The following is a 114,982-nucleotide window of genomic DNA, read 5'->3' as shown; positions in this document are numbered from 1 at the left end:
GGGGATGTCGCGAGGCCCCGTCGCGTGTCGCCCCGAGCCTACGAGCCGCCCCGCGAGGGCCCTCAGGGGACCCCGAAGGGCAGCTTGTGGGGGTTTGGGAGTTAGATGGCGGAGGGTGACCGTCCCGAAGGAGGTGTTCGGCGGCGAAACGTGTCCCGCAGAGTGTCATCCGCCGCCGTTTCGTCTTGACTGAGCCGTTTGCCCCTCGCAAGAAACGCCAGGCCGTCGTACGGTTCGGGGTGAAGCAACCCCCCCGATTGGGTACTCTGCGTGTTCAGGACAGCTCATAGAGTGACATCTGCAATTTAATGACGGGCTAAACGGGCTTTCACGTTGCTTTATGGGCCCTGAACTCGCTAGGTTCCCAAGCCGTCCGACTCAATCGAGTGGAAACACGAGGTGACCCGGCGTGGCGCTTCCGCCCCTAACCCCTGAACAGCGCGCCGCAGCCCTGGAGAAGGCTGCCAAGGCCCGCAAAGAGCGTGCCGAGGTCAAAGACCGCCTGAAGCACGGGGGAACCTCCCTTGCCGAGGTTCTGAAAGATGGTCAGGCCGACGACGTAATCGGAAAGATGAAGGTGTCGGCTCTCCTGGAATCACTGCCTGGCGTCGGAAAGGTCCGCGCTAAGCAGATCATGGAGCGGCTCGGTATCGCCGAGTCCCGCCGCGTGCGGGGTCTTGGCGCCAACCAGCGCGCCGCTCTGGAGCGTGAGTTCGGCGGCGGTGGAAATCGCTGATCGACTTGCGCCGGACGGGCGCGGCGGCTCGGCCGCCGCGGCCAGTTCCGCCGCGTCCGCGGCGGGCGGCTCCATCTCGTCCAGGCGCCTGACGGTCCTTTCCGGGCCGTCCGGCGTCGGCAAGAGCACGGTCGTCGCCGAGATCCGGCGGGCCCACCCCGAGGTGTGGCTGTCGGTCTCGGTGACCACCCGTGCGCCCCGTCCCGGTGAAATCCACGGCGTGCATTACTTCTTCGCCGACGACGTCGAGTTCGATCGGCTCGTCGACGAAGGCGAACTGCTCGAGTGGGCCGAGTTCGCGGGGAATCGTTACGGTACGCCGCGGCGTGCGGTGCTGGAGCACCTCGCCGCCGGCGTGCCGGCACTGCTCGAGATCGACCTGCAGGGCGCCCGCCAGGTGCGCGCGTCCATGCCGGACGCACGGCTCGTCTTCCTGGCACCCCCGTCCTGGGAGGAGCTCGTGCGCCGTCTCGTCGGCCGTGGCACCGAGGCGCCCGAGGTGATCGAACGCCGGCTGGCCGCCGCCCGCGAGGAGCTCGCCGCCGAGAAGGAGTTCGATCTCACCCTGGTGAACACTTCGGTCAAGGACGTCTGCGCTGAGCTGATATCCTTGCTGGCTGTCCACCCATCTGACGACTGAGAGGCGCGGGAGTGGCTTCTAACGCCCCCGGCGGTGCCGACGGCATCACCAATCCGCCCATCGACGACCTGCTGAAGATCGTTGACAGCAAATACAGCCTTGTGATCATGGGTGCCAAGCGCGCCCGTCAGATCAACGCCTACTACGCGCAGCTCGGCGAGGGCCTGCTCGAGTACGTCGGTCCCCTCGTGGAGACCCAGGTGCAGGAAAAGCCGCTGTCCATCGCGCTGCGCGAGGTCCGCGAGGGCCTGCTCAACTCCGAGGCCATCGAAGGCCCGTAAGTGATCGCGACCGGCCACACCGCGGGACGTGGCGATGACGACCGCGGGTGAGGGGCCGCGCGTTCTGCTCGGCGTCGGCGGCGGCATCGCCGCGTACAAGGTCTGTGAACTGCTGCGGAGGCTGACCGAGTCGGGTCACCGGGTCCGGGTGATCCCGACGCGTGACGCGCTGCGCTTCGTCGGCGAGCCCACATGGGCCGCGCTGTCCGGCGAACCGGTCACCACCGAGGTCTGGTCCGGCGTCGAAGAGGTTCCGCACGTACGGCTCGGGCAGGGCGCCGACCTGGTATTCGTCGCGCCCGCCACGGCGAACCTCCTGGCCAAGGCGGCGCACGGCATCGCCGACGACCTGCTGACCAACACGCTCCTCACGGCGCGGTGTCCGGTCGTGTTCGCTCCCGCGATGCACACGGAGATGTGGGAGCACCCCGCCACGCAGGCCAACGTCGAGACGCTCCGCCGGCGGGGGAGCATCGTGATCGAGCCCGCGGTCGGCCGGCTCACCGGCGCCGACTCCGGCAGGGGACGCCTGCCCGACCCGGACGCGCTCTTCGACGCCGCGCGCGGGGTGCTGGCCCGCGGCGGGACGGCGGCCGCGCGCGACCTCGCCGGCCGCCACGTCGTGGTCTCCGCGGGCGGCACCCGCGAGCCCATCGACCCCGTCCGGTTCATCGGCAACCGCTCCTCGGGCATGCAGGGGTACGCCCTGGCCCGTACGGCGCTGGCCCGCGGCGCGCGGGTCACCCTGGTCGCCGCCAACGTCACCCTGCCCGACCCGGCCGGCGCCGAGATCGTGCGCACCGGGTCGACGCGGGAGATGCGCGACGCCGTCCTGAAGGCCGCGGCCGACGCCGACGCGGTGGTCATGGCGGCGGCAGTGGCCGACTTCCGCCCGGCCGACTACGAGGACGTGAAGATAAAGAAGACGCCCGGTGCCGAGCCGGCGCCGATCCACCTCGTGGAGAACCCCGACATCCTGGCCGAACTCGTACGCGAGTCGCGCGACGTCGCCGGTCGGGTGATCGTCGGGTTCGCCGCCGAGACCCACGACGTCCTGGAGAACGGACGGCGGAAACTCGCCCGCAAGGGCTGTGACCTGCTGGTGGTCAACCAGGTGGGGGAGCACCTGGCGTTCGGCCGTCCGGACAACGCCGCGGTCATCCTCTCCGCCGACGGTGCGGCCGTCGACGTGCCGCGTGGATCGAAGGAGACTTTGTCCGACGTGGTTTGGGATCTGGTCGCCGCACGCATGACCTGAAGAGGCCGACACGGCCCCACCCGCGTTTTAATACGTTCTCGGTAGACTTCGCCACCGACAAACGCAAGTCCATCTCTGCTTACGTCAGTCAGCAGCCGCTGCAAGGAGTACACGCACGTGTCCCGTCGCCTGTTCACCTCAGAATCCGTGACCGAGGGTCACCCGGACAAGATCGCGGACCAGATCAGCGATGCGATCCTCGACGCGATGCTGAAGGACGATGCCAAGAGTCGCGTCGCCGTCGAGACCATGATCACTACCGGCCAGGTTCACGTCGCGGGTGAGGTCACCACCGAGACGTACGTGGACATCCCCGGTGTCATCCGGGAGAAGATCCTGGACATCGGGTACGACTCCTCCAGCAAGGGCTTTGACGGGCGTTCGTGCGGCGTGTCCGTGTCGATCGGCGCCCAGTCGCCCGACATCGCCCAGGGCGTCGACGACGCGTACGAGACCCGCGAGGGCGAGGGCACCGACGACCTCGACCGTCAGGGCGCCGGCGACCAGGGCCTGATGTTCGGCTACGCCTGCCGGGAGACCCCCGAGCTGATGCCGCTGCCGATCACGCTCGCCCACCGGCTCGCCGCCCGGCTGTCCGCGGTCCGCAACAACGGTGTGGTGCCATACCTGCGTCCGGATGGTAAGACTCAGGTCACCATCGAGTACGACGGCGACCGCCCGGTCCGCCTCGACACCGTCGTCGTCTCCTCCCAGCACGCCCCGGACATCAGCCTGAGCGACCTGCTGACGCCGGACATCAAGGAGCACGTGGTCGACCCGGTCGTCGCCGAGCTCGACCTGGAGACCGAGGGCTACCGCCTGCTGGTCAACCCGACCGGGCGCTTCGAGATCGGCGGCCCGATGGGCGACGCCGGCCTCACCGGCCGCAAGATCATCATCGACACCTACGGCGGCATGGCCCGCCACGGCGGCGGCGCCTTCTCCGGCAAGGACCCGTCCAAGGTCGACCGCTCCGCCGCGTACGCCATGCGCTGGGTGGCCAAGAACGTCGTCGCCGCGGGCCTGGCGGACCGCTGCGAGGCCCAGGTCGCGTACGCCATCGGCAAGGCGCACCCGGTCGGCCTGTTCGTCGAGACCTTCGGCACCGAGAAGCTCCCGGTCGAGAAGATCCAGGAGGCCGTGCTCGCGGTCTTCGACCTGCGCCCGGCCGCGATCATCCGCGACCTCGACCTGCTCCGCCCGATCTACTCCCAGACGGCGGCGTACGGCCACTTCGGCCGCGAGGAGCCGGACTTCGCGTGGGAGACCACGCACCGCGCCGACGCGCTGCGCGAGGCCGCCGGCCTCTGAGCCTCCGGTCATGAGGGCGGTCCCGGCATGTGCCGGGGCCGCCCTTTCGCGTGCTTGGACGCGTGTCCGGGCGGGCACAGTCGGTAGTGGCGGTGGGGCGGGAGGAGGAGGTGCCCGGTGGGTGAGCCGGAGGTCTTCCCGTACGACGACCCGGCGTTCGTCGCGGACCCGTTCCCCTTCTACAAGAGGCTGCGCCGCGAGGGCCCCGTACGCCGCGTGGCGACCGTACGCGGCATCGAGGCGTGGCTTGTCACCCGGTACGAGGACGGGCTGGCCGCGCTGTCGGACCCGCGCTTCAGCAGCGACCTGCGGGACGCGACCGACGGCCGCCTGCTGGACCTGCTGCCCTCGGCCGAGCGCGAGTCGTTCCTGCGGAGCATGATCAGGGTGGGGCCGCCCGACCACACCCGCCTGCGCCGTCTCGTCTCCAAGGCGTTCACCGCCCGCCGCGTCGCGGCGCTGCGCCCGCGCGTCCAGGAGATCACCGACGGCCTGATCGACGCCGTCGCGCCCGCCGGCCGCGCCGACCTGGTCGCCGACATCGCGCTGCCCCTGCCGGTCACCGTCATCTGCGAACTGCTCGGCGTGCCCGTCACCGACCGCGCGCGCTTCCAGGAGTGGACCGACGACATTCTCGGCCAGGAGCAGCACTACGACCGCGACGTCGTGGACCGGGCGTGGCGCCGGATGTGGGGGTACCTCGAAAGCCTGATCGCGGACAAGCGCGGACACTCCGGCGACGACCTGCTCAGCGCGCTGATCACCGCGCGCGACGACGAGGGGAGCCTGGAGGAGGACGAGCTGGTCGCGATGGCCTTCCTCCTGCTCGTCGCCGGGTACATCACCACGGTCAACCTCATCGCCGGCGGCACCGCGACCCTGCTGGCCCATCCGCAGCAGCTCAAGCTCGTCCGCGACGACCCGGGCCTGCTGCCCGGCGCGGTGGAGGAGCTCCTGCGCTACGACGGGCCGGTCAACCCCGGGGTGATCCGGTTCCCGACGGAGGACGTGGAGATCGGCGGCGTGCGGATCCCGCGAGGCGACACCGTCATGATCGCCACGGCCATCGCGGACCGCGACCCGGAGCACTTCGCCGACCCGGACCGGCTCGACGTCACCCGTACGGAGAACACGCACCTGGCGTTCGGGCACGGCGCCCACTACTGCCTCGGCGCGCCTCTCGCCCGCCTGGAGGGCGAGATCGCCATCGGCGCGATCCTGCGGCGGCTGCCCGACCTGACCCTGGCCGTGCCGTTCGACGAACTGCGCTGGCACGTCGCGAGCCTGCGCGGCCCGAAGGCCGTACCGGTCACGTTCACCCCGGCCTGAGCGTCGCCGCGGTCTGTCGGTGCCCGGTGCCATGCTGAGGGCCGCCGCTAAGGAGGAGGCCGCCCCATGGTCACGATCGACGACATCCGCCGCCTGACGTCCACCCTGCCGCGCTCGGAGGAACACCTCATCCGCGACCGGGTGAAGTTCCGCGTCGGCAAGATCGTCTACGCGGCCCTCTCCCGGGACGAGACCACGATGGGCTGTGGCTTCCCCAAGGAGGAGCGGGAGGCGATGATCGCCGCCGAGCCGGAGAAGTTCCTGATGCCCCGGGTGTCGGACCAGCGCTTCAACTGGATCGAGGTCCGCCTGGACGCCATCTCGGTGGAGGAGATGCACGAACTCGTCCTGGACGCCTGGCGCGGCGTGGTCCCCAAACGCGTGGCTGCCGAGCACGCCTCGAAGACGGTCCGCGAAGACGCCTGACGACCGCCCGGGGAGGCGCCCGGATCCTTCGGCGCTACGGGCGCGGCCCACGGTCGTTTCCGTGTCGCGGGCCGTGATCGCCGGGTCGAGGCGGGCGGCCTGCCGGTCCGGGTCCGCGGCGGCGGGGCGTGGCCGTGATCGAGTCGGTAGCCGCCCGGGAGGGCCGTCCCGCTGGGGTGTCCCTGTGCTCCGGTACGCACGGGGACGGCGTGCGCGGGCAGTGGTCGCCGCCGGGTGTGCCTGTTCGTGCTCCGGCGCGTACGAGGACGGCGTGTTCGGGGCGTGGCCGCCGCCGGGGTGGCCGTCTCGGTCGGAGCGGGTGCGGTTCGTGCTCCCTGTGTACGGGGGTTGGCGTGTTCGGGTGGTGGTGGTCGCCGGGGTGGGCGTCTCGGTCGGATGGAGTGTTCGTGCTCCCTGTGTACGGGGGTTGGCGTGTTCGGGTGGTGGTCGCCGCTGGGATGGCCGCCCGGTCGGGGCGGGGTTCCTGTTCGTGCTCCCCGCGTACGGGTTGGCGTTCGGGTCGTGGTCGCCGCCCCGATGGCCGCCCGGTCGGGGCGGGTGGCGCGCCGGTTCGGCTCCGGCGCGTACGTTCGTGGGGCGGCGGGGCGTGGCCGTGGTCGCGCGTTCGCGGTGGGGAGGTCTGGTAGGACGGAGAGGTGACCGACGGCGTGGAGATGGGCGTGCTTCCCGGGATGGGCGACCTCCCGGAGCCGGCGGCACCCGCGCCGGCCGGCGGCGCGCGGGACCGCGGCCCCGGCCGGGGTAAGCGCACGACCAAGAAGAACACCCGCACGCCCGCCGAGGCGCTCCCGGTCGCGCGGGTGGCGGTGGACATGCCGCTCCCGCACCTCGACCGCCCCTTCGACTATCTGGTCCCCTCGGCGCTGGACGAGGCGGCCGTCCCCGGATGCCGGGTCCGGGTCCGGTTCGCGGGCCAGCTCATGGACGGCTTCCTGCTCGAACGCGTGGACAAGAGCGACCACGAGGGCCGGCTCGCGTACCTGGAGCGCGTCACCTCCCCGGAGCCGGTCCTGGCCCCGGAGATCGCCGCGCTCGCCCGAGAGATCGCCGACCGCTACGCGGGCACCCTCGCGGACGTCCTGCGCCTGGCCATCCCGCCCCGCCACGCCCGCGTCGAGAACGAGGACGCGTCCGCGCCCGCGAACGAAATCGGCCCATCGGCCCCTGGGCGCGAATCCGGAGGCGGAAACGTCTCAGCGAAGCCCGCGTCGGCGGATGAGGCCCTGGCCGACTCTGGGCGCGATCCCGGCCCGGCGGCACCCGAGGCGTCGGCCGATCCCGCGCGCGGGAGCGGCGCGGTGGAGTCCGGGTCGGTGGATGAGGCCTGGGTCGGCTGTGGGCGCGGTACCGGTCTGGCGGAGTCCGGGTCGGCGTCCGAGGTGTTGGTCGATCCTGGGAGTGGGAGCGGCGCGGTGGAGTCCGGGTCGGTGGATGAGGCCCGGGCCGATTGTGGGCGCGGTACCGGTCTGGCGGAGTCCGGGTCGGCGCTCGAGGCGTTGGCCGATCCTGTGAGCGGGACCGGTCCGGTGGAGTCCGGCACGGCGGACGAGGCCCCGGCCGACCCGGCAGGGCCGGCGACGACGAGCGGTACGGCGGACGAGGCCCCGGCCGACCCGGCAGGGCCGGCGACGACGAGCGGTACGGCGGGTCAGGGCGGCCGTGGGCGGGAGGAAACGGACCTGGCGCGGCCGGGCGACGACCACCCGGAGGGCCGAGCGGCCGAGGAGACGGCCGGTTCGCCGGACGCCGCGGCCACCGCTGAGGCGTCGCGCGCCGATGTCCCGAGGGCGCCGGACACCGTCGCCTTCACGGACTCGGCACCCGTGGCACCGCCTGAGGTCTCCGCCGACGACACCGGTGAGCCCTCTGCCGGTGGGATCTCTCCTGATGGCAGTGGGGAGGCCGGCGGTGGTAACAGCGGCATGCCCGGCGGCGGGGTGCTCGCCGGCGGTGGTGACGACGCGTCCGCCGGTCGTGGCGGTGACGTGGCTGGTGGTGGCGTTCCCGCCGGTTCTGGTGAGGCCGGAGCCGACCGAGAAGCCTCCGCTCCCGGCGTTCTCGCCGGTCCTGACGCGTCGCACGGTGGAGACGACGCACCGGACGGCGATGACGCGGCAAGCGGTGTCAGTGCGGCAGACGGTGGCGGCCAGGCCGACCGTGGTGCCGGGACTGCCGGGGGCGACCAGGCCGGGGCCGGGGCCGTCCGGAGTGGCGGAACCGGCGGTGACGATGAGGCCGCCGGAGCGGGCGGTGTGACGGCGGGTTCCCTCATGGGGACCGGTGCCGTACCCGCATCCGGTGAGCCAGGTGGTGGTCAGGAGTCCGAGGCGGAGGCCGGTGACGCCGCGGCTTCGGAGGGCGTCGTGGTGACCGGGGCCGTACCCGCTCCCAGTGGGCGGAGCGGCGGACGGGAACTCGGGGCGCGGACCCCTGACGTCACGGCTCCGGCGGCCGGGCCTTGGGAGGCCTATCCCGCGGGTGCGTCGTTTCTCGAGGCGCTCACGGCGGGGCGGGCGCCGCGGGCCGTCTGGAACGCGCTGCCCGGCGGTGACTGGACGGCGGAGGCCGCGCTCGCGGTGCGGGCCGTGCTCGCCGGCGGGCGGGGGGCGCTCGTCATCGTTGCCGACGGTCGCGACGTGGCGCGTGTCGATCGGGCGCTGCGCCGGGAGCTCGGCGACGGCCGTCATGTGGCGCTCACCGCCGAGCTCGGGCCCGCCGAGCGCTACCGTCGCTGGCTCGCCGTACGTCGTGGGCGGGTGGCGGCCGTCGTCGGCACGCGGGCCGCGATGTTCGCGCCCGTTCGCGAGCTCGGGCTCGTCGTGCTCTGGGACGACGGTGACGACGTGCACGCCGAGCCGCACGCCCCTTATCCCCACGCTCGTGAGGTGCTCGCGCTCCGGGCGCACCGGGCGGGGGCCGGGGCGCTCATCGGCGGGTTCACCCGCACGACCGACGCCACGCAGCTCGTACGGGCCGGGTGGGCCCGGCCGCTCGTGCCCGGGCGGGAGCGGCTGCGCGCCTCCATGGCTTATGTGCGGCCCGCCGGGGACGACGCCGACCTGGCGCGCGACGAGGCCGCCCGCAGCGCGCGCCTGCCGCACATGGCGTTCCGCGCCGCGCGGCAGGGACTCGAGCACGGGCCCGTCCTCGTGCAGGTGCCGCGGCGCGGCTACGTTCCCGCGCTCGCGTGTTCGCGCTGCCGCGGGCCGGCGCGCTGTCCCGAGTGCGAGGGTCCGCTGTCTCTGCGCTCCTCGCACGCCGCCCCGTACTGCCGCTGGTGCGGCCGGATCGCCGGGGCCTGGCGGTGCCCCGAGTGCGGCGGCGGCCAGGTGCGGGCGGTCGTCGTCGGCGCGCGGCGCACCGCCGAGGAGCTCGGCCGCGCGTTCCCCGGGGTGCCCGTGCGCACGTCCGGCCGCGACGGCGTGCTCGCCGAGGTTTCCGGCGAACCGGCGCTGGTGGTCGCGACGCCCGGTGCCGAGCCGGTGGCCGACGGCGGGTACGCCGCCGCGCTGCTGCTCGACGGCTGGGTGCTGCTCGGCCGCGCCGACCTGCGCGCCGGGGAGGAGGCGCTGCGGCGCTGGATGAACGCCGCCGCCCTCGTACGCCCGCGCGGCCCCGTCATCGTGCTCGCGGACGGGTCGCTCGCGCCGGTACAGGCCCTGATCCGCTGGGACGCCGTCACGTACGCCGAGCGGGAGCTGGCCGAGCGCCGGGAGCTCGGGTTCCCGCCCGCCGTGCGGATGGCCTCGCTCACCGGCACGCCGCAGTCGATACGGGAGCTGGTCGAGGCCGCCCGCCTGCCGGACGACGCGGAGGTGCTCGGGCCGGTCGAGCTGGGGGAGGGCCAGGAGCGCGCGCTGGTACGGGTCGATCGGGGCCGGGGCGCCGCCCTGTCCCGGCTTCTCAAGGCGGCGCAGGCCACCCGCAGCACGCGCAAGACCGCCGACGTCGTGCGCGTCCGTGTCGACCCGCTCGAGCTGATCTGAACCGTAGACTGGTCCTGCCCAACTACGAGACGTGAACGGAGCCGTTCGTGGCCGTCAAGCCCATCCGCCTCTTCGGCGACCCGGTGCTGCGTACCCCGGCCGAGCCGGTGAAGGACTTCGACAAGGAGCTGCGCACGCTCGTCAAGGACCTTTCCGACACCATGATCGACGCGCCCGGCGTCGGCCTGGCCGCGCCGCAGCTCGGCGTGGGCCTGCGGGTGTTCACCTACTACGTCGACGAGCAGCTCGGCCACCTCGTCAACCCCAGCCTCCAGCTGACCGACGAACAGGAGGAGGGCGACGAGGGCTGCCTCTCGCTGCCCGGCCTGGTCTTCCCGGCCAAGCGCGCGATCGGCGTCGTGGCCAAGGGCTTCAACATGTACGGGGAGCCGGTGGTCCTCGAGGGCACCCACCTGCTGGCCCGCTGCGTGCAGCACGAGACCGACCACCTCGACGGCGTGATCTTCATCGACCGGCTCGACCCCGACCAGCGCAAGGCGGCGATGAAGGCGATCCGCGAGTCGGAGTGGTTCGGCGACGACGCTCCGGTGGTCAAGGACTCCCCGCACCCGATGTTCGGCAAGGCGCTCTAGTGCGCCTCGTGTTCGCCGGCACGCCGGAGACCGCCGTACCCGCGCTCGACGCCCTGCTGAAGTCGCGGCACGAGGTCGTCGCGGTCATCACGCGGCCCGACGCCCCGGCCGGGCGCGGGCGAAGGCTCACGCCGAGCCCGGTGGCGCAGCGCGCCGCCGAGGCGGGCGTCGAGGTGCTCAAGCCCGCCAAGGTCAAGGAGCCGGAGTTCCTCGACCGGCTGCGCGCCATCGCCCCCGACTGCTGCCCGGTCGTGGCCTACGGCGCGCTGATCCCGCGCGTGGCGCTGGACATCCCCCGCCACGGGTGGATCAACCTGCACTTCTCGCTGCTGCCCGCCTGGCGCGGTGCCGCCCCGGTGCAGCGGGCCGTGCTGCACGGCGACGAGATCACCGGCGCCGCGACCTTCCAGATCGAGGAGGACCTCGACACCGGGCCGGTGTACGGCGTGGTGACCGAGCCGATCCAGCCGACCGACACCAGCGGCGACCTGCTCGCGCGGCTCGCCGAGACCGGTGCGCACCTGCTCGTCGCGACCATGGACGGCGTCGAGGACGGCGAGCTCGAGCCCCGCCCGCAGCCCGCCGACGGCGTCTCGTACGCCTCCAAGCTCACCCCCGATGACGCCCACGTCGACTGGACGCTGCCCGCGCAGCACGTCGACCGGCGCGTCCGCGCCTGCACGCCCGCGCCGGGGGCCTGGACGACGTTCCGCGGCGACCGGCTCAAGCTCGGTCCCGTACGCCCGGCGCCGGACGCCGAGCCGCTCGCCCCGGGTGAGCTGCGCGCCACCAAGGCCGAGGTCCTCGCCGGCACCGGCTCCCATCCCGTGGTCCTCGGCGACGTCCAGCCGCAGGGCAAGCAGCGCATGCCGGCCACCGCCTGGGCCCGCGGCGTGCGCCCGGCCGAAGGCGACGCGCTGATCTGATGCCGCAGCGATCCACCGGCTCCCGGCGAGGCAAGGGACAGGGCAGGGGACAGGGCCGGCCGGCCCCCCGGCGCCCTCGCGACCAGGTCCGCCGCACCGCGTTCGACGTCCTGCAGGCCGTCGACGAACGCGACGCCTACGCCAACCTCCTCCTGCCCTCCCTGCTGCGCGAACGCGGCCTGTCCGGGCGCGACGCCGCGCTCGCGACCGAGCTGACGTACGGCACGCTGCGCGGGCGCGGCACGTACGACGCCGTCCTCGGCATGTGCAGCGACCGCCCCGTGGCCAAGATCGACCAGCCGCTGCTCAACGTCCTGCGGCTCGGCACGCACCAGCTCCTCGGCACCCGCATCCCGCCACACGCCGCCGTCGGCACCGCCGTCGACCTCGCCCGCTCGGTGGCCGGCCCGGGGCAGGCGAAGTTCGCCAACGCCGTGCTACGCAAGGTGTCCGCCCGCGACCTGGACGCGTGGCTCGCCATCGTCGCGCCCGACGACGAGACCGGCCGCCTCTCGGTCGTGCACAGCCATCCGCGCTGGATCGTGAACGCCCTGCGCGACGCGGCCGGCGCCGGCGAGGTCGAGGCGCTGCTGGCCGCCGACAACGAACGCCCGCGCGTCACCCTGGTGGCCCGGCCCGGCCGCGCGACCGTCGCCGAGCTGGGCGGTGACCCCGCCGCCTACTCCCCGTACGCCGCGTACCTGCCCGAGGGCGACCCGGCGGCCGTACCCGCCGTGGCCGAGGGGCGCGCCGCGGTACAGGACGAGGCGAGTCAGCTCGTCGCGCTCGCCCTCACCCGCGCCGAGCTCGACGGCCCCGACGGACGCTGGCTCGACCTGTGCGCCGGGCCGGGCGGCAAGGCCGCGCTGCTGTCGGGGCTCGCGGCCGAGCGCGGCGCGCACCTGCTGGCCTGTGACCTGCAGCCGCACCGGGCCCGGCTGGTACGCCGCGCCGCCGACCCGGCCGCGGCCGTCACCGTCGTGGACGGCACCCGGCCCGCCTGGCGTCCCGGCACCTTCGACCGGGTCCTGGCCGACGTGCCCTGCACCGGCCTCGGCGCGCTCCGCCGCCGCCCGGAGGCCCGCTGGCGGCGCAGCCCGGAGTCGATCGCCGAACTCGGCCCGCTGCAACGGCGGCTCCTCGGCTCGGCCCTGGAGGCGGTACGCCCCGGCGGGGTGGTCGCGTACGTCACCTGCTCACCGCACCTGGCCGAGACCCGAGTGGTGGTCGACGACGTGCTGCGCGGCCGCGACGACATCGAGCGCCTGGACTCCCCGTCGTACCTGGAGGGCGTCCCGGACCTGGGCGAGGGCCCGTACGCCCAGTTCTGGCCGCACCGGCACGGCACCGACGCGATGTTCCTGGCACTGCTCCGCCGCCGGGCCTAACGCTCGTTCTCTCGTTCTTCCGCGAATCTTGACCTGCTGACCGCCGATCGTGGTTCGCACGGAGGTGACCGACCCGCACCACACGGTGCGGGAGCTGGCCGCGATCGAACCGTCCCTGCCGCTGCGGGACCGTCTGGTCGCGCTGATCGAGGTCCTGCGCGCCCAGGCGGAACGGACCGGAGCGGTGGTGAACGCGGTCAGTCTCGCGGGCGCCGCGCGGCCACGCCGGCAGGAGTCGCTGTCCGACGAGGAGCGCAGGCGCCTCTCGGACGGCCGCACCGCCTCCTACCAGAGTCTTCATGCCGCGGTCGTCGCGACCTTCGAGGCCGACGCGGACACGTTGCGCGGGTCCCCGGAGGACGCCGCCACGCTCGTCCTCGCGATCGTGATGGCACTCGGCCGCGGCGGAGGCTGGGACGCCGGACCCGCCAGCGTCAGCACCGATGGGCCGGCCGATCTTCTCCTGCACGGCCTGGCGACGTAACACCACTCGTCACCATCGCGTTCCTCCCACCCCCGAGAGGTGCCCCATGGCGTTCACCCGTGCCCGAATACTCCTGCTGGTGTTCAGCGCCCTCACCTTCACCCTGAGCCCGATGGCCGTGCTGCTGACGCCGTACGTCGTGGACAGCGCTGGCGGCACTGATCGCCTCCCTCGCCTGGACCACGACCGTGGCGGGCCTGCCGGCGGCCTACCTCGTGTTCGGTCTCCTCACCGTCGCGATCCAGACGGGGATCGGGGCGCTGACACAGACGGAGGTGGACAACGCCCTGATGGGACTGATGTCGATCGTGCCGAGTACCGTCTCCGTACTCGCCATGACCTTCTCCGGTCTCGCGGGCGCCGCGTTGGGCATCCAGAACATCTTCCTGATCAGCGGGGCCGTTCTCGCCACCGCCACCGTGCTGTCCTGGCACTCCTTCCGGCGCGCGGGCGGCGAGCGCCCCGCGGCGCGTGCGCCGATGGCGGGCGTCGGCTGATCCGGCCGGGTCTCACGCCGCGAAGCGGACCTCGACGATCGGCATGCGGAGCTTGCGGATGAGCGGGATGCGGCCGACCAGCGGGGCGATCGTCAGCAGGCCGCGGCCGCGCGGGTAGGGCAGGTCGCGGACGCCGGAGATCTTCGGGGAGTACTCCAGCACCTTCCGATGCTCACCCGGGTCGAGGCTCCAGTGCCAGGCCGGCGCCTGGTAGGCGGCACCGGGGTTCATCCCGCCCCGCCGGCTGCGCTCGGCCATGAAGTGGGGGACCGCGTCGAAGACCAGCGTGCCGCCGGGGAAGCGCTCGGCGCACGCGGCGATCAGCGACCGCACCTCGTCCGGCTGCAGGTACATCAGCAGCCCCTGCGTCGAGATCAGCACGCCCTCGTCCGCGTCCACCTCGTCCGTCCAGGCGAGGTCGAGCGCGGATCCGGCGAGCGTACGGCGGCGCGGCGGGTCGTCCGGGAGCAGTCGCCGGCGCACCTCGACCGTCTCCGGCAGGTCGACGGTCAGCCAGCGCACCCGGCCGTCGTCGACGCGCCAGAACTGCGTCTCCAGCCCCTCGCCGAGCGCGACCACCGTGCCGCCGGGGTGCGCCGTCATGAACCGGCGGACCGCGCGGTCGAAGCACAGCACCCGCAGCGCGTGCCACTGCGCCATCGCCGGCTCGCCGAACCGCTCGAAGGGGAAGTCGATCGCGTCGACCAGCTCGACCGCCCTGGGGTCGTCCAGGAGGCCGTCGGGCCGGCGGGCCTCGGCGGCGCGGTGGTAGAGGTTCCACAGCAGCGTCTGGGGGACACCGGTGAGCTCGACCCTGAGCTTGTCGGCCATCGCTCCAGGATGCCAGAACCGTTACCTGAAATGTGATCGCGTGTGGCGCACTTGTCAGGCAGCCGTGGCCTTGCGGTCCGGCGTTCCCCGTTTCCGGGGTTCCCGCTTCAGTGCCGAGGGCCCACCTGGGGTGGGTCTTACACCGGTTCCACCGGAACGGCCGATGCCGTCCCGCCCGGTCTACCGGGGGGCGTTTTCCGTATCGCCGCAACCCGAGCAGGTCTTGCTGGGGGGAACCAGTGGTCGGCCACGACCAGCCGCCCGCCGTTCCAGGTGGTCTTGTAGACCAGCTGCCGCCGTACCTCGCCCACACCGACATCGGCCACCGCACGGGCCATCACCGGTGGACAGCACCGCGAGATCCTTCACCCCGAGGTCCACCCCCACCACGGCGGCAGGGCGTGCGGGGACACGTTCGGCCGGCCCGCTGGACCTCGCAGGTGAAGGACACCAGCCCCCGCCCACCCTCGTACCGCACGGTGGCCGCCATGATCCGGCCGGTACCACGCTCCGGACGCCGGGCGAGTTCACGGGTGGACTCGCTCGTACGGATCGTGCCCAGCCGGGGCAGCGTCACATGACGCCGGTCGCTCAACCGCTCTTACCGAACCACCAATCAGCGGTCTGCGGACAAATACCCCATGACCGCGCCCACACAGCAAGCTTCACGCAGTGACCAAAACCTATGTCGCCTACACAGGACCACGTTCTCGCGAGGACCCCCACCGGCGGCATCGCCCGTGGCGGGGGTCCTCGCGAGGCGGTCGCTCAGGCGGTGACGGCGACCCGTTCCTCGCAGGCGGAGGCGGTCAGATCGGTGAGCACCTCGGTCGTGCGGTCGAGGGCGGCGGCGATCCACGGCAGTCCGGCCGGGTCCGGGGACGTGAGGGCGGTGAGCCGCTGCTCGTCGGTCTCGCCGTAGAGCAGGCTGGTGGCCACCCGGAGGCGCAGGGCCTCCGGCGCGTCGCCGAAGGCGCTGCCCGGCAGGACGCCGACGCCGTACCGGTCGAGGAGGAGCGCCGCGAGCTCGGCCGACGTTTCCACGCCGAGCGTCTCGCGAAGGTCCTCGAAGTCGGGGTACAGGTAGAAGCCGCCCTGAGGACGCGGCACCCGCGCGCCGGCGGCGGTGAAGCGCTCCGCCATGGCGCGTGCGACGGTCTCATGCAGCCGCCGGCTGGCCGCGACGCGTTCGACGACCTCCGGTGGCTCGGCGAAGGCGTACGCCGCGGCCTGCTGCGTCGGGCCGGACGTGCTGGACCAGATCTCGCTGGCCACGCCGGCGAGCCGGTCGCGCAGCCCGCTGAGCGCCTCGGGCAGCAGGGCCACGCCGATGCGCCAGCCGCCGAGGGCGAGGTTCTTGCTCAGCGCGGTCGTGATGACGGTGCGCTCGGGGGCGTACCGCGTCGGGCACGGGAAGTCGGTGTGCTGGTCGAAGAGCAGGTCGCGGTAGATCTGGTCGGCGATGATGATCAGGTCGAGCTCGCGGGCGGCCTCGCACATGCGCCGCACCGTCTCCGGCCGGGCCAGCGTGCCGGTGGGGTTGTCGGGGAGCGTGACGACGAGGCAGCTCACCGGGCGCCCCGCCGCGCGTTCGAGCGTGACGGCGGCCCGCAGCGCGTCCGGGTCGGGCACGCCGCCCTCACCGGGAGGCGTCTCGACGAAGATCGGTTCGGCGCCCATGAGACGGGTCTGGGCGGCGTAGCTCACCCAGCTCGGGCGGGGCACGACGACGCCTCCGCCGATGGCGAGCAGCAGGCCGTACAGGAGCGGCTTGCTGCCGGGGCCCGCGACGATCAGGCCCGGGTCGGCCGGCAGGCCGCGGCGGTGCCAGTAACCCGCGGCGGCGGTGCGGAGGTCGGGGCTGCCGGCGACGGGACCGTACGCGCCACGCCCGGCGGCGGTGCCGAGCTGCCGCTCCAGCGACGGCAGGACGGGCAGGCCCGCCTCTCCGAAGGCGAGGGGCAGCACCGGCAGCCCGATGCGGCGTCTGTGGTCGAGGGCCTCGTTGGCGGCGAGAGTCGCGGAGATGGCGACTGACATGAGTTCACTCCAAGGAGCTCTTCTGGCTGGTTGACCTGCGCGCGGCCGTACGTCTCCATGGTGTGGTGGAACGGTGCATCAGTACAAGCGAGGCTTTCCGCTGCCGGGCGTAAGCTGAACTTATGCTCGATGTACGACGGCTGCGGCTGCTGCGGGAGTTCGCCGACCGCGGCAGCATCGCGGCGACCGCCAAGGCCCTCGGTTACACGCCGTCCGCCGTCTCACAGCAACTCGCCGTGCTCGAACGCGAGGTCGGCACCACACTGCTCGACCGCACGGCGCGCAGCGCCGAGCTCACCGACGCGGGCCGGCGGCTGTCCGACCATGCCGACCGCATCCTGCGGATGATCGAGTTCGCCGAGGCCGACCTGTCCGAGGCGGAGCCGACCGGGCAGATCGTGCTCACGGCGTTCCCCACGGCCGCGGTGGCGTTCGCGCCCGCCCTCGCGCACAGCCTGCGCCGCCACGAGGGCCTCACCTTCCAGCTGCGCCAGACGCGGCCGGGCGACGGGCTGCGGCAGGTGCGCTCCGGAGAGGTCGACCTCGCGCTGGTCGACGACTGGACCGGGCGGCTTCCCACGCGTGGGGGCGGCAGCCTGCGCTTCTCGCTGCTCCTGCACGACCCGCTCGTGCTCGTCGTGCCGTCCGGCCACTGGGCCGCCGATCCCGGCCGCGAGATCGACCTGTGGCGGCTGCGTGACGAGCCCTGGCTCGCGGCGCCGGCGGGCGAGCCGTCACGCCAGGCATTCGACCGCCTGCTCGCCGACGTCGGCGGCGCGCCGCCGATGCCGTGGGAGTTCGAGGGGCTCGGCACGATCCTCGGCCTGGTCGCGCGCGGCGTCGGGATCGCGGCCGTGCCCAGCCTGGCGCTGACCGCCGCGGTGCCGGGCATCGCGGCACGCGAACTGCCCGGATCGCTGACCCGCTACGTGTACGCCGTCGCCCGTACGGCGAGCGTGCGCCGGCCGTCGGTCGCGGTTACGCTCGAGGCGCTGCGGGACGCCGTGGCCGAGATCGACGTCATGTCGGCGGGCGGCATGCGGGAGCGTGCGCCCAAGGACGGCGATTCGTAAGCTTCGGGGCCGAAGGAGGGCGCGGTGTGAGCGGCGCGGCCGATCGGCTCCACCGGCACTGGCGGAGAGGCCGCCTGGTCCCGGCCGTCTACGACTTCGGGGCCGAACACGAGCCGATCGCCCGGCTGGGCGGCCGGCTGCTGTGGGGCGCCGACATGCGCCCCCTCTACGACTCCTTCGCCGAGGCGGGGCGGCTGCCGCCGGGCGCCGTCGTGCTCGACGTGCCGTGCGGGGGCGGAGTGGCGTTCCGCGGCGTGCCGCGCGGCGCCGGCCTGCGGTATGTCGCGGCGGACCTGTCACGTCTCATGCTCGGCCGGGCCCGCGCGGAGGCACGCCGCCGTGGACTGGACGCCGCGTTCGCGGGGGTGAGCGTGGACCGGCTGCCGTTCGCCGACGGGTCGTTCGACCGCTGCCTCACCTACAACGGGCTGCACTGCCTGCCCGACCCGGCCGGCGCGGTGACCGAGATGGCCCGGGTGCTGCGGCCCGGCGGCGTGCTGCGGGGCAGCGCGCTCGTGACCGGGGCCGGCCGCCGGCAGGACCTCCTCATCGCGCTCCTGCGGTCGCGCGGCGACTTCGGCCGGCCCGGGAGTCTCGCCGACCTGCGAGGCTGGCTGGACGACGCCGGGCTGGAGTCCGCGGACGTCACGGCCACCGGAGCGCTGGCGTGCTTCTCGGCGGTCAAGCCCGGCTGAGCCGGTGACGGACGGGCGGTTCTCCCGAGGCCGTCCGAAGGCCTGGTGCGCGGCGTGCGGGGCGTCCCTACACTTGACCGCATCATGGCCGTGCAAATCGCTCCCAGCATTCTGTCCGCCGACTTCGCCCGGCTCGCCGACGAGGTCGCGGCGGTCGCCGACGCCGACTGGATCCACGTCGACGTGATGGACAACCACTTCGTGCCCAACCTCACCCTCGGCCTGCCGGTGGTCGAGGCGCTGCTCAAGGCGACGCCCCTTCCGGTGGACTGCCACCTCATGATCGAGGACCCCGACCGGTGGGCGCCCGGCTACGCCGAGGCGGGGGCGGCCAGCGTCACCATCCACGCCGAGGCGGCGAGCGCCCCGATCCGCACGCTGCGGGAGATCCGCTCCGCCGGCGCCCGCGCCGGTCTGGCGCTCAACCCGGGCACGGCCGTGGAGCCGTACGCCGACCTGCTCGCCGAGATCGACATGCTGCTCGTGATGACGGTCGAGCCGGGCTTCGGCGGCCAGCCGTTCCTCGACGTCGTGCTGCCGAAGATCAGCCGAGCCCGCGACCTCATCAAGGGCCGGGACCTCGACGTGTGGCTCCAGGTCGACGGGGGAGTGAACACCGAGACCATCGAGCGCTGCGCGGAGGCGGGCGCCGACGTGTTCGTGGCCGGCTCGGCCGTGTACTCCGCCGACGACCCGGCCGAGGCGGTCCGCTCGCTGCGCGCCCAGGCGACCCGGGCGTCCCGTCAGGGGGCGTAGACGGAGGCGCCGTCCTCGACGTGGCTCCTCAGGCGGCCCTGGGTGACCAGGACCTCCAGGTGGGCGCGGGTCTCGGTGGTCGCCAGCATCTGGTTGAACATGTCCAGCTCGTCGAAGTGGCGTCCTCGCCGGGTCCAGGTCAGCGCGCGGGCCGTCTCGTACGCCGTGCCCGCCCCGGCGGCGACCGCCGCGGCGCAGGCGTCCAGGCGCTCGGCGTGGTGGTCCAGCAACGCGTCGACGCGGGAGTGCACGCTATCGGTGACCGGTCCGTGCGCCGGCAGCAGCCGCAGGTCGGGCAGCTCACGTACGAGCTTGAGCGACGCGAGGTAGGAGCCGAGCGGTGAGGCCTCCGGCGCGCTCTCGAAGCCGATCGACGGGGTGATGTGCGGCAGCACGTGGTCGCCGGCGAACAGCAGCCCGGCGGTCAGGTCCGCGAAGACCAGGTGACCCCGCGTGTGGCCGGGCGTCGGCACGGCCAGCAGCTCGCGGCCGGTCAGCGGCACCGGGATCCGCCCCTCGATCCAGTCGTCCGGCATGGCCCATTCGGACGGGTTGTGCCCGCCTTCCTTCCACACCGCCCGCAGCCGTTCGATGAGGGGCGCCGCGCCGCAGGCGTTCAGTTGCTCCAGCTGAGGGGAGCGGTCGGTCGGCCCCGCGGCGGTCAGCAGTTCGAGGGTGGGGCGCTCGCCGATGCCCAGGCTCACCCGCGTGCCGAACTCCCGGCGTACCGCGACCGCCTGCGTGTAGTGGTCCCGGTGGACGTGGGTGACCAGGAAACGGCTGATGTCGGCGAGCCCGAACCCGATCTCCTTGAGCGAGGTCTCCAGCTGCCGCCGCGACTCCTCCAGCGACCAGCCGCCGTCGATCAGCACGAGGCCCTCGTCGTCCTCGATCGCGTAGACGTTGACCGCCCGGAGGCCGTCTGTGGGCAGCGGCAGCGGTATCCGGTGGACTCCAGGGGCGACCTGGAACGCTCCAGGCTCGATCCACTCAGATCGCTGCGACATCGGTTCGGTCCTCGGCTTTCCGGCGTGCGGTTTTAGAACGTCATTCGATCTATACCGGACTTCCCGCTCCGGGCACCACGGCTGGGACCGGTGAATCTCATTACTCTTCGCCGCGGCGCGTCCCGTACGGTCGGCGTCGAGGGGAGGCGGGGAGATGATCCAGGCGATCGGACTCGGGCTGGTCGTGTTCGTCGGCGCGGCGGCTCAGCGGATCACCGGGCTCGGCTTCTCGCTCGTGACCTCGCCGTACCTGGTGCTGCTCCTGGGTCCGTTCGACGGCGTCCTGGTGGTCAACGCCTGCGCCGTCCTCACCGCCTTCGTCGTCCTGACGCAGGTCTGGCGGGACGTGGACCCGCGCCGGGCCGCGCTGCTCATCGGCCCCGCGCTGCCGGCCGTGGCGGCCGGGGCCTGGATGGCGAGGACCCTGCCGGCACCGCCGCTGGCCGTCGTCGTCGGCGTGCTCATCCTGTGCGCCCTGGTCGCCGTCGTGGCCAGCGAGAGGGCGCGGGTGCTGCGCGGCACACCGGGGGCGGTGGCCGCCGGAATCGGATCGGGCTTCCTCAACGCGACCGTCGGCGCGGGCGGGCCGGCGGTCGCGCTGTACGCGGTGTCCTCCGGCTGGGCGCAGCACCGGTTCGCGGCAACGGCCCAGCTGGTGTTCGGAGTCCTTGGCGTCGCGTCGCTGGCCGCCAAGGGCGGCCGGCCGTCGATGGCCGCGGCCGAATGGGCGACGGTCGCGGCGGGACTGACCGTCGGTGTTCTCACCGGGAACCGCCTGGCCGGGCGCTTCTCGCCGGCGCGGGGCCGCACCGCCGTGATCGCCTTGGCCATGGCGGGCGCCGCGCTCACGGTGGTCAAGGGCGTGGCGGCACTGTGCGGATGTCGCTGAACACCGATCGGCAGTTGCGGTCAAGCGGTCACGTGCGAGGACCTGGCGCTGGGTTCGGAGGGTGGGGCGTCAACGTGCTCTTCCTCACACAACGCGGGGAATGTCTCGCGTGGCACACTGGTTGGGAGTGTTCATCAGCGTGCTCCGGGGTCGGTGAAATTCCGAACCGGCGGTTACAGTCCGCGACCCGGCCGAAACCATCGGCCGGTTGACCCGGTGGAATTCCGGGACCGACGGTCAAAGTCCGGATGGGAGGCAGCGCGCGGCCGTGCCCTGTGCGGGGCACGGTAGTGGCGTCGGCACCATCACGCCGTCACATCCCGGAGCCTGGATCAGGAGGCCCGGGGTGACCGCATCTTCCGCGGAAGAGACGGCGATGCGCGACGCGATCGCGCTGGCGGCGCGTGCGCTCGGTGAGACCAGTCCCAACCCCGTCGTCGGATGCGTCGTGCTCGACGCCGACGGAGCGCCCGTGGGACGGGGCTTCCACGCGTACGCGGGCGGTCCGCACGCCGAGGTCGTCGCGCTCCGCGAGGCCGGGGACCGCGCGCGGGGCGGCACGCTCCTCGTCACCCTCGAACCCTGCGATCATCAGGGACGCACCGGGCCCTGCAGCCGGGCCATCCTGGCCGCCGGTCTGCGCCGGGTCGTGTACGCCGTCGGCGACCCCAGCGACCAGGCCCAGGGCGGCGGGCGGCGGCTCGCCGAGGCCGGTCTGTCCGTCGAGTCCGGGCTCCTCGCCGCCGAGGCCGAGCGGGTCAACGCCGAATGGCTCACCCATGCCCGCCTGCGCCGACCCCACGTGACCTGGAAGTTCGCCGCCACTCTGGACGGCCGGTCGGCCGCGGCCGACGGCACCAGCCAGTGGATCACCGGGGCCTCCGCGCGGGAGGACGTCCACCGCCTGCGCGCACGCGTCGACGCGATCATCGCCGGGTCCGGCACCGTACTGGCCGACGATCCCCGTCTCACCGTGCGCGGCTTCGAACCGCACGACCACCTGCGCACCCATCGCCGCCCGCTGCGCGTCGTCGCCGACGCCCGCGCCCGTACACCCCTGGACAGCCGCGTCCTGGACGACGCGGCGCCGACGCTGGTCGCGGTCGCCGACGACACCGACGCGTCCGCCCTGGAGTCCACCACCGCCGTCGTACGGGTGCCGCGCTCCCGGCGCGGACCCGGCCTGGACCTGTCCGCCCTGCTCGCGGAGCTGACCGAACGCGAGATCGTCTCCGTGCTCCTCGAAGGCGGTCCGTCCCTGGCCGGAGGGTTCCTGGCCGCGGGCCTGGTCGACCGCGTCGTCGCCTACCTGGCGCCGGCGCTGCTCGGCGCCGGGACCGCCGCCCTCGGCGACGCCGGGATCGCGACGCTCGCGGAGGCGTACCACCTCGACATCGACGACGTCACCACGATCGGGCCGGACCTGCGGATCACCGCGACGGTACGCGACCGGCCGGCACCGTCTCGAAGGGAGAACTGAAGTGTTCACCGGAATCGTCGAGGAGCTGGGGGAGATCGTCGCGCTCGAGCGCGAGGGCGACTCCGCCCGGCTCACCGTACGCGGCCCGCTGGTCGTCTCCGACGCCGTCCACGGCGCGTCCATCGCGGTCAACGGGGTCTGCCTCACGGTCACCGACGTCAAGGACGACGCCTTCACCGTCGACGTGATGAAGGAGACCCTCGACCGGTCCTCCCTCGCCGCGCTGGCCCCCGGCTGCCCGGTCAACCTCGAGCGGCCCGTACGCCCGTCGGACCGGCTCGGCGGCCACATCGTGCAGGGCCACGTCGACGGCGTCGGCGAGATCGCCTCCCGCGAGCCCGGTGACCGCTGGGAGGTCGTGACGATCGGCCTGCCGGCGGATCTGGCCCGCTACGTGGTGGAGAAGGGTTCGATCACCGTCGACGGCATCAGCCTGACCGTGGTCGAGGCCCGCGACGACGCCTTCACGGTCGCCCTGATCCCCACGACGCTGGAGCTGACCACGCTCGGCCGCAAGGGCCCCGGCGACCCGGTCAACCTCGAGGTCGACGTCGTGGCCAAGTACGTCGAGCGGCTCGTCGCCGCCGGAGTCCGGCCATGAGCGAACGAAGTGAGCGAATCGACGGCACAGCGTTCATGGCCGCTCCTCCGACGAAGGAGGCCTCATGAGCTCCTGGACGCAGGCGGGTGTGACGATCCTCGGCGAGAAGGTGCTGTGGACCGACCTGCTGGGCAACGTGTTCTCCCTGGCGACGGTCTGGCTGGCGATCAGGCGCACCATCTGGACGTGGCCGGTCCAGCTCGCCGGCGCGGTGCTGCTGTTCACCGCCTCGGTGAGCGCGCACGCGCCGGGCAACGCCCTGAAGCAGGTGCTGTTCGTCGCGCTGGTCTCCTACGGCTGGGTGAAGTGGCTGCGCGGCATCCGCGAGAGCGACGGCCTGCCGGTGCGCCCGGCCACCGGGCGCGAGCGCGTCGTGCTGGTGGTGGCCCTGGCCGGTGGCACGGCGGCCATGGCGCTGCTGTTCGCGAACATCTCCTGGCTGCAGATCACCTGGTCCCCGACGGCGAACGCGTACATCTTCGCGGGCAGCGCGGTCGCGACGTTCGCGCAGAGCCGCGCCCTCGTCGACTTCTGGGTCATCTGGGTGCTGGTGGACCTCGTGGGCGTGCCCCTGGCGATCAAGTCCGGCCTGTACGTCTCCGGGGCGGCGTACGTGATCTTCTTCGTGATGGTCCTCGCCGGGTTCCGTAACTGGATCAACCAATACCGCCGGCAGCGGCGGAGTGCCGAACTGGAGGCGGTCGCGGCATGAGCTTCGACACAGTGGAAGAGGCGATCGCGGACATCGCCGCGGGCAGGCCCGTGGTGGTGGTCGACGACGCCGACCGTGAGAACGAGGGCGACATCATCTTCGCGGCCGCCAAGGCGACCCCGGAGCTGCTCACCTTCACGATCCGCTACAGCAGCGGCGTGATCTGCGTGCCGATGGAGGGCGCGGATCTGGACCGCCTCGACATCCCGCTGATGACCACGCGGAACCGCGAGCGGATGCGCACGGCGTACACCATCAGCGTGGACGCGCGCGACGGCGTGACCACCGGCATCTCCGCGGCCGACCGCGCCACCACGATCCGGCGGCTGTGCGACTCGGCGACCGAGCCGTACGAGCTGGTGCGGCCCGGCCACGTCTTCCCGCTGCGCTACCACGAGGGCGGCGTCCTGCGGCGGCGCGGCCACACCGAGGCGGCGGTGGACCTGGCCCGGCTCGCCGGGCTGACCCCGGCCGGGGTCCTCGCCGAGGTCGTCAACGACGACGGCACGATGTCCCGGCTGCCCCAGCTCGAGGTGTTCGCCAAGGAGCACGACCTGAAGCTGATCTCCATTGAGCAGCTCGTGGCGTACCGCAAGCGCACCGAGCGGATGGTCGCGCGGGTCGCCGAGACGCACATCCCGAACCGGCACGGCATGTGGCGCGCGGTGGGGTACTCCAGCGCCGTCGACGGCGGCGAGCACCTCGCGCTCGTCCTCGGCGATCTCGGCGACGGCGAGGACGTGCTGATCCGGGCGCACTCGGAGTGCCTGACCGGCGACGTGCTCGGCTCCCAGCGCTGCGACTGCGGCACCCAGCTCGACGCCGCGATGGCGGCGATCGCCGCGGAGGGCCGAGGTGTCGTCCTCTACCTGCGCGGGCACGAGGGCCGGGGGATCGGCCTGCTCGCCAAGCTGCGGGCCTACGCGCAGCAGGACAACGGCTCCGACACCGTGGACGCCAACATCGAGCTCGGCCTGCCGGTGGACTCGCGCGAGTACGTCAACGCGGCACAGATGCTGATCGACCTCGGCGTCCAGTCGGTGCGCGTGCTGACCAACAACCCGCTCAAGCTGGCGGGCCTGGAGGGCTTCGGCGTCGAGGTGCGCGGCCGTACCCCCCTGCCCGTCGTCGTCACCGAGTACAACCGTCGTTACCTCACGGCCAAGCGCGACCGCCTCGGCCACCACATCGGAGAGCTGTCATGAGCGGTGCGGGACGTCCCGAAGCCGCGGCCGTCGACGCGTCCGGGCTGAGCCTGGGCGTGGTCGCTGCCCGCTGGAACGGTCAGATCACCGACCAGTTGCTCGAACGCGCGCTGGCCGCCGCGAAGGAGTGCGGCCTGCCGGAGCCCGTCGTCGTACGGGTCGCGGGCGCCCTCGAACTTCCGGTCGTCGCCCAGCAGCTCGCCCGTGATCACGACGCGGTCGTCTGTCTCGGCGCTGTGATCAGGGGGGGTACGCCCCATTTTGACTATGTATGCGACTCGGTAACGGCGGGTTTGACGAGGGTTGCCCTTGATGAGGGCGCCCCCATCGGCAATGGCGTACTAACCTGTGAGACGCTTGACCAGGCACTGGACCGCTGCGGTCGGCCGGACAGCAGCGAAGACAAAGGATGGGAGGCGACCGTGGCCGCACTCGATACGGCACTGACCTTGAGGGGCCTGCGGCATCACGGTCACGCGCGGCATCACGAGGAGCATCAAGGCTCCTGAAGTCCCTCACGCCGCGACACCGATCTCTCATCCGTAGGAAGGTCTTTCACCGTGCTGTCACTCGTGCTTCCCAAGGGCTCGCTGGAGAAGGCGACGTTCGAGCTGTTCGACGCCGCCGATCTGACGGTCCGCCGTGGCTCCGATCGTGACTACCGCGCGTCGGTCGACGACCCGCGCATCGACCGCGTTCGCGTGCTGCGCCCGCAGGAGATCCCCACTTATCTGGAGCAGGGGCTCTTCGACCTCGGCATCACCGGGCGTGACTGGATCACCGAGACGCAGGCCGACGTCGTCTCGCTCGGCGAGCTGAAGTACTCCAAGGCGACCTCCAACCCGGTGCGCGTCATCATGGCCGTGCCGAACGACGCCCCCTGGCAGTCGGTGGAGGACCTGCCGGAGGGCGTGCGGATCTCCACCGAGTTCCCGGCGCTGACCGAGCGTTTCCTGACCGAGCACGGCGTCAAGGCGCGAGTGGTGCCCTCGTACGGCGCCACCGAGGCGAAGGTGCCCGACATCGTCGACGCGATCGTCGACCTGACCGAGACCGGGTCCTCCCTGCGCAAGAACGGCCTGCGCATCCTCGACACGCTGCTGGTCAGCTACACCGAGCTGGTCGCCAACCGCGAGGCGTACGAGGACCCGAACAAGCGGGCCGCCATGGAGGACATCGCGCTGCTGCTGCAGGGCGCGATCCGGGCCCGCGGCAACGTCCTGCTCAAGCTCAACGTCCCCGACGCGCAGCTGCAGGACGTCCTGAGCATCATGCCGTCGTTGTCGTCCCCGACGGTCACCCGCCTGGCCGGCGGCGAGATGCACGCGGTGGAGAGCGTCGTGGCCAAGCACGGCGTCAACACCCTCATCCCGGCGATCAAGGCGGCCGGCGGCTGCGACATCCTCGAGATCCCGATCAGCAAGATCGTCGACTGACGTGACCGCGGCGACGTGGCGGCCGCACCGTGCCCGGATCATCCCGTACGTTCTCGCCGTGGTGGTCGTGGCAGGCTCGGTCGCCCTCGCCGTGGGCATGCCGTCCAACTGGGCCGTCGGCGACCGGATCGGCCTGGTCGTGATCGGCTTGATCCTCGCGGGGATCCTGCACATCCTCGCGCGCAGCCGGATCACCGCCGACGATCGCGGTGTGACGGTGGTCAACGGCCTGCGCACTCATGAGTACGAGTGGGCCGAGATCCTGGGCGTGTCGATGCCGGAGGGCGCGCCGTGGCCGATGCTGGATCTGGCCGACGGCTCGACCCTTCCGGCGATGGGCATCCAGGCGTCCGACGGCGACCGCGCCCGTCACGCGGTCGCCGAACTCGCCGCCCTGGTCCACGAGCGCGGCGAGGCCCGGGACGCCTGAGCGCGCCCCTCGGCCGCACATATGTCATCGGGAGACGGGATGCCGCTGGAGAACGAGGACCGGCCGTCGGACTCCCCGTACGTCCACCGCGTGTGGCGTAGCCGCGCGTCCGGCGTCGCGCGGATGACCTCGATCGCGACGTCGAACTGGGAGCTGGTCTTCTGGACGCACGAAGGCCACACGCACGCCGCCGTACGAGGGCCGGAGACCACGGCCTCGAGCGTCGACGTGCCCGACGGGTCGGAGTCCTTCGGCATCACGTTCGCGCACGGCACTTCGATGCCGCACCTGCCTCCCGCGCGCCTCGTCGACTCCGCGTGGGAGAGCCCGCACGCGACCGCGACGAGGTTCGCGCTCGGCGGTGAAGAGTGGTTCATCCCCGGCTTCGAGAGCGCGGAGCAGTTCGTCGGCCGGCTCGTGCGGGAGGGCGTCGTCATACGCGATCCTCTCGTCCAGGAGGTCATGGTGGGCCGGCCGCCGGCCGTCGGGACGAGGTCGGTGCAGCGTCGCGTCGCGGCGGCGACCGGGCTCACGCAGGGCGGCATCCGGCAGATCGAACGCGCCCGGCAGGCCGCGATCCTGCTCGGCGAGGGCGTCGCGTCCCTCGATGTCGTCAACCGGCTCGGCTACTACGACCAGCCGCACCTCGCCCGTTCGCTGACGCGCTTCATCGGCCGCACCGCGACCGAACTGTGCCGGCAGGACGAGGCGGGGCAACCCCTGTCGCTTCTGTACAAGACCGGCGACGTCTCCGATTCCTAGCCTGACCAGGAGAGATTTCACATCCATGTCAGGAAGGGCAAGCCAGATGACCGAGAACGTCAGTGCGGCCGCCGTGTCCGCCGATGGCACCGTGATCGCGTTCACCGCGTGGGGCGAGGGCGAGCCGCTCATCATCATCGACGGCGCGACCGCCTACCCCGCCATCAACCCGACGAACGAGGAGATCGGGCGGCTGCTGAGCGCGGATTTCCGGACTTACGCCTATGACCGTCGTGGGCGTGGTGAGAGCACCGACACCGCGCCGTACGCGGTGGAGCGCGAGATCGAGGATCTCGCCGCGCTCATCGAGGTGGCGGGCGCGCCGGTGACGGTGTTCGGGTGGTCGTCCGGCGCGGTTCTCGCGCTGGACGCCGCGGCGGCGGGTCTGCCGATCGCCCGGCTGGCGCTGTTCGAGCCGCCGTTCGTCGTCGATGACAGCCGGCCGCCGTTGCCGGTGGACTATGTGGAGCGTCTCGACGCCGCCGTGGCCGACGGTCGCCCTGGGGACGCCGCGGAGCTGTTCCTGACGGCTGCGGTCGGTCTGCCCGGCGAGGCCGTCGGTGGGATGCGGGAGAGTGAGTTCTGGCCGGTCATGGAGGCGGTCGCGCCGACGATCGCCTATGACGGCCGGATCATGGGGACCACGATGTCGGGCGCCCCGTTGCCTCGTGATCGGTGGGCCGCCGTCACGGCGTCCACGCTGGTGATGCACGGTACCGGGACGTACCCGTTCATCGTCGCGGGTGCCCGTGCGCTCGCCGAGCTGCTGCCGACCGCGACTCTGCTCGCCGTCGAGGGCGAGCAGCACAGCGCCCCCGCCGGGGTGCTCGCCGCCGCGCTGCGCGACTTCGCCCACGCCCGCTGAAGGAGGGTGCGGACATGGGAAGAGTCGTGGTCACCGAGTTCGTCTCGCTCGACGGCGTCGCGGAAGCACCTGGCGGTGAGGACTTCAAGTACGCGAACTGGAGCTTCGAGTTCGACCGGGGGGAGGAGGGCGAGCGGTTCAAGCTCGATGAGGCGCTCGGCGCCGAGGCGTTGCTCCTCGGCCGCCGGACCTACGAGGGATTCGCCGCGGCCTGGCCGCAGTACGAGGGCGAGCTCGCCGAGAAGTACAACGGGATGCCGAAGTTCGTGGTCTCCAGCACGCTCACCGACCCGGAGTGGAACAACACGCGCGTGCTCTCCGGCGGCCTGGCCGAGGAGGTGACCCGGCTCAAGGACGAGGTGGACGGCGACATCTCGGTCCCCGGCAGCATTCGGCTCGTACGGGGACTGCTCGAGCACGACCTGGTCGACGAACTCCACCTCATGACGTTCCCGGTCCTCCTCGGCACCGGGCGGCGCCTGTTCGGGGAGACCTCGGACAAGTCGGCCTGGAAGCCGACCGAGTCGATCACCGTCGGCGACGGCGTACTCATCACAGTCCTCCAACGAGCACGGTGACCATCCGACGACCGGCGTCCAGGCGTCCGATGGCGACCGCGCGCGGTGGCCGGGACTCGCTCGGCCGGCCGAGCGGTAGGGCGCCCGGCCGCCCGGCCGGCGTTCGTCCGGCGAGGAGCCACCCCACCACCCCGTCCGCGTGGTTGAGGTGGGTCATGTTTCGGGGGGCTGGGGCGTCGAGGGCGGCGGCGTGGGGTTCAGTGAGGATGCCGCCCACCACGCCCCGTCCGCCCGGCCGAAGCGATCACGCTTCCGGGCGGCTGGAACACGGAGGACGGCGACGTGGCAGTCGCACACGGCCGAACACTGGGGCGCGTCGCCGCTGATCCTCGACGCGATGGCGGACCTCGACGGGAATACCGTCGGCCGCCACCGTGCCTTCGGCCGGCCCGACACCTCGTACGCATCCTCGGTGACCGGCCGCGGCGCGGACGGCCCCGCGATCAGCTCGCCGAGGACGCGCGGTTCGGCTGGGCCTTGGGACGGCGCCGGAACGATGTACGTCACGATCCCGGCGGGCGGCTTCGGCGAGACGTCGGCGGCCATGCGCTGCCACTGAGCCGCGCACGGTCGGCTCGGGCGATGGGAGGACGGCGATCGACATGGGCAGGGCCGGACCGGAGGCGCGCACCACGATCCGTTCAGCTCCGGATGCCCCGTCGGGCCGGTCCCACGGACCTGTTTCCTCTTCGCGACCGCTGCGACGGCGCATGACCGGCGTCCTCGCCTCCGGCGTCGTCCGTTCGTATCGCCGAGGCAGGCGCCCCACGGTGCTCGTGGTGTTCGCCGGCAGCCGGGGCGGGCCGCGGACGGCGACCGCCGGCGCGGTGGCCGGCCGTCGCCGGTCTGGAGACGCGATCAGGGCCGGCTACGACCGGACGGACCCGACCGCGATCACCGATCCCCGGCTGGGCCCGGGAAACGGCTCCGCGTTCGCGTGGACGATCGCCATCGCGGGCCGTTGCCGAGGCCCGCGCGCCGCTCGCCGAGCGACCCGAGACCGACCGGGAGCGGTTCGACCGGGCGCTCGTTCGCCGCGGCCGTGATCGACATGGCCGTGCGGTGGATCGGCCGGCCGAGCCGGCGCATCATGGGTTCGCCTGATGCGCCGGGCAGCCGAGCAGTGCCGCGACGGCCTCGGCGGTCTCCGGGTGCCGGGCCGACAGCGCCGCCGCCTCGGCTTCGCCCGGCCGGAGCGGGGCGCCGGCCGTACGGTCGTAGCCGAGCAGGTCCGCCACCGCCTCGTACGACGCCGGGTGGGCGGCCAGCAGATCCGCCACCGGCCCGGCCGGCACCGGTTCCGCCGGAGCAGGGGCGGGCCGCTCCGACCACGGCGGCACCCACGTGTCGACGCCCGCCAGGGTGCCGGGGAACGTGCGGCCCGCCTCGCGGACGAGGACCGGCACGAGTTCCCGTGCGTTGTCGCGCAGCGTGGTGATCAACGTGGGCAGCCAGGGGAGCAGGACGGTGTCGGGGAGCCGGGCGAACGCCTTGGAGATCACCTCGACCACCAGCGGCGTCAGCGCCGGTACCGGTTCGAGCGCCTGGACGAACCCGCTGATGTACTGCGGGAACGTCGGGACGATCAGCGGATTCGCCAGCAGGTCGTCGCACCGGGTGCGCAGGTCGGCCTGGGACAGCAGGCCCAGCTGGGAGCTCGCGGCCCACAGCAGCGCCACCTTCGCGGGCGCCTCCGGATGCGACTGGCGTACGGCGAGTTCGAGCTGGGCGTGGTCGCAGCCGAAGGACAGCGCCAGGCTCTCCATCCCGAACAGGAACCCGAGCATGGCCGCCACCTGCCGCACGCCGGTGTCGTCGTCGGTGAACGCGGTCGGCAACAGCGTGCAGTAGTGGGCGTACCCCGTGGTCACGAACGCCTCGCACCACCGGGGCAACGCGGGCCGGGTCGCCCGGTAGTGCGCGAGCAGCCGGCGCATGCGGCGAAGCACCTCCGGCGCGTCGTCGACCGTGCGTTCGGCGGACAGCAGCTCCACGGCCCGCGCGCCCAGCTCGTCGGTGAGCCGGCCGCCGCCGAGGTAGAGGAGGGACTGCTCGACCGCGTCGAGCGCGACGGACGCGGTGGCGTGCTCGGCGTGCACGGCGCGCCGGAGCCGCTGTTCGAGCACCTGCTCGACGCTGACGCCCTCGTACCCCAGCTCGATGAGCGAACGCTGGTTGCGGCCGATCGCGAGGTCCCAGCTCTCCTGGATCGAGCGCTCGCCGAGCCGGCGCGAGCCCATGATCGGGCGTACGGCGTCGTCGGGCAGCAGGTGACGCAGGATCCACAGCAACTGGGAGCACGGCGCCAGCTCGGGCCGCGCGCCGAGGTCGATCAGGGCCCGCTGGATCGTGCGCTTCTCCAGGTCGAGCCCCAGGGGCGCGAGCCGGTCGAGGACATCGCGCGCCAGCGGCGGCAGCGCGTCGTACCCGACCTGGCCGATCCGGTCACCGCCGAGGAGGATCTCGCAGAGGCGGCGCACGTCGCGCCGGCCGGGCACGACGTCCTTCTCGATGCACGTGATCGCGGCGTCCTGGAAGTCGTACGGGGTGGGGCGCCGGCGGCCCCGCAGCCCGGCGAGCAGGACGGACGTCTCGAACACCGCGATCGCGTCGGCCGTGCTGGCGAGGTAGCCGTTGCGCCGGGCCAGCCCGACGATGCCGGTGCACCAGCCGAGCAGCTCGTCCTCGTCGACGGCGTCGAGTGCCGGCGGCGCGGCCAGGAAGCCGGACAGCCGGTCGGCGACCGGCTCCGGCGGCGCCGAGACGGGATTCTTCGCGGGTTCGCGGGTGCCCTTCTGGCCCTTGAGACGGTACGGCGTGACGCGTGCGTGCCGTCGCGCCTTGTCCCACGTGGCGGCGGCGATCGACACCGAGCCGGAGGCCAGGCCGAACTGCGCCTCGATGGCCGCGTGGCTGGACGGGATCAGCCCGTAGAGCCAGCGGGTGCCCGTCCGCGGGCTGATCTCGAACGGCTCGGCGTCGCCGTCGAGGCCGAACTGCGCGACCGTGCTGGCCGCGTGGAAGGCGCCGCAGACGTACAGGCAGTCGGCCGGGTCGGCGCCGGAGGAGGCGAGGTGCTCGCGCATGCGGGTCCACATGTACCGTTCGCGGTCCTCCTCGACCCTGAGGCCGCGCCGGCCGGGCCGCAGCCGGCGGAACAGGCTGCCGATCAGGACCATGACCTGGCGGTACGTGGCGTGGTCCGCGCCGATCAGCGGCTGCTCGACGTACTGGTCCCACCACTCGGACCAGTGCCGGACCCGGCCGTGGTGGAGCAGGTGCTCCTCCAGCTCGGCGAATCCGGGCCGCAGGTCGCCGATCTCGAGGCCGACGGCGTCGCCGTGCAGCGCCGCGTCGTCCTCAGAATCGGTCTCCGCCTCCGGGGCCGCCGTCCCGGCGGGCGCGTCCGGTTCCCACTGGAACACGTGGTCGGTCGAACGGTCCACCAGCACCAGCTCGACACCCGGAGTGTCGAGGGCGTACGCGATGGCCTGGTACTCCGCGGACGCCTCGGTGATGGGCGCCACCACGCTGAGCGGCGCCGCCTCCGGCGGGAACCCGTCGATCTCCGACGCGAACGCCTGCAACGCGACCGGCAGGCGGCAGTTGCGCAGCTCGTCCAGCAGCGGTCGCAGGTCCTCGCACAGCTCCAGGTAGACGACCTTGGGCTGCTTGTCGCGCAGCCGCTTCGCCATCGCGAGTGCCGACGCCGGCGAGTGGTGGCACACCGGAAAGATCTCGAGCCGCTCGGACAGCGCGCGGTCGACGTCGTCGACCATGCCCGAGAGGATCCCCGGCACGGCGCTCGGACCGCCGGCGAACGCCTCGGCGGCGGTCGTCAGCTGCTCGCGCAGCGCGTCGAAGGTGCCGGACGCACCATGCCGGTCGCTCATGACAGGGTGGCGATCGCCTCGCGGCCGCCTTCGAGGAAGGCGTGCCACGGACCGTCCTTGTCCTTCTTGCCGCGCGGCTCGACCACGCCGTGCCAGAACTTGTTCAAGATGGCGAGGTCCTCGGGGCTGCGCCGGGCCAGCGACCCGACGAGCGAGCTCGCGAGCGTCTCGGCGCGGAGCGAGCTGTCGCCGAAGAAGCGGCTGTGCAGGATGGCGTCTTCTAGCACGCCGATCTGCTCGGCGGTCGACAGCGCGGACTCCAGCCGCTCATCGTCGCTGGTGGCCGACGCCGAGGCCGCCCGCAGGTCGGCGAAGCTCTCCAGCAGGACGTCCAGCAGCGTGGGCGGCACCTCCAGCTCGATCCGGTGCCGGCGCATCAGCTCGGTGGTGCGGAACCGGATGATCTCGGCCTCGCTGCGCTTGTTGGTCACCACCGGGATGCGGACGAAGTTGAACCGGCGCTTCAGCGCCGAGGACAGGTCGTTGACGCCGCGGTCGCGGCTGTTGGCCGTCGCGATGATCGAGAACCCGGGCTGGGCGAAGACGATGTTGTCGCGGTCGAGCTCCGGGATGGAGACGTACTTCTCGGACAGGATCGAGATCAGCGCGTCCTGCACGTCACTGGTCGAGCGGGTCAGCTCCTCGAACCGGCCGATCACGCCCTGCTCCATCGCGGTCATGATCGGCGAAGGGATCATCGACTCGCGCGACTGGCCCTTGGCGATCACCATCGAGACGTTCCAGGAGTACTTGACGTGGTCCTCCGTGGTGCCCGCCGTACCCTGCACGACCAGGGTGGAGTTGCGGGAGATCGCGGCGGACAGCAGCTCGGCCAGCCAGCTCTTGCCGGTGCCCGGGTCGCCGATCAGCAGCAGGCCGCGGTCGGACGCCAGGGTGACGATGCCGCGCTCGACGAAGGTCCGGTCGCCGAACCACTTCTGCGGGATCTCCCGGTCGAGGCCGTCGGACCGCGCCGACCCGAGCACGAACGTGCGCACCATGCGGGGGCTGAGCCGCCAGGAGAACGGCTTTGGCCCGTCGTCGACGGACTCCAGCCAGTCGAGCTCCTCGGCGTACTTGACCTCGGCTGGGGCGCGGAGCATGTCATCGGTCACGATCGTTTCTCTCCTAGGCGAGGAAGTTCTTGAGCTCGAACACGAGCTTGCGGATGTGTCCTGAGATCACGGGAGTGCCGAGGTCCTTGAAGCGCTGGCGGAACCAGGGGTTCACGCTCTGCCGGCCCGAGCTGTTCACCGAGCCGACCGGGATGAACTTCACCCCCGAGCGGTGCACCGCCTCGATGCCGTCGAACAGCGGCTGGGACCGGTCGAACTCGTAGAAGTCGGAGATCCACACCATCACGGTGTCGCGCGGGTTGGAGATCTTCGGCCGGGCCATCGCCATCGCCACCGGCCCGTCGTTGCCGCCGCCGAGGTTGGTCCGCAGCAGCACCTCGAACGGATCGTGCACCCATGGCGTCAGGTCGAGCGCCCGGGTGTCGTACGCGATCAGGTGCACGTCGACCTTGGGCAGGCCCGCGAAGATCGACGCGAGGATCGTGCAGTTGACCATCGAGTCGACCATCGAGCCCGACTGGTCGACCACCACGATCAGCCGGGGCGGCGTGGTGCGCTTGGCGGTGTGCCGGTAGAACAGCCGGTCGACGTAGAGGCGTTCGTCCTCGGGGCTGTAGTTGGTGAGGTTCTTCCAGATCGTGCGCTGGAGGTCGAGGTTGCGGAAGACCCGCTTCGGCGGCACCGAACGGTCGAGGGTGCCCGCGCTCGTCTGCTGGACCTGTGTGCGCAGCACCTGTGCGACCTCGTCGACGTAGCGGCGGATCAGCGACTTGGCGTTGGCGAGGGCGACGCCCGACAGGTTGGACTTGTCGCGCAGCAGCTGCTCGATCAGCGACATGCTGGGCGTCAGCCGGCTCGCCAGCGCCGGGTCCGCCAGCACCTCGCGGAGCCGCATGCGGCGTACGAGGTCGCCCTCCAGCTCCGACAGCGTGCCGGCCAGCCCGCCCGCGCACTCCTCGCCGAGTGCTTCGCGGAGCCGGCCCGCGTCCTTCTGCCAGCTCGCGAGCTGCGTGGCCGTGACGCTGCCCGAGCCGGTGGCGAACACGCTGAGGAGCAGCTTCGACATCAGCGCCGCCCGGCGTACGCGATCGCCTCCCGCCTCGCCGCCCGCCATCAGGCCGCGCAGCTCGTCGCCCAGCTCGGGGAAGCGCTGGATGAGGTTGTCCACCGAGAGGGACGGGTCGAGCAGCGCGGTCGGCAGGCCGACGTCGTCGACGATGGCCACGCTCGCCGTCTCCAGCGCGGGCTGCTCGTCGGCGTCGAACACCCGGGCCAGCAGCCGCCAGTAGAGGACCTGACGGCGCGTCTCGTCGCCCGGGGCGGTGATGGGTGTCTCGGTCATCGTCGCAGCAGCCGTCCCGCCCGCTCTCGGAGCACGGCGACCGCGTCGCCGGCCTTGGCCTCGGCCTTCACGACCTTCGGGTCGGTGGGCCCCATCGCCCAGTCGCCGCCGTGCGCCTCGAACGGCTTGCGCTTCAGCGTGCCGCGTACGGCGAGCGGCTGGAGCGTCCACCGGCCGCCGTCCCAGCGGACCAGCCCGACGCACGCCTCGGCGGCGGTCACCATCGCCGGGGTCAGCGGCCCGAGGCCCGGCAGCCGGTCCAGGTCGAGCGCGAGCGTGTGGCCGTCCAGCTCGACGGCGCCGTCGCCGATCCGATGGCCCTCCACCAGCACGGGCTCGGCGATGCGCACCGGGTGGCGCTCCAGCGGCGGCACGGCCGGGAAGGCGGCCTCCGGCAGCAGCACGCGGGCGGTGACGAACGGGTCGGCGGGTTCGGCCAGGGCGGCGCGGTCGTCGTGCCAGATCAGGTCACCGCTCGCCGGCAGGGACATGTCCGTGACGTCCAGACCGCGGCGCTCGGCCAGGGCGCCGAGCAGCGTCGGATGCGCGTCCAGCAGCCGCCACACCGCCGGGCCGACGATCGTGTCCACCTTCGCGGCGCCCACGCTGACGCGTACGACGCGCGGCCGAGCCCCTCCGGCGGGTTCGAGGACCGCGTGGACCTGCGCCTGGACCGCGGTGGCGTGCTCGTGCACGTCGACGCCGAGGATCAGCAGCCGCCCCGACACCTGCGTGGGCTCCTCCCGGCCGACCGACCCCTGTTCTTCCCGACCAACCGGCCCCGACCGACCTCCCGGTTCTTCCCGACCAACCAGCCCCGACCGACCTCCCGGGCGGCAGAGCAGCAGTGCCCGTGCCCAGAGGTCGGCCCAGCGCCGCACCGGCAGCCGCTCCATCGTGGCCACGGGCGAGGAGGCCCGCAGTTCGGCGGCGAGGCCGTCGAGCAGCACCGCGAGCCGCCGCGCGCCGGGGTCGGCGAGCAGCGCCTCGACGGCCTGGTCGGAGGCGGAGACGAGATCGTGGTCGACGCCCCGCCATCCGGTGATGGCCAGCTCCTGGAGCCAGGAGCGGGCGGCGCCGAGCAGGGGAGCCTCGGCATCGGTCTCGATCGCGGCCTCGGCCCAGCCGGCCCTCGTACGGCCGAGCGCGGCGTCGAGCCGGCCGAGCAGGGCGTCGTGGACGGCGCCGAACAGCGCGGTGCGCCCTCCGGCCAGTGCCGCGAGGTGCTCGTCCGTGACGGAACCGGCGGCGATCTTCTCGGCGGCCTCGCGCACGGCCGGGCCGAGCGGCGTCGCGTCCAGGGCGCCGGCCAACGCGGTCAGCGCCGCGGATCGCTCCCCGCCGAGCCGGCCGAGCCCGTGTGCGAGGGCGTCGTCGAACCCGGCCACCAGGTCGAGCGCCTCCTCCGTGCCGTCCGGCGCCGCGCCGGTCAGCTCGGCGAGCTGGACCCCGAGCATCAGCGGACCTCCGCGGAGACGGCCGGGAACCAGTGCATCTCGGCGATCGGCGCCGTGCTGCCGGGGAGTTCGAGGTAGGCCAGATGCCGCAGGAAACGGCTGAACACCCCGGCCGCCGGCGCGGCCTCGCGGGTGCCGTCCAGGCGGCTCATCAGGTCGTCGTCGTCACCGGCCTCCACGCGCAGGTAGCGGGTGACGCGGTCGAGGCCGTACTGCAGCACGGCCTCGTCGGCGAGCGCTCGCAGGTGCTTGCACGGGGAGCCGCCCGACAGCCCGCCGCACGGGCGGTTGTTGTTGGTGCTGCAGCTGAACCCGTGGGTGGCGGCGCTGATCGAGGAGACGTAGACGCGGGCGAGGTCCGAACCGCTCGACACGACGCCCTGCAGCCGCCCGTCCGCCAGTTCGACGAAGGGGACTTTGCCCAGCTTGCGGGGGCGTACGGGTCGCACGACCGGCTCGGCGCTGCGCTGCTCCCGAGCGGCTGTTTCGATCATGACCGGAAGCTATCGGAGCGCCCCGACAGTTCCGCACGACGTGATCCCCGCCGGCCGCCGTGGTCCCGCGAAAGGCGCGTGAGGCCTGGCGACGCTCGCCGATGTCGCGCCAAGAGCACGAGGAGCGGCGCATCCCGAAGGGCCTGACGCACCGGTCTGTCGCGCCCTTCTCACCGACCATCTGGCGGATGCCCGTCCGCGGTCGGGAGGAGCGGTAGCCTCCTGCGGGTGACCGATGACGTTCAGGGGGACCGTCCGGCGGTGACACGGCCGGCCGGCTTCGTCGAGCCGGAGATCTACTACGCCGGGCTCCCCGCCGCGTACGTCGCGGCCGGAGCGCTGATCACCGACCCCACCGGGCGGGTCCTGCTGGTCAAACCCCACTATCTCGACCACTGGCTGATGCCCGGCGGCACGGCCGACGAGGGCGAGCCGCCCGAGGCCACCTGCGCCCGTGAGGTGAAGGAGGAGATCGGCCTCGACCTGCCGGTCGGGCCGCTGCTGCTCGTCGGCTGGGCGCCTGCCCGCGCTCCGCGGCCCCGCCCCATCGTGACCTTCATCTTCGACGGCGGCGAGCTCGACGGCCCCGAGCGGATCCGGCTGCAGGAGGACGAGCTGGACGACCACGCCTTCTTCCCGCCGGACGAGGCCCGTCGCAGGCTCGGCCGCGTCGGGCGCCGGCTTCCGCCCGCGCTGCACGCCCGCGAGACGAAGATCCCGTACTACCTGTCCGAGGCGTGAGCGTCCCGCCCCGGCGCGGGAAGTAGCCTTGATGCGTGCCGCATTCCACGTTGAACCCGGCGTCGGAGTTCGCGTCGCCGAAGGCTCTCAGTGAGGCCCTCGAAGCACACGCGTACCTGTCCGACGAGGGCCTCGCCACGGCCTGTTTCCTCGGCCTGCGCATGCGCCGGCCACTGTTCCTGGAGGGGGAGGCGGGCGTCGGCAAGACCGAGCTGGCCAAGACGCTCGCCGCCGTCCTGGACGTCCCCCTGATCCGCCTGCAGTGCTATGAGGGCCTGGACGCCGCTCAGGCGCTGTACGACTGGGACTTCCCCCGCCAGCTCCTGCACCTGCGCGCCGCCGAGGCGGCCGGGGTCACGGACGTCGCGCGGCTGGAGTCGGAGCTGTACGACCGGCGCTTCCTCGTCTCGCGCCCCCTGCTGCAGGCGCTGGAGACCTCGACGGAGGAGCGGCCGAGCGTCCTGCTCGTCGACGAGATCGACCGGGCCGACGACGAGTTCGAGGCGTTCCTGCTCGAAGTGCTGAGCGACTTCACGATCTCCATCCCCGAGCTCGGCACGATCAGTGCCCGGCGGCCCCCCGTGGTCGTCGTCACGTCGAACCGCACCCGCGAGGTGCACGACGCGCTCAAGCGCCGCTGCCTGTACCACTGGCTGGAACACCCGGCCTTCGAACGCGAGGTGGCGATCATCCGCCGCAGGCTCCCGGAGGCGACCGAGACCCTCGTACGCCAGGTGGCGGGCGCCGCGGGCCGGCTGCGGGGGCTGGACCTGCTGAAGGCGCCGGGCATCGCGGAAAGCCTCGACTGGGCCGAGGCGCTCGTCGCCCTCGGCGCGCGCGACCTGGACCCGGAGACGGCCGCGGTGACGCTCGGCACCGTCCTGAAGTACCGCGAGGACACCGAGCGCGTCGTGCAGGGCGGCATCGAAGCGCTGTTCAACGGGGGCTGACCGTGCCCCGGGACGTGGTGGAGACGCTCACCGGCTTCGCCCGTACGCTCCGCGCCGCGGGCGTCGGCGCCGATCCCGAACGCGTCCAGGCGATGATCGACGCGGTGAGCCACCTCGACGTGCTCGATCCGGGTGACGTGTACTGGGCCGGGCGGCTGACCATGTGCGCCGACCCGGCCGACCTGCCGCGCTACGACCGGTGCTTCGCCGCGTACTTCACCGGCCGCACGCCCCCGGTGACCCGCACGATGCCGCCCCCGGTCACCGTCATCAGGCCGGCCGCCACGCCGGGCACGGCCGAGGGCGGCGACGAGCCCGACGACGTGTCCCTGGCGACCGCCAGCGAGATCGAGGTGCTGCGCTCGCGGGACGTGGCCCGGCTCAGCGCCGCCGAGCGTGCCGAGGTGCACCGGCTGCTCGCCCTGCTCGACGACGTCTCCGCCCGGCGCCGGTCGCGGCGCTTCACCGCGCGGCATCGCGGGCGTCTCGACCAGCACCGTACGGTCCGCTCCATCCTGCGGCGCGGCGGGGAGATCTCCGGCCTGCGCTACCGCGCCCACCGCACCCGGCCGCGGCGCGTCGTGCTGATCGTGGACGTGAGCGGCTCGATGAGCCCGTATGCCGACGTGCTCCTGCGCTTCGCGCACGCCGCCGTCCGCTCCGCGCCGCGTACGACGGAGGTCTTCAGCGCGGGCACCCGGCTGACCCGGGTCACGCGGGAGCTGCGGCACCGCGAGCCGGACGCCGCGATGCGGACGGTGTCGGCGGCGATCCCGGACTGGAGCGGCGGCACGAGGCTGGGGGAGGAGCTGAAGGAGTTCCTCGACCGCTTCGGGCAGCGCGGCATGGCCCGCGGCGCGATCGTCGTCATCGCCTCCGACGGCTGGGAACGCGGTGACCCGTCACTCCTCGGCGAGCAGATGGCGCGGCTGCGCCGGCTCGCGTACCGGGTGGTGTGGTCCAACCCGCACAAGGCCCAGCCGGGCTACGAACCGCTCACCGGAGGGATGCTCGCGGCGCTTCCGTACGTTGACCACTTCGTGGCCGGTCACAGCCTGGCCGCACTGGAAGAACTGGCAGGGGTGATCGGAAATGCGTGACGTCCTCGGCGATATCGCCAAGTGGTACGACGAGGGGGAGACGTTCGGGCTGGCGACCGTCGTGAACACCTTCCGCAGCGCCCCACGTCCCGCAGGGGCCGCGATGGCCGTCTCCGGTGGCGGTGAGGTCGTGGGCAGCGTGTCCGGCGGCTGCGTCGAGGGCGCGGTGTACGAGCTGGCACAGGAGGTCGTGGAGTCGGGCCGGCCGGTCGTGCAGCGGTACGGCGTCAGCGACGACGACGCCTTCGCCGTCGGGCTGACCTGCGGCGGCATCCTCGACATCCTCGTCGAGCCGATCAGCCCGCGGACGTTCCCGCTGTTCGGCGAGATCGTCGCCTCCATCGAGCGGCACGAGCCGGTCGCGATCGCCACCGTGATCGAGGGCCCCGGCGAGATCGGCGCCCGGCGGATCGTGTGGGGGGAGCGCGCGGAGGGCTCACTCGGCGTCGAGCGGCTGGACGAGGCCGTGGACGACGACGTGCGCGGCATGCTCGCCCAGGGCACCACCGGCATCCGCCGGTACGGCCGCAACGGCGAGCGCCGGCTCGACGAGCTGGGCGTGTTCGTCCACTCGTTCGCTCCGCCGCCGCGCATGCTGGTGTTCGGCGCGATCGACTTCGCCGCGGCCGTCGCCCGGATCGGCAAGTTCCTCGGCTACCACGTGACCGTCTGCGACGCCCGCCCGGTCTTCGCGACCGCCAAGCGGTTCCCCGAGGCGGACGAGGTCGTGGTGAAGTGGCCGCACAAGTTCCTCACCGAGGCCGAGGCGGACGTGGACGAGCGCACGGTGATCTGCGTGCTGACCCACGACCCGAAGTTCGACGTGCCGCTGCTGGAGGTGGCGCTGCGCACCCGCGCGGGCTACGTGGGCGCGATGGGCTCCCGCCGCACCCACGACGACCGCCTCGCGCGCCTCCGCGACGCGGGCGTCACGGACGCGGAGATCGCCCGCCTCCGCTCGCCGATCGGCCTGGACCTGGGCGCGCGCACCCCGGAGGAGACCGCGGTCTCGATCGCGGCCGAACTGATCCAGCTCCGCTGGGGCGGGACCGGCCAGGCCCTCACCGACACGGCGGGCCGCATCCACGGTGCCTGAACGGCCGGGCGCCAGGCACCGTGAAGACGGCCCGGGTGTCACCTGCGGGTGGTGCCGGCCTCGGCGAGCGGGCCTTCGCGCCCTCTGCCAGGCCCTTCCCCGATATGCCGGGATTGGCACGTGATCGCGGCACCGGGGCGATGATGATCAGCGATTCGGCCGGTCGGCGGCGCGGGACGTGGATACGCTGTCCGAGCATGGAGACCAGGCATGCGGGAGCGCCCGCGGGACTGTTGCTCGCCGCGGGGGAGGGGAGCAGGCTCGGTACGCCGAAGGCGCTCGTCGAGATCGACGGGACGCGCCTGGTGGACCGGGGCGTGCGGATGCTGCACGAGGCCGGCTGCACGCCGATCGTCGTGATCACCGGCGCGGCGCGCGTCGACGTCGCGGGCGCCGTGGTCGTGCACAACCCCGAATGGCGCAGCGGGATGGGCTCCTCGCTGCGGACCGGGCTGTCCGCGCTCGCGCCCGCCTGCCCGGCCGTGGTGATCGCCCTGGTCGACCAGCCCCACGTCACCGCCGCGGCCGTGCGGCGGCTGCGGGCGGCCTACGAGACCGGGGCGCGGGTCGCGGTGGCGACCTACGGCGGCCGTCCGCGCAACCCGGTCCTCATCGCCCACGAGTACTTCGACGAGGCCGCCGCGTACGCGAAGGGCGACGTGGGGGCGCGTGAGTTCCTGCGCGCCCGGTCCGACCTCGTGGTTCCGGTGGCCTGCGATGACATCGCCGACCCCGGCGACATCGACACGCCCGAAGATCTTCAGAGGTACGGCGGGTCCCGGTGACAACCGGCCGCGGCGCTCGCGCGTCTTCCACAGGCCGGGGGCTCTGTGGCGTAAGTGACGAACAACGGTGCCGGGGCGACCGTGGGAAGGCGCGCGATGAGCAACTGGCCGGAAGAGCCCGGCTACCACTGGGTCACGCACAACGACAGCACGGCGGGTCACCTCGCCAAGGCGGCCGAGGCCATGAGCGCCCCCGTGCCGGACGTTGCCAAGGCCCAGGTCCATGCCACGATGGCGCAGGCGGAGGCCACGATGGTCGTGGTGCACACGCTGCGCGACATCATGGGCCGCATGTACGAGCAGACGGTCGCGGTGGAGAACCTCCGCCGGACGATCGCCGGGCTCGACGGCGCCGACGACGAGGGCCGCGGCGCCGATTCGATGATCTTCGGGCGCGAGGCGGATCTCAGGGAAGCGTGACGGCGTCGGCGTCGATCGCGCCGCAGTCGACCGCGCGCCGCAGCCGTGCGGTCAGTGCCTTGATGGTCGCCGGCTCGTCGAGCACGCCGTCCGCCGGGCCGTCGGCGCCTCCGGCGTCGTTCCACGCGCGGACCCGGTCGATGACGTCGTCCAGGCCGTTCAGGTGGAAGGCGTAGACGGTGGCGAACCGGCTGGCCAGGTGGGCCGCGTGCAGGTCCCAGCCCTGGTTGTAGCCGTGCAGCAGGGAGTAGCGCACCAGGGCGGAGTGGCGGCGCCACGCCTTGTGGACGTCGGCCGTCTCGTCACCCGCCGGGACGATGTTGGTCGAGCCGTCCGACAGGCGCACGCCCGTGCCGACCAGCGTCACCTGCATGACGTGCCGGGCGTACTCGCAGGACGGGTGGTCCAGCCGCTGCTCCGACGGCGGCAGCCCCAGCGCGGCCGTGTAGTCGTAGACGCCGAAGTGGGCGGCCCTCAGCCGGCCGCCGGCGGCCTCGACGATCGCGGGCAGGCCGGTGACCGACTCGGGGGTCTCGACCTGGATCTCGAAGCGCAGCATGTTCTCCGGCAGCCCGATCTCGTCCTCGAACCGGGACAGGAACTCGGTGAAGATCTTCACGTGCTCGGCCGTGATGATCTTCGGGAACGTCACCACGAAGCCGCCCGGCAGCTTGCCGAGGCGTTCGGCCAGCCCGGTGAGGAACCCGTCGAGAGTGCGCATCGACCGCGCGTGCCCGCCGTCCGCGAACGACCGGACCCGCAGTCCCCAGTAGTAGGGCAGCCGCCGCGTCTCGTACGCCCGCGCGACCTGCTCGACGGCGGCGGCGACGTGCGCGTCCTCCTCTTCGTCGTCGCGTACGCCGTAGCCGTCCTCGAAGTCGATCCGCACGTCCTCGACCGGGTCACGGGAGAGCTTGGCGGCGACCCGCTCGCGTACCGTCTCGGTCAGCGACGGCTCGACGCCGAACGCCGCGGTCAACGTGGAAGGGTCCGCGGCGTGGGCGTCCAGCAGCCGCAGCGCCTCCGCGCCCAGCTCGCCGGGGGTGTCCGCGGTGAAACGGTCCGCGGGCACGTACACCGTGTGCACCGGCTGCCGGTCCGCCGGCTCGCCGGGGTGGCGGCGTTCGTGCTCGGCGCGCGCCTCCTCGACGCGAGCGTTCAGATCGTCGAGCGAGGACAGAGTCAACTTCACCGCGGTTTCCCTCCCAGAGATGCTGCGGCCCACGTTACCGACCGGAACCGCCCCGAGACGGGTGATCACGTACGGCCGTCAGCCCGCGGTGACGCCCCACACGCCGGTGGTCTCCTCGCCGGGCTCGAGCGCGATGAGGTCGACGCCGGTGACGAAGGAGTTGGGCGGGCAGGTCATCGGCTCGGCACCGAGGCCGGTGCGCCACGTCTCGTCGGTCACCTCGTCGCGGGTGTAGACCTCCAGCCACGGGTGCCCCTCGCCCGCCCACAGCGCCACGGCCTGCTCGCCGTCACTGAGCCGTATCCACGCGCGGCCGTCGCCGTCGCGGACCAGCCCGGTGTAGGGGTTGTTGATCGCGGTGGCGCCGAGCCGCCGCGGCTCGCGGAAGTCGTACGGCGTGCCGGCGACGTCCTGCGGGGCTCCGACCGGGATGGCGCGCCGGTCGATCTCCAGGTAGCGCTCGGCGGTGACGAGCAGTTCGCACTCGTCCAGCGGCCGCCCGAGCGTGAGGTAGGGGTGCGCCCCGTGCCCGTACGGCGCGACGCGTGATCCGGCGTTGCGCGCCGACTGGCGCACCGTCAGCCCGCCGTCGGCGTCGAGGGCGTACTCCACGGTGAGGTCGAGGCGGAACGGATAGCCCGAGTACCCGAGCAGCCGGTGCGTGAGGGACACGCGGTGTCGTTCGTGCGCGGCGACGCGCCAGGGCGCGAACCGGACGAGCCCGTGGATCGCGTTGTCCAGCGGGCCCTCGTTGATCGGCAGGGCGTGGGTCTCGCCGCCGAAGGAGTAGCGGCCGTGGTCGATGCGGTTGGGCCAGGGCGCGAGCAGCTGCCCGGCGGCGGCCGGCGTCGGCTCGTCGGCGTCGTGGGAGAGGATCAGCGGACGGCCGTCGCAGGCGAGCGCGCGCAGGCTCGCGCCCTGCTCGGTCACGATCGCCGTATAGGGCCCGGCGGAGATCTCGTACTGGTCACCCGAGAGCGTCATGGTGTGATTGTCGCCTCCTCGGCCAGGGCGCGCACGGCCTGGGGGAAGACCTCGGCCGGCGGGGACACCAGGCCGGCGCCCACCTGGCCGGTGCCGGCGACGCGGCCGGCGATACCGGTGTTGACGACCGGCAGCAGGCCGGTGCGGACGACCTTGGTGACGTCGATGCCCACCGGTGTGCCGCGAAAGTCCAGGATCGGCACCTGGAAGGCCGGGTGCTCGGCCAGCGTGATCTCGTACATCCGCTGTGTCGCGGCGAGCGCGTCGGGCACCTCGCCGCCGATGAACCGCACGATCGCCGGCGCCGCCGCCATGGCGAATCCGCCCACCCCGGTCGTCTCGGTGATGGTCGAGTCGCCGATGTCGGGGTTGGCGTCGGCCGGGCCGTACGAGCCCAGGTAGAGCCCGTCGGGCACGCCGGCCGGCCCGGTGAACCAGCGGTCTCCCGTGCCGGAGACCTGGACGCCGAAGTCCGTGCCGTTCCGCGCCATCGCCACGACCATCGACGAGCCGGGCACCCCGCGGGCCGCGTCCGTGCTCACCTTGCCCGCGGCCATGGCCAGGTTCAGGAAGAAGTGGTCGTTTCCGGCCGCGAACCGCAGCGCCTCCGCGCCGCCCGCCTCGGCCAGGTCGCCCGCCAGCTCGCGCACGAACAGGGAGGTCGCCGCGCGGTTGCGGTTGTGCAGCTCGTCGCCCATGTGCAGCGCCTGCGCCATGATCGCGCGCAGGTCGACGGGGCCGTGCGCCCGCACCGCGTCGCGCAGCGCCGGGCCGAGGTCGCCGGCCATCCAGCGCAGCCGCTCGATCACCTCCGGCCCGTACGCCCCGTAGCGCAGCACCTTGCCGAGCCCCTCGTTGAGCGAGCAGTACGCGGTGCCGCCGCTCTCGGCGTCCTCGACCACGAACATCCACATCGACGGGCTGACCACACCGGCCATCGGGCCGACCGCGCGGTGATGGTGACAGGGGTCGATGGGCGCCGTCCGCAGCATCCGCTCGGCGTCCTCCGGCGTGTCCGCCAGGCCCTCGAAGAGCGCCGCGCCGATGAGCGCGCCGCGCATCGGGCCCGAGGCGCGATCCCAGGTCAAAGGCGGTCCGGCGTGGAGGAACGCGCCGCGCTCGATGCCGAGGACCTCGCTCGCGGGCCGGACGTCGACCAGGTGGGGCCGGGCGTCGAGCATGCGGCGGACCGCCTCGGCGTTGGCGTCCGCGCGGCGCCGGTCGCCCATGACGACGGCCAGATCACCGGCCAGATCTTCGGCCGGCGGTCGCCACTCGACCGGCTCGACCGGTACCGCCTGCTCGGCGAGCGCGTCGGCCAGCACGGACGCGCCGGCCGCGACGACCTTCACCTCGCGGGTGAGCAGCCCGCCGAGCCCGGCGCCGTCGTCGTCTCTCCCGCGCATGGTCACGATCCTTCCGCGAGGGTGACGGCGTGACGCGTGGCCGCCGCGTTGGAGGCGAAGACCGCCGCGCCGGCGTCCGTGAGCGCCCGGGCCTGCCGGTCGCGGCCCTGCGGGTCGCCGGAGGTGCCGCACAGCGACACGACCACCGGCACCCGGGCGTCCCGCACGAGCGGGACCAGGGCGGCGGCGGGATCGGGGTCGGCACCGTGGCCGAGGACGACGTCGATGAGCACGACCGCGTTCGCGTCGCTCGCCGTCTCCGCGGCGAGGCGTTCGAGCCGCAGCGTCGGGTCGATCATCGGATGGGCGCGGCCACGGGTGTACCGGTCGTCGCCGAGGTCGGTCATCTCGTGCGGTGTCGCACCGGCGACGATCGACGCCTCCGCGCACAGCGTGCCCCCGGCGAACAGCCCGCGGATCCGGCCGCGCCGCGGCGCGTGCGCACGCGCCGCGGGTGTCCAGGACGGCCAGGACGGCACCGGCGCGCCGACGGCCTTCAGGGCGTCCTCGGCCACGGCGGTCAGATCCGCGCCGCCTTCGCCGAGCAGGCCGAAGCGGACCGGGGTGGCCAGCCGTCGCGCCGCGGCGCGGATGAGGTCGCCGACCTCCGGGGCGGGCGGTTTGGAGACCACGACGATCAGGTCGGTCGCCGGGTCGGCGTCCAGCGCCCGCAGGGCCTGGAGCGCCGAGCGGCCGCTGATCTCGGCGGACAGGTCGCGCCCGCCGACGCCCAGCACGTGGCTGATCCCCGCGCCGGCCTCGTCGAGCAGGCTCATGACCTGCTGGGCGCCGGTGCCGGAGGCGGCGACCAGGCCGATCCGGCCGGGACGCACGACGTTGGCGAAGCCGAGCCCGACGCCGCCGATCACGGCGGTGCCGCAGTCGGGGCCCATCACGAGCAGGCCGCGCCGCGCGGCCGTCTCCTTGAGCGCCAGCTCGTGCTCGACCGGCACGTTGTCGCTGAAGATCATGGGGTTCAGCCCGGCCTCCAGCGCGTCCATCGCCTCGGCGAAGACGTACGGTCCGGGCACCGAGATCAGCGCGACGGTGGCGTCGATCCGCCGGGCCGCCGACCCGGTGGTGCGGGCCGGGGGAGGGGCGCCGAACGCGCGGGGCGCGGCGCGGGTGGCGAGCAACTCGTCGACGGCGGCGCGGGCGGCCTCCAGCGCGGCCTCGTCGTCCGCGCGGATCGCCACGAGCAGGTCGTCGGGCCGCGCCCCGCGCGGAGGCGTGAAGCCCATCTCGGCGAGCAGGTCGACGTTGAGCGTGGTGGCCATGGCCGTCAGCGCGGCGCTCACCCCCGGGCGTTCGGTCAGGCGGCGGCCGGCCCGCATGAGCGTCACCGAGTCGTGGTACGCGCCGGGCCGTACCTCCACCAGTTCTTTGGTGCCCAGAGTGTCCAGCCTCCTGCTCGGTCGTGTCGGCTCGCTCACGGGTCCTCGCCGGGCGCGGGCCGGGCGGCGGAGCTCAGCGCCAGCGCGGCGCGGCAGCCGAGCAGCAGGCCCCACGTCAGGTCGGCGCCGGACGTGTGACCGGTGGCGAGCAGCCGCCGCGCGGCGGGGACGAGCGGGTCCTGGCCGGCGATGCCGCGCAGGACGGCCGCGGCCTCGAAACTCGCCTGGCCGCGCGCGGCGCAGTGCAGCAGGGTCGCGGCGAGCGAAGTCGTACGGTCGCCCGCGTGGGCGGTGACGGCGGCGCCGAGCCAGTCGGCGAGCCACACCGCGCGCCCGCCGCCGGGCACCGCGCCGCCGAGCAGGCGCAGGGCGAGCAGCAGGCCGGCCAGGGCGTCGTCGCCGCTGGGCGTCAGGCCCGGGCCGAGGCCGACGATGCGCTCGGCGGCGTCCACGGCGTGCGCGAGGTCGCCCGCCAGGCAGGCCTCCGCGAGCCTCTTCGGCGTCTCGTGGCCGGACAGCCCCCACGGCCCGGTGACGGCGCCGAGCGCGCGCTCACCGTGCGAGAGCCGGGCCAGCGACAGCGGCCCGAGCACGGGCGTGGGGTCCCACCAGCGGCGCACCCGCGCGCGCAGCCGCCCGTCGACCAGGGCGCAGCCGTCGCCGACGTACGCCTCGTCGCCCTCGCGCACCGCGCGGAACGGCTCCTGCCGGCCGGGGACGGCCAGCACGACCGCGTTCGGCGGGCGTACGGCGTCGGAGGTGGTCAGCGCGATCACCGCGGGCTCGGAGGACCGGTCGACCCGGAGGTAGACGGCGGTGGGGAACACGGCGATGACCCGGCCGTGACGCCGGGGCCCGCCGAGCGCGGAGCGGACGCCCAGGCTGGCGGCGCCGGCGAGAGTGGGCGCCGCCGCGTGGGAGCCACGCGTGCCGGTCCTGCGCCGGGCGGTGGACACCGTCACCAGATCGCCTCCCCGTGATGGCTCGCTCGTGGCGAACGTAGACCGGGCCGGGGTCCGGCCGTATGGAGAATTCTGCCAAGGATGGTTGCCATCGTTCGTGTCTCTTGTCATGGTTGTTCGCGCATAGGTGGTCAACTGCGGCAGATCGGGCACCCATGTCCTTCACCGAACCCCTCCCTCCCACACTGCGCCTCGCGAGCACCGGAACCCTGACCTACGGGCTGTCGGTCGGGGAGGTGCTCGGGGTTCCCGCGCTCTCCGGGGCTCGCGTGATCGCCGGTGAGAGCGGACTCGGCCGGGTGGTGCAGCGCCTCAACGTGATGGAGGTGCCGGACATCCTCGGCTGGGTGAAGCCGCACGAGCTGCTCCTCACCACCGGATACCCCCTGCGCAACACGCCGCAGTCACTCGGCCACCTGGTCGCCGACCTCGACGAGCGGGGTCTCGCGGCGATCGCGATCAAGCTCGGCCGCTACCTCGACGGCCTCCCGGACGAGATGCTGGAGCAGGCCGACCGGCTGGGCTTCCCGCTGATCCTGCTGCCCAACGACGTCGGGTTCGACGACGTGCTCAACCAGGTCCTGACCGACATCCTCAACCGGCAGGCCGCGATCCTCGCGCGCACCGAGGAGGTGCACCGGGCGCTCGTGCAGATCGTGCTGTGCGGCGGCGGACTGCAGGAGATCACCGACGAGGTCGCCGCGGTGATCGGCGCGGCCGTCGCGGTCGTCGACGGCGACGGGAACGAACTGGCCGCCTCCGGCGACGAGCGTCACCTGGCGGCGGTGCGGGAGGCCGGCCCCGGACCCGGGGACTACGGCGCGCACGGCGACCGTACGACCGTGCCGGTCGTGGCCGGCGGCTACACCTACGGCCGGATGACGGCGGTCGGCGACACCGCGCCCGAGGTCGGCATGTTGGAACGTGCCGCCACGGTCGCCGCGCTGGTCATCACCAAACAGCAGGCCGTCTCGGCGGTGGAGAGCAAGTACCGCGCCGACTTCCTGCGCGACGTGCTCACCGGCCGGCCGGGAGGCGGTGACGAGCACGTCGTCGCGCACAGCGCGAGCTTCGGCTGGGACCTCGGCCGTCCCGTCATGGTGGTCGTGGCCGAGCTGGACCGCGGCCCGGCGGGCGTGCCGGACGAGCGGATGCTCCAGGACCGGCTGACCGCGGCGCTGACCTCGGCCGTACGCCGCCGCGACCGCAAGGGCGCCGTGGCCGGCTTCAGTCACGAGGTCGTCGCCGTCCTCGGCGCGGACACCTGCGACGTCGCGACGCTCGCCAAGGACGCCGCCGCGGTGTTCACCGACGCCGGGCGGACGTTCTCGATCGGCGTCAGCCGCACGGCCGCGGTGCCGGGCGACCTGCCGGCCGCCTACGACCAGGCGGTCAAGGCGGTGCGTGTGGGCCGCCAGCTCCACGGTGACGGGGCGGTCGCGCACTTCGACCAGCTCGGCGTCTTCCGGCTGCTGAGCCTGGTGGGCGACACCGCCGAGCTGCACGCGTTCGTCGAGGAGACCCTCGGCGAGCTCGCCGGCGACGGCGACCCGGAGGCCGTCGACCTGCGGCGCACGCTCCAGGTGCTGCTGGAGACGAACCTCAACGTGGCCGAGACGGCGCGCCGGCTGCACTTCCACTACAACACCCTGCGCTACCGGATCGGCAAGCTCGAACGGCTCCTCGGCCCGTTCACCGAGGACGCCCACCTCCGGCTCAACCTGACCCTCGCGCTCCACGTGCTGCGCATGCGGGGGATCTGACGACCGCCCCGGCGGTTTACCCCGTGCGTGGGGATCGTGAAACCCGCCCTGGTCACAACCGCGGATGTCCGGGTTTGGCAGTTCTCGACGATGTCCACGAGGAGACACGGTTCTAGCGTGCCCGCAACTACATCCTGGAGGGCCGCCATGGCGATCGGATGGAAACTGCACGGTGACGGCCGCGGCCTCGGGCCGGGCGAGGTGGTCGCGCCCGGCGAGCGGCTCTCGTGGGACCGGACCATCGGCATCGGCGCCCAGCACGTCGTGGCGATGTTCGGCGCGACGTTCGTCTTCCCGGTCGTCATGGGCCTGGACCCCAACCTGGCGATCATGATGTCGGGCATCATGACGATCCTGTTCCTGCTGATCGTGAACGGGAAGGTGCCGAGCTACCTGGGCACCAGCGCGTCGTTCGTCGGCGCGGTCGCCTCGATCCGCGGGGCCGGCGGCTCGACCGCCGTCGTCACCGGCTCGATCCTGGTGGCCGGTCTCGTGCTCGCCGCGGTCGGCGTGCTCATCCACTTCCTCGGGGCCGAGGTCATCCACCGGATCTTCCCGCCGGTCGTCACCGGCGCGGTCGTCATGCTGATCGGCTTCAACCTCGCGCCGGTCGTCGCGGACGTGTACTGGCCGCAGGACCAGTGGGTCGCGCTCGCCACGCTCGCGTTCGTGGTGTTCTGCGCGGTGCTGCTGCGCGGCTTCTGGTCCCGTATCGCCATCCTGCTCGGCCTGATCTTCGGGTACGCCCTGTCGTGGGTCCTCGACCAGACCGCCGGCAAGATCACCGCGGTGGACGGCGCGGGAAAGATGGGCACGCACTACCGGGTGAACTTCGACGGCGTGCGGGCGGCCGACTGGTTCGGCTTCCCGCACCTGCACGGGCCCGGCTTCAAGACCTCGGCCATCCTCGTCGCGCTGCCCGCGGTCATCGCGCTGATCGCGGAGAACACCGGGCACGTCAAGGCGGTCGCCGCGATGACCGAGACGAACCTGGACCCCTACCTCGGTCGCGCCCTCGCCGCCGACGGCGTGGGCACGTTCCTGGCGAGCGCGGTCGGCGGCTCGCCGACGACCACGTACGCGGAGAACATCGGCGTCATGGCCGCCACCCGGATCTACTCGACCGCCGCGTACTACGTGGCCGCGATCGTGGCCATCCTGTTCGGCCTGTGCCCGAAGTTCGGCGCGCTCGTGGCGGCGACTCCGGGCGGTGTCCTCGGCGGCATCACGGTCGTGCTGTACGGCATGATCGGTCTGCTCGGGGCCAAAATCTGGATCGAGAACCGGGTGGACTTCGGCGATCCGGTCAACCTGGTCCCCGTCGCGGCGGGCATCATTCTCGCTGTGGGCGACGTCACGCTCAAGATCACCAAGGACTTCCCGCTCCAGGGCATCGCGCTCGGCACCATCGCGGTCCTGGTCGGCTACCACCTGCTGTCCGCCGTCCCACGTGCGCCGCGCGACGCGGGCGGCGGCGTCATCGCGCCGGGCGAGCGCGACGACGTCACCGACACGCCCGCCCGGCCGGCCGCGGAGTGAGCCTCTCGTGAAACCGCCCCCGTTCGACCACCACGCCCCGGAGACGCTGGAGGAGGCCCTGGACGTCCTCGCCCGTACGGGAGAGGACGCGAAGGTCCTGGCCGGCGGGCAGAGCCTGATCCCGCTGCTCAACATGCGGCTGGCCGCCCCGGCCCACCTCGTCGACATCAACCGCGTCACCGCGCTGGACACTCTGGAGGCCACCGCGGAGGGGGTGCGTGTCGGGGCGCTCGCCCGGCACGCGCGCGTCGAACGGTCGGAGGAGGCGGCGGGCGTCCTCCCGCTGCTGCGCGCGGCGCTGCGGCAGGTCGCCCATCCCGTCGTGCGCAACCGCGGCACGGTCGTCGGCAGCCTCGCGCACGCCGACCCGGCCGCCGAACTGCCCGCCGTCCTCGCGCTCTGCGAGGGCACGGTCGAGGCGGCCTCGGCCGGCGGCCGGCGGACGATCCCGGCCGCGGAGTTCTTCGCCGGGCCGCTCGAGTCCTCTCTGCGGCCGGGCGAACTCGCGACGTCGGCGTTCTTCCCGGCGCCGCCCGCCCGGTCCGGCACCGCGTTCGCCGAGGTGGCGCGGCGGCACGGCGACTACGCCATGGCCGGGGCCGCCGCGCTGGTGACCCTGGATGAGGACCAGCGGGTGAGCTCGGCCAAGGTCGCCTACCTCAGCGTGGCGGCCACCCCGCTCGTCCTGGACCTGACCGAACCGCTCGGCCCCCGCCCGCCTGTCACCTGCGACTGGGCGGCCGCCGCGGCGTACGCCCGTGATCGCCTGGACACCGACGAGGACATCCACGCGAGCGCGGACTACCGCCGCCACCTCGCCGGCGTCCTCACCGAGCGCACCCTGCGCGCCGCCGCCCAGGAGGCCCTATGACCGAGCGAAGCGAGAGAATCGAAGACGCGCCCTTGTGGTCACCCTCCCCCGACGAAGGAGGGCCCATGACCAGGGAGATCAGCCTTAACGTGAACGGGGTGCCGCGGACGGCGTCGGCGGAGCCGCGGCGGCTGCTGTCGGACTTCCTCCGCCACGACCTGGGCCTCACCGGCACGCACGTGGGCTGCGAGCACGGCGTCTGCGGCTGCTGCACGGTGCTGTTCGACGGAGAGCCGGTCCGCTCGTGCCTGATGTTCGCCGTCACCGCGGCCGGGCACGAGGTCACCACGGTGGAGGGGCTCGGTGCGGACGGCGGGATGTCGCCGGTGCAGCGGGCGTTCTCCGAATGCCACGGCCTGCAGTGCGGCTTCTGCACGCCGGGGTTCCTGTGCACGGTCACCGCGCTCCTGCGGGACAACCCGCGGCCGAGCGAGGATGAGGTGCTGGAGGGCATCTCGGGCAACCTGTGCCGGTGCACCGGCTACCAGAACATCGTCAAGGCGGTGCACCGCGCCGCCGACCTGATCGCCGAAGAGAGGACGGACCGGTGACGTTCGGCGAGCCGATCGCCCGCCGGGAGGACCCGCGCCTGGTCACCGGCCAGGGGCGCTACGTCGATGACCTCGGGCGGGACGCGCTCGCCGCGGCGTTCGTCCGGTCGCCGCACGCGCACGCGCGGATCACCGGCATCGACGTGGACGACGCCCTCGACGTCGACGGCCTGGTCGCGATCTACACCTGGGAGGACCTGGACGGCCGCGTCGGGGAGCCCCTGCCACTGCTGATCCCGCATCCGGCGCTGACTCACGGCCGCACCGCCCACCCCCTGGCCCGCGACGTCGTACGGCACGTCGGCGAGGCGGTCGTCATGGTGGTCGCGCGCGACCGCTACCTCGCCGAGGACGCCGCCGAGCGGATCCGGGTGACGTACGAGCCGCTGCCGCCGGTCGTCGGCGTCGAGAACGCGGTGAACGCCTCCTGTCGCGTCCATGACGACGTGCCCGGCAACGTCGGCGCGCACCTCGTGCAGGAGACCGGCGACGTGTCCGCCGCGATCGGCGCCGCGCCGCACGTGCTGGAGTTCCGGCTCGACATCGAGCGCAGCGCGTCGATGCCGTTGGAGGGGCGCGGCGTGTACGCCCGCTGGGACGCCGACGACGGGTCCCTGCGGGTGTACTCCTCCACGCAGACCTCCACGAGTGTGCGGATGGCGATCGCCGTCAAGCTCGGCCTGCCCGCGAACAAGGTCGAGGTCATCGCGCCCGACGTCGGCGGTGGCTTCGGCGTCAAGATCGTTCACCCGTGGCCGGAGGAGGTCCTCGTGCCGTGGGCGGCGCGGCTGCTCGGCCGGGAGGTCAAGTGGACCGAGGACCGGCGCGAGCACTTCGTCTCCGCCGCGCACGAGCGCGCCCAGGTGCACCACGTCCGGGTCGGCTTCGACGACGAGGGCCGCCTCCTCGGCCTCGACGTGCGGATCCAGCACGACCACGGCGCCTACACCCCGTACGGCATCATCGTGCCGATCATCACCTCGACACAGCTGCTCGGGCCGTACAAGCCCGGCGCGTACCGGGTGGAGTTCACCAGCCTCTACACCAACACGGTCATCGTCACGCCGTACCGCGGCGCGGGCCGCCCGCAGGGCGCGTTCTGCATGGAGCGCACGATGGACCGGATCGCCGACGAGCTCGGCCTCGACCGGACGGCGGTCCGCGAGGTCAACCTGATCCGGCCGGAGGAGTTCCCCTACGACCAGGGCCTGATCTTCCAGGACGGCCGGCCGCTGATCTACGACTCCGGCGACTACCCGGAGATGCTGCGGCGCATCAAGGAGCTGATCGGCTGGGACGGCTTCGCGGCGTTCCGCGCCGAGGCGGAGCGGGCGGGCCGGCGCGTCGGCATCGGTCTCGCCTGCTACGTCGAGGGCACCGGCGTCGGCCCGTACGAGGGCGGCCACGTCGAGATCGACTCCAGCGGACGGGTGCACGTCTCCACCGGCCTGACCTCGCAGGGCCAGGGGCACCAGACCGTGTTCGCGCAGGTCGCCGCGGCCGAGCTGGGCGTGCCGATCGAGGACGTCACCGTGACGACCGGCGACACCCGCCGGTTCGGGTACGCGGTCGGCACGTTCGCCTCGCGCGCCGCCGTGATGAGCGGCAACGCCATCGCCCTGGCCGCTCGCAAGGTACGCGAGAAGGCGCTGCGCATCGCCGGCGAGGCGCTGGAGGCCGACCCGCGCGACCTGGAGATCGTCGACGGCGTCGTGCGCGTCAAGGGCAACGCCGCGGCGTCGATCCCGCTGCGCACCGTGGCGGTGCTGTCCAACCCGCTGCGGTACGCCTTCGACGAGGCGGCGCAGCAGGCGACGCAGTTCGCCGTCGGCGGCTCGCCGGACGACCCGCCGCTGACCGGCGAGCCGGGCCTGGAGGGCCGGGACTACTACTCGCCGCCGCGTTCGACGTTCGCCTACGGCATGCACGCCGCGATCGTGGAGACCGACCCGGACACCGCGGAGATACGCATCCTGCGGTACGCCGTGCTGCACGACTGCGGCCGGCTCATCAACCCGCGGATCGTCGAGGGCCAGATCCACGGGGGAGTGGCGCAGGGCGTCGGCGGTGCGCTCTACGAGCGGATGGTCTACGACGCCGAGGGCCAGCTGCTCAACGCGTCGTTCATGGACTTCCTCATGCCGTACGCGACCGAGGTGCCGCGGATCGAGACCGGCCACATGGAGACGGCGTCGCCGCTGAACCCGCTCGGCGTCAAGGGCGCGGGGGAGGCGGGCGTCATCCCCGGCTCGGCGGTGATCGCCGCCGCGATCGAGGACGCGGAGGGCATCCGGATCACCCGGATGCCGATCTCGCCGTCGGAGCTGTACCACCTGCGCCTCGCGGCCGCGTCCGGCGTCGCGGAACGCACGAACCGCGCCGGCTCGGCGAGCCCTTCCTGAGCCGAGGCTCCATCGCGTGCCTCGACGACCGATGGGCCACCGCGTCGATCGAGCGGATCATGGACCGGAGGTTCACCAACGGAACCGAGATGAGGCGCGCATGGAACGACTGCCTGGGCGTGGACCGCGCCGACGTCTCGTCGTACGCGGCCCCGGCCCGAGGGGCGGACCTGACCGGTCCGCCGCCCGGGTACGCGCCGACGTGCGGCCCGGACCCGGTTCGCGAGCTCTCCACCCGCCCGCCTCATCTCCGCGAGCGGCCTGGACGTCCCGGCTCCTCACCCGGGCGTGCCGAACCAGGTGCGCAGGGCCTCCTCCAGCCCGTCGGTGTCCTCGCCCGCCCAGGCCACGTAGCCGTCGGGGCGGATGAGCACCGCCTCGGCCGGGGCGTCGGGGGTCGTGACCTCCTCGACGCGGCCGGCCCAGGCCTTCGCGGCGCCGTTCGTGCGGGTGAGGAGCAGCGGACGGGCGTCGCGCAGCAGCCTGGCGACCCGTGTGGTGCCCGACTCGGTGTGCAGGGTCAGGTCGGGCATCCAGCGGCCGGTCATCGAGTGGGCGTCGCCGTCGCCGTAGCGGACGTCGGCGCCGGACATGAGCTCGGCGATGTGCCGGATGTTGGCCGGGTCGGTGAGCAGTTCGCCCAGCAGCGCGCGCAGGGCGGTGATGCCCTCGCCGGGCGAGGTCAGCGCCATCTGGGCGCGGGTGTGCATGATGACGCGCTCGCCGACCGGGCGCCGCTCGCTCTCGTACGTGTCCAGCAGGCCCTCCGGCGCCCAGCCGTTGATCTCGCCGGCGAGTTTCCAGCCGAGGTTGAGCACGTCCTGCATGCCGAGGTTCAGGCCGGGACCGCCGATGCCGGAGTGCACGTGGGCGGCGTCGCCGACGAGGAACGCCCGGCCCTGCCGGTAGCGCTCGGCCTGCCGGGAGTTGGCGCCCGCCGACCGGCGGAGCCCCGGGTCCACGCCGCCCACCACGCGCATGGGAAGGTCGGCGCCGAGCACCCGCCGCACGGCGTCGCGCAGTTCGTCCAGCGGCATCGACGTGCTGTCCTCCAGCGGCGAGGGCGACCATTCGACGGCGCTGACCCGGTAGAGGCCCGGCTGGAACATGCCGTACGCGAACATGCCGTGCTCGGTGCGGGTGAACGTGGCGGGCCGCAGCCGGCCCAGCCCGGGCACCTCCAGCTCGCCGGTGCCCGGCACCGCGACGGGAGGGTCGATGGCGACCTGCCCCTGGCGGCTCGTGAAGCCCCGGTCGGTGATGCCGGGGAAGCCGATGCCGAGCCGTTTGCGCACCGTGCTGCGCCCGCCGTCGGCGCCGACGAGGAAGCGCGCGGTCAGCTCGTAGCCGCCTTCGGGGCCCGTGATCTCGGCGGTGACCTCGTCGGCGGTCTGGCTCAGCGCGGTCAGCTCGTGCCCCCGTCGGATCTCGACGCCGAGTTCGAGCGCACGCTCTTCCAGGAGCTCTTCCAGCCGCCGCTGCGGGATCGGCAGGATGAACATCGGGTTGTCCTCCAGCCGGGACAGCTCCAGCGGCAGGGCGCCGAACTGGAAGCCCGGTACGGCGAACGGCGGGCCGTCGCCGCCGCTCAGCCGTTCGTGCAGACCCCGGCGGTCGAGTGCCTGGACGACGCGGCCCACCAGGCCGTTGGCCTTGGGCGTGGTGGCGCGCTCGGCCAGCCGTTCGAGGACGAGGGGGCGTACGCCGGCGAGCGCGAGCTCGCAGGAGAGCAGCAGGCCGTTGGGCCCACCGCCGATGATCACGACGTCGTGGGTCATGGGGTTCCTCCCGTGATGTGGGCAGGGCGAAATGGCGGCCTCGCGCGGAGGCCGTGGAGGGGAAAGGCCGTGCGTGATGTGGGCAGGCTGAGATGGCGGCCTCGCGCGCAGGCCGTTAGGGGGCAGGGTCAGATGGCGGCCTCGCGCGAGGCCGCTGATGGGGGAGAGGGCTACTCGGGGACGGGCAGGCCGGCGGCCAGCCGCTCCAGTGCGTCGCGGAGCAGCGTGGGCAGCGGCACCGGCGGATCGGTGCGCAGCCACTGCTCCCCGGCGATCCGGACGGCGGCGGTGACGGCCCCGGCCATCAACAGCGGGTACAGGTCGCGGTCGGCGTCGGTGCCGGTGCGCTCGGCGATCACGGCGGCGACCTCGTGCTCGACCGCCGCGCCGCCTTTGATCAGCTCCGCCTGCAGCTCGGGCTCGCCGAGCATGAGGCGCACGCCCTCGGTCCACCGCTGGTCGGGCAGGGCCTCGCCGTGGTCGAAGGTGGCCGTGACCGCGGCGGTGACGGCCTCCCAGAGAGGCTCGGCCGGCGGGCGCTCGCGGAGCAGGCCGGCGACGCGGCGCAGGCGGTCGAGCTGCCGCCAGACGATGGCCTCGGCCTTGCTGGAGAAGTAGTTGTTGAAGGTGCGCGGCGAGACGCCCGCCTCGGCGGCGATGTCCTCGACCAGGACGTTGCCGAGCCCGCGTTCGACCGTGAGGCGCAGCGCGGCCCAGCTGAGGGCCTCACGCGTCTGCTGCTTCTTGCGCTCCCGGTGGCCGGGCGCGCGTGCGGTGGTCATGCCATGACACTAACCCGAAAAGTGCGGACCCCGCAATCTTTCGGGGCGCGCAATTTTCAGCCCAGGTGCTTCTCGAACCAGTGCTCGGCGTACGGGCCGTGCGAGTACGCCGGGATCTCGGCGTAGCCGTGCGCCGCGTACAGGGCGCGCGCCTCGACCAGGTCGTGCCGGGTGTCGAGCCGCATCGTGTGCGCCCGCAGGTCGTCGACCGCCGCGTCTTCGGCGGCGGCGAGCAGCGCGTGGCCCCCGCCGGTCCGCCGGGCCCTCGGATGGACGAACAGTCGGGTCAGCTCGGTGACGCCGGGACCGAGCAGCCGCAGGCCCACGCAGCCGGAGGCCGCCCCGCCGCGTCGGCCGACGAGGAAGCACACCAGATCGTCGCTCGGATCCTCGGCCAGCGCCGCGTCCACCTCCGCCTCGGTGGCCGGCCGGCCGTAGTACCGCGACGCCACGTCGGTGAAGTAGTCCCGCAGCAGACTCGTCGTCTCGACCGGCTCCCGGGTGATCACCCAGTGCGGCTCCGGCGCCGCCCCGGTGCGGGTCAGCACCCGGTCGACGTACGGCACGAGGCGCGAGCTCCCGCGGATGGCGTCGCGCTCGTCGGCCGGCAGGTCGCCGAGCGGGTCGGGCAGCACCTCGTCCTTCGGGACGTGCACCATCTGCCCGGCGTAGCGGCGGCACGGCGAGCACCAGACGTAGGACACGCAGCGTTCGTAGGACCCCGAACCGCGGGGGTGGTAGCGGTAGACGTAGGACCGCAGCGGTCCCCGGCATCGGCCGCACGTACCCGCGGCGCCGAGATCAGGTACCTGCCGCCAGCGTCTCACCCCGGCAGTATGACGGCAGGGCCGCGGGGCCGGCATCCGGATTACACCCGGATGCCCGATCAGCCGGTGCAGCCCGCGATGGTGTTGACCGGCGAGCAGTTGCCGGGGGTGTTGTCCCGTACGACCGACCGGCTGATGAGCACCTTGGTGTTCGCACTCGCGAGTCCGCCGCCGGCCGAACCCTGGTTGAACCGCACCACGGCCTGGTTCAGCGTGGTGTGCCCCAGGTTCGACAGGCCACCGCCCAGGCTGCCCGATGTGTTGTGTTCGACGGCGGTGCGGATGAGCCAGGTCGTGCCGCTCGGCTGGGTGTTGACGCCGCCCCCGTTGATCGGCGCGGTGTTGGACAGGAGGGCGCTGGCGAAGATCGTCGCCGTGCCCGCGTTGAGGATCCCGCCGCCACCGACACTGGTGGTGGTGTTCGCCTTCAGGACGCTGCGCGACACCGTCGCCCTCCCTCCCGCGAGGTTGGCGATCGCGCCGCCGTTGGCCGCGGTGTTCCCCGCCAGGGTGACCCGGCTGAGCACCAGGCGGCCCGCGTTCTGGACGCCGCCGCCCAGGCCGCTCGTCGCGCCGTTCAGGACGGAGACGCCGGCCATCCGCAGGCTCGCGCCCGCGGCGACCTCCAAGACGCGGAAGCGTGCGGCCGCGGACGGGGCGCGCCGGATCGTCGTGCCGGGCCCGCCCAGCAGGGTGACGTCCCGGGTGATGACCGGCAGCGCCGTCGCGGCGGTCGCGGGCGTCGTGATGTCGTAGACGCAGCGCGGCGCGAGGCTGAGGGGCGCGCTCGCCGAAGCGTTGGCCGCCGTCATCGCCGCGCTCAGCGCGGTCGCGCTGCACGGCACCCGCACGACGCGCGCCGCGGCCGTCGCGGGCGCCGGGATGGCCGCCACCACCATGCCCCCGGTGAGGACGGCGATGCCCGCGCCGCTCGTCGATCGCGTGAATGAGCCCATGAGACCGCCCCCGGCCGGAAAGAGTCACGTGTGGTCACGGCGGAAGACCATCCGTCATTCGCCGACAGCAGGAGTACACGCACGTGGCCCGTCACGCGCCGTGCGACGACGCGTCCGGAGGCGAACATCGATCGGCCTTTGCGCTGCCTTTCCCCGCCGGTCCGCCGCCGCGGCGGTTCCTCAGGAACGGAAGTAGCCGGCGGGCAGGTGCTCCCTGATCGCGGCCGGCCGGAGGCCCTGCTCGCCGATGGTGCGCAGCAGCCGCTCGAAGTCCGCCGTCATGTGCGGCTTGAAGTGCACGAGCAGGATGTCTCCGGGACGCAGCCGGTGGCCCGACTGGTAGGCGATCCGGCCGTTCGTGACCACCTCGCGCCAGAAGAGAACGGCCTTCATGCCGCAGTCGCGCGCGGCGCGGAGCGTGGCGCGGTCGGTCGCGCCGTACGGGGCGCGCAGCAGTGTCGGCCGCGTGCCGTACCGCCGGGCGTAGATGTCGGCCGGCGCGCAGATCTCCTCCCGCTGCCGCGCGTACGACAGCTTGGGCAGGTACGGGTGGGTCATCGTGTGGTCCTCGATGAGCGCGCCCGCGCGCCGCAGCCCGGTGAAGTAGCCGTAGTCGTCCTTGATGGCCGCGTTGGTGAGGAAGAGCGTCAGCGGGATCCGCCGTTCACGGACCAGCCGGACGAACGCCGGATCCTTCTCCCAGCCGTCGTCGATCGTGACGAACACGATCCGGCTCCGTACCGGGACGTGGCTGATGACCGGCGGGAGCGGGCCGTCGTCCGGCAGCGTACGGGACCCCGGGTTCGTCGTCCGCGTGCCCGTCGGCGGGGCCGCCGGCGAGGTCGTCGTCCGCGCCGGGGACCGGGTGGACCTGGGCCTGCGGTGACGGGTCGGGCCGCCGGAGGCGGAGGCGGACGGGGAGCGTCCGGCCTGCGGTGTCCGGGTGTCATGACAGGCCGTGAGGCCGCCGGCGGCGAGCAGGGTGCAGGCGGTCGCGGTCACGGTACGGGCCGGTGGCCGAAGCGCCATCGGATTCCTCCCTGTGGCGTCTGGTCTCCGCTTGTCTCGCTTTACCCCACGATAGGAGTGTGTTGATCGGTACTTGGCCGGATCGGGTACTGATCGCCGGTGGGGATTGTCAAAGGACGCGGCGGTCGCTCGGCAGTTGTTGCCCTTCGCCCGGCGCTCGGGCTTTTCTAGTGTCGGGGCTCACACAGGAGGTCGACGATGAAGGTCAACGGCAGCGTCAGCGTCGCCGCGCCCGTACCCGACGTGTGGCGGGCGCTGCGCGATCCCGCCGTGCTGGCCCGGACGATCCCGGGGTGCGAACGCCTCGACGAGGTGGGCCCCGACACGTACGCGATGACGATCCGGGCCGGGGTGGCGTCGATCAAGGGCACCTACGCCGGCCAGGTCGCCCTGTCCGACCCCGAGCCGCCGCACGCGTTCACCCTCCGCGCCCGCGGCCAGGGCGCGCCGGGCACCATCGACGCGACCGTACGGGTCCGCCTGTCCGAGGCGGACGGCGGCACCCGCGTGGACTACGACGCGGACGCCACGGTGGGCGGCATGATCGGCGGCGTCGGCCAGCGCATGCTCGCGAGCGTGGGCAGGCGGACGGCGGGGGAGTTCTTCTCCGCGGTCGAACACGCCATCGCCCGTCCCGTCCCGAGCGCCGAGGCCCCGGCCGCGTCCGTCCCCGCCCCGGCCGCCGGCCCGGTCGCGGCGCCCGCCCCGGCGTACGCGGGCGGCCGCGCGCCGTCGGACGCCTGGGCGATGGCGACGGCGTTCGGCACCGGCGGCCTCGTCGCGCTGGCCGGGGTGGCGCTCGGCTGGGCCATCGCCCGCCGCTCCCAGCGGCGCTGAGCGTTCAGCCGGACGTGCCCAGGGCGGCGGTGAGCGTGCGGGTCAGCGCGGTGACCACGTCGTCCGGCACCCGCTCCGCGTCCGGCCCCCCGGCGAAGTAGGCGAAGAAGGCCTGCTGGAAACACGCGCCGGTCAGCAGCGCGGCCACCGCGTGCGGGTCGGTGTGCTCCGGGACGCGGCCCAGCTCACGCTCGGCGCGGAAGTAGGCGGCGACGCGCTCGACCGCACGCCGGGGCCCGCCGCCGCGCCGGCTGATCGACGCGTGGTGCGCCGCCATCAGCCCGGGTTCGGACAGCAGCGAGGCCAGCATCGGGAACGTCTCGTGGTAAAAGTCGAGCGTCCCGCGGACCAGCCGGAAGACGTTGTCCTCGACCCGGCCTTGCCCGGCCGCGATCGCGATCTGGGCGACGCCCGGCACGCGCTCGCTCAGCACGCGCAGGAGGAGCTCCTCCTTGTCGCGAAAGTGCTTGTAGAGCGTCGCCTCGGAGAAGCCGGCCGCCTTGGCGATCTCCTTGGTGGTCGTACGGGCGATGCCGCGTGTCCGCATGAGTTCGGCGGCGGCGTCCAGGATGCGGTCGCGCGTCTCCAACGAATCCCCTTTGGTTAGTGAGTACTCACTGGCTAGTGTAGTGGGTGAGTGCTCACTAACCAGAACGCGAGACGATGGAAGGCGAGGCCCCGATGAGATTGACGATCCTCGGTGCGACAGGTGGCACCGGCACCCAGCTGGTCGGACAGGCGCTTGAGGAGGGCCACGACGTGACCGCGGTCGTACGGGACCCGGCGCGGCTCGACGTGCCCGCCCACGAGCGGCTTCGCGTGATCACGGCGGACGTCACCGACGCCGCCTCCGTCGCGCCCGCCGTGGAGGGCGCCGACGCGGTCCTGTCGACGCTCGGCCACCGCGACAGAGGACCGACGACGATCTGCCGCGACGCCGCGCGCGCCGTCATCGAGGCGATGGGCAAGGCGGGTGTCCGCCGTCTGGTCGTGTGCAGCGCCGCGGGCGCGTTCGCGGACGGGGGAGACGGCCTGTTCACGCGTTACGTCGTCAAGCCGTTGATCCTGGGCCCGCTGCTCAAGAATGCCTTCGAGGACATGCGCGCCTGCGAGCGGGAGGTGCGGGACTCGGCGCTGGAGTGGACCCTCGTACGGCCGCCGCGGCTGCTCGACAAGGAGGCCACGGGCCGCTACCGCACCGCGATCGACGTCAACCTGCGCGGTGGCCGGACGATCTCCCGGGCCGACCTGGCCGCCTGCATGCTGGGCGTGGTCGGCGATGACGGCTCGGTACGCCACCACGTCTCGGTGGCGTACTGAGAGGCCGCCCGGAACCCCAGGGACCCGGGCGGCCTCTCAACGGCTCAGCCGACGCCCAGGAGGTCCACCACGAAGATCAGCGTCTCGCCGGGCTTGATGGCGCCCCCGCCGGCGCCGCGGTTGCCGTAGCCCAGGTGCGGCGGGATCACCAGCTTGCGGCGTCCGCCGACCTTCATGCCGGCCACGCCCTGGTCCCAGCCCTGGATGACCCGCCCGGCGCCGAGCGGGAAGTCGAAGGGCGCCCCACGGTTCCACGAGGCGTCGAACTCCTCGCCGGTCGAGTGGGAGACGCCGACGTAGTGCACGGTGACGGTGGAGCCGGGCCGCGCCTCGGGGCCGTCGCCGACCGTGATGTCGGTGATCTGAAGGTCGGCGGGCGGCTCGCCCTCGGGAAAGTCGATCTCGGGTCGCTCGAGTGCCATGAGAATCTTTCGCTGTTCGACGATGTACGAACCGCCCAGCGTAGCGATGCCTGTACGCGGCCGGGGAATGCGGGCGCGGCGGCCCGGGTTGGGCCGGACGTGAACATCGAGATCTTCTCCGACGTCGTGTGCCCGTGGTGCTACCTCGGCCGGGCCCGTTTCCGCACGGCCGCCGAGGCGTTCGGCGGTGACACCGTGGTGACCTGGCGTCCGTTCCAGCTCGACCCGGAGGCGACCGGCGGCGGGCTGACCACCGAGCGCATGGCCGACCGCTTCGGCGGCCCGGCCAGGGTCGCCGAGATGCACGAGCGGATGCGCGGCCTGCTGACCGCGGAGAACCTGCCGTACGAGCCGGAGAAGGCGATCAGCGCGAACACGCGCGACGCCCACCGGGTCATCGCGCTGGCGGGTGAGGCGGGCGTCCAGGACGCCGTCGTCGACCGGCTGTTCCGCGCCTACCACGCGGAGGGCCGTGACCTGAACGACCACGGCACGCTCGCGGGCCTGGCCGCCGAGGCGGGGCTCGACGGGGTCGCGGAGCGACTCGCGGCCGGCGACGGCGAGACGGAGGTGGCCGAGCAGGTGGAGCGCGCGCGGGCGATGGGCGTGAGCGGGGTCCCGTTCTACGTCTTCGAGGGCACGTGGGCGGTCTCGGGCGCGCAGCCGGCCGAGGTCTTCGAGAGCGCGCTGCGCGAGGTGGCCGCCCAGGCATGAGCCGGTCCTGACGCGCGGCACCACCCGCTGAGCGCGCGCGGGCCGGGTGACCGAATACCGAAAAACGGTTCGCTCGTTGGCAGGAGTCGACGGTTCCCCCGTCCGTACCGTCCGGGTAGACACTGACTCATGGCGATCCGGATCGGCATTGACACTGGTGGGACGTTCACGGACGTGGTCGCGGTGGACGAGGACACCGGGGCGATCGTCACCACCAAGACGCCGTCGACGCCGGACGACCCGGCCGAGGGGTTCATGGCGGGCATCGGCCGGCTGGACGCCGCCGACATCGCGGCCGTGTGCCACGGCACGACCGTGGCGACCAACCGGCTCCTCGAGGGCCGCGTCGGCGATCTCGGCTTCGTCACCACCGAGGGTTTCGAGTTCCTGCTGGAGATCGCCCGCCAGAGCGTCCCGGACGGCTACGGCAACTCCTACTTCTGGGTCAAGCCGCCGCGGATCGTCCCGGCGCACCGGGTTCGGACGGTCGGCGGACGGCTCGACCACACCGGCGCGGAGGTGCGGCCGTTCGACGAGGCGTCTGCGGTGCGCGCCGCACGCTGGTTCCGCGACCAGGGCGTGACCGCGATCGGCGTGTGCTTCCTGCACTCCTACGCCGACCCCACGCACGAGCTGGCCATGCGCGAGGTGCTGCGCCGTGAGCACCCGGACGCGGTGGTGTCGCTGTCGCACGAGGTGCTGCGGGAGTACCGGGAGTACGAGCGTTCGGTCACCACCCTGGTCGACGCCGCGGTCAAGCCCGCCATCGGCCGCTACGTGGCGCGGATCTCCGAGCGACTCGGCGACGTGCCCCTGTACGTCATGACGAGCAACGGCGGCGTACTGTCGGCGAGCGAGGTGGTGGACCGGCCGATCACGACCGTGCTGTCGGGCCCGGCCGCCGGCGCCCTCGGCGCCGCGTTCGTCGCGCGGGCGGCCGCCGAGCACGCGAACGTCATCACGCTCGACGGCGGCGGCACCTCCACCGACGTCGCCGTCGTGCTCGACGGCGAGCCGACGCTCACCACCGAGGGCACCGTCGGCGACTACCCGTCCAAGATCCCGATGATCGACATCGTCACGGTCGGCGCCGGCGGCGGCTCGATCGCCTGGATCTCGCCCGAGGGCACGCTCAAGGTCGGGCCGCGCTCGGCCGGCGCCGACCCCGGGCCGCTCTGCTACGGCCGGGGCGCGACGGACGTCACCGTCACCGACGCCCACGTCCACCTCGGGCGGATCCCGCCGCACCTGCTCGGCGGTGAGATCCCGCTCGACGTGCCGGCGGCCGGTGAAGGGGTCACCGCGCTCGCCTCGACCCTGGGCCTCAAGACCGAGGCGTGCGCCACCGGCATCCTGGAGATCAGCGCCTGGAACCAGGCCAACGCCATCCGCCGGATCACCGTCAAGCGGGGCCTCGACGTGCGCGACTTTCCCCTGGTCGCCTTCGGCGGCTCCGGCCCGCTGCTCGTCTGCCGTCTGATCGACATCCTCGGGCTGCCGTCGGCGATCGTGCCGCGCGACCCGGGCAACCTGTCCGCGTTCGGCCTGCTCACCGTGGACGTGCGCAGCGAGTACGTGCGCACGCGCGTCACCCGCGACCCCGGCCCGGAGGAGCTGGAGGAGCTGTACACGGAGCTGGAGGCCCAGGCCGGCGCCGCGCTCGACCGGCAGGGGTTCGCCGAGCACCGCTACGTGCGCTCGGCCGACCTGCGTTACCACGGTCAGGCGTTCGAGGTGCGCGTCCCGGTCGGCCGCGCCGACGCCGCCGAGGTCGCCGCCCGCTTCCACGACGAGCACGAACGCCTGTACGGCTACTGCCACCGCGGCGACCCGGTCGAGTGGGTCAACCTGCGCGTCGCCGGCATCGGGCCGATCGAACGGCCGGAGCCGCCGGTACGGCCGCCGGGCGACGGCGACCCCGCCCGTGCCCGTACGGGCGTCCGCCGCGTCTTCTTCGACGACTGGGCCGAGGTGCCCGTGTACGCGCGCGAACGCCTCGAACCGGGCGACGTGCTGACCGGTCCGGCGGTGGTCGAGGAGTTCGGATCCACGCTGCCGCTCCACCCGGGCTTCTCCGCCCGCGTGGACGGCCACGGCAACCTGGTGGTGACCCGCTGATGAAGGCCGATCCGATCCTGGTGGAGATCGTGGAGGGCACGCTCGCCTCCGTCGAGAAGGAGGTCGAGACCGCGATCGCCCGTACGGCGCGCTCGCCGATGATCCGGGACGCGCACGACTTCCGCGCCGGCATCCACGACCGGCGGATGCGCAAGCTCACCGGCCGTTCGTACTCGGCGCTGGTGCAGCCCGTCGTACGGGACTTCCCGATCGAGACGATGCGGCCCGGCGACGTCTTCTTCCACAACGACGTCTACCTGTCCGAGGGCGGCATCGGTCACCTGCCCGACCTGTGCGTCACCGTGCCGGTGTTCCTGGGTCCGGGAGGTCGGTCGGGGCCGGTTGGTCGGGGTGACACGGACGTGGTCGCGTTCGTGCAGGCGTTCGGGCATCACGACGACATCGGCGGGGCGGTGCCGGGCTCGATGCCCTCGCACGCGCGGTCGGCGTTCGAGGAGGGGCTCATGGTCCCGCCGATCAAGCTGTGGGACCAGGGCGTGCCGAACGACGCGGCGCTGCGCATCATGACCCGCAACTCCCGGATGCCCGACTCGCTCGCCGGCGACCTGGACGCCGAGTGCTCGGCGTGTCTCATGGGCGCGCGGCGGCTGGGCGAGCTGTTCGCCCGGTACGGGCGCGCGGCGGTCGAGGACTGCTTCGACGCGATCATCGACAAGACCACCGAGACGTTCCGGCGGGAGATCCTGGCCAAGATCCCCGACGGGACGCACATCTGGGAGGACTACGCCGAGCACGACGGGGTCGACCCGCCCCGGCTGCACGCCCAGCGGATCACGCTCACCAAGACCCCCGAGAAGCTCGTCATCGACTTCACCGGCACGTCGCCGCAGGCCAAGGGGCCGATCAACCACGCGGGCGACTACGCCGACGGGGTGTTCCTGAAGAAGTGGCTGGCGCCCGTGCTGCGCAACCTCGCCGACTCGCCGGAGCGGATGGCCGAGCTGGACGTCAACGAGGGCGTCGTGCCGCTCATCGAGATGCGCTTTCCGGAGAAGGGGACGCTGCTCACCCCGATCTTCCCGGCGCCGACGAACGCCCGCACGTTCGTGATCCTGCGGCTGCTCGGCGTCCTCGCGGGTGTGCTGGCCAAGGCGACCGGCGGCCGGATGCCGGCCGACCAGGAGACCATCCGGTACACCGGAGTGTACGGCGAGGACCCCGAGCCGTACCTGATGCGCGAGGTGCTCGGCGGCGGTTCGGGCGGGCGCTACTACGCCGACGGCGAGGACACGATCCACGTGGTGCCCGACTCGCGCAACATTCCGGTGGAGTTCGCCGAGGCGCGCTGGCCGTTCCGCGTCGAACGCCTCGGCCTGGCCGTCGACTCCGGCGGGCCGGGGGAGCACCGCGGCGGGCTCGGTTACGACAAGCACATCCGGATGCTCCGCGACGCGCACTACATGTCGATCGCCGACCGCTCGATCCTGTCCTGCTGGGGCGTGAACGGCGGCCGCGCGGGGCGGCCGTTCCGCGCCGAGGTGGCGGGCGTGCCGATGGAGGGCCTCGTCGACGACCATCCGGTACGGGCGGGCGAGGTGATCCGGATCCGTACGACGGGCGGCGGCGGGTGGGGCGACCCGCTGAACCGGCCGCCTGCGATGGTCGCCGCCGACGTACGGGACGGCAAGGTCTCGGCGGACGGCGCGCGCGACGACTACGGGGTCGTGCTCACCGGCCCGCCGGAAGAACCGTCCGTGGACGAGGAGGCGACCGCCGCGCTGCGGGCACGCCTGCGCGCCGGACGAGGCCCGGCCGCCTTCTTCGACCGCGGCCCCGGCTACGCGACGCTCGCCGGCGGGCGTACCCGCGCGGAGGTGGACGACCCGGCGTCCTGACCCCTCAGGGGCCGGTCGCGGCGAGGACCGCGCCGACCGCCAGGCAGGCCAGCTCGCCGGCCAGCCCGATGAGCGTCCAGCGGCGCATCCACGCGAGCGAGGACCACTTGACGCCGATGACGGACACCGCGCAGAAGGCGAGCGTGCCGAACACGCAGATCGGCGTGATGACGTTCTTGAGGCCGTCGTCGCAGATGGCGGCCGTGTCGTGCGGCGCGCAGCCGTGCGCGGCCGACGACATCCAGTCGATCATGATGCCGGCGCCCGCGAGCGCGACGATGAGCAGGAAAAGCCCCAGGGTCGTTTCCGAGCGCATTACCCATCGCCACACTTTCCCCATGTCCGCCATTATTACGGGATAGGTCGGGCGAGCTACGAGAAATTGCCGTCGATGATCAGGTCGGCCCGATCGCGGGTCCGGTCGGCGGTGAACAGTTTCGCCTCGGTCTCCGCCCAGTGATCCCACGCGGCCAGGTCGTCGCCGCGTCCGGCCGCGCGCCGCCTCCGTACCGCGAGCGGAGCCTCCACCCAGACGCGGAACGCCGCCGGCGACTCCTGGCGTGCCGCGCCGACCCCCTCGATGACGAGCACGGGCGCCACCGGGACCGTGACCTCCTCGGCGTACGCGCCGCGCCGCCAGTCGTACCGGCGGAACCGCCCGGGACGCCCGGCGCGCAGCGGCGCGAGCACGTGTGCGGTCAGCGGCGGCCACCAGGCGAGCGGCTCGCCGTCCCAGGGCACCGGGAAGTCGTCGGAGTGCACGACCGGCGCGTCGTCCAGAGCGGCCGCCAGAGCGCCGCTGAACGTCGTCTTGCCCGCCGCGCTCGGCCCGTCCACCGCGACGATCCGCACGGACCCGCACGACGGTCCGAGCGCACGGAGCCGCGCCACGAGCGCGGCGTCGACCGGGGGAACGGATGCGGCCATTCCGCCCATCCTGCCGGAGCCGTCGCCTCCATCGGCCCTGGCCCCCGCCCCCCGGCCCGCCCGAGGCGGGAAATAGGGGATGGGCTATTTGTCCAGATCCGTCAATACAGGCGTATTTACCGTCTGGTAACCATTTGGTTGACTCTGGGCGCGAGTCTCATGCGGGGAGCGGGATCCACGGATGAGAGGACCCCAGCAGTGCGACGTGCCGTTACGCTCGTGGCGACCCTGATCGGGATCGCGAGCCTCATCGGACCTTCCACCCAGGCGCTGGCCGACCCGCCACCGCCCCCGTCGGAGTCGACCGCCCGGACCGAGCTCGCCTCGCTCACGGTCGGCACCCCGCACAGCATGGACGGCTACAGCCGCGACGCCTTCGACGTCTGGGCCGACCAGCCCGACGGCTGCACCACCCGCCAGGACGTGCTCGCCCGCGACGGCGAGAACGTCGTCGAGGGCGGCGACGGCTGCCAGCCGACCTCCGGCTCCTGGTACAGCGCCTACGACGACACGACGGTCACCGTGGTCTCGCAGGCGACGATCGACCACATCGTGCCGCTCGCCGACGCGTGGCGGACCGGCGCCGACCAGTGGACCGCCGCGCAGCGCAAGGCGTTCGGCAACGACCTGACCGACGCGCAGCTGATCATCGCCTCCAGCTCCAGCAACAGCTCCAAGAGCGACAAGGACCCCAGCGAGTGGAAGCCGTCGAACACGGCGTACTGGTGCACGTACGGGGAGGAGTACGTGAGCGTGAAGTACAAGTTCAAGCTGTTCGTGACCAGTGACGAGAAGGCCGCCCTGGGAGACCTGCTCGACGCCTGCTGAGCCGGTGCGCCGGCCCGCCCCCCCGGGGGCGGGTCCGCTCATCCACAGCCGCACCGCCCTCTGGTCACGGCGGTGTGAGGGACTGGACAATGAGAGTGGGCTGGAGCCCCCGGGCGGGAGGGCTCCGCCGTGACCGGCCCGCCGTGACCGGCCCGCCGTGACCGGCCCGCCGTGACCGGCCCGTCATCGCCGGCGCCCGTGACACGCCCCCGGCCGCTTCGCGGCCGGGGGCCGGCACCCGCGAGGCCATCGCCGTGCGGCCGAACCGGCCGCGCGAGGTCAGCGCGCCCAGGCATCGCCCGCGCGCGCCGCCGCCCGGGGCCACCGGTCTGGTGGCGGCGACTCCGCCTTCGCGGACGGGCGGCGGCGGCCCCCCGGCACGGCCGCCGACCGGCCGCGTCGCAGTCGGCCGGATGCCCGCGCCGGGCGCGTGCGGCGACCCGCCCGGCCCGTCACCGCCGGCCCGTCACCGCCGGTCACACGGTCGGTGGCGCTGTCTCCACGAACGCTTCGGTCAGGTCCGCGAGGGTTTCGGAGATGATCGCCGGGTCCAGGGCGTCGAAGGCGGGGCCGTCGCGGTCCGGCCGGGGGTCGTCGGGCCGGTCGGCGAGCCGGACGTGCAGGACCTTCTGCTCGGGGTCGTCGATGCCGGCCCCGGCCACGATGCCCGGATCGAGACCGATCACCAGGTGACGGCCCGCCCCCATCTCCCGCGAGATCCAGCGCGTGACGCCGCGGTCCTGCGGCTCTCCCCGTTCCCAGCCGCGCCGGATCAGACGCAGTACACCGCGGATCGGCATCGTGCGTCCCTCGAAGCGTTCCAGCCGGCCGCTCGGCCGCTCGGCCTCGGTCAGGGTGTGCACGGTCCGGCCGAGCTGGGGGAAGGGCTGCAGGATCTCGTAGTCGGCGAACAGTTCGGACCAGGCCGCCAGGTCGCGGCCGAGGTCGACCGGGTGCGCGATGTGGACCACGGCCGACTCGGGCAGGTCCAGCGCGCCGTCGGTGATGCCGGCGAGGGTGCGGTCCTCGGCGATCCGGAACGCCGTCGTCCGGTCGCCGTCCTCGGCGACCCATACCAGCCTGCGGGTGATGTGCCAGGTCAGCGGGTGTGCGACGAACAGGTTCCGGAATTCGGCGAGCGTCCAGCGGCGCCGGGTCACCATGGCGCTCTCGAGCCGGCGGACCTGATCGCCGGCGACCGTGCGGACGTCCTTTCTGAGCCCGGTGAACCTCCGGTACGCCGCCTCGGCGCGCTCGGGGTCGTCCTTCGCCCCGGGTCTCGGCAGTGTCTTGCGCCGTCTGCCGTGCTCGTCGGTGACGTACGGGCGGAGCTGTTCGTCGAAGCCGGCGACGAACCGCCGCGGTCCGTAGTCGAGGAGGAGAGTCCCGTCGGGGTCGAGCCCGAAGTCCGGCACCAGCCGGTCGGCGAGCCGCTCGGGTGTCAGCCCCAGCCGCGCGGCGACCTCATCGATCCGTGCCCGGGCCCGCGCCTTGAGCGCCGGGAACCGCACCTTCCGCGCGATTCCGTCCAGGTGCATCAGCGCGACGTCGGTGCCGATCTCGCCGAGCACGTCCAGGCCCTTGACCGCCTTGGCATGCCCGCCCTCGCCCGGCCAGGCCCGGATCACCGGCGCGAGCCGCCGCACCGTCTCGTCGTCGCCGAGCCAGCCGAGCTGCGTCAGCGCCCAGCCGTCCCGGGCCGGCGCGCCGGCCGCCTGCCAGCCGCGGAACAGCACCCAGGAGAACTCCGCCAGGGAGGCCGGGTCGCAGGCCTCGCGGACCGGCCCGATCCCCGGGTACATCGCGCCGGGCTTCGACAGCGCGAGCATGGTCAGGAGGTAGGCGGTCGCCTCGCGCGGCAGCGCCCGCGTGCGGTCGCGCAGCCGGACCTGCGGGAGCAACGCGGACTCGGCCCACCGCCCGATCGCCGGCATCCGGTCCGGGAGGAGCTCCGTCGGATCGATCGCCAGGAACCGTTCGATCGCGCGCGCGGCCTCGTCGCCGGACACGCGCGCGGCCGTCACGACCGCGTCGGCGCCGTGCTCGGACGCGAGGTGGCGAAGGGCGCCCTCGGCGTCCTCGCGCCGCTGCCCGGGCTCGCCGAGCGCGGCTGGCACGAGGTACGGCACGGCGTCCGTGCCGTGCCGTCCGAACCAGCCGACGGCGGTCGCGCGCACCGACGCCGGCCGGGCCAGCCAGCCGGCCGCCAGCAGCGCGGCCTCGGCGTCCAGGAACGGCAGGAGAACGGCGGCGGCTCCGGACGGGTTCGTCCGGGCGGCGTACAGCGCGAGGGGGAGGGCGTCGAGCTCGAACCGCGCCACGACGGCCGGCATCCACGCCGCCGCCCCCGCGAGCCGCCCGGGTCGCCAGGTCCCGACCAGCGGCCGCAGCGACTCCTCCGGGCCCCATAGGAACAGCGCGGGGTCGCGGTCGGTCCTCGTTCCGGCCCGGTACTCCTCGATGGCCTTGATCGCGATCTCGCGTCGCTGATACCCGTAGGTGGCCGGCTCGGCTCCCGCCCACCGCTCCCGCTCGCCATCGGCCCAGGTCACCGCCTGCCGGGCGGGCGGCGTCAGCCCGGCGACGACGGTGGGCTCCGGCGGCGTGAGCCTCCGGGACCACGGCGGCGTGAGCAGCACCGGCGGGAGGGCGTCGGCCGGGGCGTCCGGCACCCGCGTGTTCGCCGCCCCGAGCGAGTCGATGACGGCACGGACGCCGGGCGGCAGGTCCGGCAGCGCGGCCGCCGTACGCGCCGGAGCGGCCAGCAGGTGCCCGGCCAGCAGCTCGCGGGCGAGTTCGGCGGCACGCGACGACCCGCGGGTCGCGGGGGCGAGCAGGCGCATCGCGCGGATCGGGAAGCGTTTCATCGCGCCGAGCAGCGCGGGCTGGACGTACTTGCGGCCGAGGCGGTCCACCAGGGCCTGGAACGCCTCGTCCGACGGCAGCAGGGCGAGCGCGCCGAGCATCGTGCGGGTCTCGGGCACCGACAGGTCCTGGTCCAGGGCATCGGTGAGCAGCGGCGCCATCGCCGCACCGAGCCCGTCGACCATGGTGGCGACGACGCCCGTGGGGAAGTCCCACCACCGCGGCGGCACCCGGTCGCCGAGCGCGGCGAGCTGGTCCGCCGAGCTCAGGGCGAGCAGCGGCATCCACCGGAGCGGATCGTCCGGAGGGGCGGCGCAGCACTCGTCCACCCAGTCGCGCCGGTCCGGTACCAGGTAGGAGACGACGGCCCGTTGCGCGGGGTCGCGCCGGCAGCCCGCGAGCCGCTCCACGGCCTCCGCGTGAACCTCGTCGTCGGCGGCGGCCAGCCGGGTGCGGAGCCGGCGCGACGCGTACTCGTCGCGCCACCAGGCGCGCGTGTGCGCGCCGTGACGTGAGGCGGCGACCACCCGGGCCGGCCCGTTGCCGGGGATCCCGTCGACGGCGGCGGAACCGAACTCGGCGTACGCGCAGGCGGCGAACGGCAGACCATGGTCGATGACCCAGCCTTCGGTGTTCCCCCAGGCGACCCCGCCGACGCTCCGGTGCACCCTGACCGACGCGACCACCGCCGCACCCGGCGGGTTCGGGGAGCCGTGAAGATGGGCGAGCCCCCGATCGGCCAGCTCGGGATCGGATCCGGGGTCGCGGAGCACCCGCTCGATCTCGGCGCGGTCCTCCGGTGAGAGGGGCCGGCCCCGCGAGGGCTCGCCCACCGCGGCGATCGACGAATCGCCCCGCCGCGGATGCCGACGCGCTCTCCACGCGGCCGGAAGGGTCAGGGCGTCTTCGCCGGGCCGTCGGGAGCCGGCGGTGGATCGGACGTTCACGTCGGCACACCGTAGGGCAGCACCCCGACGAATCGCTGCACATCCCTGGAAATGATCGTTACGGGCCCCGGGAGCAGTGAGGCGCGTCACAGCGGCCTTCCCGAGGGCGGCGTTCATACTGCCGGTAGGCATTCACCCGATCACGGAGGCGTCATCTGATGAACGGTCCACTCGACGGCATCGTGGTGCTCGACCTCACCCGCGTCCTGTCCGGGCCGCACGCGACGATGATGCTCGCCGACCTCGGCGCGCGGGTGATCAAGGTCGAGCAGCCGGGCACCGGCGACGAGACGCGCCAGTGGGGCCCGCCGTTCGCCACCGCGCCCGGGCGGGAGGACGTGGACCCCGGCGTCAGCACGTACTTCCTGTCCTGCAACCGGAACAAGGAGTCGATCACCCTCGACCTGAAGTCCGAGGAGGGCAAGGAGACGCTCACCCGCCTGATCCGGCACGCCGACGTCCTCGCCGAGAACTTCCGTACCGGCGTCCTGGACCGGCTCGGGTTCTCCTTCGAGCGGATGCACGAGATCAACCCGGCCCTGGTCATCCTGTCGATCTCCGGGTTCGGGCACGACGGGCCGGAGGGCGGGCGGCCCGGCTACGACGCGATCGTTCAGGGCGAGGCCGGGATCATGAGCGTCACCGGGCCCGCGCCGGACCAGCCGACCAAGATGGGCCTGTCGATCTGCGACATCCTCGCCGGGGTGAACGGCGCGTACGGCATCGTCGCCGCGCTGTACGAGCGGACCCGTACCGGGCGCGGCCGGGTGGTCCGCACCTCCCTGCTGGCCTCCGTCGTGGGCGCGCACGCCTACCAGGCCACCCGGTGGACGGTCGCGGGCGAAGTGCCGCGGGCGATCGGCAACGACCACCCCTCGATCGCCCCGTACGGCAGTTACCGGTGCGCCGACGGCCTGATCCAGGTGGGCGTCGCGAACCAGGGGCTGTGGAGGAGGTTCGCGCCGGTCGTGGCGATCGACCCGGACGATCCGCGCTTCACGACCGGCGCCGACCGGTCCCGTAACCGCGGTGAGCTGGGCGTCCTGATCGAGAAGGCGCTGGCGACCGGAACGCGGGAGCACTGGCTGGCCCGGCTCACCGAGGCCGGCGTCCCCGCCGGGGCGATCCGCTCCATCGACGAGGTCTACGAGTGGGACCAGACCCGGTCGCAGGGGCTCGTCGTCGACGTGGAGCATCCCGAGCTCGGCCGCATCGAGCTGCCCGGCCCGTCGCTGCGCTTCGAGGGGACGCCGCCGCGAGAGCACGCCGCCCCTCCGACGCTGGGCCAGCACACCGACGACGTCCTCGCCTGGTTGGACGAGGTGGACTAGCCGGGTCCATCGCTGGCGGCCGCGAGGAGTGGCACCACCAGATCGCTGATCGGCGTCGGGATGCCGTGGGCCCGTCCGCGGCGCCGCACGACACCGTTGCGGGTGTCCCATTCGAGCGGCCGGCCGGCTTCACGGTCGGCGAGGATGGAGGTGCCCATATCGGCCGGGTAGGCCTGGAGGCCGCCAACGATCTCTTGCGCCACCTCGTCGCTCAGTGCCGCGCCCTCGGCTCGGGCGACCTCCAGGCACTCCCGTAGATAGGCCAGAGACAGCTCGGCGATATCGGCTCTGGCGAACATGCCGGTGCGGCGGCCCGTGAGGACCATCAATCCGGCGACCGCGTTCTGCAGCAGCTTGCGCCACGCCACAGACGTGAAGTCCGTGGCCAGGTCGACCGAGCACCGAGTGCCGCGCAAAGCCTCGAGCACCACACGGGACGCCGGCGCGTCCGGCAGGGTGAGGCGCGCCTCGCCGCGCAACCACACAGAACCGTCGGGCTGCGCCTGGGCGGGGAACCACACGACCGAGGGGATGACGCGGGCGCCGGAGAGGTGAGACGCGACGATCGACCCTTGCTCGACGCCGTTCTGCAGAACACAGACAACGGTGTCCGCACCGCACAATGCCGTCAACCAGGGTGCCGCCGCCTCGACCTGCGTCGACTTGACGGCAAGGAGAACAAGGTCGACCGCTCCGCCGGCCTGTGCCGGGTCGATCCGCACAGGCCCCGGCACGATGACGCGACCCTCGCCCACGTGCAGCTCAAGGCGTTCACGCGCTGTGCGGCCACAGATCCTCGGTGTACGGCCGACCTCGTGCAGGGCCGCCGCCACGGTCGTGCCGATCGCCCCCGGACCCACGACTGCGACGGTTGGACTCATCGACATCATCATCTCCCTTGAGCGGTACCGGCCGTCCTGGACGGCCACCGTACGGTCCCGAGTGTCACCATGTGCCCCAGGACGTGCCCGCAGACCCGCCGGTCCCGCCTCCACACCGCAGCCGGTCCACCGATGACGTCCACACTCTGAGGGAGCAGGTAGATTCCTGACCTGCGCTTTTGTCTCGGATCGGGGGATTTGGATGGAGCCGCAGGTGCTCCGCCGCAGCCTGTCGTCGCGTGACCTGATCGTCTACGGGCTGCTGTTCATCGGGCCGCTCGCGCCGGTGGGCGTCTTCGGCGTCCTCGACGCCAGAAGCCACGGTTCCGTCGCCCTCGTCTACCTGGTGGCGACGCTCGCGATGGCGTTCACCGCGGTGTCGTACGCCCAGATGTCACGGAAGGTGCCGCAGGCCGGATCGGTGTACGCCTACGCGGGCATCGGCATCGGGCGGCCCGCCGGGTTCGCGGCCGGCTGGCTGGCGATGCTGGACTACCTGCTGATCCCCGCGGTCGGCTACCTGTTCTGCGGCATCGCGCTGCACTCGCTGGTGCCCTCGGTTCCGGCCTGGGTGTTCACCGCGCTCGCGTTCGTCTCGACCACGCTGCTTAACCTCTTCGGCGTGCGACTGGCCGCACGGGTGGGCTTCGTGGTGCTCGTGGTCGAGATCGTGCTGCTGGCGGTGTTCGTCGTCGCGGCGATCGTGGTGCTGATCATGGACGGTCCCGCCCGGCCGTGGACCTCACCCGCCCTCGGCGTCGGCGGCACGACCACGGCCGCGGTGATGGGCGCGGTCTCGGTGGCGGTGCTGTCCTTCCTCGGCTTCGACGCGATCGCCTCGTTCGCCGAGGAGAACACCGGCGACGAGCGCCAGGTCGGGCGGGCGGTGCTGTTCTGCCTGGGCGTCGCCGGTCTGCTGTTCGTCGTGCAGACCTACCTCGCCGGGCTGCTCATGCCGGTGAGCCCGCACCACCTCGCCCAGGCGCCGGCCGAGCAGGGCACCGCGTTCTACACGATGACCCGGACGGCGGTCGGCGTGTGGATGCAGCGGGCCTTCGCCGTGGTCAAGGGCGTCGGCCCGGCGTTCACGGCGATGGCGGCCGTGGCCGCGGCGTCCCGCCTGCTGTACGGCATGGCGCGCGACCGCGGCCTGCCGAAGGCGCTGGCGTCGGTGGACCCCCGCTCGCGGGTGCCGCGCGCCGCCCTGCTGACCACGGCCGCGGTCAGCCTGGTCGTGTCGGTGTGGGCGGCCCGCCGCGCGGACGGTCTGGACGTGCTCGTGTCGATCGTCAACATGGGCGCCCTGGCCGCCTTCACCCTCCTGCACGTCTCGGTGGTCGGCTACTACGTCATCCGCCGGGGCAGCCGCCGGTGGATCCCGCACCTGGTGGTCCCGGCCCTCGGCGCCGCGGTGTCGATCTGGATCATGGTCTCGGCGACCACGCCGGCCAAGCTCGTCGCCGCCGCCTGGCTGGTGGTGGGCGCCGTCGTCTACGTCGCCGGCGGCCGGACGAGGACCTCCCTCAGCCCAGCAGGTCGGGACGCCGGTGGGACAGAGACGGGAGCACCTTCCGTACCTGGTCGGTGACGCTCAGGTCGATCTCGGCGAGCCGTACGGACGGGGACGGGCCCAGGTCCGCCTGGACCACGCCCATCGGGTCCACCAGCATGCTCCGGCCCACGCCGCCCGGACGCCCCCGCGGCGGGGCGTTACGGTCCGGGGCCTTGCCCACGGCCGCGACCCACGTGGTGTTCTCGATCGCGCGGGCGCGGACCATCGTCACCCAGTGCTCCTCCTTGAACGGTCCCTGCGCCCAGGCCGCGATCACCGCGAACATCTCCGCGCCCGCGTCCACCAGCGCCCGCGCCAGCTCGGGGAAGCGCACGTCGTAGCAGGTGATCAGGCCGATCCGCGTACCGCACAGCTCCACCACCACCGGCGCGTCGCCGGGATCGACGAACTCCGACTCGCGGTCGTGGAAGGCGTCGAACAGATGGATCTTGCGGTAGGAGCCCACGAGCTCGCCGGACGCGTCGAGGGCCACCGCGGTGTTGTACACCCGGCCCGGTGACGCCGGCTCGAACACGCCCGCGATCACCGCGGTGCCGTGCTCACGCGCCGCCTCGGCCAGGCCCGTCACCCACGGGCCGTCGAGCGGCTCGGCGATCGAGGCCAGGTCGCCGCCGAAGCGGACCAGCGCCGCCTCCGGGAGGATCGCCAGGTCCGCGTCCGCCGCGGAGGCCAGGGCCTCGCGGGCGCGTTCGAGGTTCTCCTTCGGGTCGTCGCCGATCGTGATCTGGCACAGCGCCACTCGCATCGCGGACTCCTTTCCTGGAGGAGAATCGGCGCCGCGCGCCGGCTCGGTGCTCACTGGTCGCTCGCCCTCCTCACTCGCTCCGCGGCCGGACTCGTCCCTCGCCCGGCCACTCCACTCGCTACGTCGGGCTCGCTCCTGCTCACTGGTCGCTCCACTGTGGCACAGACCGGGCGTAGCGCCCGTGGGGTCGTCCTGTCCGCGTTGTTACCCTGAGCCGCGTGACGGTCAACATCGATCCGCTGGTCGCCCGGATGCGGGGCTTCGGCACCACCGTGTTCGCCGAGATGACCGCCCTGGCGGTCCGTACCGGAGCGGTCAACCTCGGCCAGGGGTTCCCCGACACCGACGGTCCGGCCAAGCTGCTGGAGACCGCCGTCGAGGCGATCCGCGGCGGCGCGAACCAGTACCCGCCCGGCCCCGGCGTGCCCGAGCTCAGGGAGGCCGTCGCCGCCCAGCGGTCCGGCCGTTACGGCCTGACCTACGACCCCGCGGACGAGGTGCTCGTCACCGTTGGCGCGACCGAGGCCATCGCCTCGACGCTCCTGACCCTCTGCGAGACCGGCGACGAGGTCGTCGTGTTCGAGCCGTACTACGACTCCTACGCCGCGATCATCGCGCTGGCCGGAGCCGTGCGCCGTCCGGTCACGCTGCGGCCCGACGGCGACCGGTTCACCTTCGACCCCGCCGAGCTGCGCGCCGCCGTCACCCCGCGCACCCGGCTGATCCTGCTCAACTCCCCGCACAACCCGACCGGCACCGTGTTCTCCCGCGCGGAACTGGAGATCATCGCGGACCTGTGCCGCGAGCACGACCTCGTGGCCGTCACCGACGAGGTGTACGAGTACCTGACCTTCGACGGTTCCGAGCACGTGCCGATCGCCACGCTGCCCGGCATGCGCGACCGCACGGTGGCGATCTCCTCGGCCGGCAAGACGTTCTCGGTCACCGGCTGGAAGACCGGCTGGATCACCGCGCCGCCGCGGTTCGTCCGCGCCGTGCAGACCGTCAAGCAGCACCTGACCTTCACCTGCAGCGCCCCGTACCAGCGGGCGGTCGCGTACGGGCTGGGCGCCGAGCTGGAGTGGGTCGAGGCGCAGCGGACCGCCCTGCAGTCCAAGCGCGACCGGCTCACCGCCGGCATCCAGGCGGCCGGGCTGACCCCGCTGTACACCCAGGGCACGTACTTCGTCCAGGCCGACATCCGCCCGCTCGGCTTCACCGAAGGGCTGGAGTTCTGCCGGGTGCTGCACGAGCGGGCCGGCATCGTCGCGATCCCCAGCCAGGTGTTCTACGACTCCGGCGCCGGCGACCCGTACGTCCGGTTCGCCTTCTGCAAGCGCGACGAGGTCATCGACGACGCCGCCGCGCGCCTTCCCCGCGTGGCCCCCTGAACACCGGGGGAGCGGCCCCGTACGCTCACACCTGACAAAGGAGGCGCGCTCGCTGGGCATACTCTGCCCATGAGCACACCACAGGTCAGAGACTAGGTTCGCCTTCGTGACCACCGCGAACGGCGAGCGCGTCGTCATCGCCCTCGGCGGCAACGCGATGACGGGACCGGACGGCGACGCCACGCCGGACGCCCAACTGTGCGCCGTGGAGGCGGCCGTCGGGCCGGTCGCGGACCTGGTCGCCGGGGGCGCGCAGGTCGTGCTGACCCACGGCAACGGGCCCCAGGTCGGCAACCTGCTGATCAAGAACCAGCTGGCCGCCCACGTGGTGCCGCCCGTGCCCCTCGACTGGTGCGGCGCGCAGACCCAGGCGACCATCGGCGTCCTCCTGCTCAACGCGCTGGACCGCGCCCTGGCCGCGCGCGGCGCGAACCGGCCGGTGGCCGTCGTGGCGACCCGCACCCTGGTGGACGCCGCCGATCCGGGCTTCGACGCCCCGGCCAAGCCGGTCGGCCGTTACTTCTCCGCCCACGAGGCCGAGCGGGGCCGCGCGCACGGCGAGGTCTGGCGGTCGTTCGGCGACCGGGGCTGGCGCCGGGTCGTCGCCTCGCCGGAACCCCAGGAGATCATCGACGCGCCCGCCGTGGACGCCCTGCTCGCGGCCGGGTTCATCGTCGTGGCGGCCGGGGGCGGCGGCGTCCCGGTGGTACGCGCCGACGGCGGCTTCCGCGGGGTCGAGGCGGTCATCGACAAGGACCTCGCCGCACAGTTGCTGGCCCGCCACGTCTCCGCCACGACCATGGTCATCGCCACGAACGTCGAGTACGCCATGACCGGGTACGGCACCCCGGACCAGCGGCCCATCCGGCGTACGACGCCCGCCCGGCTGCGGGCGTACGCGGCGGAGGGGGAGTTCGCCGGGGGCAGCATGGGCCCGAAGGTCGAGGCGGCGGTGCGCTTTGTCGAGACGGGCGGGAAACGGGCGGCGATCACTTCGCTGGAGCACATCGGCGACGCCGCGGACGGCAAGGCCGGAACAGTCATCGAGTTGTGAAGGGTGAGGACATGCCGGACCCGATTGAGGTACGCAAGGTCGCCATCGAGAGCGTCACGGACGCGTCGGGGCTGGCCCGGCTGATCGACGACGGTGTGATCGAGGCCGATCGCGTCCTCGCCGTGATCGGCAAGACCGAGGGCAACGGCGGCGTCAACGACTACACGCGCATCCTCGCCGACCGGGCGTTCCGCGAGGTGCTCGTCGCCCGGGGCACGCGTACGCCGGAGGAGGTCGCCCAGGTGCCGCTCGTGTGGTCCGGCGGTACGGACGGGGTGCTCAGCCCGCACGCGACGATCTTCGCGACCGTCGACCCGTCCTCGGCGCCGGCGACCGACGAGCCCCGCGTCTCCGTCGGCGTCGCCATGAGCGAGGTGATCCTGCCCGAGGACATCGGGCGCCCCGCCATGGTGGAGAAGGTCGCCGGCGGCGTGCGCGACGCCATGAAGGCGGCCGGCATCCAGGACGCCGCCGACGTCCACTACGTGCAGACCAAGACGCCCCTGCTCACCCTCGACACGATCAACGACGCCAAGCGGCGCGGCCACGACGTCGTCACCGAGGACACCCTGAAGTCCATGGACATCTCCAACTCCACGACCGCGCTCGGCATCGCCGTCGCCCTCGGGGAGATCGAGATGCCGGAGTCGGAGCAAATACACAAGGACCTGTCGCTGTACTCCTCGGTCGCCTCCTGCTCCTCCGGAGTGGAGCTCGACCGGGCCCAGATCGTCGTGGTCGGCAACGTCCGGGGCATCGGCGGCCGCTACCGCATCGGCCACAGCGTGATGCGGGACGCCCTGGACGCCGACGGCATCTGGGCCGCGATCCGCTCATCAGGCATCGACCTGCCCGAACGCCCCCACCACGACGACCTGGACGGCCGGCTCGTCAACGTGTTCCTCAAGTGCGAGGCGGACCCGAGCGGGTCGGTGCGCGGCCGCCGCAACATCATGCTCGACGACTCCGACGTGCACTGGCACCGCCAGATCAAGGCGTGCGTCGGCGGTGTCACCGCGTCGGTGACGGGCGACCCGGCCGCGTTCGTCTCGGTGGCCGCCGTCCACCAGGGCCCCTCGGGCGGAGGCCCGGTCGCGGCGATCGCCGACCTCGGCTGATCCGGGGCCGTCCCGCCAGGCCGTCGCCCCGTGCGCGGTGCTCGTGGGACGGCCCTCACACCGGTCCTCGCACCGGCCATCCGCGCCAGGCCGGAGCGACCGGATCCATAGGCCTATACGCTGGTCTGTCGTGTCCGAAAGAACCATTCCTCAGCCCGAATTCCCCGACGATGACGGCATGGCACCCGCCAAGCTGGAGGCGGCGCTGCGCGCCTACTCCGGTGGGCACGGAGAGCACGCCGTCCTCGCCGCCCTCGCCGGATCACGCCTGTTCGTCCCCGTGGTCGCCGTCCTGACCGAGGATGAGACGGTGGACGGACTGCGCCGTGAGAAGGAGAGCGAGATGGCGCTGCCGACGCTCGTCGGCGACGACGGACGGCGCGGCGTGCTGGCCTTCACCTCGGCCGAGAGCCTCGCCCGCTGGAAGGCGGACGCGCGCCCCGTCGCGGTGCGCATCGCCCAGGCGTGCCAGGCCGCCCTCGACGAGGGCGCCGACGCCGTGGTCATCGACGTGGCGGGCCCGGTGCCGTACGCCATCGAGGGCCCGAGGCTGCGCGTCCTCGCCGAGGGCGGCACGATCACCGCCCCGCACGAGGACCCGGACGTCCTGGCCGCCGTCCAGGAGGCCGCCGGCGGGCTGCCGGGGATCACCGGCATCCAGGTACGGCCCGGGACGCAGAGCGACCTGGCGATCCGGCTGCGTCTCGCCCAGGACGCCGACGAGCAGGTGGTGCTGCGCGCGGCCGCCGACCGCCTGTCCGAACGCCTGAGCGGCCGCATCGCCGGAGGCCTCGAACTCGGCGTGGTCTTCTCCTGACGCTCGGCCCCGCCGCCCGGCTTCCGGTTCTCCGGCGCGCCGGGCGGCGGGCGCGCAGGGGGGCGCCGTGTCTCGTTAGGCTCGGGACATGCCGACGACGCTGACGATGCAGGACGCCCTGATCCGCCTCACCGAATACTGGACCGGGCAGGGATGCGCCATCATCCAGCCGATGAACACCGAGGTCGGCGCCGGCACGCTCAACCCCGCCACCGCGCTGCGGGTCCTCGGGCCTGAGCCCTGGAGGGTCGGCTACGTCGAGCCCAGCGTCCGTCCGGACGACTCGCGGTACGGCGACAACCCCAACCGGCTCCAGACGCACACGCAGTACCAGGTGATCCTCAAGCCCGAGCCCGGTGACGCGCAGGAGCGCTACCTCGGCAGCCTGGAGGCCATCGGCATCGACCTGCGCGCCCACGACGTGCGGTTCGTCGAGGACAACTGGGCCTCCCCGGCGCTCGGCGCGTGGGGGCTCGGCTGGGAGGTCTGGCTCGACGGCCTGGAGATCACCCAGTTCACCTACTTCCAGCAGTCCGGCGGCATGGCCCTCGACCCGGTCTCGGTCGAGATCACCTACGGCATGGAGCGCATCATCATGGCGCTCCAGGGCGTCGGGCACTTCAAGGACATCGCGTACGCGCCCGGCCTGTCCTACGGCGAGGCGTTCGGGCAGGCCGAGTACGAGATGAGCCGCTACTACCTCGACGACGCCGACGTCGAGGCCAACCGGGGGCTGTTCGCCGCGTACGAGACCGAGGCGCGGCGCATGATCGAGGCGCGCCTGCCGGTGCCCGCCCACACGTACGTGCTCAAGTGCTCGCAGGCCTTCAACGTGCTCGACGCGCGCGGAGCCGTCGGCACCACCGAGCGCGCCAGCGCGTTCGCCCGTATGCGCTCCCTCGCCCACGACGTCGCGCGGCTGTGGGCCGAGCGCCGCGAGGAGCTCGGCCACCCGCTCGGCGACGCCGCCACCCGCCCGGTGCCCGAGCGCCGCGCGGACGCCTTCCCCGAGATCGGCGAGCCGTCGGCGCTGGCGTTCGAGATCGGCTTCGAGGAGCTGCCCGCCACCGAGACCGAGCGCGTCGCCGGTGCCGTGCGCGACAGCCTCACCGAACTCCTGGCCGGCACCCGGCTGCGCCACGGCGAGGTCCGGGTGATGTCCGCGCCGCGCCGCGTCGTCGCCGTCGTGGACGACGTCCAGCCGCGCGAGGACGACGTCGAGCGGACCGTACGCGGCCCGCGCCGGTCGGCGGCCTACGACGCCGACGGCGCGCCCACCAAGGCCGCGCTCGGGTTCGTCCGCGGCCAGGGCGCCGACGTCGCCGACCTGCGCGAGATCACCGTGAACGGCGGGGAGTACGTCGGCCTCGTCCGCACGGTCGCGGGCCGGCCGGCCGCGGAGGTGCTCGCCGAGGTCCTGCCCGGCGTCGTCACCGCGCTGCGCGCCGACCGGAACATGCGCTGGAACGCGCCCGGCCTGTCCTACAGCCGCCCGATCCGCTGGATCGCCGCGCTGCTCGGCTCCCACGTCGTGCCGTTCACGGTGTCGACGCTGGACAGCGGCCGTTCGACCCGCGTGCACCGCACCGCAGACGAGCCCGTCGTCGAGGTGGCGGAGGCGGGCCGGTTCCTGGACACGCTGCGCGCGCACGGCATCGAGCCGGACGCCGGGGTCCGCCTGCGGCGGATCGCCGAGGCCGCGGCCGAGCTCGCCGCCACGGCGGGCGGAATGCCCGACGAGACCGTCCTGCCCGAGGTCGTGAACCTCGTGGAGGAGCCGGTGGCCCTCCTCGGCTCCTTCGACGAGCGCTACCTCGAGCTGCCCGCCGAGGTGCTCACCACGGTCATGCGCAAGCACCAGCGGTACCTGCCGGTCAGCGCCGCCGGCCGTCTCCTGCCGCACTTCGTCACGGTCGCGAACGGCGCCTGCGACCTCGGCGTGGTGCGCGCGGGCAACGAGGCGGTCCTGCGGGCCCGGTTCGAGGACGCCGCGTTCTTCTTCGCGGCCGACCTGCGCACGCCGCCGGAGGAGATGACGACGGGCCTGGCCGCGCTGACCTTCGAGGAGCGCCTCGGGTCGATGGCCGACCGCGCCGGCCGCATCCGCTCGATCGCGCTGACCCTCGCCGACCGCGCCGGCCTGGACGATGACGAGCGGGCGACGCTCGAACGCGCGGCGCGCCTCGCCAAGTTCGACCTCGCCTCGCACATGGTGATCGAGCTGTCCAGCCTCGCCGGGACGATGGCGGGGGAGTACGCCCGCCGCGCCGGCGAGCCGGAGCCGGTCGCGGAGGCGCTCGTGGAGATGGAGCTGCCCCGCTCGTCCGGCGACGCGCTCCCCGTCTCGCTGCCGGGGGCGCTGCTCGCCGTCGCCGACCGGCTCGACCTGCTCGCCGGCCTGTTCGGCGTCGGCGCCGAGCCGACCGGCAGCTCCGACCCGTACGGCCTGCGCCGGGCGGCGCTCGGCCTCACGGCGATCCTGCGGGCGCACGACCGCCTGGCCGGCATCCGGGTGGACGAGGGCCTGGCGGTCGCGGCCGCCTGCCAGCCGGTGGAGGTGAGCCCGGAGGCGGTGCGTGAGGCGGAGCGGCTGACCGCGCGCCGGCTGGAGCAGGCGCTCCTGGAGGCCGGCCGCCCGGTGCACGTGGTGCGCGCCGTCCTGCCGCACGCCGCCACACCCGCGCGCGCCGCACGTGACGCCGCCGACCTGGAGGGGCTGCTGGAGTCGGAGGAGTTCGCCCGGTTGACCGTCGCGCTCCAGCGGGTGCTGCGGATCGTGCCGCCGGACACGCCCGCGTCCTATGAGCCCGCGCTGTTCGAGGACGACGCGGAGCGGGCGCTGGCCACCGCCCTCGCGGGCGCCGCGGACAAGCTGCGCGGCGGCCCGCTGCCGCTGCCGGAGTTCGCCAACGTGGCCGAGGCGCTGGTCGAGCCCATCGACGACTACTTCGACAAGGTGCTGGTCATGGCCGAGGAGCCGGCCCTGCGCGCGAACCGGCTCGGCCTCCTCGCCGCCGTCCGCGACCTCGTCGCCGGCGTTCTCGACTGGCGGGAGATCGCCTGACCCATCACTTTCAGCGTTGAAGCGGCGACGCCGAGTAGTGGCGTATGGGAATATGGGTCCATGGGTATGGTCGGCCATATGAAGACCACAGTGGAGATCTCCGATGGGCTCCTGCAGGAGGCGCGCCGGATCGCGAGTCAGGAGGGCGCCACGCTGAGATCGCTGATCGAAGAGGGCCTGAGAGCGGTTCTCGAACGGCGGGCGCGCGGCGGCCGATGGACTCTCCCGGACGCGGCCGTGGACGGAGAGGGCCTTCGCCCGGAGGCGCGCGGCGCTTCGTGGGAAGAGCTTCGAGCGATGGCGTACGGGGAACGTCTGTGATCGCTGTCGACACCAACGTTCTGGTTTACGCGCATCGGCGAGACAGTGCGTTTCATCTCGCTGCCGCGTCCCGCGTGCGGGAACTGGCCGAAGGGCGCGCTCCGTGGGCGATCCCGTGGCCATGCGTGCATGAGTTCTTCTCCGTCGTCACGCATCCGCGTATCTACGTCCCTCCCAGCACCGCCGAGCAGGCGATCGACCAGATCGAGGCGTGGCTCGCCTCGCCGTCGCTGGTGACGCTCGGCGAGGGGACCGGCTATTGGGACGCACTCCGGTCGATGCTCATGGAGGGCAAGATCGCCGGACCGCTCGTACACGACGGAAGGATCGCCGCTCTGTGCGCCGCGCACGGAGTGCGGGAGCTGTGGACCGTGGATCGTGACTTCAGCCGGTTCTCCGGCCTGAGCATCCGGAATCCGCTGTGACGACGACGCGCGGCCGGTCACGACCCCGAACGCGGCTGCCGTCGGGACCCCGGCACCCGGTTCCCGACGGCCGCCCGGGTCCGGATGCTGGGACGGCTGCGTGAGGCGCCGCTCGTACATGAAAGTATTTACCGCATGTTGCGCTGGCTGACCGCGGGGGAGTCGCATGGCCCGGCCCTCGCCGCGATCCTCGAAGGGCTGCCCTCCGGTGTGGCCGTGACCTCGGCCGACATCGCCGAGGCACTGCGCCGCCGGCGCCTGGGCTACGGACGCGGCGCCCGCATGAAGTTCGAGCAGGACGAAGTCGAGATCATCGGCGGCATCCGCCACGGCCGTACGCTCGGCGGCCCGATCGCGATCCGCGTGGGCAACACCGAGTGGCCCAAGTGGGAGACGGTGATGGCGGCCGACCCGGTCGACCCCGACGTGCTCGCCGAGCAGGCGCGCAACGCGCCGCTGTCGCGGCCCCGCCCGGGCCACGCCGACCTCGTCGGCATGCAGAAGTACGGCTTCGACGACGCCCGGCCGATCCTCGAACGCGCCAGCGCCCGCGAGACGGCCGCCCGGGTGGCGATCGGCGAGGTCGCGCGCGCCTTCTGCCGTCAGGCGCTCGGCGTGGAGATCCTCAGCCACGTGGTCGCGCTCGGTGAGGTGAGCGTCCCCGAGGGCGTGGTCCCCGAGCCCGGCGACCTCGAGCGCGTCGACGCCGACCCGGTCCGCTGCCTCGACCCGGACACCAGCGCCGCGATCGTGGCGCACATCGAGCAGGTCAAGAAGGACGGCGACACGCTCGGCGGCGTGGTCGAGGTCGTCGTGCACGGCCTGCCGCCGGGCCTGGGCAGCCACGTCCACTGGGACCGGCGCCTCGACTCGCGTCTCGCCGCGGCCCTCATGGGCATCCAGGCGATCAAGGGCGTCGAGGTCGGCGACGGCTTCCGCCCCGCCGCGCGGCGGGGCTCGGAGGCACACGACGAGATCGTGCGCGACGGGGAGATCCGGCGGGTCACCAACCGCGCCGGCGGCGTCGAGGGCGGCATGACGACCGGGGAGACCCTGCGGGTCCGCGCCGCCATGAAGCCCATCTCCACGGTGCCGCGCGCACTGTCCACGATCGACGTGCTGTCCGGCGAGCCGGCCAAGGCCATCAACCAGCGCAGCGACGTCACCGCCGTCCCGGCCGCGGGCGTGGTGGCCGAGGCGATGGTGGCCCTGGTCATCGCCGAGGCCGCGGTCGAGAAGTTCGGCGGCGACTCCGTCGAGGAGACCGCCAGGAACCTGCAGGGCTACCTATCCTCACTGGTGATCAAATGAAACCCAAGGCCGTCGTCATCGGCCCGCCCGGGTCGGGCAAGACCACGGTCGGACGCCTCCTCGCGGAGCGGCTCGGAGTCGACTTCCGCGACACCGACCACGACGTCGAGGCCGTGGCCGGCAAGCCGATCGGGGAGATCTTCGTCGACGACGGCGAGGAGCGCTTCCGTGCACTCGAACGCGCGGCGGTTCAGGAGGCGCTCACCGCGCACGACGGGGTGCTCGCCCTCGGCGGCGGCTCCGTCCTCGACCCCGGCACCCAGGCCGACCTGGCGGAGGTGCCGGTCGTCTACCTGGAGGTCGGGCTGTCGGACGCGGTCAAGCGGGTCGGCCTCGCCTCGGCGCGCCCGCTCCTCGTGCTCAACCCGCGCAGCCAGTTCCGCAAGCTGATGGAGGAGCGCCGGCCGATCTACGAGGGTCTCGCCACGATCCGGGTCGCCACGGACGAGCGCGAGCCCGACGACATCGTCGACGAGATCGTCAAGGGGCTTTCATGAGCCGTGTCCGGGTCGGCGGCGACGCCCCCTACGACGTGGTGATCGGCACCGGGGTGCTCGGCGAGCTGCCCTCGCTGCTCGGCGAGGCCGGGACCGTCGCCGTCGTGCACGCCGAGGGGCTGCCGGAGATCGCGCGGCCGGTCTGCCACGCGCTCACCGCCGCCGGGTACGACGCGCGCCCGCTGCCGGTGCCCGACGGCGAGGCGGGCAAGGACGTCAACGTGCTGGCCGGGCTGTGGTCCGCGTTCGCCGGCCTGGGCATGACCCGGTCGGACGCGATCGTCGGCGTCGGCGGAGGGGCCACGACGGACCTCGCCGGGTTCGCCGCCGCGACCTGGCTGCGCGGCGTACGCGCCGTGCTGGTGCCGACCACGCTCCTCGGCATGGTCGACGCGGCCGTCGGCGGCAAGACCGCGATCGACATCCCCGAGGGCAAGAACCTCGTCGGGGCCTTCCATCCGCCCGCCGGCGTCCTGTGCGACCTGGCCACGCTCGTGACCATGCCGCGCGAGGACTACGTCGCCGGCCTCGCCGAGGTGATCAAGGCCGGGTTCATCGCCGATCCCCGCATCCTGGAGCTGATCGAGGAGGACCCGGAGGCGGCGGGCCGTCCGGACGGGCCGCACACGCTCGAACTGATCGAGCGCGCCATCGCGATCAAGGCGCGGGTCGTGTCGGAGGACCTGAGGGAGAGCGGTCTCCGGGAGATCCTCAACTACGGCCACACGCTCGGCCACGCGATCGAGAAGGTCGAGGGGTACCACTTCCGGCACGGCGACGCGGTCGCGATCGGCATGGTGTACGCCGCCGAGCTGGCCTGCCTGGCCGGGCGGTTGGACGCCGACGTCGTCAAGCGTCACCGGGAGATCCTCACCGCGGTGGGCCTGCCGACGTCGTACGCGGTCGAGGCCTGGGCGGAGCTGCGCGAGACGATGCGCGTCGACAAGAAGGCGCGCGGCGCCCGGCTCCGGTTCGTCGTGCTGGACGACCTGGCCGTCCCGGGCCGCCTGGAGAATCCGGACGAGGACCTGCTGAGGTCCGCCTACGAACGGGTGGCCCGATGAACCCCATGGCAGAGGTGCTGGTCCTGAACGGTCCCAACCTCGGCCGGCTGGGCAGCCGTGAGCCGGACGTGTACGGCGCCGCGACCTTCGACGACCTGGCCGGCCTGTGCCGCGACACGGCGCGCCGCCTGGGCCTGCACGCCGAGGTGCGCCAGACCGACGACGAGGCGGAGCTGATCGGCTGGCTGCACGAGGCCGCCGACGGGCACATCCCGGTCGTGCTGAACCCGGCCGCCTTCACGCACTACTCCTACGCCGTACGCGACGCCATCGCGCAGCGCACGGCGCCGCTGATCGAGGTGCACATCTCCAACCCGGCGGCCCGCGAGGAGTTCCGCCACACCTCGGTCGTCGCGGGCGTGGCGTCGGGCACCATCGCCGGCTTCGGCACCTTCTCGTACGTCCTCGCCCTCCAGGCCGTCGCCGAGCTCCTCGCCGAGTCGGCGTCCTAGCCACCTCGGCCCGGGAGGCGGCGCACGACGGCCCGGCCCTGACGGTGGGCTGAGCGAGGGTCACCAGCGGTCGAGGTGCAGAACCTCCTCCAGCGGCTGTCGCCGCGCCGGGCGGAACGTCTCCCCGGTGTAGTAGGCCGTCGGGATCAGCGAGCCCTGGCGGATGTCGTCCGGCAGCCCGAGCAGCCCGGCGACCTCCCGCTCGTACGCGAGATGCAGCGCCGTCCACGCGGTCCCGAGCCCTCGGGCGCGGGCGGCCAGCATGTAGCTCCACGTCGCCGGGTGCAGTGAGGCCCACAGCCCGGCCTGCCCGCCGCTCGGCACGGTGGTGACGCGCAGGCAGGGGATGACCAGCACCGGCACCTCCGCGATGTGCTCGGCGAGGTACGCGACGCCCTCACCGATGCGGCGCTGGACCGGCGCGCGCTCCGGGTCGTCGGCGAACAGCCGGGGCGCCGCGTGGTCCGACGCCAGGTACTCCCGCGCGGCCCGCGTGAACACCCGGCCGATCGCCGCGCGCTGGTCCGGGTCGGTGACGACGATCCAGTGCCAGCCCTGTTTGTTGCCGCCGCTCGGCGCCTGCAGCGCGATCTCCAGGCATTCGCGGATCAGCTCGGGCGGGACCGGGCGGGTCAGGTCGAGCCGCCGGCGTACGGTGCGAGTGGTGGTGAGCAACTCGTCGGGCGTCATGCGCGCATGATCTCAGGGGCCCGCCCCGCTCTCACCCCTTCTCGCACGCCGAGGCGATGAGGTCCTCCAGTTCCGCCACCACGTCGTCGAACGGCTCCAGCGAACGGCGCGCCCGGCACAGCAGGGTCGCGCCCTCGGCCGAGGCGATGACCAGCGTCGCGACCCGCGCGGCGCGTTCGGGCGTCGCCCCCGCGGAGACCAGGCCGGCCGCCAGCGCGTCCTGCCAGCGCCGGAACGCCGCCGCCGCGGCGTCGGCGAGCCGCGACTCCGTGATCACCGCGACGATCGGGCAGCCCGCGCGGAAGTCGCTGTCCACCAGTACGCGACGCCACCAGCCGCTGAACGCCCGGACCGCCGCCACCGGGTCGTCGTCGCGGGTGGCGGCGCGGACGCCGGCGGCCACGAAGTCGCCCGCGTACCGTACGGCCTCCTCGGCGAGCTGCTCCTTGCCGCCGGGGAAGTGGTGGTAAATCGAGCCGCGCGGCGCCCCGCTGTGCGCGATGACGTCGCTGAACGCCGTGCCGCTGTAGCCGTGTTCGCGCAGCAGGTAGGCCGCGCTGCGCACCATCCGCTCCCGGGAGTCGGAGGCCATGAGACGTTCACCACCTTGACTATGACGTCCATCATAGAAGAGCCTCACTATGCCGACCGTCATAGAGGAGGATGCCGTGCCGACCGGACTTGATCAGCTGAAGGCGTTGCTGGACGGGCGGGTGACGGGCATCGGGTCGCTGCTCGGCATGACGGTCGAGACGCTCGAACCCGGGCGGGTGGTGTTCACGCTGCGGACCCGGCCCGACTTCGGCAACCCGCTGGGCACGCTGCACGGCGGCGTGTGCAGCACCCTGCTCGACTCGGCGATGGGCTGCGCCGTGCACACCTCGCTGCCCGACGGCGCGGGTTACACGACGCTGGAGTTGAAGGTGAACTTCGTGCGTCCCGTACGGCTCGACGGCGTCGGGCTCCGCTGCGAGGGCACCACGATCCACCTGGGCGGCCGGATCGCCACCACCGAGGGGCGCGTCACGGACGAGGAGGGCCGCCTGGTCGCCCACGGCACGAGCACCTGCATGGTGTTCAGGCCGGCCTGACTACGCTATTACTGAACCTGATTCGGTTTTTGGACGGAACGGCTGAGAGGTGCCGCGGCATGCGTATCGGGATGTCCCTCAACTACGCGGGGGGCTTCAGGGAGACCGTCGATGAGCTCGCCGACTACGAGAAGGCCGGGCTCGACATCGTGTTCGTGCCGGAGGCGTACAGCTACGACGCCGTGAGCCAGCTCGGCTTCATCGCCGCGCGTACGGAGCGGCTGCAGATCGCCTCGGGCATCCTCCAGATCTACTCGCGTACCCCGACCCTGACCGCGATGACCGCCGCCGGCCTGGACTACGTCTCCGACGGCCGGTTCGTGCTGGGCATCGGCGCGTCGGGCCCGCAGGTCATCGAGGGCTGGCACGGCGTGCCGTACCACGCGCCCGTCGGCCGCACCCGGGAGATCATCGAGATCTGCCGCGCGGTGTGGCGCCGCGAGCGCCTGTCCTACGACGGCCGGTACTACAAGCTGCCGCTCCCCGCCGATCAGGGCACCGGCCTCGGCAAGCCACTGAAGCTGATCAACCATCCCGTGCGCGAGCGCATCCCGATCATCATCGCGTCGCTCGGCCCCAAGAACGTCGAGATGACCGCCGAGCTGGCCGAGGGCTGGGAGCCGATCTTCTACGTCCCGGAGAAGGCGGACCGCGTGTGGGGCGAGGCCCTGGCCAAGGGCAAGGCCAAGCGCGACCCCGCGCTCGGCGAGCTGGACGTCGTCGCGCAGGCGCCCCTGGCGATCGGCGACGACGTCGAGGGCTACCTCGACTTCGGCCGCCCCATGGCCGCCCTCTACATCGGCGGCATGGGCGCCAAGGGCCGCAACTTCTACAACGACCTCGCCTGCCGCTACGGCTACGAGCGGGAGGCCGAGGAGATCCAGGACCTCTATCTCGACGGCAAGAAGCAGGAGGCCGCCGAGAAGGTCCCGTACGAGCTGCTGCAGAAGACCTCGCTGATCGGCACCGAGGGCTTCGTGCGCGACCGGCTCGTGGCGCTGAAGGAGTCGGGCGTCACGACGCTCAACGTCACGCCGATCGCCGGCGACCACGCGGAGCGCGTCAAACTGATCGAGAAGGTGCGTGACCTGGCGGCCTCCGTCTGAGCGACCGCCCGGCCCGGTGTGCCGCCGGGCGCGCCGGCGCGTACAGTCGGGGCATGCCCGGGATCCATGAGACACGCCGCGCGCGCCTGGCCGCGCTCGTGGCCGACCAGGGAGCCGACTTCGCCCTGGTCACCCGGCTGGTCAACGTCCGTTACCTGTCCGGTCTGGCCAGCTCCAACGCCGCTCTCCTTGTGGGCGCCGACGGCACCGCGGTGCTCGGCACCGACGGGCGCTACGCGGGTACCGCGGCGCGCGTGTGCCCGGAGCTGGAGTGCGTCGTCGACCGCGACACCGCCGGCGCGCTGGGCTCACGCGCGTCCGGGCGGCTCGCCTTCGAGGCGCACGACGTGACCGTGGAGGCGCACCGCGAGCTCGCCGCGAAGCTCGAGGGCGTCGAGCTGGTTCCGCTGGGCCGCGCCGTCGAGGAGCTGCGCCAGATCAAGGACGAGGACGAGATCGCGCTGCTGCGCGAGGCCTGCGCGATCACCGACCGCGCGTTCGACGCGGTGCTGCCGTTCATCCGGCCCGGCCGCACCGAGCGGGAGATCGCCGTCGCGCTGGAGCGGTCGATGGTCGACCTCGGCGCGGAGCGGCCCGCATTCGCCTCCATCGTGGCGAGCGGGCCGAACGGCGCGATCCCGCACCACGTGCCCGGCGCCCGCGTGATCGAGTCCGGCGACTTCGTCACCATGGACTTCGGTGCGCTGTACGGCGGCTACCACGCCGACATGACGCGCACCGTCGCCATCGGATCCGCCGCGGGCGCGCTGCGGGATATCTACGACCTGGTCGCGGCCGCGCAACGCGCGGGCGTCGAGGCCGCGGTCCCGGAGGCCGCCACCAAGGACGTCGACGCCGCGTCGCGCGACGTCATCGACGCCGCCGGGCACGCCGACGACTTCCCGCACGGCCTCGGGCACGGTGTCGGACTGGAGATCCACGAGGCACCGCTCCTCGGGTACGACAAGACCGGTAAACTGACGGATCGAGTTCCGATCACCGTCGAGCCCGGCGTCTACCTCGCGGGGCGCGGCGGAGTGCGCATCGAAGACACTCTGGTCGTCCGTACGGACGGCGCGGAGCTGCTCACCAAGACGACCAAGGAACTGCTCGTCATCTAGACGCGGCAGGCCGCCGACGCAGGAGAACATCGCACGTGGCGACGACGAACGACCTCAAGAACGGCATGACGCTGAATCTCGACGGCCAGCTGTGGACCGTCACGGAGTTCCAGCACGTCAAGCCAGGCAAGGGCGGCGCGTTCGTCCGCACCAAGCTCAAGAACGTCCTTTCCGGGAAGGTCGTCGACAAGACCTTCAACGCCGGGACGAAGGTCGACGTGGCCAACGTCGACAAGCGGGAGATGCAGTACCTCTACCGCGAGGGCGAGGACTTCGTCTTCATGGACACCGAGACCTACGACCAGCCGCACATCCCCGGCGCCACCGTGGGTGACGCGGCCGACTACCTGCTGCCCGAGCAGAACGCCGTGATCGCGTTCAACAACGACACGCCGCTCTACATCGAGCTGCCCGCCGCGGTCGTCCTCGAGGTGACCGAGACCGAGCCGGGCCTGCAGGGCGACCGCTCCACCGGCGGCACCAAGCCGGCCACGGTCGAGACCGGCGCGGTCATCCAGGTCCCGCTGTTCATCACGACCGGCGAGAAGATCAAGGTCGACACCCGGTCGGGCGACTACCTGGGCCGCGGCTGACCGTGGCCGCACGCAGCAAGGCCCGCAGGCGAGCGCTGGAGATCCTGTACGAGGCCGAGGTCCGCGGCGATCCGCCGGCCGACGTGCTCGCCCGGCGCGCCGCCGACGCGAGCCAGCCGCTCGCCGAACAGGCGTTCCTCGGACGCCTGGTCGAGGGCGTGGCCCAGCACCGTGAGCGCATCGACGAGCTGATCGCGACGTACTCCGTCGGCTGGACCCTCGACCGCATGCCGATGGTCGACCGCAACATCCTGCGGCTGGGCGCCTTCGAGCTGCTCTGGAACGACGAGGTGCCCGACGGCGTGGCGATCAGCGAGGCGGTGGCCCTGGCCACCGAGCTGTCCACCGACGAGTCGCCCCGATTCGTCAACGGACTGCTGTCGCGCCTGCTCGAACTCAAGCCGTCATTGTCGTTGTAGGCGTTTAAGCTGGGCGTTGTGAGGCGAAAGAGGCTGGGGGCCACCGTCCGCGCAGGCGCCCGTGCACCTGGGGTCCGTCCGTGCCGCCCGGCATGGTGGGAGGCACGGTGAACGAGCGTCCGCGGACGCGTCCGGCGCGCGGCGTCGTCTGGGAGATTCTGCGCGAGGTCCTCGACGACAGCGCCAAGGCGTCCGGCCGGACCGCCCTCGACGTGCTCGACGCCGGGGGAGGCACCGGCGGGCTGGCCGTGCCGCTCGCCGAGCTGGGCCACCACGTCACCGTCGTCGACTCCAGCCCCGACGCCCTCGCCGGGCTGGAGCGCCGCGCCGCCGAGGCGGGCGTGCGGGTCCGCGCGCTGCAGGGCGACGCCGACGGGCTGCTGGAGACGGTCGGTCCCGACAGCGCCGACCTCGTGCTGTGCCACAGCGTGCTCGAATACGTCGACGACCCGGCCGCGGCGATGGCCTCCATCGCCCGCACCGTACGCCCCGGAGGCGCGGTGAGCGTGTTGGCGGCCAACCAGGTCGCCGCCGTGCTGCACCGGGCGCTCGCGGGCCGGTTCGACGACGCGCGGCGGCTGTTGTCCAGCGCGCAGGGCCGGTGGGGCGAGCACGACCCGATGCCCCGGAGGTTCACCTCCGGCATGCTGGCCGAGCTCATCGCGGGCTCCGGCCTGGGCGTCGGCGAGGTGCACGGCGTCCGCGTCTTCACCGACCTGGTGCCGAGCGGCCTGATCGACGGCGAGCGCGGCGCGGCCGAAGACCTCCTCGCCCTGGAGCGGGCGGTCGCGATGCATCCGGTGCTGAAGGACGTGGCCACCCAGCTCCACGCCCTCGCCCGGCGACGGTGACGGGCCACCCCGTGGTTCCCGTGCGCGGTCGGACACCGAGGTGAGCCGCAAGCAGCAGCTGCACCGGCCGGGGCCGCCGGCCGGGCCGCCGGGCGACGACACCGGCTGCGGCATCCTGCACGTCGACATGGACGCCTTCTTCGTGAGCGTCGAGCTGCTCGAACGCCCCGAGCTCCGCGGCCGTCCCGTGGTCGTCGGCGGCGCCGGCGGGCGCGGCGTCGTGGCCGCCGCGTCGTACGAGGCGCGCAAGTACGGCGTGCACTCGGCGATGCCGATGAGCCGGGCCCGGCGGCTGTGCCCGCAGGCGGTCGTCCTGCCGCCCCGGCACGACAAGTACGCCGCGGTCTCGGCGGGAGTCATGGAGATCTTCCGCTCCATCACGCCGCTGGTCGAGCCGCTCGCCCTCGACGAGGCGTTCCTCGACGTCACCGGCGCGCTCCGCCGCCTCGGCCGGCCCGCCGAGATCGGGCGGCTGATCCGCCGGCAGGTCGCCGAGCAGCAGGGCATCACCTGCTCGGTCGGCGTCGCGAGCACCAAGTTCGTCGCCAAGCTGGCCTCGACGCGGTGCAAGCCCGACGGCCTGCTCGTCGTGCCCGCCGACGGCGTCGTGGAGTTCCTGCACCCGCTTCCCGTCGCCGCGCTGTGGGGCGTGGGCGAGCGTACCGAGCAGATCCTGCTGCGCCTGGGCCTGCACACGGTCGGCGACCTGGCCGCGACCCCGCTCGACACCCTCCGGCGCGAGGTCGGAGAGGCGGCCGGGGAGCACCTGCACCACCTCGCGTGGGGCCGGGACGAACGCTCCGTCGTCTCCGCGGCCAAGGACAAGAGCATCGGCGCGGAGGAGACCTTCGACGTCGACATCGCCGACCCCGAGACCATCCGGCGCGAGCTGCTGCGCCTGTCCGACCGGGTGGGGGCGCGCCTGCGCGGCGCCGGCCACGTCGGCCGTACGGTCGCGGTCAAGCTCCGCCGGGCCGACTTCACCACGATCAGCCGCGCCCGCACCCTGCACGAGCCGACCGACCTGGCGCGTGAGATCTACGCCACGGCGTGCGCGCTGTACGAGGCGTCCGGGTTGGAGCACATTCCGCTGCGGCTCGTCGGAGTACGTGTCGAAAATCTCATTGCCGCCGATGACGCCACCCGCCAGCTCACACTGGACGAGCCGGAGACGGGCTGGCGCGAGGCCGAGCAGGTCATGGACCTCGCGGCCCGTCGGTTCGGCACCGGAGCCGTACGCCCCGCCGCGCTGGTGCGCCCGGACGGCGAGCGCAGGGCGTACTACGGTAAGGAGTCGCCTCGTGACAAGTGAGGACGGTGTGGCCAATGCGACCACGTGCGGTGAACATGCTGATTGACTCGGCGATCGGCGCGTACACGCGGGAGCGTTTTCTTTCCCACGGTCGTTGCGGCTCGTATTCTGGGCATATCACCGATAGCCATGTCTCCGTCCGGCGTGGGTATACCCTTCGCGGGGCTGTCCTTGGGAGGCGCCGTGCCGCTCTCTGACCACGAGCAGCGCCAGCTCGACCAGATCGAGCGTGCGCTGTATGCCGAGGACCCGAAGTTCGTTTCCGCGGTCCGCTCGACCGATCCGAAGGTCCACTACAAGCGCAGGATCTGGAAGGCCGCGATCGGCTTCGTCCTCGGCCTGATCGTGGTGATGGCGGGGCCGATCCTGAACACGATGCCGATCAGCATCGTGATCAGCGTCGCCGGCTTCCTCCTCATGGTCTTCTGCTGCGCCTGGGGCCTGACGAGCTGGAAGCGCATGACCGGCATCGGCGCCGAGCCCGACCCCCGGAAACGATCGCCCAAGCCGTCCCGCGGGCCGAAGTCGAGCTTCATGGAACGGATGGAGGAGCGCTGGCGCCGCCGCCACGAAGGCCCCTGACCGGGGCCTCACTCGACCTGGACGCGCCCGTCACGCCCCGGGGTTGAGGCCTGCGAGCCCACGCGTTCGTGGTGAGGGGCGGCGAGCCGTCACCCCCTGATGGCCCTCAGGTCGGACGGCGGCGGCGCGGTGTGGCCACATCCAGCCACTCGAAGACGTCCATGATCCGGGTGCCCGCGCTCCGCAGGCTCATGGTGGCCGACGGCGGGAACAGGCGGGCGCGCCACCGCACCCGCCGGCTCGCCCGGGCGCGGAGCGCCGCCCGCAGCAGGCGCACATCCTCGCGCGGCGTCGCCAGGCGCTCGGTCGACGGCGCGTAGCGCGCCCGTTCCTCCGCCCGTGCCAGTCGCGTCAGGGCCTCCGCCGCGGCCCCCTCCAGCGCGAGGGTCTCGGTCAGCCGCCGGCCCGTCGCGCGTGGTGTCTCGCTCGCCGGCCACCGGAGCCGGTGGTCGGCCGCGTCCGCGCGCAGTTCGTCCCAGGCGGCGTGGGCCACCGCGACGTCGGTCTTCGCCCGGCGCCACCGCCGCGCGCGGGTGAGCGCCCGCAGGGTGACCGGGGTCAGCAGCAGGAGCACCACCACCAGACCGATCAGCAGCCACGTGACCGGCAGCTGCGACGTGTGCGACTCCGGTACGGCGCCCGGCGCCGCCCGCGAGTCGGCCAGAGTGTCGGTGCGGTGCCGTGGGACGGTCGGCGCGGACGACTGGGCGGACCCCGAGCCCGAGCCGGTCGTCGGGAGCTGGGTCTCCGGGTCGCTGCCCGGCGCGCCGGGCAGCAGCTGCGGAGCCGTGTACGACGGCACGGTGGCGCTGCCCTGCCCGCCGTCGCCACCGGGCGTGGGCTCGAACCGCAGCCAGCCGACGCCGGTGAAGTACAGCTCCGGCCACGCGTGGGCGTCCTTCGTGCGCACCAACCACTCGCCGTTCGACTGCTGGGTGCCGGCGGTGTACCCCATGCCGACGCGAGCCGGGATGCCGAGAATGCGGGCCAGCACCGCCATCGACGAGGCGAACTGCTCGCAGTACCCCGTACGGGAGGTGAACAGGAAGTCCCGCAGCGCGTTACCGCGCCGCGGCGGAGGCGTGGTGAGGCTGTAGGTGAAGTTCCCCGGCTTGGTGAACCAGTCCTGCAGCTTGACCGCCTGCTCGTACGGCGTCGACGCGCCCGCGGTCAGCTGGGCGGCCAGCTTGGCGACGTCGTCGCCGACCGAGTCGGGCACCGCCAGGTACCGCGAGGTGATCGAGTCCGGTGGGGCGGCCTCGGTCACCAGCTCCTGGTACGTCGGCTCGGGGCGGATGCTCGTCACCGTGTACGACCGGCCGCCCGCCGAGTCGTGCGTGGAGAACACCGTCAGCGACCGGGGGTCGACCCGCCAGTCGCCCTTGATGTTCACCTTGGTGGGCGGGTACGGCATCGGCAGCACGTCCAGCCCGTGCACCCGCGAGTCGATGCTGATGTTCGTGGTCACCGCACGCGCGGGGATGGCGGCCGTGCCCGGTTCGGCGGGCAGCTCCTTGTCCGCCACCCGCCCGTCCTGCCCGGCGCGCAGCGGCCCGATCGACCACGTCTCGCCGTTGAACCGGTCGAGGGAGTACATCCGCAGGTAGTCCGGTGCGCCGCCGTCCGTGGTGCGGTACTTCAGCACCTCGGCGTCCCCCTCGCGTACGAGCTGGCGCCGTACGCTCACGAGCGGGTTCAGGGCGTCCAGGCCGGTGATCGAACCGGAGCCCTTCCCGGATCCGGAGCCGCCGTTCCCGCCGATGCCGAGCAGCCCGCGCGGTTCGATGCCGGGCACCGCGAACGGCAGCACGATCGCGACCGCCACCGCGGCCAGCCCGATGCGGCGCCCGGCGGCCGCGAGCGGGCTGGAGTCCGGCCGTTCGCCGGCGGGGACGGCCGCCGACCAGCGGGCGGTGAACACCGCCCGGCCCCAGCCGGCGAGCTGGTCCCGGGCGTCCGAGACCAGGAGCCCGAGGTACCCGCCCGCGCTCAGCAGGAACGCCAGCCAGCCGGCCGTCTGCTGGCGCACCGCCGCCGGCACACTGTAGATCGCCAGGAGCGGGAGCCCCGCGAGCGCCGCCCGGCGTGCGCGCACCGCCAGGAAGTCGATGAGGACGGCGACCAGTCCGATGCCCGTGCTCGTGAGCATGTTGATGGCGGGCAGCATCGGCACCGGCGCCGCGTAGGCGTTCGCGTCGTGCCAGCCCTCGCCGAGCAGCCGGCCGAGCCGCGCCGTGGAGGAGGGCGTCGGGACGACGGCGAGCAGCGCCTGCCCGGCGGCGAACCGCACGGTGAGGTAGAGGAACAGGGCGGCCAGCCCGATCAGCGGGCACAGCGCGGCCGCCACGCGGAACCGCCGGGTGAGCGCCCCGGCGACCCCCACCACCAGGATCGCGCCGCACCCGGTGCCGAACCATCCGCCGGACTCGTACAGCGGGTAGAGCCCGACCGTCCCCAGCAGCGTGGCCACACACGCCACGATCGTCAGCCGCAGCCTCATGGCGTTTCTCCCTGGGCTCCCTGGACTCCCCGGCCCGCTCCGTCCGTACCGGCCCCGTTCACGTCGGCCGCCGAGCCGTTCGCCGGCGTGGCCGGCCCGGCGCCCGCGCGGTCCCGTACCGCCCGCAGCCGCGAGTTCTCCGACGCCTGGTCCGCTCCGGCCCACGCGGCCGGCAGGGAGGCCGCCGAGTCGACCGTAAGTACCCGCCAGCCCGCCGCGCGCAGCACCGAGGCCGCCCGTGCCGCCGCGTGCTCCTCGTCCCCGACCAGCACCGCGACGCACGTGGCGGTGCCCTGCCGGGACCGGGCCACGTCCTGCACGTCCTCGGCGGTCAGCCGGCCGAAGACGCCCACGACCAGGCCGTCGCCGTCGCGCGCCGTGGTGCGCAGCGCGGCCAGGCCGGTCCGCAGCGACCGGCCGGTGGAGGTGCGGGCGACCGCCAGCGAGTCCAGCAGCGCGCCTTCGAAGGCGGTGGTGGGGGAGAACGTCTCGCCCTCGTCCGTGACGTACCGCAGGCCGAGTCCCTCACGTCCGAGCTGCACGCCGATCGAGGCGGCGACCGACACCGCCTGCTCGAAGGAGGAAGAGGCCCCGTCGCCCCAGTGCGCGATCCGGCGGGTGTCGAGGAAGAGGGTGCCGCGGCTCTGCCACTGCTGTTCCTCGCGCCGGACCATCAGCTCGCCGCGCCGGGCCGTCGAGCGCCAGTGCACCCGCCGCAGGTCGTCGCCGTGACGGTACTCCCGCGGCGCGACGTCGTCCTCTCCCGCGGTGGAGATCGTCCGGGCCCGGCTCTCGCCGCCGCCCGTCCACGAGCCGGTCAGCCGGCCGTGCGGCAGCGGCACGATCGGCGGCGTGACCGTCAGCCGGTTGGAGGTCGTGAACGACCGGGCCAGCTCCACCAGGCCGAACGGGTCGGCGAGCCGTACCAGCAGCGGCCCGACCTGGTAGCGGCCCCGTACGTCCGGGCGGATCCGGTAGACCATCTCCCGCCCGCCGCCGGGCTCGATCCGGTCGACGACGAAGCGCGCGCGGTCGCCGAGCGTGTACGGGACCTGGTCCTCCACGAGCAGGATGCCCGTCGGCAGCCGCGAGATGTTCTGCAGGACGACGCCGACCTGGGCCTCGTGCCCCACGGGCAGCCGTGACGGCTCGGCGCGGCGCGTGCACGAGAGCCGGTAGCGCGTCCGCGACACGACCACCCCCGACAGCAGGGGCAGCGCGAGGATGAGCACGCCCGCCCGCAGCAGGTCGCGCTCGCCCAGGATGAACGCGCAGGCGATCGCGGTGATGCCCGCAGCGACGAACGACCGGCCGCGAGTGGTCAGCGAACCGAGCGCCCTGCGGACGGCGCGCCACGGCCGGAACGGCCCCGCGCCCCCGGTGCCGCGGCTCGTCGGCACGTCCACTAGCGCCGGGGGTCGGGCACCGGCACGTGGGCGACCAGCTCGGCGACCACGTGTTCGGGCAGACGGCGTTCGACCTGGGCCTCGGCGGTCGGCAGGAGCCGGTGAGCGAGCACCGGCCCGGCCAGGTACTGCAGGTCGTCGGGCAGGACGTAGTCCCGGTCCTCCAGCGCCGCGTACGCGCGAGCGGCCCGTACGAGGTGAAGCGTCGCCCGCGGCGAGGCGCCGAGGCGTAGCTCGGGGTGCTCACGGGTGGCGGTGACCAGGGCGATGGCGTAGTTGCGCACGGAGGTGGAGACGTGCACGTTGCGGACGAGCTCGATCAGCTCCCGTACGTCACCGGCCCGCGCCACCGGGGACAGGTCCTCCAGCGGAGAGGTCCGGCCGTGCACGTCGAGCATCTCCAGTTCCGCGCCGGGCGCGGGGTAGCCCATCGAGATGCGGGCGGTGAAGCGGTCGCGCTGGGCCTCCGGGAGCGGGTAGGTGCCCTCCATCTCGACCGGGTTCTGGGTCGCGATGACCATGAACGGCCCGTCCAGACCGTACGTGTGGCCGTCCACGGTGACCTGGCGCTCCTCCATGCACTCCAGGAGCGCGGACTGCGTCTTGGGGGAGGCGCGGTTGATCTCGTCGCCCACCACGATGTTGGCGAACACCGGACCCGGCTTGAACTCGAACTCCCGTCGCTCCTGGTTGTAGGCGCTCACGCCGGTGATGTCGCTCGGCAGCAGGTCGGGGGTGAACTGGATGCGCCGCACCGAGCAGTCGATGGAGCGGGCGAGCGCCTTGGCGAGCATCGTCTTGCCGACGCCGGGCACGTCCTCGATGAGCAGGTGGCCCTCGGCGAGAAGAACGGTGAGCGCGAGCCGCACCACATCCGGCTTGCCCTCGATGACGGACTCGATGGCCCCGGAGATCCGGCCCGAGATCTTCGCGAGGCCTTCCAGCCCCCGTCCGACGTCACCGTGTGTGCTGACTGCCACTAACCCCTCCTCGGGCCATCCGTCCGGCCACGCGGCCCGCCGCCGGTCCGCGTCGGCCCGGCCCCGTCGCACACGGATGCGGATGGGGAGCTCCATCCGGTTTGTTCATGTTGTTGTGTTGCACCGACAGTACGTCTTTTGGGCTGGTTGGTGCGATGCCCCGTGCAGGAGAGTAACCCTCGATCCGGCTAACGGCCGCATCCGGGCCTTATCGGATTCACGCGCCATTTCAGATTCCCCACTCCGCTCCATCGGGCGCGCGAGGTTCGTGTGTTTCCCGTCATTCGGCGCCTTCCGTGTTCTCAATGCGCCGCGGCTCGTTCGTGACCGCCGTCGGCGGCGTCGTGGACGCCCCACACTGCTCCACCTCTCTGACCTGCGGCTTTGTCGTGGAGAACGCCGCGAGCCAGGCGTTTTGGTCGTTGACCGTGGGGCAGAGTGGAGTAGAGTGGGGCGCCGTGGGGCAGGGTGCATGGCCTCACGGGGGGCGGAGGTGAGGCCGGATGTTCCTCGGCACTCATTCACCGCGCCTTGACGACAAGGGACGGCTGTTCCTGCCGGCGAAGTACCGCGAGGAGCTCTCGGGGGGATTGGTGATCACGAAGGGTCAGGAGCGCTGCCTCTACGTCTTTCCTGAGGCGGAGTTCCAGCGCATCACCGAGGCGCTTCGCACCGCACCGGTCACCGCCAAGGCCGTCCGGGACTACAGCCGGGTCTTCTTCGCCAGCGCCTCAGATGAGGTTCCCGACAAACAGGGGCGGATCACCATTCCACCGGCTCTGCGCGCGTACGCCGGCCTGAGCCGCGACTGCGCCGTCATCGGAGCCAACACGCGCTTGGAGATCTGGGACGCGACCGCGTGGGAGACCTACCTGGCGGAGCAGGAGCCACAGTTCTCCGATCTGTCCGAGGAGGTGCTGCCCGGAATTCTCTGACCGCACCATCGCCGGTCGCGGATCCGTTCGGCGAGGTCTCCACCCGCTCCCAACTGGCGCACCTTCCCCGGTGCCAGATGGCCGTAGCACATCTTCCTCCACGGAACAGCGGATGGGGACCTGGCCGGGCGAAGTCCGTAACGGGGGCCGGCGAAGAAGCCATTGAGCGGTGAGCCGCAGAGCGCATCGGGGCGATCGCGTCCCGTGCGAGTCCGCATCGGCCGTCCGGGGTTGCCTTATGCGCGCCTCCGGTACGGCGGACCAGCAGGCGAGCGCGGCATCAGCGCCGTCCGCGAGCAGTGGCGTCATGTGAGAGGTACTCGATGCGAGGCGACGAAGAGCGCGAGGGGGGACCACGCGCGACGGGGCACGTGCCGGTCATGCTCGACCGGATCCTGGCACTGCTGGGGCCGGCCCTGTCGACGCCCTCCGATGAGGACGTGTTCTTCGTCGACGCGACCCTCGGCCTCGGCGGGCACGCCGCGGCCGTGCTCGAGGCCCACCCGCGTGTCACGCTCATCGGTCTGGACCGCGACACCAGCGCGATCGAGCGGTCCGGGCGGCGGCTCGAGGCCTACGCCGGACGCACCCGTCTCGTCCACGCGGTCTACGACGAGATTCCCCGGGTTCTCGCCGAGCTCGGCATCCCCGGTGTCCACGCCGTGCTCTTCGACCTCGGAGTCTCCTCGCCGCAGCTCGACGAGGCCGAGCGCGGCTTCGCCTACTCCTACGACGCACCGCTCGACATGCGGATGGACCGCACCCAGGAGCTCACCGCCGAGCAGGTGGTCAACACATACTCCGCTTCGGACCTCACGCGCATCCTGCGCGACTACGGCGAGGAGCGGTTCGCGCGGCGCGTGGCGGAGGCGATCGTACGGGAGCGGGGGCGCGCCCCGCTGACCTCGACGGGCAGGCTCGTCGAGATCGTCCGTGACGCGATCCCCGCCGCCTCGCGCCGCACCGGAGGCCACCCGGGCAAGCGCACCTTCCAGGCCCTGCGCATGGAGGTCAACGGCGAGCTCCCCACGCTCGAGCGGGCCATCCCGGCCGCGCTCGACGCACTCGTGGTGGGCGGCCGCGTCGCGGTTCTGTCCTACCACTCGCTCGAGGACCGCATCGTCAAGCGGGCCTTCGCCGCGCAGACCACCGACACCACCCCACCCGACCTGCCGGTTCCCCTGCCGGAACTACAGCCGCGGTTCCGCCCGCTCACCCGGGGCGCGGAGCAACCGTCCGAGGAAGAGACCACGACCAACCCACGGGCGGCGTCGGCGCGTCTTCGCGCCGTCGAGCGGATCCGTGAGCGTGAGGGACGTCCGCGAGGCGGCACCAGGCCGCTCGACGAAGACCCGCCGAGCGGGCGGAGGCAAGCAGGAGGCACCACATGACCATCACGACTCCGCCGCAGGAGACCCGCACTCGCCGCCCGCGCGGGGACGATGACGCGGCGGCCTCGCGGTCGGCGCGCCGCCGCCGCCCGCCCGAGCCGGATGAGTCCCAGGACGACGCGGCCAGGGGCGGAGCGGTCAAGCAGCGTACGGCGAGGACCGGCGCCGCCCGGCCCGGTGCGCCGAAGAAGAAGGCCACCGCGAAGACCGGTGCCGCCAAGACCGGTGCCGCCAAGAGTGGCGCGGCGAAGAGCGGTGCCGCCAAGACCGGCCCCGCCAAGACCGGCCCCGCCAAGAGCGGCGCGGCCAAGGGGAGTGCCGTCAAGGCGCGTCCGGCGACCACTACGGAGCGCCGCCGGTCCGCGGCGACCCGCAAGCCGCCGCCGAAGGCCGCGGCGCGCCGGACCGCGCCACCGCCGCGCGCCCCGTTCGTGCTGCTCGTCGTCGGCCTGCTCGGCGGGGCCCTGGTGAGCCTCCTGCTCCTCAACACCGTGCTCGCCCAGGACGCGTTCAGCCTGAGCGAACTGCAGCGCGGCAACCAGCAGCTGAGCGAGCGCAAGGAGGCGCTGCAAGAGGACATCGACCGGGAAAGAAACCCGGCGGTGCTGCACGCCAAGGCGCGCGCGCTCGGCATGGTGGACGGCAAGCGGCCCGCGTTCATCGACGCGCGCACCGGCCGGGTCACCGAGAGCGGCGCCCGCCCGCCGGGAGTCTCCGACGAGGCCATGGCGGCGGCCGCCGGCGCCGGCGTGGTCGGAGCACCCGGCGCGATCATGCCGCCCGTCGGCGCGCCTGCCAACGCACCGGCCACGGGCACGCCGACGAGCAAGCCGCCCTCATCCACCGGGAACACTCCTCACGACGCCGGTCGGAAGGGAGGCGGCACGCGGTGACGGCACGCCGCGGCCGCGGCCCGGCCGCCCCACCCCCCGGCGGGCCGCGCGGCGCGGGCCCGGGAAAGAGCGGCCAGAACGGCCGCCCGTCCGGTCCGCGCGCCTCCGCGCCCCGCAGCGGCGGTGGCCGTGGCGCCGCGACCAAGGCGCCGCCGCCCCGGCGCAGGACTCCGCGCCCCGCGGCTCCGCCGCCGCGGCGTCCCGCGCGGCCGCGCGGCCTGATGATCCGCCGTGACCCGGTCAAGCGGCTCAACGTCGGCCTGTTGCTCGTCGCGTTCGTGCTGTCGCTGTTCGCCGGCCGGCTGGTCCAGCTTCAGGGCATCGAGGCCAAGGGCTACGCCGAGGCGGCCGTGCGCCAGCGGCTCAACCGCATCGACCTGCCCGCCGTCCGCGGGCCGATCAGCTTCGCCGACGGCCAGCCGCTCGCGATGACCGTCGACGCGCGGGTGATCTACGCCGACCCGGTGATGGTCGAACCCGGCCAGCGGCAGCGGATCGCCGCCACGATGGCGTCGATGTTCGGTCTCGACCAGGCCGATGTGATCAAGAAGCTCACGCCCGGCTCGAAGATGAACCGCTACGTGGAGCTGGTCCACCACGTCGAGCCCGACCGGGCCCGCATGGTGACCTCGATGGACTTCAAGGGCATCGGCTCGCTGCAGGAGTACCGCCGCGTCTACCCGGACGGCGATCTCGCCGCCAACGTCGCCGGTTTCGTCAACGGCGACGGCGACGGCGGCGCGGGCCTGGAGTCGAGCATGAACACCATGCTCAAGGGCAAGAGCGGCTGGCAGAAGGTCGAGCTCAGCGAGACCGGCCAGCGCATCCCGATGGGCGAGGACGAGATGAGCAAGCCGATCCCGGGCAAGGGCATCCGGCTCACCCTCGACCGCGACATCCAGTGGAAGGCCCAGGACGCGATCGCCAAGCAGGTCAAGGCGACCGGCGCGCAGAGCGGCAGCGTCATCGTCATGGACCCGCGGAACGGGCAGGTCGTCGCCATGGCCACCGCGCCCACCTTCGACCCGGCGACCTACTACAAGGCGCGCGCGGTCGACCTGGGCAACCGGGTGGTCCAGGAGGGCTTCGAACCGGGCAGCACCAGCAAGGTCATCACGGCCGCGGCGGCGATGGAGGCGGGCGGCGTCACGCCGAACACCCCGTTCACCGTGCCCGGCAGCCTGACCCGTTTCGACCGCACCTTCCATGATTCGGAGGTCCACGGCACCGAGCACCTCACCTTCGGCGGCGTGCTCGCCAAGTCGAGCAACATCGGCACCATCCTGGCCAGCGAAGAGGTCACGGCGACGCAGCTGTACCAGTACATGAAGGCGTTCGGGTACGGCGAGAAGACCGGGGTCGGCCTGCCCGGCGAGAGCCCGGGCATCCTCAAGCCGGTCGACCAGTGGTGGGGCACCGACCGCTACTCCATCGCGTTCGGCCAGTCGGTGTCGGTCAACGCGCTGCAGACCGCGAGCGTCTACGCCACGATCGCCAACGGCGGCGTGCGGGTGACGCCGAACCTCCTCGCCGGCACGACCGACGACAAGGGCGTCTTCACGCCGTCGGCCCGCCCGTCCTCCCGCCGGGTGATCAAGCAGTCCACGGCGAGCCAGCTGACCCGGATGCTCGAAGGCGTCACGAGCAAGGACGGCACCGCGCCGGAGGCGCAGATCCCCGGCTACCGTGTGGCGGGCAAGACCGGCACCGCGCAGAAGGTCAACCCCAACTGCGGCTGCTACACCGGGGGAGGCTACACCTCGACGTTCGTGGGCTTCGCGCCCGCCGACGACCCGCAGCTCGTGGTCGAGGTGGTGCTGCAGAAGCCGCAGAAGGGATACTACGGGGGCGAGGTCGCGGCGCCCGTGTTCAAGGACGTCATGAGCTTCGCACTGCAGAGCCGCCGGGTTCCGCCGACCGGCAGCAAGTCTCCGAAGATCCGAATCTACGCAGACCACCGGTGACCGGCGGTACTCTCTCCGCCGTGTCCAACAGACCCGATCCCATGCGCCCCAAGTCCGTGCCCGCCCGCTCACTGTCCGGGCTCGTGTCCCTGCTCGGCCTGAGCGAGCAGGGACAGCCGATACGGGGGATGGTCACCGGGGTGACACACGACTCCAGGAGGGTCCTCAAGGGCGACCTGTACGCCGCGCTGCCCGGCAGCCGCTTCCACGGCGCCGTCTTCGCCGAGCAGGCCGCCGCCGCGGGGGCCACCGGCATCCTCACCGACCACGAGGGCCGGATCCGGGCCGAGCGCGCCGGGATCCCCGTGCTCGTCGTCGACGACCCGCGCGCGGTGCTCGGCGAGGTGGCCTCCTGGGTGTACGGGCGGCCGGTCCGCGACGTGGCCCTGCTGGGCGTCACGGGCACGAGCGGCAAGTCCACCACGACGTTCCTGCTGGAGGCGGGCCTGCGGGCGGCCGGTCACGAGACGGGCCTGATCGGCGGCATCGAGCTCCGGGTCGCCGGCGAGACCCTCCCCAGCACGCTGACCACGCCGGAGGCCACCGACCTGCACGCGCTGCTCGCGCTCATGCGCGAGCGCGGCGTGACGGCGGCGGCCATGGAGGTCTCCAGCCACGCGCTCGACTTCGGCCGCGTCGGCGGGGCCTTCTACGAGGTCGCCCTGTTCACGAACCTGTCCCAGGACCACCTCGACCACCACGGCACCATGGAGGCGTACTTCGCCGTCAAGGCGCGGCTGTTCACGCCCGAGCTCAGCCGCCTCGGCGTGGTCAACGTCGACGACGACTGGGGCCGCCGCCTCACCCACATCGCCAAGGTCCCGGTGACGACGTTCTCCGCCGAGGGCGACCCCGGCGCCGACTGGCGCGCCACCGACGTGCGCCTCGAGCCGTACGGCAGCACCTTCCGGGTGATCGGGCCGGGCGGCGTCGAGGCCGAGGCGCGGGTGCCGCTGCCGGGCCCGTTCAACGTCGCCAACGCCCTGGGCGCGATCGTGGCGCTCGTGGAGGCGGGGATCCCGCTGCAGGCCGCGGTGAACGGCATCGGACGCCTCACGGGCGTTCCCGGGCGCCTGGAGCCGGTGGACGAGGGACAGGACTTCACCGCCCTGGTCGACTACGCGCACAAACCCGGCGCGGTGGAGGCCGTGCTCGGCACCCTCCGCCCGCTGACCAAGGGCACACTCACCATCGTGCTCGGCTGCGGCGGCGACCGTGACAAGGGCAAACGCAAGGTCATGGGCGAGCTCGCGGCACGCAGGGCCGACGTGGCGGTGTTCACCAACGACAACCCCCGCACCGAAGACCCCTGGGCGATACTCAACGCTATGGTCGGGGGAGTACTCACCGTGCCGGAGGACGAACGGGCGCACATCGTCGTGGAGCCCGACCGGGCGGCGGCGATCGCGCTGGCGGTCGGCCGGGCCCGGCGGGGCGACGTGGTGCTCGTCGCCGGCAAAGGTCACGAACAGGGGCAGTACATCGCCGGTGAGGTCTTGCCGTTCGACGACCGTGAGGTCGTACGGCGGGCGCTGCGCGAGCGCCACGAGGCCCTCGGCGATGTCGCGAACACCACGGCCGCAGCGGCCGAGGACGAGGAGCAGTCTTGATCCCACTCTCGCTCGCGCGGATCGCGGAGATCACCCGCGGCAAGCTGGACGGGGCGTCCCCGGAGGCCGTCGTCGACGGGCCGGTCGTCATCGACTCGCGTAAGGCCGGGCCCGGCGCGCTGTTCGCGGCACTGCGCGGCGAACGCCTCGACGGCCACGACTTCGCCGGCCAGGCGGTGGCGGCGGGCGCCGTGGCGGTGCTCGCCGAGCGCGAGGTCGGCACGGCGGCCGTGATCGTGGACGACGTCCCGGCCGCGATGGGGGTGCTCGCCCGCGCGGTCGTCGACCGGCTGCCGCAGGTGACCGTGGCCGGCCTGACCGGCTCGGCGGGTAAGACCTCCACCAAGGACCTCCTCGCCCACCTGACGTCACGGCTGGGCCCGACCATCGCGCCGCCCGGCTCGTTCAACAACGAGATCGGCCATCCGCTCACCGTCCTGCGGGCCACGGAGGACACCCGTTACCTCGTCCTCGAGATGGGCGCGCGGGGCCTCGGGCACATCAGGCATCTCGCCCGGATCGCGCCGCCCGACATCGGCATCGTCCTCAACGTCGGCAGCGCGCACATCGGCGAGTTCGGCAGCCGGGAGGTCGTCGCCCAGGCCAAGGGCGAGCTGGTCGAGGCCCTGTCGGCGCAGGGCACCGCGATCCTCAACGCCGACGACCCGCTCGTACGCACGATGGCCGCCCGCACCTCGGCGCGGATCGTGACGTTCGGCCGGGCGCCGGACGCGACCGTGCGCGCGGTCGACGAGTCGCTGGACGAGGCGGGCCGGTCCCGGTTCACGCTGGTGACGCCCGAGGGCTCGGCCGCGGTGCGGCTGCGGCTGCACGGCGCGCACGCGGTCGCCAACGCCCTCGCGGCCGCCGCCGCGGCGCGGTGCCTGGGCATGCCGGTCGCGGACGTCGCCGACGGGCTTTCGGAGGCCGAGCCCGCCAGTCGCTGGCGCATGGAGGTCACCGAGCGCCCCGACGGGGTCACGGTGGTCAACGACGCCTACAACGCCAACCCCGAGTCCGTCCGCGCCGCCCTCGACACCGTCATTCACATGGCACGCGGGGGACGCGCGTACGCGGTGCTCGGCGGAATGGCGGAGTTGGGCGCGTCGACGGTCGAGGAGCACGAGAAGATCGGAGCCTACGCCGCCCGTGGCGGCCTGGCGGGTCTCGTCGCCGTCGGCGACACCGCCGAGGCCGTGCTGAAGGGCGCGGAGCAGGTGGGCACATGGACAGGAGAAGGCGTGCAGGTCGAGGATGTCGGCGCGGCGGTGGCCGCGCTGGGCGAACGGTTGCGGCCGGGTGACGTCGTGCTGATCAAGGGATCGCGCGTCGCCGGGCTCGAACGGGTCGCCGAGGCCGTGCTGGCGGCCGTACCCGTCGAGGGGAGCGACGACGCGTGAGGACCATCCTGGTCGCCTCGGCCCTCTCACTGATCATCGCGCTGCTCGGCACGCCCGTCTGGATCCGGCTCGTGCGCCGGCTCGGCTACGGACAGATGATCCGCGAGGAGGGCCCGCAGGCCCACCTCGGCAAGCGCGGCACGCCCACGATGGGCGGCACCGTCTTCATCGTCGCCGCGCTCGTCGGGTACTTCATCGCGCACCTGGCCACGACCACGCGGCCGACGGTCTCCGGCGTGCTCGTGCTGCTCCTCATGACCGGGCTCGGCGTCGTCGGGTTCGTCGACGACTACATCAAGGTCTTCAAACAGCGCAGCCTGGGCCTCCGCAGCGGCGCCAAGATGATCGGCATCATCATCGTCGGCGTGGTGTTCGCGCTGCTGTCCCTGCGCTTCCCCAACGGCTACGACATCACCCCCGCCACCACGCACCTGTCCTTCCTGCGTGACTTCGGCCCCTCGATCGGGCCGTACCTGTTCGTCGGCTGGGCGCTGCTCATGATCGCCGGCACGTCCAACGCGGTGAACCTCACCGACGGCCTGGACGGCCTGGCGGCCGGTGCGGTCGGCTCGGTCCTGGGCGCGTACGTGCTGATCGGCAACTGGCAGCTGCGCAACAGCTGCACCGAGGTCGCCCTCGCCCCGAACTGCTACACCGTCCGCGACCCGCTCGACCTGGCGGTCGTCGCCTCGGCCGTGCTCGGCGCCCTCGTCGGGTTCCTGTGGTGGAACGCCCCGCCGGCGAAGATCTTCATGGGCGACACCGGCTCGCTCGGCCTCGGCGGCGTGATCGTCGGCCTGGCCGTGATGACCCGCACCCAGATGCTGTTCATCGTCCTCGGCGGCCTGCCCGTGATCATCACGCTCTCGGTGATCATCCAGGTGGGGTCGTTCAAGCTGACCGGTAAACGGGTGTTCAAGATGGCGCCGTTGCAGCACCACTTCGAACTCTCCGGCTGGGCGGAGACCACGATCGTGGTGCGGTTCTGGCTGATCTCGGCGCTGTGCGTGGCCGCCGGGCTGGCACTGTTCTACATCGAATGGATGCCGGGCCATTGACCGGCGAGTGGCACGGCCGCGCCGTCTGCGTCGCGGGTGCGGGCATCTCGGGCCGGGCGGCGGCGCGCGTGCTCGCGGAGCGGGGCGCGCGGGTCACGGTCGTCGACGCGCGTGACGACGAGGCGCTGCGCGACAAGCTCGCGCTGCCCGGCGTCACGGTGCGCCTCGGCGACGGCGAGACGCTGCCGGACGGGACGGACCTCGTCGTCACGTCACCGGGCTGGCGGCCCGACGCGCCTCTGCTCGCCACCGCGGCGAAGGCCGGCGTGGAGATCATCGGCGAGGTCGAGCTCGCCTGGCGCCTGCGCGGCCCCGGCGCCGCGCCGTGGCTGGCCATCACCGGCACCGACGGCAAGACCACCGTCGTGCGCATGCTCGCGTGCATGCTCGAGGCCGCCGGCCACCGCACGCTCGCCGTCGGCAACGTCGGCACCCCGATCGTGGAGGCCGTGACCGGCGACGGCGCCGAGCCGTACGACGTGCTGGCGGTCGAGCTGTCCAGCTTCCAGCTGCACTGGTCCGGCTCGGTCCGCCCGTACGCCGCGACCGTGCTCAACGTGGCGCCGGACCACATCGACTGGCACGGCTCCCTGGAGGCGTACGCCGCCGACAAGGGCAAGATCTTCGCTCCGGGCACCCTCGCCGTCGTGAACGCGGACGACGAGTGGTCCCTCCGGCTCGGCGAGCGCGCCGAGCGCTCGGTCGGGTTCACATTGGGCTCGCCGCGGGCCGGTCAGCTCGGCGTGGTGGAGGACCTGCTGGTCGACCGGGCGTTCACCGGCGACCCGGTGCGCGAGGCGGCCGAACTGGCCGAGCTGGCCGACGTGCGCCCCTACGCCCCGCACAACGTGGCCAACGCCCTGGCGGCCGGGGCCCTGGCCCGCGCGTTCGGCGTGCCGGCCGAAGCCGTACGCGAGGGGCTGCGCCGGTTCACGCCCGACCCGCACCGGATCGAGCTGATCGCCACCGTCCGCGACGTCGCCTACGTCAACGACTCCAAGGCCACCAACCCGCACGCCGCGGCCGCGTCGCTGGCCGCGTACCAGCCGATCGTGTGGATCGCCGGCGGCCTGCTGAAGGGCGCCGACGTCGACGAACTCGTCCGCTCGTGCGCCGGGCGGCTGCGCGGCGCGGTCCTCATGGGCCGTGACCGGGCACAGATCGCGACGGCACTTGCGCGACACGCGCCGAATGTCCCGGTGGTGGATGTCGCCGACACCGACACTGGGGCCATGGACCGTGTCGTCGCCGCGGCCACCGCCCTGGCGCGGCCCGGCGACACGGTGCTGCTCGCGCCGGTCGGAGCCTCCTTCGACATGTTCGCCGGCTACCCGGCACGCGGCGAGGCTTTCGCCGCCGCGGTCAGGCGTCTCACCGCGTCCTGAGCGACGGAGCGAGCCCGCCCGGAGGGGCGGCGGCGACCTGTGGGCACCGTGGGCGGGCGAGGAGAGTGAGCATGAGTGTCGGCGAGCTGAGGGCACGGGCCGACGAGGAGGAGCCGGGGCCGCGCGGCTGGTTCCCGGGTATGGCGGGCCTGCTCGACCGGCCGTTGACCTCGTACTACCTGGTGCTGGGCTGCTCGATGCTGCTGCTCGCGCTCGGCATGGTGATGGTGCTGTCGGCCTCCAGCGTCCGGCAGTACCAGAACACCGGCTCGGCGTTCACGCTGTTCGAGAAGCAGGCGCTGTGGGTGGCGATCGGGCTGCCGCTGATGTGGCTGGCGAGCCGGATGCCGGCCAAGATCTTCCGCACGCTGGCCTACCCGCTGATGCTGCTGTCGGCGCTGGCCCTGGTCGTGGTGCTCGTCCCCGGGCTCGGCCAGAGCACCAACGGCGCACAGCGCTGGATCAGCTTCGGCGGGCCGTTCCAGCTCCAGCCGTCGGAGCCGGCCAAGCTCGGGCTGGTCCTGTGGGGCGCCGATCTGCTGGCCCGCAAGGAGCGGCTCCGCCAGCTCACCGAGTGGCGGCAGCTGCTGATCCCGCTGCTGCCCGGAACCGGCGTCCTCGTCATGCTGGTGATGCTCGGCAGCGACCTGGGCACCACCCTCGTCCTGCTGACGATCTTCCTGGCCATCCTGTGGGTCGTGGGCGCCCCCGGCCGGCTCTTCGTCGGCCTGGCGGGCGTGACCGGCGTGCTCGTCGCCATCCTCATCGTCGTGGAGCCGTACCGCCTGCAACGGCTGACCGGGTTCCTCGACCAGTCCGGCAACCAGCTCTCCCTCAACTACCAGGGCATCCAGGGCCTGTACGCCATCGCGTCGGGCGGCTGGTTCGGCACCGGCCTGGGCGAGGGCCGCGCCAAGTGGAACTTCCTGCCCAACCCCGAGACCGACTTCATCTTCGCCATCATCGGCGAGGAGCTCGGCCTGATCGGCACGCTCGTCGTGCTCGGCCTGTTCGGCCTGCTGGCGTACGCCGGGCTGCGGATCGCCCGGCGCGTGAAGGACCCGTTCATGCAGCTCGCGGCGGCCGGGGCCACCGCCTGGCTGGCCGTCCAGGCGATCGTGAACATCGGCGCGGTGATCGGCGTCCTGCCCATTACGGGTATCCCTCTGCCATTGGTGTCGTACGGTGGGTCAGCACTGATCCCCACGCTGATCGTTCTGGGCATGCTGTTGTCGTTCGCCAAGCGCGAGCCCGGCGCCCGGCAGGCCCTGGCGGCGCGTGGTCCGGGTCCGGCCACGCTGGCTCTAAGCTGGCTGGGCCTGGCCAAGCGCTGAGCGTGCTTGTACCGAGGGCGACCGATGACCCGGCGAAGCGAGCGGCGTGGGCGGTCGAACCAGGCCGGCCACGCGGAGCTAGAGCGAGTGACGAGGGCGAGCGACCGATGAGCAGGAGCACGAGCATGAGGGTTGTCCTGGCCGGAGGCGGGACCGCAGGACACATCGAACCCGGCCTGGCCCTCGCCGACGCGTTGCGCCGCGAGGACCCCGGAGTCCAGGTCACCTGCCTGGGCACCGAGCGGGGCCTGGAGACCAGACTCGTGCCCCAGCGCGGTTACGAACTCGCGCTGATCCCGCCGGTGCCGCTGCCCCGCACGCTCACGCCGCGCCTGCTGACCGTGCCCGGCCGGCTCGCCGGCGCGATCAACACGGCCGCCGCCGTGCTCGACCGCGTCCAGGCCGACGTGCTGGTCGGCTTCGGCGGCTACGTCGCGACCCCGGGGTACCTCGCCGC

The 114,982-nt window shown here is 73.0% G+C and carries 105 protein-coding genes, 2 pseudogenes and 1 riboswitch (1 of these 108 cut by a window edge); of the genes and pseudogenes, 77 read left to right on the top strand and 30 right to left on the bottom strand.

Annotated elements, in window-relative coordinates:
• Positions 1-409 precede the first annotated feature (409 nt).
• The 14 genes and pseudogenes from mihF to QSK37_RS01420 all read left to right on the top strand — a co-directional run bounded on the left by mihF (position 410) and on the right by QSK37_RS01420 (position 13,876).
• A complete protein-coding gene (mihF, locus tag QSK37_RS01480) occupies positions 410-736 on the top strand; it encodes an integration host factor, actinobacterial type (protein WP_252782942.1) in 327 nt (108 codons plus the stop codon).
• A gap of 73 nt (positions 737-809) precedes the next feature.
• Positions 810-1,376 (top strand): guanylate kinase, encoded by a 567-nt coding sequence (gene gmk / locus QSK37_RS01475; RefSeq protein WP_285618855.1) that lies wholly within the window; start codon positions 810-812, stop codon positions 1,374-1,376.
• Positions 1,377-1,387: 11 nt separating this feature from the next.
• Positions 1,388-1,657, top strand: coding sequence for a DNA-directed RNA polymerase subunit omega (gene rpoZ / locus QSK37_RS01470; protein ID WP_285566731.1), 270 nt, complete (start codon positions 1,388-1,390; stop codon positions 1,655-1,657).
• 34 nt (positions 1,658-1,691) lie between these two features.
• On the top strand, positions 1,692-2,915 hold the full coding sequence (gene coaBC / locus QSK37_RS01465) for a bifunctional phosphopantothenoylcysteine decarboxylase/phosphopantothenate--cysteine ligase CoaBC (protein WP_285616972.1): 1,224 nt from the start codon (positions 1,692-1,694) through the stop codon (positions 2,913-2,915).
• 117 nt (positions 2,916-3,032) lie between these two features.
• Positions 3,033-4,226 carry a methionine adenosyltransferase gene (metK, locus tag QSK37_RS01460; RefSeq protein ID WP_285616970.1) on the top strand — a complete coding sequence of 398 codons (1,194 nt, stop codon included), beginning with the start codon at positions 3,033-3,035 and terminating at the stop codon, positions 4,224-4,226.
• A 117-nt stretch (positions 4,227-4,343) separates the two neighbouring features.
• The gene (locus QSK37_RS01455) at positions 4,344-5,555 is read left to right on the top strand and encodes a cytochrome P450 family protein (RefSeq protein ID WP_285616968.1); all 1,212 of its coding nucleotides are present in this window, start codon (positions 4,344-4,346) and stop codon (positions 5,553-5,555) included.
• Positions 5,556-5,621: 66 nt separating this feature from the next.
• The gene (locus tag QSK37_RS01450; RefSeq protein WP_285616967.1) at positions 5,622-5,981 is read left to right on the top strand and encodes an MmcQ/YjbR family DNA-binding protein; all 360 of its coding nucleotides are present in this window, start codon (positions 5,622-5,624) and stop codon (positions 5,979-5,981) included.
• A 674-nt stretch (positions 5,982-6,655) separates the two neighbouring features.
• Positions 6,656-7,039 (top strand): annotated as a pseudogene (locus QSK37_RS51615) (primosomal protein N' family DNA-binding protein); the annotation flags it as partial.
• Between the two features lie 1,407 nt (positions 7,040-8,446).
• Positions 8,447-9,988: pseudogene (locus QSK37_RS51610) on the top strand (primosomal protein N'); the annotation flags it as partial.
• A gap of 47 nt (positions 9,989-10,035) precedes the next feature.
• Entirely contained in the window at positions 10,036-10,581 is a 546-nt protein-coding gene (def, locus tag QSK37_RS01440) for a peptide deformylase (RefSeq protein WP_285566722.1), read from the top strand.
• On the top strand, positions 10,581-11,507 hold the full coding sequence (fmt, locus tag QSK37_RS01435; protein WP_285616965.1) for a methionyl-tRNA formyltransferase: 927 nt from the start codon (positions 10,581-10,583) through the stop codon (positions 11,505-11,507). The genes def and fmt overlap by 1 nt, the downstream gene beginning before the upstream one ends.
• Positions 11,507-12,895 carry an RsmB/NOP family class I SAM-dependent RNA methyltransferase gene (locus QSK37_RS01430; protein WP_285616964.1) on the top strand — a complete coding sequence of 463 codons (1,389 nt, stop codon included), beginning with the start codon at positions 11,507-11,509 and terminating at the stop codon, positions 12,893-12,895. Before fmt ends, QSK37_RS01430 begins: the two co-directional genes overlap by 1 nt.
• A gap of 49 nt (positions 12,896-12,944) precedes the next feature.
• Positions 12,945-13,379 (top strand): hypothetical protein, encoded by a 435-nt coding sequence (locus QSK37_RS01425; RefSeq protein WP_285616962.1) that lies wholly within the window; start codon positions 12,945-12,947, stop codon positions 13,377-13,379.
• Between the two features lie 188 nt (positions 13,380-13,567).
• A complete protein-coding gene (locus QSK37_RS01420) occupies positions 13,568-13,876 on the top strand; it encodes a hypothetical protein (protein WP_285616960.1) in 309 nt (102 codons plus the stop codon).
• A 12-nt stretch (positions 13,877-13,888) separates the two neighbouring features.
• On the opposite strand, the gene QSK37_RS01415 is transcribed toward QSK37_RS01420, so the two are convergent.
• On the bottom strand, positions 13,889-14,707 hold the full coding sequence (locus QSK37_RS01415; protein WP_285616959.1) for a class I SAM-dependent methyltransferase: 819 nt from the start codon (positions 14,705-14,707) through the stop codon (positions 13,889-13,891).
• A 768-nt stretch (positions 14,708-15,475) separates the two neighbouring features.
• Positions 15,476-16,747, bottom strand: a complete 1,272-nt coding sequence (locus QSK37_RS01410; RefSeq protein WP_285616958.1) for a pyridoxal phosphate-dependent aminotransferase — start codon at positions 16,745-16,747, stop codon at positions 15,476-15,478.
• A 122-nt stretch (positions 16,748-16,869) separates the two neighbouring features.
• On the opposite strand from QSK37_RS01410, the gene QSK37_RS01405 reads away from it, so the two are divergent.
• From QSK37_RS01405 to rpe, 3 genes are all read left to right on the top strand, one after another.
• The gene (locus tag QSK37_RS01405; protein WP_285616957.1) at positions 16,870-17,820 is read left to right on the top strand and encodes a LysR family transcriptional regulator; all 951 of its coding nucleotides are present in this window, start codon (positions 16,870-16,872) and stop codon (positions 17,818-17,820) included.
• Between the two features lie 26 nt (positions 17,821-17,846).
• A complete protein-coding gene (locus tag QSK37_RS01400; protein WP_285616955.1) occupies positions 17,847-18,515 on the top strand; it encodes a class I SAM-dependent methyltransferase in 669 nt (222 codons plus the stop codon).
• An 84-nt stretch (positions 18,516-18,599) separates the two neighbouring features.
• Positions 18,600-19,271, top strand: coding sequence for a ribulose-phosphate 3-epimerase (gene rpe / locus QSK37_RS01395; RefSeq protein ID WP_285566712.1), 672 nt, complete (start codon positions 18,600-18,602; stop codon positions 19,269-19,271).
• Here the strand turns inward: rpe and QSK37_RS01390 are convergent.
• Positions 19,259-20,278 (bottom strand): MBL fold metallo-hydrolase, encoded by a 1,020-nt coding sequence (locus QSK37_RS01390; protein ID WP_285616954.1) that lies wholly within the window; start codon positions 20,276-20,278, stop codon positions 19,259-19,261. The genes rpe and QSK37_RS01390 overlap by 13 nt on opposite strands.
• Before the next feature lie 154 nt (positions 20,279-20,432).
• Between QSK37_RS01390 and QSK37_RS01385 the strand changes: the two genes are divergently transcribed.
• From QSK37_RS01385 to QSK37_RS01330, 12 genes are all read left to right on the top strand, one after another.
• A complete protein-coding gene (locus QSK37_RS01385) occupies positions 20,433-21,167 on the top strand; it encodes a sulfite exporter TauE/SafE family protein (RefSeq protein WP_285616953.1) in 735 nt (244 codons plus the stop codon).
• A 135-nt stretch (positions 21,168-21,302) separates the two neighbouring features.
• Positions 21,303-21,433, top strand: a riboswitch (FMN riboswitch).
• An 80-nt stretch (positions 21,434-21,513) separates the two neighbouring features.
• Positions 21,514-22,647 (top strand): bifunctional diaminohydroxyphosphoribosylaminopyrimidine deaminase/5-amino-6-(5-phosphoribosylamino)uracil reductase RibD, encoded by a 1,134-nt coding sequence (ribD, locus tag QSK37_RS01380; protein ID WP_285616952.1) that lies wholly within the window; start codon positions 21,514-21,516, stop codon positions 22,645-22,647.
• A gap of 1 nt (position 22,648) precedes the next feature.
• Entirely contained in the window at positions 22,649-23,248 is a 600-nt protein-coding gene (locus QSK37_RS01375) for a riboflavin synthase (RefSeq protein WP_285616951.1), read from the top strand.
• Positions 23,249-23,312: 64 nt separating this feature from the next.
• Positions 23,313-23,960, top strand: coding sequence for a nicotinamide mononucleotide transporter family protein (locus QSK37_RS01370; protein ID WP_285616949.1), 648 nt, complete (start codon positions 23,313-23,315; stop codon positions 23,958-23,960).
• Positions 23,957-25,165 (top strand): bifunctional 3,4-dihydroxy-2-butanone-4-phosphate synthase/GTP cyclohydrolase II, encoded by a 1,209-nt coding sequence (locus tag QSK37_RS01365; protein ID WP_285616947.1) that lies wholly within the window; start codon positions 23,957-23,959, stop codon positions 25,163-25,165. The genes QSK37_RS01370 and QSK37_RS01365 overlap by 4 nt, the downstream gene beginning before the upstream one ends.
• The gene (ribH, locus tag QSK37_RS01360) at positions 25,162-25,674 is read left to right on the top strand and encodes a 6,7-dimethyl-8-ribityllumazine synthase (protein ID WP_285566700.1); all 513 of its coding nucleotides are present in this window, start codon (positions 25,162-25,164) and stop codon (positions 25,672-25,674) included. Before QSK37_RS01365 ends, ribH begins: the two co-directional genes overlap by 4 nt.
• Positions 25,675-25,725: 51 nt before the next feature.
• Positions 25,726-26,601 carry an ATP phosphoribosyltransferase gene (gene hisG / locus QSK37_RS01355; protein WP_285616945.1) on the top strand — a complete coding sequence of 292 codons (876 nt, stop codon included), beginning with the start codon at positions 25,726-25,728 and terminating at the stop codon, positions 26,599-26,601.
• A 1-nt stretch (position 26,602) separates the two neighbouring features.
• Entirely contained in the window at positions 26,603-27,031 is a 429-nt protein-coding gene (locus QSK37_RS01350; RefSeq protein WP_285616944.1) for a PH domain-containing protein, read from the top strand.
• Between the two features lie 39 nt (positions 27,032-27,070).
• Positions 27,071-27,793 (top strand): helix-turn-helix domain-containing protein, encoded by a 723-nt coding sequence (locus QSK37_RS01345; RefSeq protein WP_285616943.1) that lies wholly within the window; start codon positions 27,071-27,073, stop codon positions 27,791-27,793.
• Between the two features lie 46 nt (positions 27,794-27,839).
• Entirely contained in the window at positions 27,840-28,658 is an 819-nt protein-coding gene (locus QSK37_RS01340; RefSeq protein ID WP_285616942.1) for an alpha/beta fold hydrolase, read from the top strand.
• Between the two features lie 14 nt (positions 28,659-28,672).
• The gene (locus tag QSK37_RS01335) at positions 28,673-29,236 is read left to right on the top strand and encodes a dihydrofolate reductase family protein (RefSeq protein WP_285616940.1); all 564 of its coding nucleotides are present in this window, start codon (positions 28,673-28,675) and stop codon (positions 29,234-29,236) included.
• A 337-nt stretch (positions 29,237-29,573) separates the two neighbouring features.
• Positions 29,574-29,795: a hypothetical protein gene (locus tag QSK37_RS01330; RefSeq protein WP_285616939.1), complete on the top strand. Its 222-nt coding sequence runs from the start codon at positions 29,574-29,576 to the stop codon at positions 29,793-29,795.
• A 529-nt stretch (positions 29,796-30,324) separates the two neighbouring features.
• On the opposite strand, the gene QSK37_RS01325 is transcribed toward QSK37_RS01330, so the two are convergent.
• Genes QSK37_RS01325 through QSK37_RS01305 form a run of 5 tightly spaced genes read right to left on the bottom strand, consistent with a single transcriptional unit; the run spans position 30,325 to position 37,498 of the window.
• The gene (locus tag QSK37_RS01325) at positions 30,325-33,129 is read right to left on the bottom strand and encodes a DUF5682 family protein (protein ID WP_285616938.1); all 2,805 of its coding nucleotides are present in this window, start codon (positions 33,127-33,129) and stop codon (positions 30,325-30,327) included.
• Entirely contained in the window at positions 33,126-34,244 is a 1,119-nt protein-coding gene (locus QSK37_RS01320) for an ATP-binding protein (RefSeq protein ID WP_285616936.1), read from the bottom strand. Before QSK37_RS01320 ends, QSK37_RS01325 begins: the two co-directional genes overlap by 4 nt.
• A gap of 13 nt (positions 34,245-34,257) precedes the next feature.
• Positions 34,258-35,547 (bottom strand): vWA domain-containing protein, encoded by a 1,290-nt coding sequence (locus QSK37_RS01315; protein WP_285616934.1) that lies wholly within the window; start codon positions 35,545-35,547, stop codon positions 34,258-34,260.
• Positions 35,544-37,004 carry a hypothetical protein gene (locus tag QSK37_RS01310; protein WP_285616932.1) on the bottom strand — a complete coding sequence of 487 codons (1,461 nt, stop codon included), beginning with the start codon at positions 37,002-37,004 and terminating at the stop codon, positions 35,544-35,546. Before QSK37_RS01310 ends, QSK37_RS01315 begins: the two co-directional genes overlap by 4 nt.
• Entirely contained in the window at positions 37,004-37,498 is a 495-nt protein-coding gene (locus tag QSK37_RS01305) for a hypothetical protein (protein WP_285616931.1), read from the bottom strand. Before QSK37_RS01305 ends, QSK37_RS01310 begins: the two co-directional genes overlap by 1 nt.
• Positions 37,499-37,726: 228 nt before the next feature.
• Here QSK37_RS01305 and QSK37_RS01300 point away from each other — a divergent pair, with 228 nt between their 5' ends.
• The 6 genes from QSK37_RS01300 to QSK37_RS01275 all read left to right on the top strand — a co-directional run bounded on the left by QSK37_RS01300 (position 37,727) and on the right by QSK37_RS01275 (position 42,590).
• Positions 37,727-38,239 carry an NUDIX domain-containing protein gene (locus QSK37_RS01300; protein ID WP_285616929.1) on the top strand — a complete coding sequence of 171 codons (513 nt, stop codon included), beginning with the start codon at positions 37,727-37,729 and terminating at the stop codon, positions 38,237-38,239.
• Between the two features lie 35 nt (positions 38,240-38,274).
• Positions 38,275-39,189: an AAA family ATPase gene (locus QSK37_RS01295; protein WP_285616928.1), complete on the top strand. Its 915-nt coding sequence runs from the start codon at positions 38,275-38,277 to the stop codon at positions 39,187-39,189.
• A gap of 2 nt (positions 39,190-39,191) precedes the next feature.
• Positions 39,192-40,289, top strand: a complete 1,098-nt coding sequence (locus tag QSK37_RS01290) for a vWA domain-containing protein (protein WP_285616927.1) — start codon at positions 39,192-39,194, stop codon at positions 40,287-40,289.
• Positions 40,282-41,385 carry an XdhC family protein gene (locus tag QSK37_RS01285; RefSeq protein ID WP_285616925.1) on the top strand — a complete coding sequence of 368 codons (1,104 nt, stop codon included), beginning with the start codon at positions 40,282-40,284 and terminating at the stop codon, positions 41,383-41,385. Before QSK37_RS01290 ends, QSK37_RS01285 begins: the two co-directional genes overlap by 8 nt.
• A 197-nt stretch (positions 41,386-41,582) precedes the next feature.
• Positions 41,583-42,170, top strand: a complete 588-nt coding sequence (locus tag QSK37_RS01280) for a nucleotidyltransferase family protein (RefSeq protein ID WP_285616924.1) — start codon at positions 41,583-41,585, stop codon at positions 42,168-42,170.
• A 96-nt stretch (positions 42,171-42,266) separates the two neighbouring features.
• Entirely contained in the window at positions 42,267-42,590 is a 324-nt protein-coding gene (locus QSK37_RS01275) for a hypothetical protein (protein WP_285616923.1), read from the top strand.
• Here QSK37_RS01275 and QSK37_RS01270 read toward each other — a convergent pair.
• The 5 genes from QSK37_RS01270 to QSK37_RS01250 all read right to left on the bottom strand — a co-directional run bounded on the left by QSK37_RS01270 (position 42,577) and on the right by QSK37_RS01250 (position 48,528).
• A complete protein-coding gene (locus QSK37_RS01270; RefSeq protein ID WP_285616922.1) occupies positions 42,577-43,782 on the bottom strand; it encodes a DUF6986 family protein in 1,206 nt (401 codons plus the stop codon). The two genes, QSK37_RS01275 and QSK37_RS01270, sit on opposite strands and share 14 nt — an antisense overlap.
• A 78-nt stretch (positions 43,783-43,860) precedes the next feature.
• Positions 43,861-44,766 (bottom strand): aldose 1-epimerase family protein, encoded by a 906-nt coding sequence (locus QSK37_RS01265; protein WP_285616921.1) that lies wholly within the window; start codon positions 44,764-44,766, stop codon positions 43,861-43,863.
• Positions 44,763-46,172 (bottom strand): YlbE family protein, encoded by a 1,410-nt coding sequence (locus QSK37_RS01260; RefSeq protein ID WP_285616919.1) that lies wholly within the window; start codon positions 46,170-46,172, stop codon positions 44,763-44,765. Before QSK37_RS01260 ends, QSK37_RS01265 begins: the two co-directional genes overlap by 4 nt.
• A gap of 2 nt (positions 46,173-46,174) precedes the next feature.
• Positions 46,175-47,605: an AllF/FdrA family protein gene (locus QSK37_RS01255; RefSeq protein ID WP_285616918.1), complete on the bottom strand. Its 1,431-nt coding sequence runs from the start codon at positions 47,603-47,605 to the stop codon at positions 46,175-46,177.
• Entirely contained in the window at positions 47,602-48,528 is a 927-nt protein-coding gene (locus tag QSK37_RS01250; protein WP_285616917.1) for an oxamate carbamoyltransferase subunit AllH family protein, read from the bottom strand. The genes QSK37_RS01255 and QSK37_RS01250 overlap by 4 nt, the downstream gene beginning before the upstream one ends.
• A 155-nt stretch (positions 48,529-48,683) precedes the next feature.
• Between QSK37_RS01250 and QSK37_RS01245 the strand changes: the two genes are divergently transcribed.
• From QSK37_RS01245 to cutA, 5 genes are all read left to right on the top strand, one after another.
• Positions 48,684-50,291 (top strand): PucR family transcriptional regulator, encoded by a 1,608-nt coding sequence (locus QSK37_RS01245; RefSeq protein WP_285616916.1) that lies wholly within the window; start codon positions 48,684-48,686, stop codon positions 50,289-50,291.
• 147 nt (positions 50,292-50,438) lie between these two features.
• Complete coding sequence (locus QSK37_RS01240; protein WP_285616915.1) at positions 50,439-51,830, top strand: uracil-xanthine permease family protein; 1,392 nt, start codon at positions 50,439-50,441, stop codon at positions 51,828-51,830.
• 7 nt (positions 51,831-51,837) lie between these two features.
• A complete protein-coding gene (locus QSK37_RS01235) occupies positions 51,838-52,701 on the top strand; it encodes an FAD binding domain-containing protein (RefSeq protein WP_285616913.1) in 864 nt (287 codons plus the stop codon).
• 65 nt (positions 52,702-52,766) lie between these two features.
• Positions 52,767-53,252, top strand: a complete 486-nt coding sequence (locus QSK37_RS01230; protein WP_285616912.1) for a (2Fe-2S)-binding protein — start codon at positions 52,767-52,769, stop codon at positions 53,250-53,252.
• Positions 53,249-55,654, top strand: a complete 2,406-nt coding sequence (gene cutA, locus QSK37_RS01225; RefSeq protein WP_285616911.1) for an aerobic carbon-monoxide dehydrogenase large subunit — start codon at positions 53,249-53,251, stop codon at positions 55,652-55,654. Before QSK37_RS01230 ends, cutA begins: the two co-directional genes overlap by 4 nt.
• Positions 55,655-55,932: 278 nt before the next feature.
• Here cutA and QSK37_RS01220 read toward each other — a convergent pair whose 3' ends face one another.
• The 5 genes from QSK37_RS01220 to QSK37_RS01200 form a co-directional block, all read right to left on the bottom strand.
• On the bottom strand, positions 55,933-57,432 hold the full coding sequence (locus QSK37_RS01220) for an FAD-dependent monooxygenase (protein ID WP_285616910.1): 1,500 nt from the start codon (positions 57,430-57,432) through the stop codon (positions 55,933-55,935).
• Positions 57,433-57,602: 170 nt separating this feature from the next.
• Entirely contained in the window at positions 57,603-58,214 is a 612-nt protein-coding gene (locus tag QSK37_RS01215) for an acyl-CoA-like ligand-binding transcription factor (RefSeq protein WP_285616909.1), read from the bottom strand.
• Between the two features lie 56 nt (positions 58,215-58,270).
• A complete protein-coding gene (locus QSK37_RS01210; protein WP_285616908.1) occupies positions 58,271-59,041 on the bottom strand; it encodes a GNAT family N-acetyltransferase in 771 nt (256 codons plus the stop codon).
• Between the two features lie 59 nt (positions 59,042-59,100).
• On the bottom strand, positions 59,101-59,997 hold the full coding sequence (locus QSK37_RS01205) for a hypothetical protein (protein ID WP_285616907.1): 897 nt from the start codon (positions 59,995-59,997) through the stop codon (positions 59,101-59,103).
• Positions 59,998-60,177: 180 nt separating this feature from the next.
• Positions 60,178-61,026 (bottom strand): polysaccharide deacetylase family protein, encoded by an 849-nt coding sequence (locus QSK37_RS01200; RefSeq protein ID WP_285616906.1) that lies wholly within the window; start codon positions 61,024-61,026, stop codon positions 60,178-60,180.
• 198 nt (positions 61,027-61,224) lie between these two features.
• On the opposite strand from QSK37_RS01200, the gene QSK37_RS01195 reads away from it, so the two are divergent.
• The gene (locus tag QSK37_RS01195) at positions 61,225-61,863 is read left to right on the top strand and encodes an SRPBCC family protein (protein WP_285616905.1); all 639 of its coding nucleotides are present in this window, start codon (positions 61,225-61,227) and stop codon (positions 61,861-61,863) included.
• Between the two features lie 4 nt (positions 61,864-61,867).
• Here the strand turns inward: QSK37_RS01195 and QSK37_RS01190 are convergent, their stop codons facing one another.
• Positions 61,868-62,452 carry a TetR/AcrR family transcriptional regulator gene (locus QSK37_RS01190; RefSeq protein ID WP_285616904.1) on the bottom strand — a complete coding sequence of 195 codons (585 nt, stop codon included), beginning with the start codon at positions 62,450-62,452 and terminating at the stop codon, positions 61,868-61,870.
• Between the two features lie 92 nt (positions 62,453-62,544).
• Between QSK37_RS01190 and QSK37_RS01185 the strand changes: the two genes are divergently transcribed.
• On the top strand, positions 62,545-63,183 hold the full coding sequence (locus QSK37_RS01185) for an NAD(P)-dependent oxidoreductase (protein ID WP_285616903.1): 639 nt from the start codon (positions 62,545-62,547) through the stop codon (positions 63,181-63,183).
• A gap of 44 nt (positions 63,184-63,227) precedes the next feature.
• On the opposite strand, the gene QSK37_RS01180 is transcribed toward QSK37_RS01185, so the two are convergent.
• The gene (locus QSK37_RS01180; protein WP_285566622.1) at positions 63,228-63,605 is read right to left on the bottom strand and encodes an FKBP-type peptidyl-prolyl cis-trans isomerase; all 378 of its coding nucleotides are present in this window, start codon (positions 63,603-63,605) and stop codon (positions 63,228-63,230) included.
• A 99-nt stretch (positions 63,606-63,704) separates the two neighbouring features.
• Here QSK37_RS01180 and QSK37_RS01175 point away from each other — a divergent pair, with 99 nt between their 5' ends.
• From QSK37_RS01175 to QSK37_RS01165, 3 genes are all read left to right on the top strand, one after another.
• Positions 63,705-64,319 carry a DsbA family oxidoreductase gene (locus tag QSK37_RS01175; protein ID WP_285616902.1) on the top strand — a complete coding sequence of 205 codons (615 nt, stop codon included), beginning with the start codon at positions 63,705-63,707 and terminating at the stop codon, positions 64,317-64,319.
• 129 nt (positions 64,320-64,448) lie between these two features.
• Positions 64,449-66,437: a hydantoinase/oxoprolinase family protein gene (locus tag QSK37_RS01170; protein WP_285616901.1), complete on the top strand. Its 1,989-nt coding sequence runs from the start codon at positions 64,449-64,451 to the stop codon at positions 66,435-66,437.
• Positions 66,437-68,293, top strand: a complete 1,857-nt coding sequence (locus QSK37_RS01165; RefSeq protein WP_285616900.1) for a hydantoinase B/oxoprolinase family protein — start codon at positions 66,437-66,439, stop codon at positions 68,291-68,293. Before QSK37_RS01170 ends, QSK37_RS01165 begins: the two co-directional genes overlap by 1 nt.
• Positions 68,294-68,297: 4 nt before the next feature.
• Here QSK37_RS01165 and QSK37_RS01160 read toward each other — a convergent pair whose 3' ends face one another.
• Both QSK37_RS01160 and QSK37_RS01155 read right to left on the bottom strand, forming a co-directional pair.
• Positions 68,298-68,609 (bottom strand): hypothetical protein, encoded by a 312-nt coding sequence (locus tag QSK37_RS01160; protein ID WP_285616899.1) that lies wholly within the window; start codon positions 68,607-68,609, stop codon positions 68,298-68,300.
• A gap of 56 nt (positions 68,610-68,665) precedes the next feature.
• On the bottom strand, positions 68,666-69,220 hold the full coding sequence (locus tag QSK37_RS01155) for a uridine kinase family protein (RefSeq protein WP_285616898.1): 555 nt from the start codon (positions 69,218-69,220) through the stop codon (positions 68,666-68,668).
• 198 nt (positions 69,221-69,418) lie between these two features.
• Here QSK37_RS01155 and QSK37_RS01150 point away from each other — a divergent pair, with 198 nt between their 5' ends.
• On the top strand, positions 69,419-70,048 hold the full coding sequence (locus QSK37_RS01150; protein WP_285616897.1) for a GmrSD restriction endonuclease domain-containing protein: 630 nt from the start codon (positions 69,419-69,421) through the stop codon (positions 70,046-70,048).
• A gap of 476 nt (positions 70,049-70,524) precedes the next feature.
• Here the strand turns inward: QSK37_RS01150 and QSK37_RS01145 are convergent, their stop codons facing one another.
• On the bottom strand, positions 70,525-73,860 hold the full coding sequence (locus QSK37_RS01145; protein WP_285616896.1) for a DUF4132 domain-containing protein: 3,336 nt from the start codon (positions 73,858-73,860) through the stop codon (positions 70,525-70,527).
• A gap of 158 nt (positions 73,861-74,018) precedes the next feature.
• Here QSK37_RS01145 and QSK37_RS01140 point away from each other — a divergent pair, with 158 nt between their 5' ends.
• Positions 74,019-75,191, top strand: coding sequence for a CaiB/BaiF CoA transferase family protein (locus tag QSK37_RS01140; protein ID WP_285616894.1), 1,173 nt, complete (start codon positions 74,019-74,021; stop codon positions 75,189-75,191).
• On the opposite strand, the gene QSK37_RS01135 is transcribed toward QSK37_RS01140, so the two are convergent.
• Positions 75,188-76,072: an oxidoreductase gene (locus tag QSK37_RS01135; protein WP_285616893.1), complete on the bottom strand. Its 885-nt coding sequence runs from the start codon at positions 76,070-76,072 to the stop codon at positions 75,188-75,190. The genes QSK37_RS01140 and QSK37_RS01135 overlap by 4 nt on opposite strands.
• A 214-nt stretch (positions 76,073-76,286) precedes the next feature.
• Here QSK37_RS01135 and QSK37_RS01130 point away from each other — a divergent pair, with 214 nt between their 5' ends.
• Positions 76,287-77,660 (top strand): APC family permease, encoded by a 1,374-nt coding sequence (locus QSK37_RS01130; protein ID WP_285616892.1) that lies wholly within the window; start codon positions 76,287-76,289, stop codon positions 77,658-77,660.
• Here QSK37_RS01130 and QSK37_RS01125 read toward each other — a convergent pair.
• On the bottom strand, positions 77,596-78,390 hold the full coding sequence (locus tag QSK37_RS01125) for a carbon-nitrogen hydrolase family protein (RefSeq protein WP_285616891.1): 795 nt from the start codon (positions 78,388-78,390) through the stop codon (positions 77,596-77,598). The two genes, QSK37_RS01130 and QSK37_RS01125, sit on opposite strands and share 65 nt — an antisense overlap.
• Positions 78,391-78,608: 218 nt before the next feature.
• Here QSK37_RS01125 and QSK37_RS01120 point away from each other — a divergent pair, with 218 nt between their 5' ends.
• The 11 genes from QSK37_RS01120 to aroQ all read left to right on the top strand — a co-directional run bounded on the left by QSK37_RS01120 (position 78,609) and on the right by aroQ (position 89,904).
• Positions 78,609-79,781 (top strand): pyridoxal phosphate-dependent aminotransferase, encoded by a 1,173-nt coding sequence (locus QSK37_RS01120; protein ID WP_432705513.1) that lies wholly within the window; start codon positions 78,609-78,611, stop codon positions 79,779-79,781.
• A gap of 106 nt (positions 79,782-79,887) precedes the next feature.
• The gene (locus QSK37_RS01115) at positions 79,888-80,835 is read left to right on the top strand and encodes a carbamate kinase (RefSeq protein ID WP_285616890.1); all 948 of its coding nucleotides are present in this window, start codon (positions 79,888-79,890) and stop codon (positions 80,833-80,835) included.
• 11 nt (positions 80,836-80,846) lie between these two features.
• The gene (gene bar, locus QSK37_RS01110; RefSeq protein WP_285616888.1) at positions 80,847-81,953 is read left to right on the top strand and encodes a barbiturase; all 1,107 of its coding nucleotides are present in this window, start codon (positions 80,847-80,849) and stop codon (positions 81,951-81,953) included.
• A gap of 178 nt (positions 81,954-82,131) precedes the next feature.
• Positions 82,132-82,770 carry an SseB family protein gene (locus QSK37_RS01105; protein ID WP_285616887.1) on the top strand — a complete coding sequence of 213 codons (639 nt, stop codon included), beginning with the start codon at positions 82,132-82,134 and terminating at the stop codon, positions 82,768-82,770.
• Between the two features lie 88 nt (positions 82,771-82,858).
• Complete coding sequence (locus tag QSK37_RS01100) at positions 82,859-85,834, top strand: glycine--tRNA ligase (protein ID WP_285616886.1); 2,976 nt, start codon at positions 82,859-82,861, stop codon at positions 85,832-85,834.
• Positions 85,835-85,912: 78 nt separating this feature from the next.
• Positions 85,913-86,155, top strand: a complete 243-nt coding sequence (locus QSK37_RS01095; RefSeq protein WP_285616885.1) for a type II toxin-antitoxin system VapB family antitoxin — start codon at positions 85,913-85,915, stop codon at positions 86,153-86,155.
• Positions 86,050-86,580: a TA system VapC family ribonuclease toxin gene (locus tag QSK37_RS01090; protein ID WP_285616884.1), complete on the top strand. Its 531-nt coding sequence runs from the start codon at positions 86,050-86,052 to the stop codon at positions 86,578-86,580. The genes QSK37_RS01095 and QSK37_RS01090 overlap by 106 nt, the downstream gene beginning before the upstream one ends.
• A gap of 135 nt (positions 86,581-86,715) precedes the next feature.
• Positions 86,716-87,891: a chorismate synthase gene (gene aroC, locus QSK37_RS01085; protein WP_285616883.1), complete on the top strand. Its 1,176-nt coding sequence runs from the start codon at positions 86,716-86,718 to the stop codon at positions 87,889-87,891.
• Positions 87,888-88,388 carry a shikimate kinase gene (locus tag QSK37_RS01080; protein ID WP_285616882.1) on the top strand — a complete coding sequence of 167 codons (501 nt, stop codon included), beginning with the start codon at positions 87,888-87,890 and terminating at the stop codon, positions 88,386-88,388. Before aroC ends, QSK37_RS01080 begins: the two co-directional genes overlap by 4 nt.
• The gene (gene aroB, locus QSK37_RS01075) at positions 88,385-89,452 is read left to right on the top strand and encodes a 3-dehydroquinate synthase (RefSeq protein ID WP_285616880.1); all 1,068 of its coding nucleotides are present in this window, start codon (positions 88,385-88,387) and stop codon (positions 89,450-89,452) included. The genes QSK37_RS01080 and aroB overlap by 4 nt, the downstream gene beginning before the upstream one ends.
• 5 nt (positions 89,453-89,457) lie before the next feature.
• Positions 89,458-89,904, top strand: a complete 447-nt coding sequence (gene aroQ, locus QSK37_RS01070) for a type II 3-dehydroquinate dehydratase (RefSeq protein ID WP_285567191.1) — start codon at positions 89,458-89,460, stop codon at positions 89,902-89,904.
• Positions 89,905-89,964: 60 nt separating this feature from the next.
• Here the strand turns inward: aroQ and QSK37_RS01065 are convergent, their stop codons facing one another.
• Positions 89,965-90,594, bottom strand: a complete 630-nt coding sequence (locus QSK37_RS01065; RefSeq protein ID WP_285616878.1) for a nitroreductase family protein — start codon at positions 90,592-90,594, stop codon at positions 89,965-89,967.
• A gap of 31 nt (positions 90,595-90,625) precedes the next feature.
• A complete protein-coding gene (locus tag QSK37_RS01060; RefSeq protein WP_285616876.1) occupies positions 90,626-91,186 on the bottom strand; it encodes a TetR/AcrR family transcriptional regulator in 561 nt (186 codons plus the stop codon).
• Between the two features lie 76 nt (positions 91,187-91,262).
• Here QSK37_RS01060 and QSK37_RS01055 point away from each other — a divergent pair, with 76 nt between their 5' ends.
• The 8 genes from QSK37_RS01055 (at position 91,263) to QSK37_RS01020 (ending at position 97,669) form a co-directional block, all read left to right on the top strand.
• Positions 91,263-91,685 carry a PaaI family thioesterase gene (locus QSK37_RS01055; protein ID WP_285616874.1) on the top strand — a complete coding sequence of 141 codons (423 nt, stop codon included), beginning with the start codon at positions 91,263-91,265 and terminating at the stop codon, positions 91,683-91,685.
• A 59-nt stretch (positions 91,686-91,744) separates the two neighbouring features.
• On the top strand, positions 91,745-92,791 hold the full coding sequence (locus QSK37_RS01050; RefSeq protein WP_285566573.1) for an LLM class F420-dependent oxidoreductase: 1,047 nt from the start codon (positions 91,745-91,747) through the stop codon (positions 92,789-92,791).
• Positions 92,792-92,844: 53 nt separating this feature from the next.
• Entirely contained in the window at positions 92,845-93,912 is a 1,068-nt protein-coding gene (locus QSK37_RS01045; protein ID WP_285616873.1) for a M24 family metallopeptidase, read from the top strand.
• 35 nt (positions 93,913-93,947) lie between these two features.
• Positions 93,948-94,505, top strand: coding sequence for an elongation factor P (efp, locus tag QSK37_RS01040; RefSeq protein ID WP_285566569.1), 558 nt, complete (start codon positions 93,948-93,950; stop codon positions 94,503-94,505).
• A gap of 2 nt (positions 94,506-94,507) precedes the next feature.
• Positions 94,508-94,924 (top strand): transcription antitermination factor NusB, encoded by a 417-nt coding sequence (gene nusB, locus QSK37_RS01035; RefSeq protein ID WP_285616872.1) that lies wholly within the window; start codon positions 94,508-94,510, stop codon positions 94,922-94,924.
• A gap of 92 nt (positions 94,925-95,016) precedes the next feature.
• Positions 95,017-95,775 carry a methyltransferase domain-containing protein gene (locus QSK37_RS01030; RefSeq protein WP_432705541.1) on the top strand — a complete coding sequence of 253 codons (759 nt, stop codon included), beginning with the start codon at positions 95,017-95,019 and terminating at the stop codon, positions 95,773-95,775.
• A gap of 40 nt (positions 95,776-95,815) precedes the next feature.
• Positions 95,816-97,087 carry a DNA polymerase IV gene (locus QSK37_RS01025; RefSeq protein ID WP_285616870.1) on the top strand — a complete coding sequence of 424 codons (1,272 nt, stop codon included), beginning with the start codon at positions 95,816-95,818 and terminating at the stop codon, positions 97,085-97,087.
• Positions 97,088-97,270: 183 nt separating this feature from the next.
• A complete protein-coding gene (locus QSK37_RS01020) occupies positions 97,271-97,669 on the top strand; it encodes an SCO2097 family morphological protein (protein WP_285567190.1) in 399 nt (132 codons plus the stop codon).
• Positions 97,670-97,775: 106 nt separating this feature from the next.
• Here the strand turns inward: QSK37_RS01020 and QSK37_RS01015 are convergent, their stop codons facing one another.
• From QSK37_RS01015 to QSK37_RS01005, 3 genes are read right to left on the bottom strand one after another with little or no spacing between them, the layout of a single operon-like run.
• Positions 97,776-100,169, bottom strand: coding sequence for a transglutaminase TgpA family protein (locus QSK37_RS01015; RefSeq protein ID WP_285616869.1), 2,394 nt, complete (start codon positions 100,167-100,169; stop codon positions 97,776-97,778).
• Positions 100,166-101,569, bottom strand: coding sequence for a DUF58 domain-containing protein (locus QSK37_RS01010; RefSeq protein WP_285616868.1), 1,404 nt, complete (start codon positions 101,567-101,569; stop codon positions 100,166-100,168). The genes QSK37_RS01015 and QSK37_RS01010 overlap by 4 nt, the downstream gene beginning before the upstream one ends.
• A gap of 5 nt (positions 101,570-101,574) precedes the next feature.
• On the bottom strand, positions 101,575-102,555 hold the full coding sequence (locus QSK37_RS01005) for an AAA family ATPase (RefSeq protein WP_285566556.1): 981 nt from the start codon (positions 102,553-102,555) through the stop codon (positions 101,575-101,577).
• Positions 102,556-103,058: 503 nt separating this feature from the next.
• On the opposite strand from QSK37_RS01005, the gene mraZ reads away from it, so the two are divergent.
• The 10 genes from mraZ to murG all read left to right on the top strand — a co-directional run.
• Positions 103,059-103,490 carry a division/cell wall cluster transcriptional repressor MraZ gene (gene mraZ / locus QSK37_RS01000; protein WP_285616866.1) on the top strand — a complete coding sequence of 144 codons (432 nt, stop codon included), beginning with the start codon at positions 103,059-103,061 and terminating at the stop codon, positions 103,488-103,490.
• 323 nt (positions 103,491-103,813) lie between these two features.
• On the top strand, positions 103,814-104,881 hold the full coding sequence (rsmH, locus tag QSK37_RS00995; RefSeq protein WP_285616865.1) for a 16S rRNA (cytosine(1402)-N(4))-methyltransferase RsmH: 1,068 nt from the start codon (positions 103,814-103,816) through the stop codon (positions 104,879-104,881).
• Positions 104,878-105,774 carry a cell division protein FtsL gene (ftsL, locus tag QSK37_RS00990; protein WP_285616863.1) on the top strand — a complete coding sequence of 299 codons (897 nt, stop codon included), beginning with the start codon at positions 104,878-104,880 and terminating at the stop codon, positions 105,772-105,774. Before rsmH ends, ftsL begins: the two co-directional genes overlap by 4 nt.
• 221 nt (positions 105,775-105,995) lie before the next feature.
• Complete coding sequence (locus QSK37_RS00985) at positions 105,996-107,738, top strand: peptidoglycan D,D-transpeptidase FtsI family protein (RefSeq protein ID WP_433395051.1); 1,743 nt, start codon at positions 105,996-105,998, stop codon at positions 107,736-107,738.
• A 41-nt stretch (positions 107,739-107,779) separates the two neighbouring features.
• Complete coding sequence (locus tag QSK37_RS00980; RefSeq protein WP_285618851.1) at positions 107,780-109,348, top strand: UDP-N-acetylmuramoyl-L-alanyl-D-glutamate--2,6-diaminopimelate ligase; 1,569 nt, start codon at positions 107,780-107,782, stop codon at positions 109,346-109,348.
• Positions 109,345-110,748 carry a UDP-N-acetylmuramoyl-tripeptide--D-alanyl-D-alanine ligase gene (locus tag QSK37_RS00975; RefSeq protein ID WP_285616859.1) on the top strand — a complete coding sequence of 468 codons (1,404 nt, stop codon included), beginning with the start codon at positions 109,345-109,347 and terminating at the stop codon, positions 110,746-110,748. The genes QSK37_RS00980 and QSK37_RS00975 overlap by 4 nt, the downstream gene beginning before the upstream one ends.
• A complete protein-coding gene (gene mraY, locus QSK37_RS00970; RefSeq protein ID WP_285566543.1) occupies positions 110,745-111,806 on the top strand; it encodes a phospho-N-acetylmuramoyl-pentapeptide-transferase in 1,062 nt (353 codons plus the stop codon). The genes QSK37_RS00975 and mraY overlap by 4 nt, the downstream gene beginning before the upstream one ends.
• Positions 111,788-113,191 (top strand): UDP-N-acetylmuramoyl-L-alanine--D-glutamate ligase, encoded by a 1,404-nt coding sequence (gene murD, locus QSK37_RS00965; RefSeq protein ID WP_285616858.1) that lies wholly within the window; start codon positions 111,788-111,790, stop codon positions 113,189-113,191. Before mraY ends, murD begins: the two co-directional genes overlap by 19 nt.
• Positions 113,192-113,262: 71 nt before the next feature.
• Positions 113,263-114,525 (top strand): putative lipid II flippase FtsW, encoded by a 1,263-nt coding sequence (gene ftsW / locus QSK37_RS00960; protein ID WP_432705512.1) that lies wholly within the window; start codon positions 113,263-113,265, stop codon positions 114,523-114,525.
• 125 nt (positions 114,526-114,650) lie between these two features.
• A protein-coding gene (gene murG / locus QSK37_RS00955; RefSeq protein WP_285566539.1) for an undecaprenyldiphospho-muramoylpentapeptide beta-N-acetylglucosaminyltransferase crosses the window boundary here: on the top strand, positions 114,651-114,982 show its beginning. It continues 754 nt past the right edge of the window; 332 of the gene's 1,086 nt are visible here — the first part of the coding sequence; its start codon is at positions 114,651-114,653; the stop codon falls past the right edge of the window.

The sequence above is a fragment of the Actinoallomurus iriomotensis genome (assembly GCF_030269445.1).
Classification (GTDB): domain Bacteria; phylum Actinomycetota; class Actinomycetes; order Streptosporangiales; family Streptosporangiaceae; genus Actinoallomurus; species Actinoallomurus iriomotensis.
The sequence above is the reverse complement of the archived record's forward strand: the minus strand, read 5'-3'. Positions and strand labels throughout refer to the sequence as shown.

Coding starts and splice junctions, on each gene's coding strand:
- QSK37_RS01310 (WP_285616932.1), bottom strand. CDS start 37,004: ATGCTCGGGGTCCAGCTCGCCGAGCTGACCGGCGCGGCGCCGGACGGC.
- QSK37_RS01160 (WP_285616899.1), bottom strand. CDS start 68,609: ATGCGCTCGGAAACGACCCTGGGGCTTTTCCTGCTCATCGTCGCGCTC.
- QSK37_RS01430 (WP_285616964.1), top strand. CDS start 11,507: ATGCCGCAGCGATCCACCGGCTCCCGGCGAGGCAAGGGACAGGGCAGG.
- QSK37_RS01415 (WP_285616959.1), bottom strand. CDS start 14,707: ATGGCCGACAAGCTCAGGGTCGAGCTCACCGGTGTCCCCCAGACGCTG.
- QSK37_RS01045 (WP_285616873.1), top strand. CDS start 92,845: ATGCCCGGGATCCATGAGACACGCCGCGCGCGCCTGGCCGCGCTCGTG.
- rpe (WP_285566712.1), top strand. CDS start 18,600: ATGGCCGTGCAAATCGCTCCCAGCATTCTGTCCGCCGACTTCGCCCGG.
- QSK37_RS01195 (WP_285616905.1), top strand. CDS start 61,225: ATGAAGGTCAACGGCAGCGTCAGCGTCGCCGCGCCCGTACCCGACGTG.
- QSK37_RS01135 (WP_285616893.1), bottom strand. CDS start 76,072: ATGAGTCCAACCGTCGCAGTCGTGGGTCCGGGGGCGATCGGCACGACC.
- QSK37_RS01335 (WP_285616940.1), top strand. CDS start 28,673: ATGGGAAGAGTCGTGGTCACCGAGTTCGTCTCGCTCGACGGCGTCGCG.
- QSK37_RS01275 (WP_285616923.1), top strand. CDS start 42,267: ATGAGCAACTGGCCGGAAGAGCCCGGCTACCACTGGGTCACGCACAAC.
- ftsW (WP_432705512.1), top strand. CDS start 113,263: ATGAGTGTCGGCGAGCTGAGGGCACGGGCCGACGAGGAGGAGCCGGGG.
- QSK37_RS01280 (WP_285616924.1), top strand. CDS start 41,583: ATGGAGACCAGGCATGCGGGAGCGCCCGCGGGACTGTTGCTCGCCGCG.
- QSK37_RS01385 (WP_285616953.1), top strand. CDS start 20,433: ATGATCCAGGCGATCGGACTCGGGCTGGTCGTGTTCGTCGGCGCGGCG.
- QSK37_RS01060 (WP_285616876.1), bottom strand. CDS start 91,186: ATGGCCTCCGACTCCCGGGAGCGGATGGTGCGCAGCGCGGCCTACCTG.
- QSK37_RS01230 (WP_285616912.1), top strand. CDS start 52,767: ATGACCAGGGAGATCAGCCTTAACGTGAACGGGGTGCCGCGGACGGCG.
- ftsL (WP_285616863.1), top strand. CDS start 104,878: ATGACCATCACGACTCCGCCGCAGGAGACCCGCACTCGCCGCCCGCGC.
- QSK37_RS01305 (WP_285616931.1), bottom strand. CDS start 37,498: ATGATCGAAACAGCCGCTCGGGAGCAGCGCAGCGCCGAGCCGGTCGTG.
- coaBC (WP_285616972.1), top strand. CDS start 1,692: ATGACGACCGCGGGTGAGGGGCCGCGCGTTCTGCTCGGCGTCGGCGGC.
- QSK37_RS01170 (WP_285616901.1), top strand. CDS start 64,449: ATGGCGATCCGGATCGGCATTGACACTGGTGGGACGTTCACGGACGTG.
- QSK37_RS00980 (WP_285618851.1), top strand. CDS start 107,780: ATGCGCCCCAAGTCCGTGCCCGCCCGCTCACTGTCCGGGCTCGTGTCC.
- QSK37_RS01090 (WP_285616884.1), top strand. CDS start 86,050: ATGGACTCTCCCGGACGCGGCCGTGGACGGAGAGGGCCTTCGCCCGGA.
- QSK37_RS01100 (WP_285616886.1), top strand. CDS start 82,859: ATGCCGACGACGCTGACGATGCAGGACGCCCTGATCCGCCTCACCGAA.
- QSK37_RS01245 (WP_285616916.1), top strand. CDS start 48,684: ATGTCCTTCACCGAACCCCTCCCTCCCACACTGCGCCTCGCGAGCACC.
- QSK37_RS01155 (WP_285616898.1), bottom strand. CDS start 69,220: ATGGCCGCATCCGTTCCCCCGGTCGACGCCGCGCTCGTGGCGCGGCTC.
- QSK37_RS01080 (WP_285616882.1), top strand. CDS start 87,888: ATGAAACCCAAGGCCGTCGTCATCGGCCCGCCCGGGTCGGGCAAGACC.
- rsmH (WP_285616865.1), top strand. CDS start 103,814: ATGCGAGGCGACGAAGAGCGCGAGGGGGGACCACGCGCGACGGGGCAC.
- QSK37_RS01315 (WP_285616934.1), bottom strand. CDS start 35,547: ATGACCGAGACACCCATCACCGCCCCGGGCGACGAGACGCGCCGTCAG.
- QSK37_RS01240 (WP_285616915.1), top strand. CDS start 50,439: ATGGCGATCGGATGGAAACTGCACGGTGACGGCCGCGGCCTCGGGCCG.
- QSK37_RS01030 (WP_432705541.1), top strand. CDS start 95,017: ATGGTGGGAGGCACGGTGAACGAGCGTCCGCGGACGCGTCCGGCGCGC.
- aroQ (WP_285567191.1), top strand. CDS start 89,458: ATGGCAGAGGTGCTGGTCCTGAACGGTCCCAACCTCGGCCGGCTGGGC.
- QSK37_RS01050 (WP_285566573.1), top strand. CDS start 91,745: ATGCGTATCGGGATGTCCCTCAACTACGCGGGGGGCTTCAGGGAGACC.
- QSK37_RS01180 (WP_285566622.1), bottom strand. CDS start 63,605: ATGGCACTCGAGCGACCCGAGATCGACTTTCCCGAGGGCGAGCCGCCC.
- murD (WP_285616858.1), top strand. CDS start 111,788: ATGGATGCCGGGCCATTGACCGGCGAGTGGCACGGCCGCGCCGTCTGC.
- mraZ (WP_285616866.1), top strand. CDS start 103,059: ATGTTCCTCGGCACTCATTCACCGCGCCTTGACGACAAGGGACGGCTG.
- QSK37_RS01200 (WP_285616906.1), bottom strand. CDS start 61,026: ATGGCGCTTCGGCCACCGGCCCGTACCGTGACCGCGACCGCCTGCACC.
- QSK37_RS01325 (WP_285616938.1), bottom strand. CDS start 33,129: ATGAGCGACCGGCATGGTGCGTCCGGCACCTTCGACGCGCTGCGCGAG.
- QSK37_RS01215 (WP_285616909.1), bottom strand. CDS start 58,214: ATGACCACCGCACGCGCGCCCGGCCACCGGGAGCGCAAGAAGCAGCAG.
- QSK37_RS01390 (WP_285616954.1), bottom strand. CDS start 20,278: ATGTCGCAGCGATCTGAGTGGATCGAGCCTGGAGCGTTCCAGGTCGCC.
- aroC (WP_285616883.1), top strand. CDS start 86,716: ATGTTGCGCTGGCTGACCGCGGGGGAGTCGCATGGCCCGGCCCTCGCC.
- QSK37_RS01065 (WP_285616878.1), bottom strand. CDS start 90,594: ATGACGCCCGACGAGTTGCTCACCACCACTCGCACCGTACGCCGGCGG.
- QSK37_RS01450 (WP_285616967.1), top strand. CDS start 5,622: ATGGTCACGATCGACGACATCCGCCGCCTGACGTCCACCCTGCCGCGC.
- QSK37_RS01340 (WP_285616942.1), top strand. CDS start 27,840: ATGACCGAGAACGTCAGTGCGGCCGCCGTGTCCGCCGATGGCACCGTG.
- QSK37_RS01345 (WP_285616943.1), top strand. CDS start 27,071: ATGCCGCTGGAGAACGAGGACCGGCCGTCGGACTCCCCGTACGTCCAC.
- QSK37_RS01330 (WP_285616939.1), top strand. CDS start 29,574: ATGGCGGACCTCGACGGGAATACCGTCGGCCGCCACCGTGCCTTCGGC.
- QSK37_RS01265 (WP_285616921.1), bottom strand. CDS start 44,766: ATGACGCTCTCGGGTGACCAGTACGAGATCTCCGCCGGGCCCTATACG.
- QSK37_RS01015 (WP_285616869.1), bottom strand. CDS start 100,169: ATGAGGCTGCGGCTGACGATCGTGGCGTGTGTGGCCACGCTGCTGGGG.
- QSK37_RS01125 (WP_285616891.1), bottom strand. CDS start 78,390: ATGCGAGTGGCGCTGTGCCAGATCACGATCGGCGACGACCCGAAGGAG.
- QSK37_RS01285 (WP_285616925.1), top strand. CDS start 40,282: ATGCGTGACGTCCTCGGCGATATCGCCAAGTGGTACGACGAGGGGGAG.
- QSK37_RS01410 (WP_285616958.1), bottom strand. CDS start 16,747: ATGTCAGTCGCCATCTCCGCGACTCTCGCCGCCAACGAGGCCCTCGAC.
- QSK37_RS01105 (WP_285616887.1), top strand. CDS start 82,132: ATGGCACCCGCCAAGCTGGAGGCGGCGCTGCGCGCCTACTCCGGTGGG.
- QSK37_RS01220 (WP_285616910.1), bottom strand. CDS start 57,432: ATGACCCACGACGTCGTGATCATCGGCGGTGGGCCCAACGGCCTGCTG.
- QSK37_RS01405 (WP_285616957.1), top strand. CDS start 16,870: ATGCTCGATGTACGACGGCTGCGGCTGCTGCGGGAGTTCGCCGACCGC.
- bar (WP_285616888.1), top strand. CDS start 80,847: ATGCCGGACCCGATTGAGGTACGCAAGGTCGCCATCGAGAGCGTCACG.
- QSK37_RS01165 (WP_285616900.1), top strand. CDS start 66,437: ATGAAGGCCGATCCGATCCTGGTGGAGATCGTGGAGGGCACGCTCGCC.
- QSK37_RS01205 (WP_285616907.1), bottom strand. CDS start 59,997: ATGGGCTCATTCACGCGATCGACGAGCGGCGCGGGCATCGCCGTCCTC.
- ribH (WP_285566700.1), top strand. CDS start 25,162: ATGAGCGGTGCGGGACGTCCCGAAGCCGCGGCCGTCGACGCGTCCGGG.
- QSK37_RS01185 (WP_285616903.1), top strand. CDS start 62,545: ATGAGATTGACGATCCTCGGTGCGACAGGTGGCACCGGCACCCAGCTG.
- QSK37_RS01260 (WP_285616919.1), bottom strand. CDS start 46,172: ATGCGCGGGAGAGACGACGACGGCGCCGGGCTCGGCGGGCTGCTCACC.
- aroB (WP_285616880.1), top strand. CDS start 88,385: ATGAGCCGTGTCCGGGTCGGCGGCGACGCCCCCTACGACGTGGTGATC.
- QSK37_RS01365 (WP_285616947.1), top strand. CDS start 23,957: ATGAGCTTCGACACAGTGGAAGAGGCGATCGCGGACATCGCCGCGGGC.
- QSK37_RS00985 (WP_433395051.1), top strand. CDS start 105,996: ATGATCCGCCGTGACCCGGTCAAGCGGCTCAACGTCGGCCTGTTGCTC.
- QSK37_RS01140 (WP_285616894.1), top strand. CDS start 74,019: ATGAACGGTCCACTCGACGGCATCGTGGTGCTCGACCTCACCCGCGTC.
- QSK37_RS01370 (WP_285616949.1), top strand. CDS start 23,313: ATGAGCTCCTGGACGCAGGCGGGTGTGACGATCCTCGGCGAGAAGGTG.
- QSK37_RS01095 (WP_285616885.1), top strand. CDS start 85,913: ATGAAGACCACAGTGGAGATCTCCGATGGGCTCCTGCAGGAGGCGCGC.